Here is a 113,791-nt window from a genome sequence, read left to right on the forward strand (position 1 = left end):
GTCGGAAGGCGGCATCCGCCGGCTCTATTCGCGCACCGGCGACGATGTCTCCGGCGCCTTTCCCGACCTCGCCGAGGCGATGGTTTTCTCGGCCACGCTCGACGGGGAATTGCTGGTCGGCGATCCCCGGGAAGCGACAGGGACATTCTCGGATCTCCAGCAGCGGTTGAACCGCAAGACGGTGTCACTGAAGATGCAGCAGCAATATCCGGCTTTCATGCGTTGCTACGACCTTTTGCAGGTCGGCGCGGAGGATTTGCGGGGATTGCCCTTCCGGGAGCGGCGCGTCCGCCTCGAAAACTTCGTGAAAACGCTCGACCCGAGCCGCTTCGATCTTTCGCCATTCGTCGCGTTCCCGGACTGGCAGGCGCTGGAGGAACTGCGCCGGGCGCCGCCGCACCCGATCATCGAAGGCGTGATGCTGAAGCGCTGGGATTCGCCCTATGTCGCCGGCCGGCCGAAGGGGCCCTGGTTCAAATGGAAACGTGACCCGCACACGGTGGACGCCGTGCTCATGTACGCCCAGCGCGGCCACGGCAAGCGCTCGAGCTTCTACTCCGATTACACGTTCGGCGTCTGGTCCGGAGCGGAAGGCGAGGAGGAACTGGTGCCGGTCGGCAAGGCCTATTTCGGCTTCACCGACGAGGAATTGAGGCAGATCGACAAATATGTCCGCGACAACACGATCGAGCGTTTCGGGCCTGTGCGCTCGGTGCGCGCCGACCGTGACAACGGGCTGGTGCTGGAAGTCGCCTTCGAAGGGCTCAACCGTTCGACGCGTCACAAATCCGGCGTTGCCATGCGCTTTCCCCGCATCTCGCGGCTGCGCTGGGACAAGCCCGCCAACGAGGCCGACCGCATCGAGACGCTGCAGGCGCTGCTCGATCGTTGATCGCACCCTCTCTGGTGCCGGCGCTCAAGGCTCGACGGAGACGCGTATCTCGTAAATGTTGACCGCCTTGCCCTGCTTGTCGAAATCGGAGTTGATGGCGATCGTTCCGGCCGAGCCGGGCCGCTTGTCGGGGAATTTCACGTCGAAGAGATATTCGTTGCGCTGCTGGCCGACCGCATAGCGTTTGCGGCCGCAATCACCAAGCTCGCCGAAATTGCAGTCGACCGAGATCTGCGTGTCCTTGCCGTCCTCGGCGCGGGCGACAATATCGAACACGGCGTGCTTGCCGGCGAGCTTCTCCAGCACGCCTTGCCCGACATCGAAGCTGATCGCCGAACCGGAAGCGCCGGACTGGATGCGCAGGAATGGCCCGGAATCGTCCTTCATCGTTTCCGCCTTGGCGTCCGACGGAGCGCTGACATGCGCCGGGTCGGTGGGCGAAAACACGTTGATCCAGTTGCGCGCCTGATCGGCAGCGCCGGGCTTTTCCGGCCCGGTCTCGCCATCGGCCGGTGTGAAATCGTCGTCCTCGACGGTCGGCGGCGCTTCGGGCGGAGCGGTGTCGAGCTGAGCCTGGGTCTTGAAGACGCCGGTCTGCATGGCGAAAAACAGGCCGATGCCGACCGCGGCGAGCAGCGTCACGGTGAGGAAGATGGCGGTCAGCGGCAGGCGCCGGCCCCTGATGCGCCTCTCGTCGCGATCGGGCGCCACTTCAGCCGTGGCTTCGGACGAAGCGGGAGCCGACATGTCGATGGACGGCACGCCGGAAAGGGTCGCGTCGGGCATGATGTCTGGAACGACCGGCAAGACGCGCGAGCGCGGGGCATCGGCAGCCGGCTGCGCAGGCTCGTCGACGGAAACTGCGGGCGGTGCGGCGCTCTCGCCGGTTGCGGCGGGTGCAGCCGGGCTCGCCGGAAGCTCGACCGCCGGTGCATCGGACTCAGCCTGGGGAGCGACATCCGGCACCGCCGGCAGGAATTCGGATTCGATTTCGGTGATCTTGGCCTGTATCGCCTTGCGGCGCTTGATGGCGACTTCCACCGTCACGCCGGGATTGGCCTGGAGCGCGCGGTCGAGCGCGGCGAAAGCCGAGCGATAGACCTTCTCGCGGTATGCGCGGTCCTCGGCATTGCCTCTTTCGAGGGCGTTCCGGATCGCTTTTTCGATTGCGTCCAAGCGAGATCCCTCTGTGCGTTGCCCAAACCTCGCCATGATCGTTAGCCGCAGCCGACCAATCAATCAACGGGCGAGCGTCCGCATTCTGCCTCGTTGGAGTGTCCAAAGTCCATCTTGGCGGTATTCCGGCAACGAAATCAACATGCTTCATTGATCTTTGCCGGCAGGGAGGCACGGGGCCAGGCGCAATGTCCCGGCCGATCGGTAAGGGCGTGGCAGCCGGCTTTGTCGGCGATGCGTCGGGGCGGAACGACGCGCAACACGAATTGCCGGGCCGCATCCTGAATTCGCGATCGCCCATCTTGAATTCGCCGTCGGTTGAGTCTATCACCCAGCCCATCTTGGAGGCCTAACGCTTCCCGGGCCGCTTTAGCTCAGTTGGTAGAGCACATCATTCGTAATGATGGGGTCGCGTGTTCGAGTCACGCAAGCGGCACCACTTCCCCAGCCCCTGCTGACGTCGCCGTCATGGCATCTGTCCCTGCCACAAGGGTAATCCACTTTCGGCCGCGAAGTCTTTATCCTCCGCGTAGATCGGTTCGCCTCTTCTCACCACCCGCCCAAGCAGGGCCGCATCTTCGTTGGCGTGATATCGAAAGGCGTTTCGGGTGTCGTATCCGTGCCCGGCCTGGGACAGGGAAAACCCGCTGACGACGACAGGGGCAAAGCCGGCGAAACGCGCCAGTATGATCGCGAAGGCTCCGGTGGAGATCTTCCGGTGCCAGCCGCGGAACATATGATATTTGCCGCTAAGCTGCCAGACGACGTTGGCAAGCTGCCATTTGGTAAGCGCCTGCAAGGTTTCATAACGATAATTGAAGGTGCGACAACCGGCTTTCAGCTTGTCCTCGACATCGGGCCAAACCGGGATGATCAGGTGCTTTGCCTGCCGTCCATTTAACAGATCACGCTTGTAGAAATCCTGTTCGCTGGCGTCGACAAAAATGCCGCGGCGGATAACGGCGATATCAGGAACGGGGAGGCCGACGGTTTCCGCCAAAAGCTGGGAAGCATTGACGGTCACAAGTGCCCAATCGGCATCATATCCCTGCGGGAGGCGAAAATTCGGCGCCGACCCCATCACCAAGGCGGGACCTGTGGCCCTGGGCAGGCGAAGAATTGGTTTTTGGAAGATTGGCAAGAGATCCGAAAGCGGAGTTTTCATCCGGGAATCTGAACCGCCTGTTCCTCAAACGCGCGCAGGATGCTCTCTTCCCGGCTCCACAATTCGTCCCATTGCGTGGTGCCGGACCAACCCGCAAACCAAGGGCCGCCGAGCGTATAATGCGCCAGCGAGACATCGGCGGGATCGAGTTCGGAAGCCGAAGCCCCGACGAGGTAGTTCCACGCCAGGGGCAATTCGCCGATCTCATGGTCCTCAAGCCATTTGAAGGCGTGGAGGTCACGTCCGGGCCACGTATTGAGCATCTCATTGGTCAGCCGCTTGTTGGCGGGATGATCCAGATTCCATAAAACGACCGACGACCAGTTTTTGCGGCGATAGAATGTCTGCGTTTGTCCGTCCATCTTGACCGCTTCGGATTCGCGTTGCTGGTGCTTGACCGCCATGATCGCGTAGGAAGGATCGAGCAGATCGAGCAGTTTGGCCGGATCCTTCAGGAACAGGACGTCGCAATCGCAGAACATGGCCCAGCCGCTTTGCCCCATGAACGGAACGGCAAAGCGCGATATGGCAAACTCGGTCGCCATCGGCGCCTCGGAAATCGGGCACCAGAGCTTACCGTCACGTACTTCCATCGGTCGCGTCATGATTCCTTGGGCTACAAGGTCCTTGAGCACGAGCGGCTGTATCTGCAACGGGGTGCTTGTCCGCCGATAGGCGCTCCATCGCGCCACGTCCAGAACTCGGGATTCGCGCGGATCATAGCCAATGTAGATTGGTATCATGTGGCAGTTCTATAATCTGATGTGAATTTAGACGAATCTAGCATGGCAGCACTGCACGCGGAAGACCAGAACCACATTCGCAATGCCGTGTGTCCGGGTTGCCACGAGCGTTTCATCTCTGAAGGTGTCGATGGTGTTTTTGCGCGACAAGTGCCAAGCAACCGGCATCGCACCTCTTCACGACGGAGCTGTCGAGCGGATCGTCGCACTCACATTTGAGACAGCTCACCAGCAAGCCACATCGACCGTTGTTATTGGACCTCACATCTCCCGAACTGGCCTGTCCAGAGTGGCAGACCGAGCGAGCCCGCCACATGCGGATCGCTCGTATAAAGGGGGAAACCGAGCGCCAACAGCGCCAGCAGGGTGGCACGGTCGGAACCGACGTGCATCCGGTCGATGTTCAGTTTGTTGTACACATGGCCGTGCGAACCTGGGTCAATACCCGTGATGATCACGGCCGGCGCGCCGTTATGCAAGGCGTAAAGGACCGCCGTGATCCCGGTCGAGAACTTCTCCTCCAGATGCATCTCGAAATTGGGCACACCCATCACTGCTTCGTAGAGCGCCATGCGCTGGTGACGGGTCATCGTGCGCAGGTCGCGACAGCGGTAGTTGAAGGCCGCGATGTTGCAGCGCAATTCCTCCATCGTGCGGTGTGCACGCACAATCCAGAGCAGATCGGTCTCCTGGCCGGTCAAGACGGCGCGCACGGCCACAGCGTTGGGCTTGGTCGCGTCAAGTTGGTTGACGTAAAGAAATGTCGCGTCAGGAGTACCCATCCCCCAGCGGGCAGTCACGGTCTGCGAGCCATTCACGGTAAAGAGTGTGAAAGCATCGCGCTGAAAACCCACCGGCGGGTTCGAGACCGGCGCGGAGCCTACGATGAGGACCGGCTTTGTAAGCGGCACAGGGTGCCGTGGCGCCTGGGGATGCAGCAGGCGATATAACAGTTTCCGCTTAACCACCAGAAGCGGGTGATCGAACAAGCGCTTGCGCAGCGGCTTCTGTGCATCGGGATTCGCTGCGCTATGCTCTGCAATCTCCAGAGCGATCCCCTTGGCCTTCGCCAAACCGGCCTCCTCTCAATGCTTTCCCGGGCATGTACTCCCCCCTGCCAGCCGGCGTTGATCAGCGGCTTGATCGTTGGGGCAGGCAGCAACCATAACGTGACGAATCATTTCCTCCGGCGCTCTGATGGGAACCCTTCGCTTTTTCCCAAGCGCTTCAAGCCTCTCTCACTCAATGTCGCAACTCTACTGTATTCGGCACGAGACTGCATGCGGGTTGCTGTTGTTTGTTGCTTCTGATCACGGTTCGATAGAACTCCGTCCGAAACTCATGGTGCCAGATCGGCAGCATCGCCGAAGCGATAGCCGCGCTCAATACTCAGCAGAGGATCAATCTCCACCAGCCGAACAGGAATTTCAACATCCAATTTCGACAGCAAACGGCAAGACACATTGCTGCAACTGCGACCGAATCTACAACTGGGACCGAGACCCGACCTCAAAACGCCGCCTGGCACTGTGGATCGCGATGCTGGCCGAATGCATCCGCCATTGTCGAGACCGAGGTTTGATGTGAAACTCCCGGCGTCAGCATGGGAGGTCAAAATGCCCAACAGTTTCAAGACCGGAGACGTCGTCAAGCTGAAGTCCGGAGGCCCGAAGATGACGATAAGCGACGGTGCCGCCTCCGGCACATATATGTGTCATTGGTTCAACCGCGAGGGCGATGTATGGACCCCGCAGCATGCCGGCTTCAAGCCGGACCAGCTGGTGGTGGCGGACCAATCGACATAGAGCGGTTCACCGCTTCGCGGAAGCGGCGAAACGCTCTATCTCTTTGTTTTTACGCAATTCCCAAGGGAAAGCGCTACGCGCTTTTCCCGGAAAGCCGTACACACTTTTCTTGGAATTGCTCAAGTTCCTGCCCTTCAGCTGAAGGGTTCGAACATGGCGCAAGCAGCGCCCGATCGGGCGCGTTGTTGCGGCATGCGCCTGCCGGCACAAAAGTCACCGACGGATTTCTACCGCCGCTGCGTTTAACGGGAGAAGCGTCGCCACGGCACAATGCCATGGCAGCGCGCTAACCGGAGACGCCAGCATGATACGCCGTTCGATCCTTGCCGCTGCCTTGAGCCTGCTGACCGCCACGGCGTTCGCCCAGACGGCGACACAGCCTCCGGCCGCGACGTCCCCTTCTGCACCGCCCCCCACTGCCGCGCCAGCCACGTCAAAGACCAGGCCCGACATCACGCTGGCCAAGTTCCAGAAGCGGCGTGAGAAGGCGATCATGGCCGCCGACACGGATGGCGACGGCAAGATCAGCCTGCTGGAATGGGAGGCCCTCCAGGCAAAGCGCGGCACCAAGGGCGACCCGACACAGTCCTTCGCGCGCGCCGACTCGAACCATGACGGCTTCATCGACCGCGCCGAGCTCGATGCGTTCTTCGCCCAGCGCTTCGCCAGGCTGGACAAGAATGGCGACGGCGTTCTGAGCGTCGACGAAATGCCGGGCCACAAAACCGCTCCCAAGCCGGAGCAATGAACGGGGGTAATGGCACGCGATGACCATCAGGGGTGCGCCAGCCGATGAGCGCGGATCCGGACGAGGAGCTGGTTCGCCGTGTCGGCGCCGGCGATCCGGCGGCCGTGCAAACGCTGGTCGCGCGCAAACTGCCGCGTATCCTGGCGCTTGCCGTGCGCATGCTGGGCGACACGGCAGAAGCCGAGGATGTCGCGCAGGAGACCTTCGTCCGAATCTGGCGCCATGCCTCGGGCTGGCGGCGCGGCAATGCACGCTTCGACACCTGGATCCACCGGGTGACGCTGAACCTCTGCTACGACCGGCTGCGCCGCCGCCGCGAATGGGTGACAGACGATCTGCCGGAGGTGATGGACCCGGCGCCGCTTCCGGATGCCCAGCCGCGGGAAGACGCGCAGCGCGTCGAACAGGCCCTGCAAGCCATCGCCCCGCGCCAGCGCGAAGCCATCATCCTGGTCTACTATCAGGACATGTCGAACATCGAGGCGGCCACGACCCTGGAGATCAGCGTCGATGCCCTGGAGAGCCTGCTTTCGCGCGGCCGCAGGGCGCTGCAGGCGATCCTGGCCAGGGACGGTGTCCATGAATGAAAACCGCGCCGCCATGAAGGCGCAGCGTTCGCGCCTTGCCGACACCGCCTGGCGGCCGGCTCCGATGATCGCCGCGCCGTGCGGGCACGCGATGCCAGCGGGCAAGGGGCCAACAGGCAAGGGAAAGACCGATGTCTGACCGATCCAGGGACGCACCGACGATGGATGCCGAACGCTTTGCCGCGCTGGCGGCAGCCTATGGCGGCGACTTGCGGCGATGGCCACAGGCCGAACGCGCGGCGGGCAGCATCCTTGCCGCAAGCGATGCGGGCGCGGCCATTCTGAGGGATGCCGGCAAGCTCGACGCCCTGCTCGACAGCTACCGCGTCGAAGCGCCCGGCAAGGCGCTGCACGTCGGCATAGTGAGGGCTGCCGACGGTCATCTTGCCCAACGCTGGCGCCGGCGCTTGTGGTGGCTGGGGCTCGGACTTGCCGGCATCGGCCTGGCCGGCGCGGTTGCCGGATCGGCTTTGGTGATCGTCGCCACGCCTGAGGTTCAGCCCGATCAGTATGTGCTGGACGCCAATACGACGGCGTTCGGCGATGCCGGTCCCGACGACACGATCGAGGAAAACCTATGAGCACGGGCCGCAAGCTCCTCATCGCGTCCGTGGCGCTGAACGTCTTCCTGGCCGGCGCCCTTGCCGGCGGCGCAGTCTGGCTGAGAAGTGGCAAGGCGGGCCAGGGCTATTCGCTGGAAGCGGTCGGAGGCCGGCTTCCGGACCAGGAACGCAGGATATTCCGCAAGGCGTTGCGTGAGGTCCGGCGCGAATCCCGCCAGGTCATCCTCGACGGCCAGCAGGCCAGGCGCGAGGCCGCCGACCTGCTGCGGCAGCCCACCCTCGACACGGCAGCCCTGACAGCCGCGCTCGAGCGGGCCCGCAACGCCGACGTCACCATGCGCATGCGGCTGGAGCAGCGCATCGTCGAGTTCGCCGCGGCAAGTTCGGCAGAGGATCGCGGCGTTCTGGCTGAGGGGCTGACAAGACGCGCCGGGTTGCCGCCGGCGCCAAAAAAATCGCCATAAGCACCGACGGAATGCGCCGAAGCCGCCGTTTAAGGCAAGAAGGGCACACCTGCCGGACCGCCTGGTGCGAACAGGTTTTCAACTTCGAGACCATTTGGAGTATCGTCATGAACCGTCTGACACAATACGCGGCCGCCGCCGCGCTTGCCTTGACCGGAACGGCCGCGACCGTTGCGGCGGCATCCGCCACGCCGATGCTGGCCCAGCCAAGCGCCCCCGCGCTGATCGAGCATGTGGCATGGGGTTGCGGCCCCGGCTGGCATCCCAACCACTGGGGGCGCTGCGTGCCCAATCGGGGGGGTGTGTATCCGCGTTATTACCGGCCCGGCCCGGTCTTCCACGTCTGGCACCCCCATCCTGTCTGGCACCCACATCGGGTCTGGCACCGCTGGCGTCACTGGTAAGCGTGCGCGGGGGCCAGCCGCTTCACCGGCCTGGCCCCCTCGACCGCAGCAACCGATCCGACCTGAGCGCATCGCGCCGAAAACGGGTTCATGCGCCGCGCTGGGCCTGAACAAGGAGCTGACGTGGCTATCCCGGCCAAAGGCTCCATGCCGCCGGACGCCGCCCTGGTCGGTGGTGCTGCTCGCCGGCGGCGCGATCAAGGGCGGCCGCGTCATAGCCGACTGGCCGGGCCTGAAGCCGGCCCAGCTCTACGAGCAGCGCGACCTGGCACCGACCAGCGATGTCAGGGCGGTGCTGAAAGGCCTGCTCGCCGACCAGTTCGGGCTTTCGGCGGCGGTGCTCGGCGACAAGGTGTTCCCGGAGTCCGCGGCGATGAAGCCGATGCGCGATCTGGTCGTCTGAATTCCGGTTGCAGATGGCGATTAAGGTTAAATTTACTATGGAATTGTTCGAAAGCTGCAAATGACACAAAGCTCCCCCAAAGGAACGCAAAGACATGTTCGTGGGGAAAGCCATATCTCGACCTCAAGGGCCTTTGCGGGCCTTCTGCCATCCGCTGGCGTTGGTGCTGATCAGCCTTGCGGGCGTTTTTGGTGCCGGCCGAGCCGAGCATGAATGGCTGTCGGTGCCGTTCTCGCTGACATTGGTGGGGGCGCTCGCGGGAGCGGTGTTCCTGACATCGGGGCGCCTCGCCTTTTCCGTCTATCTTGCCTGGATGGCCGTTGCCCTGGTGACGCTGATCTCGGCGGTCAAATTCCGGATGAAGGGGTTCTCGCTGCACTTCTACGACACGATCTTCGTGTCCACGGATCCGGGAGTGTATCGCTTCCTGCTCGGCTCCTATCTCCACCTCATCCTGCCTGTCGCCGCGGTGTTGGTGCTTGGCATCGCCGCAGCGATCCTGATCTTTCGCGCCGACCGGAAGCTTGGCTGGCCCGCATCGGCGCGCGCCCTGCTTCTGGCCCTCCTCGTCACACTGGTGCCGCTGACCTTTCCAGCCGAGGCTTCGAAGGACCGGTACTTCTATTATATGCAGGGCCGGCACATGTCGGCCTTCTTCATCTCACTGATGGATCTGCGCAACATGGTCGTCGAGCCGGCGTTCGAGCAGCGGCTGCAGGCCGTCGCGCCACAGCCACCCTTCGCCGACACGGTCGACTGCGGCGACCGGGCAGCGCTTCCCGATATTTTCTTCGTGTTGAGCGAAAGCCAGTCCGATCCAAGCTATTTTCCGCAGATCGCCAGCGGCGCGGGATTCCTGCAGCGATTTGCACCTGCCGCCGGCGAGCCCCGCCCGATGCAGGTCGAGACGTTCGGCGGCGGCACCTGGATCAGCAATTTGTCGCTGATGACCGGGGTTTCGGCCACCGACTTCGGCTGGCGAAGTCCCTATCTGACGATCACGCTACAGGATAAGGTCGCCGGAGCGTTGCCGGAGTTGCTGGCGCGCTGCGGCTATCGAACGGCCGTCATGACGCCGATGGACTTTACCTTCGTCAACGAGGGGCCTTTCTTGAAGTCGATCGGGTTCGAGAACGTCCTCGACATCAGGGATATCGCCGCGCCCTTCTACCATCTGCGCGACAATTTCTATTATCACGCGGCGGAGGCATTCATCGCCAGGCACCGCCGGGAAGACGGCCGGCCACTGTTCCTCGAAATCCAGACCATGTTTCCGCACTCGCCCTATGAGGGGCGGATGGAGCCGGGATTGAAGGTGGAAGGCGAGCCCTTCGCGGACGATTTCCAGGCCGGCGAATATCTGCGCCGCATGGCGATCGCGCGCGGCGACTTTCAGGATTTTCTCAGACAACGGGAAGCGGAGGCCGGCAGGCGCGGCGCCGTGGTGCTCGAATTCGGCGACCACCAGTCCTCGGCAACCAAACCGTTTGTCGATGCGACCGCAGGCAGTGACGCGCTGGCCAAGCTTGACTCGCTCGCCTATCGCACCTTCTACACCCTCACGACCTTCCATCATCCACTGCGTCACCCGATGCCCGATATGGCGTCGCTCGATATTGCCTTTCTCAGCGCAAGCCTGCTCGATGCCGCCGGCCTGCCGATGTCACCCGTCATGTCCGATCTGGTGCGGTTGCGTGACCATTGCGGCGGCAGGTTCCATGGCTGTGCTGACCGGGCCGAGGTGGATGCACATCTGCGCCGCCGCGCCGATTCAGGACTGCTGCATCTTTTCCCGCAAGCTGCGCCGCTTCATTCACAAGTCGAAACACGGTGACGGCGCGACGCGGCCTCAGTGTGTCGGCCCGGCTCCCAGCGTCGCCACCGTCTTGAGGGCGCCGTCGAGCATGTCGCCCTTCTCGTCCTTCAGCGCCGCCTCGCGCAACCGCCTGATCCAGTCAGCGGCGTCGGCGCGCCCCTTGAGCAGGTCGAGCGCCGACAGCACGCGGTCGAACTTCGACTGGGCACGGACATGGGTGTCGCTGTAGCCCTTGATCAGCCGGCGGCAGTTCAGGATCTCGACGGCCAACGCATAGTCCTCACGCGCATGGCCCAGCGCCAGCGCGTACCAGCTCTCCAGATGCGCGGCTTCTACCTTGTGGCGCAGCAGGCGGCGGCGCCAGCGGCGCAGGCCGCCGATGAACCACAGAGCGGTGAAACCGGCAAAACTATCGGTACGGATGCGCCGGCCGCGATTGATGCGACGGTCAAGGAAGGCGGCGAGCTTCGGCCGGTTCTCGATGTAGCTGCCCAGCCCCGCCGGCAGCGTGCCGCAGAACTCCTCGATGCGCGGATGGAAATACTCGGTCACCTGCAGGACCGAGCCATCCCTGACGCCGACCTCCTTGCGCACGCGCCTGTCGCGGGTCGAGCGCGTCTTCAGGTCGGCGACGCGGATCATGTCGTCGTAGCATAGGGCGTTCGCCAAATGCTTGGCGGCGGCGATCGAGAGGGCATAGGCTCGATCAGGCCCGTCCAGCACGACGGCTTTGTCCAGGCGGTCGAGATATTCGCGTCCGTAGGCAATGTCCTGATAGTCCACGACCTTTCGCAGACCGCGCAGCGCCATGTCGCGCACCGCCACGGGCATCACGTCGATGCGGGCGGCCAGGGCCTGCCAGCCTCGCAGGAGGTCTTGCGGGCCACTCACCTGTCCAGCGGCCAGGGCGGAGCCGACGACAGCTGCTTCCGCCGGTTTTGGCGCAGCCGATGATGCCGTGCCGCGCGCGCGATCATAGGCGGCGGCGAAGGCGGCGAGGCTGGCCTTGACGCCGCGGCCACCGGCGCCGATCGCCTCCTGGTAGCTTTCGCGCGTGAACGGCAGAGCGTCGGAGCCGGCCAGCGCGCCAAGCAGACTGGCCGAGATCATCGAGCCGCTGTCGGCGGCGATCTTTTCCATATCGAAAGCGATGAAGCGCTTCGATGCGGCTTCAGCCGTCGCGTGCACCTTCGACGACGACGCCCTGCCGTCGCCGGGCTCGATCTTTTCCGATACGGCGGCGATGCGGTGCGAGGAAGTGATCAGCGTCGTGCGGTCGGGAGTGACAAAGCCGCGGATAATGGCGCGGCCGGCTTCCATCAGCTCGGCAGCGATCAAAATGTCGACGTCGCCTTGTGAGGGCGACAGCGCGAAGACCGGCAGGCGGCCGGTGTCACGGGCCATCTCGACATAGTAGATGGTGGCGCCGGTGCGCTGGGCGACGCCGGCCACCGAGGTCGATTGCGCGACGTAACCGTTGCGCTCCGCGACGTCGGTGATCCAGTCGGCAAGCACGCCGCCGCCCTGGCCGCCGACGGCAAGCACCGCAAGCTTGATAACGCGTTCGTCGGCGGCGGCGCCAGCCTTCGGGCGCAGTGTAGCGTTGGGATCAAGCATCGGCGAACATCAGACGGCGGCCCTCGCGGCGACGCTGCAAAAGGCCAATGACCGCGCGCCGGGTGCTCTCGAGGACGCGGTCCCAACGGCTCGGATTGTGCACGACGTCGGCGCGATAAAAGGACGGGCACAGCACCGCCGCGTCCGCCACCTCGCCGCAATTGCCGCAGCCGACGCAGTTCTGGTCGATGCTTGCGACAGGATCGTCGCGCAGCGGATCGTCGAGCGACTTCACCGACAGCGACGGGCAGCCGGACAGCCGCATGCAGGCGTGGTCGCCGGTGCAGATATCCTCATCGACGCCGAACTTCGGTTTGACGACGCGCGTCCCGCCCTTGATCGCCTTGTCGACCAGAGGCTTTTCGCGACGCTGGCGGTTGAGCATGCATTCCGACGAGGCGACGACGACTTTCGGGCCTTTCTCGTCCGTGGTCAGCGCCTCGCGCAGCGTGTCCTGCATCTTGCCGACGTCATAGGTGCGGTCGACATGGCGCAGCCACTTGACGCCCATGCCTTTCACGGCCTCGGTGATGGGATGCTTCGTCGACTTGGTCTTGTTGCCGGCGCGGGACGACAGGATGTCCTGCCCTCCCGTCGCGGCCGAGTAGAAATTGTCGACGATGACGATGACCCCGTCGTTCTTGTTGAACACCGCATTGCCGATCGAGGAGGTCAGGCCATTGTGCCAGAAGCCGCCATCGCCGACGAAGGAGATCGAGCGGCGCTTGGCGTCGGGCGAATTGAAGGCCGAGGCCGAGGCCGGGCCGAGCCCGTAGCCCATTGTGGTGGCGCCGAGTTCGAAGGGCGGCATGATCGAGAACAGGTGGCAGCCGATGTCGGACGCGATGTGGTGCTTGCCGAGTTCCTGTTCGACCAGTTTTGTCGCGGCAAAGATCGGCCGCTCCGGGCAGCCGATGCAGAAACCGGGCGGTCGACCTGGAACGACATTGATCAGGTCCGCCGTGTCGACGCCGTCGCCGACCTTGTTGGGAGCCCGCACTTCGCCGGGCAGAAGATGCGGCGCCTCGGTGCGCAGGAAGGCGCCGATGCCGTCGAGCATGACCTGGCCGGTATATTCGCCGGCCATCGGCAGGTGCTCCTTGCCGACCAGGCGGGTGCCACGCCCGGCCTTGTGCAGCATGGCGGCAAAGGCCTGTTCGATGTAGTTGGGCTGGCCTTCCTCGACGACCAGCACCGCCTGCTTGCCTTCGCAGAAGGACAGAAACTCGTCGTCGATCAACGGATACACGGCATTGAGCACGTAGAGCGGCACGTCGGTCTCGCCATAGGTGTCGGCAAGGCCGAGCCGCTGCAAAGCGCGGATGACGGAATTGTACATGCCGCCCTGCATGACGATGCCGACGGAGCCGTGATCGGAACCGAAGATCTCGTTGATCTTGCGGCTCTTGATGAAATCCACCGCCGCCGGCCAGCGCTTCGCGACCTTCTCCTTCTCGTGCAGGAAGGAAGCGGGCGGCAGCACGATGCGGCCGGTGTCGCGGCGGGGCGCCTCCAGCGCATCGGCCACCGTCATCGGCGGCCGCTTGTTGTCTTTGGCGGTGAAATGACCGTGGACATGGCAGCAGCGGATGCGCACCTGCAGCATGACAGGCGTGTTGGAGGCCTCGGACAACTCGAAGCCGTCTTCCACGGCCTTGACGATCGAGGGCAGGTTCGGGCGCGGGTCGAGCAGCCAGACCTGGCTCTTCATGGCGAAGGCATGGCTGCGCTCCTGCATGATCGAGGAGCCCTCGCCATAGTCCTCGCCGACGATGATCAACGCACCGCCGGTGACGCCGCCGGAGGCGAGGTTGGCGAGCGCGTCGGAGGCGACGTTGGTGCCGACCGTCGACTTGAAGGTCGCCGCGCCGCGGATCGGATAATGCACCGAGGCCGCCAGCATGGCGGTGGCGGTGGCTTCCGAGGCGCTCGCCTCGAAATGCACGCCGAGTTCGCCCAGAATGTCCTGTGCATCGGCCAGCACGTCCATGAGATGGCTGATCGGCGCACCCTGGTAGCCGCCGACATAGCCGACGCCGCATTGCAGCAGCGCCTTGGTGATGGCGAGGATGCCTTCGCCGGCAAATTCCTCGCCCGCGCCGAGCCTCAGCTTTTCGACTTCCTTGGCAAAAGACCGTTCGGCCATTTTTGGCCTCCTTCCGTTGCCGCCCGGCAGCGGCGGCGCGTACGTCTAGATGTCGTGCTTGCGAATGTTCTTCAGCATTTTCTGCAATGTCGCGATCAGCGCGGCGTATTCGGCGTCGTCGACATCGTCGAACATGGCCTCGAAAGCGTCATGCATGGCCGGCCAGGCGCGGGTGAACTCGGTGCGGCCTTCGTCGGTCAGGAACACATGGCGGATGCGACTGTCGCTAACCCCCTGCTCGCGCCGCACAAGCCCCTGCCCCTCAAGCGTGTCGAGCGTGCGGCTCAAGGTGGACTGCTCGATCACCGTATAGACCGAGAGGTCGTTGACGGTGACGCCGTCGGTGACCGACAGCACCGCGAGCGCCCGCACCTGCGAAATGGTCAGGCCCTGCTTGCGGAAATCGTCGCGCAAGGTGGCGTTGTAGCGGCCCATGATGCGGTTCATCAGATAGGGCGCGAATTGCTGCAGGCCGATCTGGCCCAAGGTCGAAATGCGCTGGCGCTTTTCCGCGATTTTCTGCTCCATCACAGTCTCCCCGCCAGGAGAAAGCCGGAGCCGCCGCCGAGGCCCGCGCCCGGATGGGTCGAGGCGCCGATATGGTAGAGGTTCTTGATGCCGGTCTGGTGATTGCGGCTGGTCTTGAACGGCCGCCACAGGAAGGACTGGTCGACGGTCGAGGACCCGCCATAGGGGTCGCCGCCGACCAGATTGATGTTCATCGCTTCGAGATCAGCAGGCGAATAGGCGCGGCGCGCGATGACGCTGTCCTTGAAGCCATCGATATGACTGGCAAGGATCGCTTCGGCGCGATCGGCATAGGCCTCGCGCAGCGCGTCGGTCCACTGCCCGTCCGCCGGCGCCTGCAGCTTGCCGGCGGCATCACCCTTGATGTGACGGGGAGCCTCGGGCAGTTGCAGCCACAGGATCGCCTTGCCTTGCGGGCAGCGCGAGGGATCGAGCGCGTGCGGCTGGCCGACGCAGATGGTCGGCACTTCGGGCAGCATGCCGCGCGTCGCCTCGTTGCAGGCCTTCGACACACCGTCCAACCCAGGCGTCAGATGCAGCAGCGCCACCTTGTCCAACCCCTGGCCCCGCCATGAAGGCGGCTTGTCGAGGGCATAGTGGATCTGGAAATTGCCTTTGCCGTAGCGGTATTTTTGCGTCGCTTCGACGTCGGTTTTGGGGCCGTCACTGCCGAGCAGCCGACCGTAAAGCTGCGTTGGCGTGACCGAGCAGATGACGCTCTTCTTCGCATTGACGGTCTCGCCCGAGGCCAATCGCACTCCGGTGGCGCGACCTTCGGTCAGGATGATCGAGGCAACGTCGGCCTCGGTGGAGATGACCCCGCCGCGCTCTTTGACAAGCGCCTCGAAGGCCGACAGCAGGTTCTTCGCCCCGCCCTTGACGATCGGCGCGCCCGCAGCTTCCAGCGCGAAGGCGATGACCTTGGCGATCTGGCCGGAGAAAGCATCTTCCGGCCCAAGTCCGGCATGCAGGACCCACGGTGCCCACAGCGCGCGTATGGTTTCGGACCGATAGGTGCTTTCCAGCCATCCGCGCGCCGGCACCAGCGCATCGCCGAGAAAGGCGGCCAGCCCGCGCGGGCTCCGCCGCCAGGCATCACCGGCGAGCAGCTTCATTGTCGGATAAGACCAAAGGCTGCCGCCGAGCAGGCCGAACAGCAGCCCGGCATTGCGCTCGATGCCGCCGACATCCTCGGCGTGCCGGTCGCCGTCGCCTGCGGCGATCGCATTGAAGGCGGCGATGTTGGCGGCGCGGTCGGTGCTGAGCACGGCATGGCTGCCGTCGGGCCGCAGCACCCCCGTCGGGGTGGCCGCGTGACAGAACTCCAGGCCATGCCGGGCCAAGTCCTTGCCCAGCGCCGCGTAAGCCGGCGAGGTAATGAACAGCACGAATGTCGTCGCCATCACATCATGGATGAAACCGGGCGCGGTGATTTCCTCGGTGCGCATGCAGCCGCCAATGCGGTCGTTGCGCTCCAGCACGAGTACCTTTGCGCCCTTGCCGCCCAGCATCGCCGCGCAGACCAGCGCGTTGATGCCGCTGCCGACGATGATGTGGTCGGGGGCGTTCATTGGCGGTTCCCCGTGGGCAGCGGATAGGCTTGGGAGGTCAGTCCTCTACGGCGCCCCCCTCTGTCCTGCCGGACATCTCCCCCTTTTGGGGGGAGATTGGCTGTCATCACCGCTTTCGCCAATCTCCAACGTTGCAGGAATGAGAGGGGCGCCGAAGCTGCCAATCTCCCCCCTTGAGGGGGAGATGTCCGGCAGGACAGAGGGGGGCGCCGTAGGGCGCGAGTGCCGCCAACCTGCCTCCCTATCGCATCGCCCGCGCGCATGATCTTCTCCCGAAGATCCACTTCGCCCTATTTGCCCGGCACCAGCGCCAGGGCGCGGATCGGGCTGCCGGTGCCGTGCTCGATCTTGAGCGGCGCGGCGATCAGGATGGCGCCCTTCGGCGGCAACTGGTCGAGGTTGCACAGGCTGGCCAGGCCGTAGCGGTTGGCCTTGTGCATCAGCGTGTGAGCCGGGAATGGCGGCTCCATGCCGCCGGCCTTGCCGGCATCGGTGCCGATCGTCTCCGAGCCCCAGCCCTTGATGTCCTTGCTGATCAGGAACTGGATTGCTTCCGCCGTCGGGCCAGGCGTGTGTGGGCCGGTCTCGTTGGCGTTGAGGAATTCGGCTTCCGAGCCGTTGCGCTTGTACCAGTCGGTGCGCATCACCACCCATTCGCCTGATTTGATGGCGCCATGCTTGGCTTCCCACGCCTTGATGTGATCGACGGTGAGCAGGAAATCATGGTCTGCGGCGGCTTCCTTGGAGCAGTCGATGACATTGACCGGACCAATAAAGTTCTGCGCCGGAATGGTGTCGGTGGCGCCATCCGGATAATCCTTGCCGCTGATCCAGTGCTGCGGCGCGTCGAAATGCGTGCCCGAGTGTTCGCCGAGCTTCAGCCAGTTCCAGGCCCACCAGGGACCATTCTTGTCGTAACGGGAGATGTTATGGATCTCGACCTTCGGCGTGTCGACGGCAAGTTCCGGCGGCAGCTTGATCAGCGGCGTGTCAGGACCGAGCGGCGCCGACAGGTCGACCACCTTGATGGCGCCTGAAAGAAGCTGGCCGGCGACTTCGCCGAGGAGTTGTTGCGTATCCATGGTCTCTGTTCCCTCTTGTCTGATGTGCTGAAGGCTCGTCTCGGCCCTTAATATCCTACTAGACGAAAACATATGCATCTGCAATTATCTTTAAGCATAAAGGAAATGGGTGCGGGGCGTGAGCGAGTTCGACGCCATCTTTGTCGGGGCGGGCCACAACAGTCTGGCTTGCGCCGCGCATCTGGCGCTCAAAGGCTGGAAAACCGGGGTTTTTGAGCGCAGTGCAAATATCGGCGGCGCCGTCCAGACCCGCGAATTCACGCTGCCGGGTTTCCGACACGATTTCGGCGCGATGAATCTGAGCCTGTTCGCCGGCTCGGCCTTCCACCAGAAATATGCAAATGAATTGAAAGCCCACGGGCTGGAATTCGCGCCGGTTTCCGACTGTTTCGCCAGCGCCTTCCCGGACGGACGCTGGTTCGGCGTCAGCAACGATCTGGAAAAGACGGCCGCGCGCATGGCTGCCTTCTCCGCCGCCGATGCCGCCACGTGGCGCAAGCTGGTCGCCGCCTTCCCGGCGGAAGCAGAGCATCTGTTTCGCCTCTTGGGATCACCGATGAGCGCCCGCGCCCTTGCCGGCACGGCGTGGAACCTTTGGCGCAAGAAGGGCCTCGCCGGCGCGCTCGACACCGGGCGCCTGCTGCTTTCCTCGCCCCGCGCGTGGCTGGAGGAGACTTTCGAGTCGCCCCATGTGCGGGCGACGCTCGCCACCTGGGGCATGCATCTCGACTTTGCGCCCGACATCGCAGGCGGTGCCGTGTTCCCTTATCTGGAATCCATGGCCAACCAGAGTTTCGGCATGGTGCTGGGCAAGGGCGGCGCCCACACCATCATTCGTGCCTTATCGGGGATGGTCACGGGCGCCGGCGGCAAGATCTTCACCAACGCCGAGGTGGCCGAAATCACGGTTTCGGCCGGCAAGGCGACGGGTGTGCGGCTCAAGTCCGGTGAGACGCACACGGCCACCAGGGCGGTCATTGCCGGCGTTGCACCCAAGGCGTTGGCCGGCACGCTTTTGCCCAACGGTTCCGGCGACGCCGGCTTCGACACGGCGATGCAAAAATTCCGCCACGCGCCGGGCACCATGATGATCCATCTGGCGCTGGACGATCTGCCGGACTGGCGCGCCGGCGCCGAGTTGCGGCAGTTCGCCTATGTGCATCTGTCACCGTCGCTCGACGCCATGTCGCGCACCTATCAGCAGGCGATGGCGGGCGTGCTGCCGGACGAGCCGGTGCTGGTCCTCGGCCAACCAACCGCGGTCGATCCGTCGCGCGCGCCTCAAGGCAAGCATGTGCTGTGGGTGCAGGTGCGCATGCTGCCGGCAGAAATCCTTGGCGACGCCGCCGGCAAGATCACGCCCGCGCATTGGGATCAGGTCAAGGATCGCTATGCCGAGCGCGTGCTCGACATCGTCGAAACCTACGCGCCCGGCCTGCGAGCCAAGATCCTTGGCCAGGCCGTGTTCTCGCCCATCGACCTCGAGCGCGAGAACCCGAACCTCGTCGGCGGCGACCAGGTTTGTGGTAGCCACCACCTGGCACAGAATTTCCTGTTTCGCCCGGCACGCGGCTACGCCGGTTGGAACACGCCTGTGGCCAATCTGCATCTCACCGGTGCCGCCACATGGCCGGGCGCCGGCACGGGTGCCGCCTCGGGCTTCATGCTGGCGCAACAGCTTGGCGGGAGGTAGCAGCCGAAAGGCATTGGGGTGGAGCAAGGCAAGGTACGGTTGCCCAGGGAACCCACTGATCAAACAACGAAGCCGTGCACGGAAAACAGAAAAACCAACAAGGGGAACGACCATGACAATCAACAGACGCGAATTGCTCGGATACGGTGCCGCCGCACTCGGGGCGACGGCCATCGGCCTGCCGAGGATCGCCGGGGCGGCGGCCGGCGAACTGACCATCGCCTACAATGTCAACCTGCCGTCCTGGGATCCGACCACCGGACCTTCGGCGGTCAACCCGACCATCCAGGGCCTCTACCAGTCGGTGTTCGATCAGTTCATCCCGCAGAAGCCGGACCTGTCCTTCGCGCCGGGGCTGCTCACCGAGTGGGGCTGGAATGACGACCGCACCAAGATCACGATGACGGTGCGCGAGGGCGTAACCTGGCATGACGGCTCGCCGTTCACGCCCGAGGACGTGGTCTGGTCGTTGCAGCGGGCCGGCGATGAAAAGACCGGCAACCCGATCCAGTTCGTGTGGAAGAACGTCAACAACTTCAAGATCGAGGGCAACAAGATCACGGGCGATGTCGTGCAGTTCGACCCGGTCTACTTCAAGTGGATGTCGTTCCTCACGGGCTACATCATGCCGAAGGCCTATTACGAGAAGGTGGGCGCCGAAGGTTTCGAAAAGGCTCCGATCGGCACCGGCCCGTACATGGTCGAGAAGTTCGAACGCAACGCCTTCCTGCGGCTGAAGGCCAATCCGAAGTACTGGGGCGGCAAGCCGGCATTCGAGAACGTGACGATCAAATTCGTCACAGACGCGGCGAGCCGTGTCGCCGAAATCGAGTCCGGCTCCTCGCAGGTGACGCTCGAGATTCCCTATGAGGAGTATGACCGCCTGATCGCCAAGGACGGCCTTGCCGGCTCGATCAAGAATGTTTCCGACATCGGCATGATCTTCTTCAACGACGTCGAGGCGATGCTGGACAAGAACGTGCGCCAGGCAGCCGTCATGGCGGTCGACAAGGAGCTTCTGGTCAAGCGGCTGCTGCGCGGCTACGGCCAGCCGCTCGCCACGCTGGAAACGCCGGAATACGCGGCCTACGACGCGTCGATCAAGGTCGAGCACAATCCGGAAAAGGCCAAGCAATTGCTGGCCGCTTCCGGCTATTCGCCGGAAAAGCCGGTCAAGTTCACCATCCAGACGACCAAGGGCTTCAAGCCCAAGGACTACGAGATGATCCAGGCGATCGTCGGCATGTGGCGCAAGGTCGGCATCGAGGCCACCATTGAAGTCTACGAGATCGCCAAGCATTACGAATTGCGCGCCGCCGACAAGCTGGCGCCGGCGGCCTTCTACAACTGGGGCAACGCCATCGGCGACCCGACCACCTCGACCGGCTTTGCCATGTATGGTCCGAGCCCGCACTCGGTGTGGGACAGCCAGGATCTGATCGACATGATCAACCCGCTGTGGGGTGAGAAGGACGAGGCCAAGCGCATCGCCGGCTGGAAGGCGGTGGACAAATACATCGCCGAGCAAGCCTATGTGCTGCCGCTGATGCAGTATGCGCAGCCGATCGTGCATGCCAAGGGCGTCAACGTCGTGCAGCATGTGTCCGGCGCGCTGTTGCCGGCCCTGATGACCCCGGCCTGATATCGGCCGGGCTTGCCGCGCGCCGTCCATAGCGACGGCGCGCATCTTCTTTCGGCATACGAGCCTCCGGGCTCCAGCAAAGATTTACATGCTCCTGCAACGATTCCTGATCCGTCTTTTGACGATGCTGATCACGCTGTTCGGCGTGGCCGTCGTCGTCTTCGTCGTGATCCGCATCGCTCCCGGCGATCCGATCGCCATGATGCTGCCGCCCGGCGCGACCGATGTCGACATCGCCCGGCTGCGGGCGCTCTACGGCCTCGACAAGACGATTGTCGAGCAGTTCTTCATCTGGCTGTCCGGCGTCGTCAAAGGCGATTTCGGCACCTCGATCTCGCTGCGGCAAGACGTGCTCGGGCTTGTCTTCAACCGGCTGCCGGCAACGCTGGAACTCGCCATCGTCGCGCTTATCATGGCGGTGGCGATCGGGGGGACGATGGCCATCCTCGGCGCCCGCGAACGAGGCACGGCGGTGGAAGCCGGCATCGACATCGCGAGCGGGGCGGCACTTTCCATTCCCGACTTCCTCTGGGGCCTGGTGCTGATCCTGCTGTTCGGGGTGCTGGTGCCGATCTTCGACATTTCCGGCCGGGTCTCGCCGCAACTCGACCTGCCCTTCGTCAGCCAGTTCTATCTGTTCGAAAGCTTGCTTCGGCTCCGCCTCGATCTCACATGGGATCTCCTGAAGCACATGCTCATGCCGGCGATGGCATTGGCATTGCCGCTGGGGGCGATCATCTCGCAGCTGTTGAAACAGTCGCTGAAGGAAGTGCTCGACCTCGACTATGTCGTGCTGGCGCGGGTGAAGGGTTTTTCGGAAACGCAGGTCATCCTACGCGAGGCGCTGAAGAATGCCGCCCTGCCCACGCTGACGCTGGTCGGCGTGCAGTTCACCTTCCTGATCGGCGGCACGGTCATCGTCGAGCGGCTGTTTTCCTATGAGGGCCTCGGCAACATGGCGATCGACGCCGTCATCAACCGCGACCTGCCGCTGATCCAGGGCATCGTGCTGGTCTTCGCGCTGTTGTTCGTGCTGATCAATCTCGCGGTGGATATGATGTACGCCCTGCTCAATCCGAGGCTGCGCCATGGATGAGAGCCGCATCTCGAGACACGGCTCAAGCGCCAGGCTTTGGCTGGCCGGCGGCTGGCTGCTGCTGGTGCTGCTGGCGGCGATCCTGGCGCCGCTGGTCGCGCCGCGGGACCCGCTTGCGCAGGATCTTATGCTCGAACGTTTGCCGCCGTTCTGGCTCGATGGCGCGGAGCCCGGCTATTGGCTGGGCACCGACAGCCTCGGCCGGGATCTCTTGTCACGCCTGATCTTCGGCGGGCGCATCGCCTTCATCGTTGCGTTCGCCGCCGCCAGCGCCGCCTGCCTTGTCGGCTCGACCCTGGGCTTGATCGCTGGCTATTTCGGCGGCTGGGCCGACCGCATCATCTCGCGCATCGTCGATGTCTGGATGGCATTCCCGCCGGTGCTGTTCGCCATCCTTTTGGTTGCCGTGCTCGGCACGGGTTTGAGCTCTGTCATCCTGGCGATCGCGATCATCGACTGGACGCGTTTCTGCCGGGTCATCCGCGCCGAGGCGATGGGCCAGTCGCGCATGGACTATGTCGAGAACGCCCGCATCGCCGGCTATGGCCGCATCGGCATCATGCTGCGCGAAGTGCTGCCCAATGTGGTGCCATCGATCGTGGCGCTGCTGTCGCTGGAAATGGGCATCGCCGTCATCGTCGAGGCGATCCTGTCCTTCGTCAACCTGTCGATCTCGACCGACGACCCGACCTGGGGCGGCATCATCGCCGAGGGCCGGCTGTCGATCCACCAGGCCTGGTGGGTGCTGGTATTCCCGCTGATCACGCTGATCCTGACCGTGCTGTCGTTCAGCCAGTTCGGCGAGGCGCTGAAGACACGTTTCGATCCGGTGCTGCGATGAGCGCCTGTCTCGATATCAAGGAGTTGAGCGCCGTGCTGCCGAACGGCCAGCGCGTGCTGCGCTCGGTGTCGCTTGCCGTGCAGCCCGGCGAAGTGCGAGCACTGGTCGGTGAAAGCGGCGCCGGCAAGACGATGATCGGCAAGGCGGTACTTGGCGTCTTGCCGTCGAGCGTGCGCATCGTCGAGGGCGATATGCGGCTCGAGGGCGAAGACCTCGGCAAGCTCAACCCGAAGGCACGGCGCACGCTGATCGGCGCGCGCACCGCACTGATCCCGCAGGATCCGCTGACCGCGCTCAACCCGTCGCGCCGCATCGGCCCGCAAACGACCGACCGGCTGGTGCGCATCCTCGGCTGGAGCGGCGAGAGGGCCGAAACCCGCATCCGGCAATTGCTGGACGAGGTGCAGATCCGTGACCCCGACCGGGTACTGAAAAGCTACCCGCACGAGCTTTCCGGCGGCATGCGCCAGCGCGTGCTGATCGCCGCAGCCTTCGCCGCCGAGCCCCGGCTGATCGTCGCCGACGAGCCGACCACGGCGCTCGACGTCACCGTGCAGAAGCAGATCCTGCGGCTCATCGCTGCGTTGCAGCGCGAGCACGGCACGGCGATCCTGTTCGTCACCCACGACCTCGGCGTCGTCGCCAAGATCAGCCAGAAGGTCTCGGTGCTCTATGCCGGCAAGGTCGTGGAAGAGGCCGAAACAGCTGCCCTCTTCGCGGCACCGCAGCACCCCTACACACGGGCACTGATGGCGGCAACGCCGCGCTACACCGATCCCCTCGCCTCGCTAAAGCCGGTCGACGAGGCAGTGCTGGCCGGGCTTGCCACGGAGATTGCGGCCGCGGACCAGGCGTGGAGGCGACCGCATGGCTGAGCCGCTGTTTTCCGTGCGCGGTCTGAAAGTCGCGCTGCCCGACATGACCCGCAAGCCGCTGATCGGCCGCGCGCCGCTGGCGGAAATCCTAAAAGGCCTGGACTTCGACCTGCCCAAGGGATCGGTGACCGGCATCGTCGGCGAGTCCGGATCCGGCAAGTCGACGCTCGGCCGTGCCCTGGTACGACTGCTGGAGCCCAGCGCCGGCAGCATCAGCTTCGACGGCATAGACATCACACATCTGCCGGAGGCGGAGTTGCGGCCGCTGCGCCGCGATCTGCAGATGATCTTCCAGGATCCTATGTCGTCGCTCAACCCGCGCCGCACCATTGCCAGCATCATTGCCGCGCCGCTGAAGCAGAACGGGCTTGGCGACAATCTCAGGGACCGCGTGGCCGAGGCCTTGCAGCGCGTCGGCCTGCCGCAGAGTTTCGCCGGCCGCTACCGCCACGAACTGTCGGGCGGCCAGCGCCAGCGCGTCGGCATAGCGCGCGCGCTGGCGCTGGCGCCGAAATTCGTGCTGGCCGACGAGATCGTCTCCGGCCTCGACGTCTCGACGCAGGCGCAGATCCTCACCCTTCTGGAGAAACTGGCGGAGGAGATGGGGCTGACGGTCGCCTTCATCAGCCACGATCTGTCGGTCATCCGGCGGCTGTGCCGGCAGGTCATCGTCATGCGCGAAGGCAGGATCGTCGAAGCGAGCGCGACGGACGCTCTCTTCGAAAATCCCCGACAGACCTACACGCGCGACCTGATCGCGGCCATCCCACTGCCGGAAATCGACGACGGCTGGCTGGATATTCCTTCCGCTGCCAAGGCTCCGACATGAATGCATACGCACGCCGAAAAGCGGGCTCGGATGTGCGACCGGCCAATGACAAAGCCCCGCCAAATGGAGGAGAAACTGACATGAAGACAACAATTCGAAATGCAGCACTCGCTGCCGCCATCCTCGGCAGCACCGGTGTGGCGGCAGCAAGCTCGATCCCCGGCATGCGCGGGCACGACCACACCGGCATCACGGTTCCCGACATGAAGCAGGCGGTCGATTTCTTCACCGACGTGGTCGGCTGCAAGAAGGCAATGTCGTTCGGCCCGTTCGCCGACGACAAGGGCACCTTCATGCAGGATCTTCTCGGCGTCGATCCGAAGGCTGTCATCGAGCAGGTCACCATGGTTCGCTGCGGCACGGGGTCGAACATAGAGCTGTTCAAATACACCGCGCCGGACCAGAAGGACCTGACACCGAAGAACAGCGACATTGGCGGTTTTCACATCGCCTTCTATGTCGACGACGTCGCGGCGGCGAAAGCCTATCTCGAGGCCAAGGGCGTAAAGACCAGGTTGGGGCCGCTGCCGGTCAAGGAAGGACCCGCCGCCGGCCAGACCATCCTTTACTTCCAGGCGCCTTGGGGCTTGCAGCTGGAAGCGATCAGCTATCCCGACGGCATGGCTTACGAGAAGGGTGCCGAGACGGTGCTGTGGAGCCCGAAGAACCCGGAAAAGTGACCCCACGGGCCGCGCGCGGCGATGCGCGAGCGCGCGGCCCGCTATTTCGCATAATCGTTTCGATATAAAACTTTAAGCTTGAAATATCTTGGCCCCGGCGCGATACTGAAACCAAGCAAGCGAAGAGGAGATCGCACAGATGAAGGTTGCGGTTCTCGGCGGCGGACCAGCCGGCCTTTACTTCGCCATTTCGATGAAGCTGAGGGACGCCGCGCACGATGTGACGGTTTTCGAGCGTAATCGCGCCGACGACACGTTCGGCTGGGGCGTCGTTCTGTCAGCCGAAACGCTCGAGAATCTGGCCAGGAACGATCCGGTCAGCGCCGTCTGGATCAAGAAGCATTTTGCGTATTGGGACGACATCGCCGTGGTCCATGACGGCGTGCGCACTGTATCCTCAGGCCATGGCTTCTGCGGCATCGGCCGCAAGCGGCTCTTGATCCTGTTGCAACGGCGCGCACGCGAGCTCGGTGTCAGGCTGATGTTCGAGACCGACATCGCCGATCCCCGGCCCTATATGGAGACGCATGACCTGGTCGTCGCCGCAGACGGGTTGAATTCCAGGGCGCGCAACAGCTTCGTCGACATCTTCAAGCCCGACATCGACACGCGCAAATGCAAGTTCGTGTGGCTCGGCACCCACCAGAAATTCGACGACGCCTTCACCTTCATCTTCGAAAAGACCGAGCATGGCTGGGTGTGGGCGCACGCCTACCAGTTCGACAGCGACACCGCGACCTTTATCGTCGAGTGCAGCGAACAGACCTGGGCCGCCTTCGGCTTCGGCGCCATGACGCAGCAGGAATCCATCGCCGTCTGCGAGCGCATCTTCGAAAAGCATCTTGGCGGCCACAAGCTGATGACCAATGCCAACCACATCAGGGGTTCGGCCTGGATCAATTTCCCGCGCGTGCTGTGCGAGCGCTGGTCGTCTGAGAATCTGGCGCTGATGGGCGACGCGGCGGCTTCAGCGCATTTCTCGATCGGCTCCGGCACCAAGCTGGCGCTGGAAAGCGCGGTTGCGCTGGCCGAGTATGTCGAAACCGAACCGGACCTCGACGCCGCCTTCCGCAAATATGAGGATGCGCGCCGCACCGAGGTGCTGAAGCTGCAGTCGGCGGCACGCAATTCGCTCGAATGGTTCGAGGAAGTCGAGCGCTATCTCGGCCTCGATCCGGTGCAGTTCAACTATTCGCTGCTGACCCGTTCGCAGCGCATCAGCCACGAAAACCTACGGCTGCGCGACGCGGAGTGGCTTGAAAGCGCGGAGGAATGGTTCCAGCGCCAGGCGGGCGCCGGCGCCAACAGGCTGCGCCGCGCGCCAATGTTCGCGCCCTTCAAGCTGCGCGACATGCGGCTCAGCAACCGCGTGGTCGTCTCGCCGATGGCGCAGTACAAGGCCGTCGACGGCTGCCCGACGGACTGGCATTTCACGCACTATGCCGAGCGTGCCAAGGGCGGCGCCGGGCTCATCTATATCGAGATGACCTGCGTCAGCCCCGAAGGGCGGATCACGCCCGGCTGCCCGGGCTTCTATGCGCCCGAACATGAGGCGGCGTGGAAACGGCTGGTCGATTTCGTCCATACCGAGACCGAGGCGAAGATCTGCGCACAGATCGGCCATTCCGGCGCCAAGGGTTCGACCCAGGTTGGGTGGGAAGGCACGGACGTGCCGCTCGCCTCGGGTAACTGGCCAGTCATGGCGGCATCGGCGGTCGCTTGGTCGCCGCAGAATCAGGTGCCGAAGGCGATGGACCGCGCCGACATGGACAGAGTGCGCGACGAGTTCGTGGCTTCGGCTGAGATGGCCGACCGCTGCGGCTTCGACATGCTCGAGATCCACGCCGCGCACGGCTATCTCCTGTCGTCCTTCATCACGCCGGTCACCAACCGGCGCACGGATGCGTATGGCGGTTCGCTGGAAAACCGCATGCGATATCCCCTTGAAATCTTTCGCGCCGTACGCGCCGCCTGGCCGGCGCAGAAGCCGATCTCAATGCGCATTTCGGCCAATGACTGGGTCGGCATCGAAGGCGTAACACCCGCCGACGCCGTCGAGATCGCGCGGCTGTTGCATGAGGCCGGCGTCGACATTTGCGACGTCTCGGCAGGACAAACTTCGGTGCTGGCAAAGCCGGTCTATGGCCGCATGTTCCAGACGCCGTTTTCCGACCGCATCCGCAACGAGGTCGGCATGGCGACGATGGCGGTCGGCAACATCTATGAGCCGGACCATGTCAATTCGATCCTGATGGCCGGCCGCGCCGACCTGGTGGCGCTGGCACGGCCGCATCTGGCCGATCCCTACTGGACGCTGCATGCGGCGGTGGCGCTCGGCGACCGTGGCGTGAAATGGCCGGATCCTTATCTGCCGGGGCGCGACCAGATCTACCGACTGGCCGAACGCGACGCCGCAGCGGGGCTGAAAGTATGACGGCCGCCGCGATGATCGCCGGCAGCCATGCCCTTGTCACCGGCGGCGGGTCTGGTGTCGGCCGAGCGATCGCTCTGGCGCTGGCTGGTGCCGGCATCGACGTCACCATATGCGGCCGCCGCGAGGCGGAGCTGGCCAAGGTGGCTGGCGAAAGCAAAGGCGTTTTCGCCATCACTGCCGATGTCACCAATGAGGCGGCGATGGCATCGCTTTACGAGACGGCGGAGGCCGCGCGCGGGCCGTTCGACATCGTCGTCGCCAATGCCGGCATGGCGGGCAGCACGCCGGCGCACAAGACCACGCTGGCCGACTGGCAGCGGACGCTGGACGTCAACCTGACCGGCGCTTTCCTGACGGTGAAGCCGGCGCTCGCCGGCATGGCCGCGCGCAAGGCGGGCCGCATCGTCTTCATCGCGTCTACCGCCGGACTGAAAGGCCACGCCTATGTTGCGCCTTACGTGGCGGCCAAGCATGGCGTCGTCGGCCTGATGCGGGCGCTGGCTGCCGAGACGGCGAAATCCGGCGTGACCGTCAATGCGGTGTGCCCGGGGTTTGTCGAGACGGACATGTTGGACGAGTCCATCGAGCGGATCGTTGAAAAAACCGGCCGTTCGACTGAACAGGCGCGGGCGAGCCTTGCCTCGACCAATCCACAAGGCCGCTTCATCCAGCCGCAGGAAATTGCCGCCGCCGTGCTGTGGCTGTGCGGCGATGCGGCGGCGTCGATCACCGGACAGGCAATTTCGATCTCAGGAGGCGAAACATGGTAGCCGGCCCCCTGCCCGCGCCGTCGGGACCCGGCAAGGACCGCTTGCGGCTGTGGATCAGGCTGCTGCGCGCCTCGCGCACGATCGAGGCCGAACTGCGCGAGCGGCTGAAGAAGGAGTTCAATACGACGCTGCCGCGCTTCGACGTGATGGCCGCGCTCTACCGTGCGCCCGAAGGCATGCTGATGAGCGATTTGTCGCGCTTCCTGCTGGTGTCCAACGGCAATGTCACGGGCATCGTCGATCGGCTCGTATCCGAGGGGCTGGTCGCCCGCGCCCGCCGCAATGGCGACCGCCGCACCTCGATGGTGCGGCTGACGGATGAGGGCTCGAAGTCCTTCGCAGTCATCGCTGCCGCTCACGAGGGCTGGGTCGGCGAATTGCTGGGCAAGGTAAGCGAGGACGACGCGCGCCGGCTGACCGGCATGCTGACCTCGTTCCGCAGCAACTGGGAGGGACGCGAATGAGCAAGATGGCCGGCTTCAAGCCGAAGCATTTCCTCTGGCAGGTCGAAGGCCGGATCGCCAAGGTCCGGCTCGACCGGCCGGAGCGCAAGAACCCGCTGACCTTCGACAGCTATGCGGAACTGCGCGATACATTCCGCGACCTCGTCTATGCCGACGATGTCGATGCCGTGGTGTTCCTGTCCAATGGCGGGAATTTCTGCTCCGGCGGCGATGTCCACGATATTATCGGCCCGCTGGTCAAGATGGACATGAAGCAGCTCCTGGCCTTCACCCGCATGACCGGCGACTTCGTCAAGGCGATGCTGAACTGCGGCAAGCCGATCATCGCGGCGGTCGACGGCGTGGCGGTCGGCGCCGGCGCCATCATCGCCATGAGCTCCGACATCCGCATCGCCACGCCGGACGCCAAGACGGCATTCCTGTTCACCCGCGTCGGTCTTGCCGGCTGCGACATGGGAGCCTGCGCGATCCTGCCGCGCATCATCGGCCACGGCCGCGCCGCCGAACTGCTCTACACCGGCCGCAACATGACGGCTGCCGAAGGCGAGCGCTGGGGGTTCTACAACAGGCTTGTAGAGGCGGCATCGCTCGAGGCCGACGCGCTGGACATGGCGGCGCGCATCGTCTCCGGCCCGACCTTCGCCCATGGCATCACCAAGACGCAGTTGAACCAGGAATGGTCGATGGGCCTCGACCAGGCGATCGAGGCGGAAGCGCAGGCGCAAGCGATCTGCATGCAGACGGGCGATTTCGAGCGGGCGTACAAGGCGTTTGTTGCCAAGGAAAAGCCGGTGTTCGAGGGGAATTGAGGATGAGCGGGTTGATGGAGACGTTGGCGGGACAGCGCCCCCCTCTGGCCTGCCGGCCATCTCCCCCTCTAGGGGGGAGATTGGCAGCTTCGGCGGCGGCAGCCATCCTGCGGCGCAGGCGATTCGCGAAAGCCGAGATGAGGATCGATCTCCCCCTTAGAGGGGGAGATGTCCGGCAGGACAGAGGGGGGCGCCGTAGAGCACGGACTCTGAAGAATAGCGGAGGCAGAAATGCCTGACCGCTCCTTCCTCGACTGGCCCTTCTTCGAAGACCGTCATCGCGAACTGGCCGGGCACCTCGAGGCATGGTGCGCGAAGAACCTGCCTGTCGATCACCATGACGTCGACGCCGCCTGCCGCGAGCTGGTGCAAAAACTCGGCCGGGACGGCTGGCTGAAGCCGACGGCGCTCGACACCGGCAATCCCGGGCCGCTTGACGTGCGGACCTTGTGCATCACGCGCGAGACGCTGGCGCGGCATGACGGGCTCGCCGATTTCGCCTTCGCTATGCAGGGGCTTGGCACCGGAGCGCTCAGCCTGTTCGGCACGCCGCAACAGCAGCAATGGCTTTCGAAGACGCGCGCCGGCAAGGTCATTTCCGCCTTTGCGCTGTCGGAGCCGCGCTCGGGATCGGATGTCGCCAATATGGAGATGACAGCGACCCGCGATGGTGACGGCTATGTCCTGTCGGGCGAAAAGACCTGGATCTCCAATGGCGGCATCGCCGATCTCTATGTCGTCTTTGCCCGCACAGGCGAGGCACCCGCCGCCAAGGGGCTATCCGCCTTCATCGTGCCGGGGGACAGCAAGGGCCTCGACATCGCGGAGCGCCTTGAAGTCATAGCGCCGCATCCGCTGGCACGACTGTCTTTCGATCAGGTCCGGCTGCCCGCCTCGGCGCTGATCGGCAAACCGGGCGACGGCTTTCGCATTGCCATGTCGGTGCTCGACGTGTTCCGCTCGACCGTCGGCGCGGCGGCACTCGGCTTTGCACGCCGCGCGCTCGATGAAAGCATCAAGCGGGTGGCCGAACGCAAGCTGTTCGGCGCGCCGATGGCCGAGCTGCAGATGGTGCAGGGCCATATCGCCGACATGGCGCTCGACGTCGATGCCGCGGCGCTTTTGGTCTACCGCGCCGCCTGGACCAAGGACATGGGCGCGGCGCGGGTAACGCGCGAGGCGGCGATGGCCAAACTGTTCGCCACCGACAAGGCGCAGGAGGTGATCGACAAAGCGGTGCAACTGCATGGCGGCGACGGCGTCCGCAAGGGTCACATCGTCGAAAGCCTGTATCGCGAGATCCGCGCGCTGCGCATCTATGAGGGTGCTTCCGACGTGCAGAAGGTGGTGATCGCGCGACAGGTGATGGGGGCGGCCTGACTCCGGTCACGTCAAGGTTTGGACTGTTTCGAACGCGGATATTGCGGAGAGTTTGAAATGCACGAGATTCTGCAGCCGGATGGCTGGGCCAAGCCGGTCGGTTACTCCAATGGCGTAGCGGCTCGCGGGCGGCTTGTCTTCGTCGGCGGACAGGTCGGCTGGAATGGGCAGTGCCAGTTCGAGACCGACGATTTCGTCGGCCAGGTGCGGCAGACGCTTCAAAATATCGTCGCGGTGCTGGCGGAGGCCGGAGCTGAGCCGCGGCACATCACGTCAATGACGTGGTATTTCACCGATAAGAGCGAATATCTGGCCAATCTCAGGGGTATAGGCGAGGCCTATCGCAAGGTGATCGGCCGGCATTTCCCGGCGATGGCCGCGATGCAGGTGATGGCGCTGGTCGAGGACCGCGCCAAGGTGGAGATCCAAGCCACCGCGGTTATTCCGGAATAATCGGCCGTCGCCCGTCATCCTGGGGCGCAGCAAGGGCGTAGCGATACGGCGCAGACCCCAGGATGAGAAATCAGGAAGGCATCGGCCAGACTATTTTCCGCGAAGGCCGGCCCGCTCCAGCAGCGGCAGCACGTGATCGCAGAAATAGGGGAGTTCCTGCGTGTAGTTGACGAAGGACAGCGCAATGCCCTGGTAGCCATGCCCGGCAATGGCGACCATATCGGCGGCGATCGTTTCGGGCGTTCCGACCAAGGGATAGGTGCCGGCGCCGCCGGCGAAACGCTGGCGATAGCGGTCATAGGCATACGGGTCGTGCGACCGCGAGAATTCCTTTTTGCCGGCCATATGGGCATCGACCGCCTCACGGTCGGCCAGATCGACGGCATAGCGTGTGTAATAGGCCTGCGCCTCCTCCATCGTCGGCCGGCAGACGACATGCGCCACGGTGTAGACGCCGACCTCGCGGCCAGCCTTGTCGGCCCGCTCACTGATATCGGCGACATGTTTGCCGGCATCGGCCATCTCGGAAAAGGTCGTGAACAGATAGTCACATCTGGCGGCAGCGAAATCGCGGCCCGGACCGCCGAAAGCCGCGTTCATCGTCACCGGTCGCGGAACTTGCAGGCTGGCCGGCCGGCTCACGGCTTCCTTGAGACGATAATAAGTGCCCTCATAGTCGAGAGGTTCAGCCGACGCATACAGCCTTTCCAGAATTTCGATCCATTCGGCGGCCTGATCATACCCCTTCTCGACCAGCGGCGTGCCGAACATGCCGAATTCCTTCGGGTTCCAGCCGCAGACGATGTTGAGGCCGGCACGGCCCTGGCTGATATGATCGACCGTCGCCAGCGCCTTGGCGGCGTAGAGCGGATGCACGAGGGGCACATGCACGGTCATGAACAGGCCGATCCGCTCGGTGGCCACACTGAGCGCCGCCGCCCAGGTGAAGGTCTCGAACGACCATTCGCGCACCCTGTTGCGGCCGCCAAAGCCGCGCCAGCGCGCGATCGGCAGCAGGAATTCCAGCCCCGCGCGGTCGGCGATCTGCGCCGCCGTCAGATTGTCGTGCCAGCTTGCCGTCCAGCGTTCAGGCACATCCGATATGGCAAGGCCGCCGTCGGCATTGGTCGAGAAGACGCCGAGCTTCAGTCTGTTTGGGCCGTGCAGGGGATGCGCTTTGATCATGTCCGGAACTCGCGGCGGGAGATCGACACGCTAGGCCCGCGCGAAAATATTTCAAGCCTGAAATAGCTTCGCCTCGCCGCTGTTTGCGGATATGAATTCCGGCACGACAACAAGGGGATGGAACGATGAGCGGGTTTCGCCACAAATGCATCTGTAGGGAAAGCCTCGTCGGTTCCTTTGCCGCCATTCCGCATCCCGTTGCGGTCGAGGTGATGGCGCAGTCCGGTCTCGATTTCCTCTGCATCGATTGGGAACATGCCCAGATTTCGCGCGACATGATCGAAACAATGGTGCGCGCGGCCGATATCCATCGCGTGCCGGCCATTGTGCGCGTGCCCGGCCATGCACCGGAAGCGATCGCCGCGGCATTGGACAGCGGCGCGCAAGGCGTGCTCGTCCCGCGCGTCTCGACCGCTGCCCAGGCGCAGGCGGCGGTGAAGGCCTCGCGTTATCCGCCGACCGGCGAGCGCGGCGTCGGGCCCGGGCGGGCCGCCGGCTATGGCTACCGCATCTCCGAATATCTCGCTCAGGCCAATGACAGCATCGTCGTGGCGGTTCAGGTCGAGACATCGGAAGGGCTGGCCAATATCGAGGCGATCACCGCCGTCGAGGGCGTCGACGTGATCTTCGTCGGGCCCGGCGATCTCTCCGTATCGATCGATGCGATCGGCCCCAAAGGCGCCGACAAACTCGCGCAAGCGATCCACAGGATCATCGATGCGACAATCGCGCATGGCAGGACATCCGGGATCTTCTGCGCGAAGCCGCAAGATGTCGCCCGATGGGCAGCACTCGGCGCCAGTTTCTTCATCCTGGCCAGCGACACGATGCTTCTGGGGGCTGGCGCTGCTGCCGGCAAAGCCGGCGCGGATGCCGAACTGGGCAGGAGCGGCCGCTAGCGCTATCGAAAGGTATGCCAGGCGCCGCCGCTGCCAACTTTTTAAGCTTAAAACTTTTGCCTTGAAAACTGCCGCGGTTTGGATAAGCATTCCTCGATCGATGGCGACTGCCGTTCCGGACGGGCTTGCCGGACATCCATCGTGGTGCATCGGGTGGGATCAAAGGGTTTCAGTCCTTGTCGTTCATGCTGCCCCCAGTCATCCTCCAGCACGCGCCATGCGTGCGAGGGCGTGCGCGCGCCAGATCCGCGATCCGCATACCGAGAGCATCGCCAACCTTGCCTTCCCGCCGATGTGCGTCTGCCGCGACCGGACAGCGCCCGACCGTATGGCAGCGAGCATGAATTGACGCCCCGCTGGGAGGTGGGGCGGCAAGAAACCGTGCGGGCATCAGCCCGCCCGATCAACAACCAGAGGGAACACCCCAGAGGGACCAACAATGAGCCTGACCCGTCGCAATCTCATCCTTCTCGCGGCCGCCATCGGCATCGCCGCCGGACCGGCAACCGCCTATGCCGCCGATGTGCTCAATGTCGGCGCCTACCCGACCAACCCGCCCTTCGAGTACAAGAACGAGAGCGGCACTTTCGAGGGCTTTGAAGTCGACATCGTCAACGAAGCGGCAAAGCGCGTCGGCATGACCACCGACATCGCCGATCTCGGCTTCCAGGCGCTGTTCGCCGCCACCACCTCGAAGCGCATCGATGTCGCCATCTCGTCGATCACCATCACGCCGGAGCGGCTGAAGTCGCAGTCGTTCACGCAGCCTTACTATGATTCCGACATGGGCATCGCCACCAAGACCGACAGCCCGATCAAGGCCGAGGCCGACCTCAAGGGCAAGATCGTCGGCGTGCTGTCCGGCTCGACCGGCGAGACCTGGGTCAAGGCGCATCAGGAGGCCGATGGCCTCAGCGACGTAAAGGGCTATGACACACAGCAGAACCTTTTGCTCGACCTCAGCGCCGGGCGCATCGACGCGGCTGTCAGCGACATTCCGGGCATGCAGTACTCCTTCACCAAGATGAAGGATCTCACCGTCAAGGAACGCATCAAGACCGGCGAACAGTACGGGCTGATGATGACCAAGGACCACCCGCTGCTCGGCAAGCTCAACGACGCGCTGACGGCAATGAAGAAGGACGGCACGCTGGCCGCGATCCACAAGAAGTGGTTCGGCAGCGACGCGCCCGCCGATTCCTCGACCGCCAAGGAAATGCCGGTGCCGAAGGCCTGAGCGGCGGCCGCCAAGGAGAACGTGCCGGCTCGAAAGGCCGGCACGTTCCGTTTGATACATAGTCTCCCGGAACCAGCGCGGCGCGGCAAAACCGCTTTCGCTGTTCCGGACCTCTGCTCCGGCGTCAAGGGACGCCAAACGGTTCGGGAAAGCCTCCCATGTCGCTGCTCGATACCTTCTTCAACGCCGACGTCATCGCGTCCAGTCTGCCGGCGCTGCTGCGCGGCTTTCTCAACACGCTGCTGCTCGGCCTGCTCAGCATCGGCATCGGCATCCCCATCGGCCTGGTGATCAGCCTGTTGCGGCTTTATGCGCCGAAGCCGCTCCGGTGGCTGGCGGTCGGCTACACCGATATCTTCCGCGCGCTGCCGGTGCTGGTCGTGCTGATCCTGATCTATTATGCGCTGCCCTTCCTCGGCATCCGCCTATCGTCCTGGGCTTCCGCCGTAACGGCCTTCGCCATCATCATGTCGGCCTATTCGGCGGAAGTGTTCCGCTCCGGCATCGAAAGCATTCCGCGCGGCCAGTTCGAGGCGTCGCAGGCGCTCGGCCTGCCGTTCCTTTTGACCTTGCGCAAGGTGGTGCTGCCGCAGGCGGTGCGCGTGGTCATCCCGCCGATGACCAGCAACTGCGTCTCGATGTTCAAGGACACCTCGCTCGCCTCCACCGTGGCGCTGCCGGAACTCCTGAAGGAAGCGACCAATGCACAGTCGCTCTATGCCAATCCCTCGCCGCTGATCGGCGCAGCCCTGGTCTATCTCATCTTCCTGTGGCCGATGGTTCGCCTCGTCAGCCTGCTTGAAGACCGTTTCAAGACCGAGAAGACGCGCTGACCCGCCTACAATTTCCCATCTACCGAGCACTTCGCAGGAGACGACCATGAACAAGCATCAAGCCGCCAATGCGACCGGCACTTCCGGCGCGTTTCCTGTTGAACGAATCCGGGCGATGTTTCCGGCCTTGCAGCGGGCAGGCGACTTCATCTTCCTGGACAACGCCGCCGGCGCGCAGATTCCGCAGAGCGTGCTCGATGCGGTGACCAACCATCTGGTTTCGCACAATGTGCAGCGCGGCGGCCGTTATGGCCGCAGCGTCACCGTTGACCAATCGGTCGCCGATGCGCGGACAAGCGTGGCACTGCTGATCAATGCCTACAGCCCATCCGAGATCTGCTTCGGCATGAACGCCACCTCGTTCATCCGCCTGGTCAGCCTCGGCATCGGCCAGATGCTTGAAGAGCGCGACGAGATCGTCGTCACCGACATGGACCACGACGCCAACATCGCGACATGGCTGGCGCTCGAATCCGCCGGCGCCAAGTTCAAGTGGTGGCGCATGCGCGAGGACGGCAATCTGCATGTCGACGATCTGCGCCCGCTGGTTTCAGAACGCACCCGGCTTGTCGCCTGCACGGTGACGGCCCATTCCATCGGCTCGATCGTCGACGTCGCTTCGGTGGCAGGGATCGCCCACGCCGCCGGTGCCGAAGTGTTCCTCGACTGCGTACATTACGGGCCGCACGGGCTGATCGACGTCCAGGCCTGGGATTGCGACTATCTCGTTTGTTCCGGCTACAAGAATTTCTCGCCGCATATGGGTTTCCTGTGGGGCCGCTTCGAAACGCTGAAGCGGCTGCCGACCTTCCGCGAGGATTTCATCCCCGACGAGCCGCCCTACAAGGTCGAGGCCGGCACCTTCATCTACGAGAACGTGTCGGGCATGGATGCGGCGGTGCAGTATCTGGAACTCATCGGCCGCAACCTTACTCCGTCCAACAACCGCTCGCGGCGCGAAAACATCGTCGCCGGCATGGGCGCCATCCGCGACTACGAGCTGGTGCTGGCGCGCGAGATGCTGGCTGTGCTGAAGAGCTGCGGGGCAACGATCTACGGCGTTTCCGAGGAGGCCCGGATCAACGAACGCGTGCCGACCTTCTGTTTCAACATCGGCAAATTGTCGCCGCAGCGGATCGTTGAGGAAATGGCCGAATTGCAGATCGGCATCCGCGACGGCCACATGTACGCCCCGCGCCTGATGAAGCGCCTTAACCTGTCGATGGACAGCGGCGCCATCCGCGCCTCGCTGGTGCACTACAATACGGTAGACGAGGTCAGGCGTTTCGGTGAAGCGCTGCGGGCTGTCATCGCGAAGCTGTCGTAAGCGCTCGACCCTTTTCGCGAGAGAAACCGGAGGCGTGACTGCCTCCGTTTCGTCATCCACGGGCGGAGCAAGGAGCGGAGCGACGCGGCGCAGACCCGAGGATGACGACCACCGCGGCTTAAGCCGCTTTCTTCTTCGCCAGCCTCGCCTTGATGCTGGCGACGTCGGCGCGCGGCGTGGCGGCGAACAGGGTCCTGGTGTAGCTGTGCTTGGGGTCTGAAAAGACCTCGTCGCGCGAGCCGTATTCGACCGCCTCGCCGAAATACATCACCATCACGTCGTCGGCGATGTAGCGCACCACGGAGAGGTCGTGGCTGATGAAGACATAGGTCAGCTGGAACTCGTCCTGTAGGTCGGCGAGCAGGTTGAGCACCTGCGCCTGCACCGAAAGATCGAGCGCCGAGACCGGCTCGTCCAGCACCAGAAGGCTCGGGTTCAGCATCAGCGCACGGGCGATGGCGATGCGCTGGCGCTGGCCGCCCGAGAACATGTGCGGATAGCGGTTGTAGTGCTCGTGACCGAGGCCGACCTTCTTCAGCATCTTCATGGCGAGGTCGCGCCGCTCGGCGGCCGTCTTGTCGGTGTTGATCAGCAGCGGCTCGCCCAGCACGTCGCCGATCTTCTGGCGCGGGTTGAGCGATCCGTAGGGGTTCTGGAAGACGATCTGCACCTTGCGGCGCATCTCCCTGGTCAATCCGCCCCTGGCGATGTCGACCTTGTTGCCGTCGATGAACAGTTCGCCCGATGTCGCCGGATCGATGAGCGTGATGATGCGGGCGAGCGTGGACTTGCCGCAGCCGCTTTCGCCGACGATGGCGAGCGTCTTGCCCTTATCCACGGTGAACGAGACGCCCTTGACCGCGTGCACCGTGCGCGGCCCGCTGAACAGGCCGCCGCCGATATGGTAGTCGCGAACGATGTTCTTGCCTTCGAGGACGGTGGTGCTCATGCGGAGGCTCCCGCGGCCGAGGGCGCCGGCTCGAACAGCATGTCGGAAACGGTCGGCAGCCGGTCGCCGACCGCGTTCTCCGGCAGCGCCGACAGCAGCGCGCGCGTGTAGTTGCTTTTCGGGCTCTCGAACAGCGACAGCACGTCGGCCTCTTCCATCTTGCGGCCCTTGTACTGAACGATGACGCGGTCGGCTGTCTCGGCCACCACGCCCATATTGTGGGTGATCATGATCAGGCCCATGCCGTATTTGGCCTGCAGCGAAACCAGGAGATCAAGGATCTGCTTCTGGATGGTGACATCGAGCGCGGTGGTCGGCTCGTCCGCGATCAAGAGCTTCGGATTGCAGGCGATGGCGATGGCGATCATGACGCGCTGGCACTGGCCGCCCGACATCTGGTGCGGAAACGAGCTCAGCCGTTCTTCCGGATCGGCAATGCCGACGAGCTTCATCAATTCGATGGCGCGCGCGCGGCGCTGGGCGCGGTCCATGCCCATATGGAAGCGCAGCACCTCCTCGATCTGGAAGCCGACGGTGAAGCACGGGTTGAGGCTGGCGATCGGCTCCTGGAAGATCATGGAGATATCCTTGCCGACGATCTTGCGCCGCTCGGACGGGCTGAGCTTCAGCAGATCGACGCCGTCGAAGGCCATGCGGTCGGCCTTGACGGTCGCGGTGTTGGGCAGCAGCCCCATCACCGCCAGCATCGCCACCGATTTGCCGGAACCGGATTCGCCGACGATCGCCAGCACTTCGCGCGGCTCGATCGACAGGTCGATGCCCTGCACGGCCATGAACGGACCGGCGGCGGTGTCGAAGGAAACGGTGAGATTCTTGATCTCGAGCAGGGACATGCTCACGACCTCTTCAGCTTGGGGTCGAGCGCGTCGCGCAGGCCGTCGCCGATCAGGTTGATGGCAAAGACGGTGATCAGGATGGCAAGGCCCGGGAAGGTCACCACCCACCAGGCGCGCAGGATGAACTCGCGTGCTTCGGCCAGCATCGTGCCCCATTCCGGGGTCGGCGGCTGCGCGCCCATGCCGAGGAAGCCCAGCGCCGCGGCCTCGAGGATGGCGTTGGAGAAGGACAGCGTCGCCTGCACGATCAGCGGCGCGATGCAGTTGGGCAGGATGGTGACCAGCATCAGCCTGAAATGGCTGGCGCCCGCGACCTTGGCCGAGATGACATATTCGCGGTTCTTCTCCGCCATCACGGCGGCGCGGGTGAGCCGGGCGAAGTGCGGCTGCAGCACGAAGGCAATGGCGATCATGGCGTTGACCAGCCCAGGTCCGAGAACGGCGACCAGCACCAGCGCCAGCAGCAGCGACGGGAAGGCCAGGATGATGTCCATGATGCGCATGATGAGCGTATCCACCCAGCCGCGGCAGTAGCCGGCGAGCAGGCCGAGGATGACGCCGGAGATCAGCGCCGTGGTGACGACGACGAAGCCGATGGCGAGCGAGAAGCGCGAGCCGTAGATCAGGCGCGAGAGAATGTCGCGGCCGACGGCGTCGGTACCGAGCAGGAACTGGGCGTTGCCGCCCGCCTGCCAGGCCGGCGGCGTCAGGAAGAAGTCGCGGAACTGGTCGTCCGGCGAATGCGGGGCGAGCAGCGGCGCGAAGACGGCGATCAGGATCAGCAGCGCGAAGACGAAGAGGCCGATCACCGCGCCCTTGTTGATCGAGAAATAGTGCCAGAACTCGGCGAACATCTGCAGCCGGGCGTCCTGCGGCCTGACGACGGTCGCGGCTTCGATTGTGGCAGGGCCTTCGTTGGTCATGTCAATTCGCCCGGATACGCGGGTTGATGACGGCATAGAGCACGTCGACGATGAGGTTCACCGACATGACGATGAGCGCGATCAAAAGCAACCCGCCTTGCACGGTGAAATAGTCGCGCTTGGAAATAGCGTCGATCATCCATTTGCCGATGCCTGGCCACGAAAAAATGCTCTCGGTCAGGATGGCGCCGGTCAGGAGCGTGCCGACCTGCAGGCCAATGGTTGTGACGACCGGGATCAGCGCATTGCGGAAAGCGTGCAGCCCGATGACGCGGCGAGGCGCCAGGCCCTTGGCGCGCGCGGTGCGCACATAGTCCTCGCCGAGGACCTCGAGCATGGCCGACCGCGTCTGCCTGGCGATGACGGCAAGCGGAATGGTGCCGAGCACGATGGTGGGCAGGACGAGGTGCGACAGGGCCGAGCGGAATGCACCCTTCTGTCCGGAGATCAGGGAATCGATGGTCATGAAGCCGGTTACCGGCTTGAAGAAATAGAGAAGGTCGATGCGGCCGGAAACCGGTGTCCAGTGCAGCATGCCGGAGAACACGATGATCAGCAGCAGCCCCCACCAGAAGATCGGCATGGAATAGCCTGCCAGCGCCGTTCCCATGGTCAGTTGGTCGAACCAGGAGCCGCGGCGGATCGCGGCGAAGATGCCGAAGGCGACGCCGATGATGATGGCGAAGATCATGGCGAAGATGGCAAGTTCGACCGTCGCCGGGAACCGCACCAGGAAATCCTTGAGCACCGGCGTCTTGGTGGAAAACGAGGTGCCGAAATCACCGCTGAGGATATTGGCCAGATAGGTCAGGTACTGTCGCCAGATCGGCAGGTCGAAGCCGAACTGGTGCATCAGCGCAGCGTGACGTTCGGGCGACAGGCCGCGTTCGCCCGCGAGCACCAGCACCGGATCACCGGGCAGGATGCGCACGAAGCCGAAGGCGAGGATGGTTATCCCGATGAAGGTCGGGACGATGAGGGCGAGCTTGCCGAGGATATAACGCAGCATGGCGGGCGAGGTGGGACGGCGCTGTGGCGCCGCCCCGTTTCGCGAACCTTATTCGGCGATATCGACGCCGTCGAAGCGATGGATGCCGAGCGGATCCATCGCAAAGCCGGAGACGGTCTTCTGCATCGGCATGAACACCTTGGAGTGTGCGAGCGTCGCCCACGGTGCCTGTTCCTTGAAGATGACCTGCGCCTGTTCGTAGAGCTTGGTGCGCTCGGCCTGGTCGGAAACCGTCTTGGCCTTGTTGATGAGCGCATCGAAGTCCTTGTTGCACCATTCCGCGCGGTTGTTCGAACCGACGGAAGCGCAGCTCAAGAGTACACCGAGGAAGTTGTCCGGATCGCCATTGTCACCGGTCCAGCCGACGATGACGGCGCCGTCGTGATCGACCGCCGAAGCGCGCTTGAGGTATTCACCCCAATCGTAGCTGACGATGTTGACTGTGACGCCGACCTTGGCGAAGTCGGCCTGGATCAGCTCGGCGGTGCGGCGCGCGTTCGGCATGTAGGGGCGCGACACAGGCATGGCCCAGACATTCATCTTGAGGTCCTTGACGCCGGCCTCTTCGAGCATCTTCTTGGCCGCATCCGGATCGTACGGATCGTCCTTCACGTCCTTGTTGTAGGACCACATGGTCGGCGGGATCGGGTTGACGGCCACCTGGCCGGCGCCCTGGAAGACCGCGTCGATGATAGCCTTCTTGTTGATGGCCATGTTGAGCGCCTTGCGCACGCGCACGTCGTCGAACGGCTTCTGCTGGGTGTTGTACATCAGCGCACCGACATTGAGGCCTTCCTGCTCGTCGACCTTCAGGTTCGGATCGGCCTGCAGGCCGGTGATGTCGGCCGGCGCCGGGTAGGACATGATGTTGCATTCGCCGGCCTTCAGCTTCTGCGCACGGACCGCCGGATCGGTGGTGATGGCGAAGACAAGGTCGTCGATCTTCTGCTTGCCGCCCCAATAGTCGGGGTTGGCCTTGTAGCGGATGGCAGCGTCGGTCTGGTAATCGACGAAGATGAACGGGCCGGTGCCAATCGGCTTCTGGTTGAACAGTTCAGGCGTCTTGTCCGCCTGCAGCTTGTCGGCATATTCCTTGGAAACGATTGAGGCGAAGTCCATGCCCAGCGTCGGGATCAAAGTGATCGCCGGCTCCTTGAGGGTGAACTTCACCGTCAGGTCGTCGACCTTCTCGACCTTGGTGATGTTGTCGCCGAACTGGTCATTGTAATACTGGTAGGCAATGCCCGGTATGTACTGGAACCAGGGGCCGTTCTTGTCGACCTGACGCTGGAACGAGAACACCACGTCGTCGGCGTTGAAGTCGCGCGTCGGGGTGAAATAGTCGGTAGCGGCGAACTTCACACCCTTGCGAAGCTTGAACGTGTATTCCTTGCCATCGTCGGAAATGGACCAGCTTTCGGCCAGGCCCGGCGAGACCGTTGTCTTGCCATGATCGAATTCGACGAGGCGGTTGAAGACCGTACGCGAAGACGCATCGAACGTCTGTCCCGCGGTGTAGGGCGCCGGGTCAAAGCCTTCCGGCGAAGCTTCGGCGCAGTAGACCAAGGTTTTTGCGTTGGCCACGCCGCCCAGGACGCTTGCAGCCAGCAACGCGGCTGCAAAAGTCAGTTTCTTCCTCATTGAGCACTCCCTGATGTTTTTCCAAGCCCCTCTATCAGGCTCGCGAAGCGCGCATATAAGCACCGTTTCTCCGGCTTTGGAACACCCAGTTTGCCTACCCCATGGTAAGCGGGAAAAAAATCCTCCTCTCCGCAAAAAAATGGAAAAATTCAGTATTTTTTTCTATTCACAACATTATTAACGACCGCATTTTTTTATTGATCACCAATCTTACGAGATCAACGTCGCGCCCGCTTTCATATGACCGGGGATGCCGGACGATGCAGGGCCGCTGCGCCCGTGGCGGGAAAGATTTTCGGCGGCAAATCTTTCGACGGCTTGCCGCTGGGGCAAGGCTTGCACGCCCGCCGATAGAGGCCATACATAGACAAGGCACCGTCGGCAGCGGGGGACGCCTCTCTTAGCAGGAGGCGAGCGCGGCAGGGGCGAACAAAACAGGGAGGGACGGTTGGCAAAAGCATCGAACAGGACGGCTCCGCCGAAGACGGCCAAGGCGACCCTGAAGCCGGCCGCGGGCGCCGACAAGCAGCCAACGCCCTCCGCCAAGAACGCAAAGGGCGCAAAGAGCACAAAGGCAAAGGTCGCAGGGAAACCTTCCGCCGGCAAGGCGGACGCTGTTGTCAAACCGGCCGCGAAGCCGGCGGCCAAAGCCGTCCCCGCAAAGACGTCGGCGAAGGCCGGAACTGCTAAAACCGGGACGACAAAGACCAGTTCGACCAAGGCCGGGACGACGAAGACTGGCGCGAGCAAGACCGGGGCGACCCGGACTAGCAAGACTGGGGCCGCACAAGCCGCATCCGTGGCCAAGCCGGCACCGGCGGCTTCGAGACCGGCGGCCGCCAAGCGATTGCCGAAAGCGCTCACCGCCCTTGCCGCAGGCTTGCCGGAAAAGCCCTGGCTGGAAAGCTACCCGAAGAACATGCCGGCCGAGATCGGCGCCCTGCCCTACAGCTCCATCGGCGATTTCCTCGTTGCCGCCTGCAAGCAATTTGCCGGCCAGCCGGCCTTCACCTGCATGGGCAAGTCGATCACCTATGCGGAACTCGAACGGCTTTCGGCGGCGTTCGGCGCCTACCTGCAATCGACCGGGTTGCCCAAAGGCGCACGCGTCGCCCTGATGATGCCGAACGTGCTGCAATATCCGGTGGCGATGATGGCGGTGGCGCGCGCCGGCTACACGGTGGTCAACGTCAACCCTCTCTACACGCCGCGCGAGCTGGAACACCAGCTCAAGGATTCCGGGGCACAAGCGATCATCATCCTGGAGAACTTCGCCAGCACCTTGCAAGCGGTGATCGCCAGGACGTCGGTCAAGCACGTCGTCGTCGCGGCCATGGGCGACATGCTCGGCGGGCTCAAGGGAAGCATCGTCAATCTGGTGGTGCGCCGCGTCAAGAAGATGGTGCCGGCCTGGTCATTGCCCGGCCATGTCAAGTTCAACGCGGCGCTGAAGGTGGGCAGCGGCATGGGTTTCAAGCCGGCCAAGGTGGCGGCCGACGATATCGCGTTCCTGCAATATACCGGCGGCACCACGGGAATCTCGAAGGGTGCTATCCTGCTGCACAGCAACGTGCTGGCCAATGTCGCGCAGAATTCGCTGTGGCTGCAGGACGCTTACACGGTCAAGCCAAAACCCGCCCATCTCAACCTCATCTGCGCACTGCCGCTCTATCATATCTTCGCGCTGACCGTGAATGCGCTGATGGGCATGCAAATGGGTGGACAGAACATACTGATCCCCAACCCGCGCGACATCCCCGGCTTCGTCAAGGAAATGGGCAAGTATCCGATCCATATCTTTCCAGGCCTCAACACGCTGTTCAACGCGCTGCTCAACAATGAGGATTTCCGCAAGCTCGACTTCAAGCCGCTGCTCCTGACGCTGGGCGGCGGCATGGCGGTGCAAAAGGGCGTCGCCGAGCGCTGGAAGGCGCTGACGGGCTGCCCGGTCAGTGAAGGCTACGGCCTGTCGGAGACGTCGCCCGTGGCAACGGCCAACAAATTCAGCTCCGGCGAATTCACCGGCACGATCGGCCTGCCGCTGCCGTCTACCGAGATCGCCATCCGCGACGAGGAGGACAACAATTTGCCGCTCGGCGAGGTCGGCGAAATCTGCATCAAGGGGCCGCAGGTGATGGCGGGCTACTGGAACCGGCCTGACGAGACCGCCAAGGTGATGACCAAGGACGGCTTCTTCAAGTCGGGCGACATGGGCTTCATGGACGAGCGCGGCTACACCAAGATCGTCGACCGCAAGAAGGACATGATCCTCGTTTCCGGCTTCAACGTCTATCCGACCGAGCTCGAGGAAGTCGTGGCGCTGCATCCCGGCGTGCTCGAAGTGGCGGCAATCGGCGTGCCGGACGAGCATTCGGGCGAAGTGCCGAAACTGTTCATCGTCAAGAAAGACCAGGCGCTGACCGCCGAGGCCATCACCGCCTATTGCCGTGAGAACCTGACCGGCTACAAGCGGCCCAGATACATCGAATTCAGGACAGAGCTGCCGAAGACGCCGGTCGGAAAGATCCTGCGGCGCGCATTGCGCGAATAGGAGCCGGCTTGGACCACGATCTTGCCGGCGCCGATGCCCAGGACCGGTGCCCGCGCCTCGACCCGGCCGAGTTCATCAAGGCCAACATGCGCCTTGTCCCTGCGCCTGCGCTTCCAGAAATCCGGTTTTACACGGCGCACCCCAGCAGCGGATTGAGACGGCTCGTCGAGCCCGAAGGCGATGCGGAAGATGCGCCGGAGCCACAACCGCCCTACTGGGCCTATGCATGGGCCGGCGGCACCGTGCTCGCGCGCTATGTCCTCGACCATCCGATGACCGTGGCGGGACGCCGCGTGCTCGATCTTGGTGCCGGCTCCGGCATTGTCGGCATCGCTGCCGCGAAGGCCGGGGCCCGCGAAGTGATCGCCGCCGAGATCGACCGAAACGGCGTCGCCGCGCTCGGTCTCAATGCAAAAGACAACGGCGTCACGATCTCGGTGATCTGCAAAGACATTACCACCGGTCCGCCACCGGCGGTCGACCTTGTGCTGGCTGGCGACGTGTTCTACGGACCCGATGTCACCCAACGCATGATCCCCTTCCTCGACCGCTGCCTTGCCGCTGGCGTCGAGGTCCTGATCGGCGACCCGCGCCGCGCCGATCTACCATTGTCGCGGCTCAGGCTGCTCGCCGAATATCAGGTGCCGGATTTCGGCGACGCGAAGGGCGCCGCAAGCAGGCCGAGCGGCGTCTTTTCCTTCGAAGCCGAGACGCCGCTAGCGACGAGATCAGATCGTCTCCTTGACCCGCGCTGAAAGGAAATCCGGCAGGTCGACAACCGAATCCAGGATCACGTCGGCAATTCCGGCCAGAGATTCACGCGTGCCGGTGCCCGAGAGCACGCCGACCGCCAGGCCGCAGCCGCCGGCACGCGCCATTTCGAGATCGTGGCGGTTATCGCCGATCATGGCGACCTGCGTCGGCTTCAGGCCGGTGAGATCGCAGAAGGCCTGGATCGTATCCGGCGCCGGCTTGGGATTGGCCACCGCGTCATAGCCGTAGGCGGCGTCGAACAGCTGCGCGACGCCGAGCGTTACCAGCGTTTTTTCCGCGCCGCTGGTCGAATCGTTGGTGGCGACGCCGAGCCGATAGGACCTTGCGTGCAAGGTGCCGAGCGTTTCGACGATGCCCGGCAGAGCCACCGCCATCGCCGAGCCCTGCACCGAGGTGATCTGGTTGAAGCGGGCGACGGCCAGCATCTGGTCTTCATCGGACAGGCGCGGAAACCACAATTCGACGACGTCGAGATTGGTGCCGGAGGCAAAGATGGAGTCGGGCTTGAAGCGCCTGTTGGCGAAATCGAAGCCCGCGGCCGCAAGCAGCCTGTCGGCCTTCCAGCGGTCGCCTTCGGAGGCGTCCATGGCCATGAAGTCGGCAACCCCGAGCCAGGTCGCATTGAAGTCGACAAGCGTTCCGTCCTTGTCGAACAATATTCCCTTGATGTCTGCCAACTCAGTCACTCCGAACCACGCAATTGGTGGATGTGTTCCACCAGGCCGGCGGTCGAGGCATCCCGCTTTGCGGCACTTTCCTTGCCTTCCACGACTGGCAGAAGGCCGGTGGCCAGTTCCTTGCCGAGCTCGACGCCCCACTGGTCGAAGGAGTTGATGTCGAACAGCGTTCCCTCGACGAAGACGCGGTGTTCGTAGAGAGCGATCAGGCGGCCGAGCGTGCGCGGGTCGAGCTTGCGATAAAGAATGGTCACCGAGGGCCGGTTGCCGGAGAAGACGCGGTGCGGGGCAATGCGATCGACATCGGCCGGCTTCATGCCCTTGGACAGCATCTGCGCGCGCGCTTCCTCCAGCGTGCGGCCCCTCATGAAGGCTTCCGACTGCGCCAGGCAGTTGGCGAGCAGCAGGTCGTGATGGTGCTTCAGCTCCGGCTCGTGGCCGTTCGCCGCGGCGAGGAATTCGACCGGAATGAAATCGGTTCCCTGGTGCAGGAGCTGGAAGAAGGCGTGCTGGCCATTGGTGCCGGGCTCGCCCCAGACCAGCGGCCCGGTCGGCGTCGCCACGGGGCCGCCGTCCAGGGTGACGCTCTTGCCGTTCGATTCCATGTCGAGCTGCTGGAGATAGGCCGGCAGCCTGGACAGGCGCTGGTCATAGGGGATGACCGCGCGGGCCGGGTATTTGCAAACGACGCGATGCCACCAGCCGACAAGGCCAAGCAGCACCGGCAGGTTTTTGGCCAGCGGCGCGGTGCGGAAGTGTTCGTCCATTTCGTGCGCGCCATCGAGGAAGGCGCGGAAATCGCGTGGACCAATGGCGATCATCACGGGAAGGCCGATGGCGCCCCACACAGAATAGCGGCCGCCGACCCAATCCCAGAAGCCGAAGACGCGGTCCGGCTCGATGCCGAACTTCGCCACCAGGTCGAGTGCCGTCGAGACAGCGGCGAAGTGCTTGCCGATCGCTTCCTTGCCGAGCGCCTTCTGGACCCAGTTGCGCGCCGTCTGCGCATTGGTCATCGTTTCGACCGTGGTGAAGGTCTTGGAGGCGACGATAAAAAGCGTGCTCTCGGCGGAAAGGCCCTTCAGCGTGTCGTGGATATGGGCGCCGTCGATGTTGGAGACATAGTGCGCGCGCGGACCGTCATGATAGGGCGCCAGCGCCAACGTCGCCATGGCTGGGCCGAGATCGGAGCCGCCGATGCCGATATTGACGATGTCGGTGATCTTCTTGCCGGTGGCGCCTGTCGCCTTGCCTGAACGCACCGCGTCGGCGAAGGCGCCCATCGCGTCCAATACGGCGATGACCTCCGCCTTCACATCCTGCCCGTCGAGCATGATGCCCTTGCCGGTCAGGTTGCGCAGGGCGGTGTGCAGAACAGCGCGGCCCTCTGTAACGTTGATCTTCTTGCCGGCGAACATGGCGGCGCGGCGGCCTTCGAGATCGGCGGCGTCAGCCAGATTCTCCAGCAGGTCCATCGTGCGCGCATCGACGGCGCATTTCGACCAGTCGAGCAACAGGTCGCCGTCGCTGGCGGAGAACGTCTTGAACCGCTGCGGATCGGCGGCGAAGGCCTGGCGCATATCGCCGGCTGCCGCGGCGCGATGGTCGCGCAAGGCGGCAAGCTGTTTTTGGAAGGCTGACTGATCCACCGGCGGGCTCCTGGGACTGTTAAATTATCTTAGCAGACCGGATGTTTCCGGCGCGTGTCGTCGCGCCAAACTATTGAGCCGAATTCCGTCCGGTCAATACGCGGCGATGACGCACTGCGTTACACGGGATGCGAAGGCCGAAAGATCACTGGCATAAATCCCAAAGATCAGAAAAATTGATTGGCGCAACCCCTTGTGCCACCGTTACATTCGACTGGTCCAGCCAAACGAAAAAAGCTGGCCATCGAGGAACATTTCCCATGCCACAGCGCAACGACACGGCCATATGGTCCGGCCTGTTCCGGATTTCGGCCGAATCCGGCCAGACTTTGCAGGCACAGATCCGCCAGGCGATCGTGGCCGCTATTCTCGACCGCCAGATCGCCGCTTCGATGCCGCTTCCGTCATGCCGGATATTGGCCGAAAAACTCGGCGTGGCGCGCGGAACCGTGGTGCTGGCCTTCCAGCAACTGGTCGACCAGGGCTTCCTGGTGGCGCGCGAGCGGCGCGGCCATTTCGTCAATCCCGACGTTTTGGCGACGCCGGCCAAGCCACACCAGAAGGCGCCCGACCAGGCCAACGAGATCGACTGGAAGGCACGCCGGCAGATCGCGGCCAGCGACATGCCGCCGCCGGCCAAGCACGAGAACTGGATCAAGTCGTCCTACCCCTTCGTCTATGGCCAGTTCGATCCGGCGCTGTTCCCGACCGCCGAGTGGCGCGAGTGCAACCGCATGGCGCTTGCCGTGCTGGAGATCCGCAACTGGGCCTCCGACATGGTCGATCGCGACGATCCGCTGCTGATCGAGCAGATCCAGGCGCGGCTGCTGCCCAGGCGCGGCATCTTCGCCAACCCCGACGAGATCATCGTCACGCTGGGCGCCCAGAACGCGCTCTACATGCTGGCGACGCTTTTGATGACCAAGGGCTCGAAGGTGGCGATGGAGGATCCGGGCTACCCCGACGCACGCTCGATCTTCCGGCTCGCCGGCGCCGACATCCAGCCGGTGCCGGTCGACCAGTCCGGCATCGTAACCTCTTCGATTCCCAACGATTCCGGCTTTGTCTTCGTCACGCCCAGCCATCATTGCCCGACCATGGTGCCGCTGTCGGCGGAACGCCGGCAGGACCTTCTGGCGCGCGCCAACCGCTACAACCAGATCATCATCGAGGACGGCTATGACAGCCAGCTTCTCGACGAGGCGCCGCAGCAGGCCTTGAAGAGCCTCGACCGCTCCGGCCGCGTGATCTATGTCGGCTCGATGTCGAAGACGCTGGCTCCGGGCCTGCGGCTTGGCTACATCGTGGCCTCGGCTGGACTAATCGCCGAACTCAGGGCGCTGCGCCGCTTCATGCTGCGCCATCCGCCGGCCAACAACCAGCGCGCGGTCGCGCTGTTCCTGTCGCTCGGCCACCACGAAGCGCTGGTGCGGCGGCTGTCGAGCGCCTTCGACGAGCGGCGCAAGCGCCTGGTCCATGCGATTTCCGCTTTCCTGCCCGAGTGGCGTTCGACCGACTCGGCCGGCGGCACGTCGCTGTGGCTGGAGGGACCGCGCGGCACCGATTCCCGCGGACTGGCCGAGGCCGCCGCCTCGCGCAGCGTCATCATCGAGCCGGGCGACCGCTTCTTCGACCGCACCGAAAAGCCTTCGCGTTTCATGCGCTTGGGCATCTCCTCGATCGCGCTGCAGCATATCGAGCCCGGTATCCGCGAACTTGCAACCGCCGCGGGCCGCAGGCCGGCCGCCGCCTGATCACCTGGGCCTGACCACCTCCCGGGAGCCGCGCAACAGCGGCTCCTGCTTCTTTAGCACTGGCATATGCAACCGTACCGGCTGGCTCATAGGCTGTGCCAATGCCGGCGGCATAGTCGAGGCCTAAAGGGGACGAAGCAGCCGATGGTGGACCAACCGCCGCCCTGCTTCCGAGAAAAGGTGGAGTGCTTCCATGTCAGTGGCTGTCGAAAAGCAGGAAGCGGCCGACCAGCGTTCGCGCCGCTCCGGCGGACGCGAAGCGCGTCGCGCCATGCGGGCGGCGCCGCTCGCCGACGACATCAGGCCGGTTCGCGCCGGCCTCGAGGGGGGGAGCTATGGCCCCCTGCGCGGCACTGATTGCGAGCGCATCCACGAAGCGGTGCTGACCCTGCTGGAGACGGTCGGCTTCGCCAACGCAATCCCGTCCTGCATCGAGGCGCTGACCAAGGCCGGCGCCAGCCATGGCGACGACGGCCGTATCCGTTTCCCGCGCGCACTGGTGCTCGACACGATCAAGCGGGCGGCGCGGCATTTCACGCTGCACGGCCAGGACCCGAAGCACGACATGGTGATCCAGGGCAAGCGCGTGCATTACGGCACGGCGGGTGCTGCCGTGCATCTTGTCGACGTCGAGAAGCGCGAGTATCGCGAATCCTTGCTGCAGGACATCTATGATGCCGCGCGCATCGTCGACGGGCTCGACAACATCCATTTCTTCCAGCGGCCCATGGTGCCGCGCGACATTCCCGATCCGCTCGAAATGGACTTCAACACGCTCTATGCCTGCGTGATGGGCACGTCCAAGCATGTCGGCACGTCCTTCACGGTGCGGGAGAACGTGCAACCGGCGCTCGAAATGCTCTACGCGATCGCCGGCGGCGAGGAGAATTTCCGGGCCCGGCCGTTCGTGTCGAACTCCAACTGTTTCGTCGTGCCGCCGATGAAATTCGCCGAGGACGCCTGCGGCGTGCTCGAGGCCTGCGTCGAAGGCGGCATCCCGATCCTGCTGCTTTCGGCCGGGCAGGCCGGCGCGACGGCTCCAGCGGCGATCGCGGGTGCGGTGGTGCAAGCCGTGGCCGAAGTGCTGGCCGGCCTTGTCTATGTCAACACCATCAAGCCGGGGCATCCGGCGATCTTCGGTACCTGGCCGTTCGTGTCGGACCTGCGCACCGGCGCCATGTCCGGCGGCTCGGCCGAACAGGCGGTGCTGACCGCGGCCTGCGCGCAGATGGCGCAGTTCTACGACCTGCCAGGGGGTTCGGCCGCCGGCATGACGGATTCGAAACTGCCCGACATCCAGTCCGGCTATGAAAAAGGCATTACCAATGTGATGGCCGGCCTTTCCGGCCTCAACCTGGTCTACGAATCGGCCGGCATGCATGCGTCCCTGCTCGGCTTCTGCCTGGAAAGCCTGATCATCGACAACGACATGCTGGGCCATTGCCTGCGCTGCGTGCGCGGCATCGAGGTGACGGACGACGCGCTGTCGATCGACACCATCGCCGATGTCTGCCTGAAAGGCCCGGGCCACTATCTCGGCAACGAGCAGACGCTGAAGCTGATGCAGACCGAATATTTCTACCCCGCCGTCGGCGACCGGTTTTCGCCGAAGGAATGGAACGAGAAGGGCCGGCCCGACATATTGCAGCGGGCGATCATCGAGAAGAAGCGCATCCTCGCCGAACGCTTCCCGCGCCATGTGTCGAAGCCGCTCGACGACAGGCTGCGCGCCCGCTTCGGCGACATGATCAAGCTGCCGCGCAACGGCATGGGCGGCTGAGAAAGCCCCCCTTTGAAAATAGGTTAATCCGCGCTCAGCCCATAATGTTCGACGACCTCGGTATTGACCAGCTTGGCGTGTAGCGCCATCAGCACGATCTGGGCGTCGAAACTGTCTCCGGCATCGACCGCGGCCTCTATCCGACGCTCCACGTCCTGCCGCGGCTGCGCGCCATGAGAGCGCTCGAATGCCTCAGGCCCAGCAATACAATAGCTGAACAAACACGCCACTTGCGCATAAGCCTGCGGCGGCGGCTCGTCGGGCCAGTGATCCTTCATCAGGTTGACGATGGTGAGCTTTACGCCCTCCGGCACAAGGGCGGGATGCAAGTCGGCTCCGCGCAATGCGGCATCGAGCTGCCTGAGGTCGCTTGAACGGCCGAACATGCCGAGGAAACCGAGGAAACCGAGGGAAGAGCGTCGTTTGGCCATCATGGTCCAATCCGTTTCCCAGCAAATTGAGTGGCCTGGCAACGGAATGCAAATGCCGTGCAGGTGGTTTCTGCCCATGTCAGCTGGCTATTCGTGACAGGGACGCATTATCTGCGCCCCGGTTCGAACAGTTCCACCAGATTGCCGGATGGGTCCCGCAGCAATATCTGGCTGCCGCCCATGCCCTTGACGATTTCGTTCCTGAAAGCCTGGCCGGCAGTTTTCAGCTTGTAAACCACGCCTTCGAGATCCTCCACCTCGATCTGAATGCGGTTCCAGCCACCGGGTTCGGGCACGCTGCCGTCGGGCATCGGCTGCGACGCCCCACCAGGGCCGCCAGCGGCATTGAGCAGAAGCCGCAGGTTGCCCCTGGAAAGCATGGCGAAGGACGGCGCCGGGTGCATGGCGACCGTGAAGCCGAGATGGTCGCGGTAGAAGGCGATCGCCCTGTCGACGTCATTGACGATATAGCGAACGTTGACCGTTTCCATGGTCTCCTCCGTGCCGAAGCTACCCACTCGCCGCAAGCAATAAGACGCCCGCCAGGGCCGATCCGGCAAGCGTCGGCAGCATGCCGATTTTCAGCTTGAGGATGGCGATCATGGTAGCGCAGGACAGCAGCGCGGCACGCCAGTCGATCGAGGACAGCACCGGCATCTCCATTCCGAGCCCCGTCGCGCGCACGTCGCGGAAGATGACGTGCAAGGCGAACCACAGGGCCAGATTCATGATGACGCCGACGACCGCCGCGGTGATCGCGCCCAATGCCGCCGACAATGCCTTGTTGCCGCGCAGCGCCTCGATGTAGGGCGCGCCGAGGAATATCCAGAAGAAGCACGGCGTGAAGGTAACCCACAGCGTAAGCAGCGCTCCAAGCGATCCGGCAAACAACGGATATGGCGATCCGGAATGGCGCAAGCCTGCAAGGAAGCCGACGAACTGCAGGACCAGGATGAGCGGTCCTGGCGTGGTTTCGGCAAGGCCCAGGCCATCGACCATTTCGCCTGGCGCAAGCCAGCCAAGAGAACCGACGGCCGCTTGCGCGACATAGGCCAGAACGGCATAGGCGCCGCCGAAAGTGACGACCGCCATGAGGCTGAAGAAGCCGCCGATCTGCGTCCAGACGCTGTTTGCCGATGTGAACGCCCAGATCAGCACAACCGGTCCAAGCCAGATCGGCAGCCAGATCGCGATGGTGCGCGGCGCGTGCCATCGCGTCGGCCTGGTGTGGGCCAGTTCGCCGCGCTCGAACATCAGATCGACCGCGCCCGTGGCGTCGGGAGCTTCGTCCTTGCCATGCGCGGCGCCAGAAAACAGGGCCGGCGCGATGCCGTTTCCGACCCACCCCACCAGTCCTGCAAACAGGACGAGGAGCGGAAAGGGGACGTTGAGCACGTAGATGCCGACAAAGGCGCAAAGCGCGATCGCCGCCATCACCCGGTTCTTCAAGGCGCGCCGGCCGATGCGGATCACGGCCTCGACCACGATCGCCAGCACCGCCGCCTTCACCCCGAAAAACAGCGACTCGACCAGCGGCGCATCGCCATAGAGCGCATAGAGAATGCTCAAGGTCAGCATGACGAGCGCGCCGGGCACGACGAAGAGGACGCCGGCGACAAGACCGCCGACCGTCTTGTGCAGCAGCCAGCCAATGTAGATGGCGAGTTGCTGGGCCTCGGGGCCAGGCAGCAGCATGCAGTAGTTCAGCGCATGCAGGAAACGCTGCTCGCCGATCCAGCGCTTTTCCTCGACCAATTCCCTGTGCATGAGCGCGATCTGCCCGGCCGGTCCGCCGAAACTGAGCAACCCGATCTTCGCCCAGAGTTTCGTGGCCTCGCGGAAGCTCGGGACCGCAGGCGCCTCGATGAGGTCGGCACTTTCCTCGGAAAGGAGGGAGTTCATGACGCCTTCGCTCCCGCCGGCCAATTGTGCGTCTCGTCGGTGGCGTCGCGGCACCAGCGGAAGAACGCGTCGTAAAGCAGCATGCCGGCATCCAATTGTTGCAGGTCATCGCGAAACATGCGCGACAAGCCAAGCGAGGCGGCGAGAAATCCCGCCGCCTGCGGAACCAGGTCGAGGCTGGCCGTGTCGGCTGCGCGCACGATCACGGCGAGGCGGTCGAGCGCTTCGGATTCGAGCCCGAACTCCTCGAGCATCGTGTCGAAGGTGCAGCGCTCGCCGCGATGGCTCCAGAACGCATTGTCGATGTCGAAAGGCACGGCCTGAAAACGATCGGCGACATCGGGCACTTCCGCGGCGTCGACGAACAGGAAGACCGCTTGAGGATCGACGAAACGGCGGATCAGCCAGGGGCAGGCGATGCGATCGACTTTGGGCCGGGCCCGCGTCACCCAGACGGTGCGGCCCTTGTCGTCACGAGGCGGCATCCTGTCGGCACGGACCAGAAGGCCGTGGGCGTCCCGCCAGGCTTCGAAGCCGCCTTCGAGCGATTCGGCGGCAATCCCTTCATGACGCAACCATGCGGCGACGCCTTGCGAGAGCTTTTTTCCCTGCTGGCAGACGACCGCCACGCGGCCACCGGCGAAGTCGGCTGCCCAAGTCTGAACGGTGTTGAAATCGCGCCGGTACGACCCCGGCAACAAACGTGGATCGGCGTTGTAGTCGTCCTCGGTACGGATATCGAGGATTGCAGGCGCGCCCGGCAAACCGACCATACGGATCAGTTGCGGCACGGTGACAGCGGTTGTTGACGGCATGGCGTCCACCTCCTGAAAGAGAAGCCTGGACGCGAACGTTGGGCTGACGCCTCACGGGGTCGTCGCGATGAACCCCTTGCAGCGATGGTGGATTTGTTGGGCAGGCTTGTCAAGGACGCAATGTCCCCGGCCTGTGGCAGGCCGCGAAACGGAAAGACGACCGGCGGCCGATCAGGCCGCCGATCGGCGATCGCTATCCGTCAATTATCGCTTGAAACGATCGATGATTGTCCGGGGAATAATCAGTGATTGTCCCGGGGCACGCCCTTCGTATGAGCGACGTCCTGGTATTTCACCGCCGGTTTCAGCACCATGCCGCCCGAGAACTGGTCGACCATACCGCGCTGGATTTCCTGCCATGGTGTCTGGTGCTCGGGATAATGGTAGCCGCCATTGTTCTGCAGCTCGGCGCGGCGGCGGGTGATCTCGTCATCGGTGACGAGAATGTTGGCCGTGCCCTTTTTCAGGTCGATGCGAACGCGGTCGCCTGTCTTGAGCAACGCAAGCCCCCCGCCGATGGCGGCTTCCGGCGAGGCGTTGAGGATGGAGGGCGAGCCTGACGTGCCGGACTGGCGGCCGTCGCCGATGCAGGCCAGCGCGTGGATGCCCTTCTTGATGAGATAGGCCGGCGGCTGCATGTTGACGACCTCGGCGCCGCCGGGATAGCCGACCGGACCGGCGCCGCGCATGAACAGGATGGTGTGCTCGTCGATCCCTTGCGCCGGGTCGTCGATGCGGGCGTGGTAATCCTCCGGACCGTCGAAGACCATGGCATTGCCCTCGAAGGCCTCGGGGTCCTTCGGGTTGGAGAGATAGCGCTCGCGGAATTCGGGCGAGATGCCGCTGGTCTTCATGATTGCCGAATCGAACAGATTGCCCTTGAGATTGATGAAGCCGGCATTGGCCTTCAGCGGCTCGGCGACAGTGCGGATGACCTCGCGGTTCTCGTTGACGGCATCGCGGCAATTGTCGCCCATTGTCTTGCCGTTGGCGGTCAGAGCATCCGGATGCGGCAGCAGCCCGGCTTTCATGAGCTCCGCCACCACGGCCGGCACGCCGCCCGCGTGATGGTAGTCCTCGCCCAGATATTCGCCCGTCGGCTGGAGATTGACGATGAGCGGCACGTCGAGGCCGATCTTCTGCCAGTCGTCATTGTCGAGCGGCACGCCGAGATGGCGGGCGATGGCGTTGAGATGGATCGGCGCGTTGGTGGAGCCGCCGATCGCCGAATTGACGACGATGGCGTTCTCGAACGCCTTGCGCGTCATGATGTCGGAGGGCTTCAAATCCTCGTGCACCATATCGACGATGCGTTTTCCCGTCTCGTAGGCGATCTGGCCGCGCTCGCGATAAGGAGCCGGAATCGCGGCCGAACCCGGCAGCTGCATGCCGAGCGCCTCGGCCAGCGAGTTCATGGTGGTGGCGGTGCCCATGGTGTTGCAGTAGCCGGTGGACGGCGCCGAGGAGGCGACGATGTCCATGAACTCGTCGTAGCCGATCTCGCCGGCCGACAGGCGCTGGCGCGATTCCCAGACGATGGTGCCCGAACCGGTGCGCTTGCCCTTGTGCCAGCCGTTAAGCATCGGACCGACCGACAGCGCTATGGCCGGAATGTTGACGGTCGCCGCCGCCATCAACAGCGCCGGCGTCGTCTTGTCGCAGCCGATGGTGAGCACGACGCCGTCAAGCGGATAGCCATAGAGCACTTCTACCAGGCTGAGATAGGCAAGGTTGCGGTCGAGAGCTGCGGTCGGGCGCTTGCCGGTCTCCTGGATCGGGTGGCACGGGAATTCGAAAGGAATGCCGCCCATCGAGACGATGCCTTCGCGCACGCGTTTGGCGAGCTCGATGTGGTGGCGATTGCAAGGCGACAGGTCGGAACCGGTCTGGGCAATGCCGATCAGCGGCTTGCCCGACATCAGTTCGGCGCGCGTCAGCCCGTAATTCAGGTAGCGCTCCAGATAAAGTGCCGTCATGCCCGGATTGTCGGGGTTGTCGAACCACTCCTGCGAGCGAAACTTTTTCTTTCCTGTGGGGGCGCCAGCCATCATGGTCTCCGTATTTGTATGACAAATCGATATGACAACGCGCGGATGCAGGCAAGGGGCACGCGTGATCTGAATCCGGACTTTGGTGCGATAGACATCAATCGGGCCGCACGCTACCAACAATCCGACATTGGTCGTCCGGGAGGTTCTGATGGCTTTGGTGATCGAGGGCGAGGAGCGCATCGCCGCACCCCTCCAGAAAGTTTGGGAAGCGCTGAACGATCCGGCGGTGCTGAGAGAAAGCATCCCCGGCTGCCAGAGCCTCGAAATGAAGTCGCCGACCGAGATGGCGGCGACGGTGGTGCTGAAGATCGGCCCGATCAAGGCGACCTTCAACGGCGAGGTGACGCTGAGAAATCTCAATCCCCCGCATGCCTACACGATCCAGGGCGAAGGCAAGGGCGGCATCGCCGGCTTCGCCAAGGGCGGCGCCGACGTGACGCTGACCGAGGATGGGGCGGACGCGACGGTGCTCAAATACGCCGCCAAGGCCGAAGTCGGCGGCAAGATCGCCCAGCTCGGCAGCCGGCTGATCGAATCGACCTCGAAGAAATTGGCGGGACAGTTCTTTTCGAGCTTCGGCGAGAAGGTGGGGGCTGCTTAGGCTGGTCTATCCAGCGTTAGCGCCCCTGGACGACATTACTCGAAGACGATGCTCGGCACGGCGTCCGCGGCCGCGCCGCGCTCTTCGTTGACCCTGTCCCAGACCTTCGAAGCGATATCGCGATAGATCTTCGCTTCGGCACTGTCGGGCTTCGATGCCACCACCGGCGCACCTTCATCCGAGCTTTCGCGAATGCCCATCTCCAGCGGCACCTCGCCAAGGAAGGTGACGCCGAGGCGCTCGGCCTCACGGCGTGCGCCGCCATGGCCGAAGATGTCGTAGCGCTTGCCGGTGTCGGGGGCGAGGAAATAGCTCATGTTCTCGACGATGCCGAGCAGCGGCACGTCGACTTTCCTGAACATGTTGAGGCCCTTGCGAGCATCGATCAGGGCCAGATCCTGCGGCGTCGAGACGATGACCGCGCCGGCCAACGGCACCTGCTGGGCCATGGTGAGCTGGGCGTCACCGGTGCCAGGGGGCATATCGACGACGAGCACGTCGAGCGGCCCCCATTCGACTTCGCGCAGCATCTGCGTCAGCGCCGACATCACCATCGGCCCGCGCCAGATCATCGGCGTTTCCTCGTCGACGAGGAAGCCCATCGACATCACCTTGAGACCGTAATTCTGCATCGGTTTCAGGATCTTGCCGTCGACGGTCTGCGGCCGGCCGCGGATGTTGAGCAGCCTTGGCATGGACGGGCCATAGATGTCGGCATCGAGCACGCCCACTTTCAGCCCGTTGGCGGCGAGGCCGAGGGCCAGATTGACGGCTGTGGTCGACTTGCCGACACCGCCCTTGCCGGACGCAACCGCGATGATCGCCTCGATGCCGGGCACGCCGCGCTTGCCCTGGCTGTGCGAGGCAGGCGCATGGGGCGCCGGGCGCGGCGCGGCAACGGGCGGGGCGGGACGTGGCGCCGGGCGCGCCGCGACAGGCGCCTCCATGCCGCCGCCCTTCTTCTCCGCCGTCAAGGCGACGACGGCGCCGGCGACACCAGGAATAGCTTTCACGACACGCTCGGCCGCGGCGCGCAATGGCTCCATCTCCTGCGCCCTGGCGGCCGGAACGGTGATCGAGAAGAACACTTTCGAATCGGCGATGAAAATCTCGGAAACCATGCCGAGGTCGACGATGTTGCCGGTGAAATCGGGGCCATTGACCGTTTTCAGGCGCTCGATGACGGTTTCCTTGGTGACGGACATGGCTGTTGCTTCCCTGGCGTTCGGCTGCTGCTCACATAGTGCAGATCGCCGGCGGCTCCAAGCGCCAGGCCGCGACATCAGCCTGCCAGGCGAACCGCCAGATAGGTCAGTGCCGAAATCGCCGCCGTCGCCGGCAAGGTGACGACCCATGCGATGACGATGTTGCCGGCTATGCCCCAGCGCACCGCCGAGACACGGCGGGCGGCGCCGACGCCGATGATGGCGCCGGTGATGGTGTGCGTGGTCGAAACCGGAACACCGAGCCATGTCGCGGCGAAGAGGGTGATGGCGCCGCCGGTCTCGGCGCAGAATCCCTGCATCGGGTTGAGCCTGGTGATCTTCGAGCCCATCGTGTGGACGATGCGCCAACCGCCGAACAGCGTGCCCAGCGCCAATGCCGACTGGCAAGTCAGGACCACCCAGAGCGGCACGTAGAAATCCGTTCCGAGCATGCCTTGGGAATAGAGCAGCACGGCGATGATGCCCATGGTCTTTTGCGCATCGTTGCCGCCATGACCGAGCGAATAGAGGGAGGCGGAAAAGAACTGCATGACACGGAAGGTACTGTCGACGGCGAACGGCGTCTGGCGCACGAACAGCCAGGAAACCACCAGGATCAGGAGAAGCGCCAGGACAAAGCCCGTCGCCGGCGACAGGACGATGGCGGCGACCGTCTTGCCGAGCCCCGCCCAGACGATGGCACCCGTGCCGGCCTTTGCGACGCCTGCCCCCACCAATCCGCCGATCAACGCATGCGAACTGCTCGACGGGATGCCGGCGATCCAGGTGACGATATTCCAGACGATGGCGCCGACCAGGGCGGCGAAGATCACCGCCGGGGTGACGATGCTTGCATCGATGATACCTTTGCCCACGGTTTCGGCGACATGAAGGCCAAAGAACATGAAGGCGATGAAATTGAAGAAGGCCGCCCAGAACACCGCGTAATGCGGTCTCAGCACCCGGGTCGAGACAATGGTGGCGATCGAGTTGGCGGCGTCGTGCAGGCCGTTGAGGAAATCGAAGAACAGCGCGACGGCGACGAGGCCGACCAGCAGGGGAAAGGCGATCGCGACTTCCATCGCCTAGACGTTCTCGATGACGATGCCGCTGATCTCGTTGGCGACGTCCTCGAAGCGGTCGACCACCTTCTCCAATTGGCCATAGATCTCCGAGCCGATCAGATAGGCCATCGCATCGCTGCGGCCGTGCCGCCTGAAGAGATCCTTCAGGCCCTGCTCATGCAGATCGTCGGCTCGGCCTTCGGCACGCATGACTTCCTCGGCGAGTTCGTTCAGGCGCGCACTGTTGGCGCCGACCTTGGCCAGCAGCGGGATCGCCTCCGCGACGAGCCTGGCGGCATCGACAATGACGGCGCCCATTTCCTGCATCAGCGGATCGAATTCCCTCTTCTCGAACAGCCGCACCGTCTTGACGGTCTTGTGCATCATGTCGATGGCGTCATCCATCGACTGGATCAGGTCCTTGATATCGCCGCGGTCGAAAGGCGTGATGAATGAGCGCCGCACGGCAAGCAGGACTTCGGCGGTGATATGGTCGGCTTCGTCCTCGAGATCGACGATCTTTTCGCACCAATGCTCGATGTCCTTGCCTAGGAGGAGCTGCTGCAGGGCCTCCGCGCCGCCGACCACCGTGCGGGAATGCCGCTCGAACAGGTCGAAGAAGCGATCTTCGCGCGGCAACAGCTTGCGGAACCAGCCCAGCATGTTCGTCCCTCCCGGCGCACCAGTTCCATCCACATAGCGCCGCACGCGCCCATGGGGAACAGTAAGCCGGCTGAAAGATGTGGATGCAGCCAATTGCAGGCACCGCTCGCAATTGGCTGGCCGCCGGCAAAGCGGGGGTCGTCAAGCGACCGGAGCGACCTATTTCCAAGGAGACGCCGGGGACGACAAGCAGCGAAGGAGAAACGATCATGCTTGCAAACAGCAACGCGACGGCCAACCTCGCGGTGAAAGAGCTGGCGAAGGCAAAGGCTTTCTACGAGGGGACGCTCGGCCTGAAACAGGTGCATGACGAGGGTGGCGAACTGATCGTGTACAAAAGCGGCGACACCACGATCAATGTCTATCGCTCTCAGTTCGCCGGAACCAACAAGGCGACGGCGGTGACGTGGACGGTCGGCGATGAGATCGACACCGTCGTCAGCGGGCTGAAATCGAAAGGCGTTGCGTTCGAGCACTACGAGATGCCCGGCCTGACACTGGAAGGCGACATCCATGTCGGTCACGGCATGAAGGTCGCCTGGTTCAAGGATCCGGACGGCAACATCCTCAATCTCGTCGACCGATAGGTTTCTGCGATCAAGCATCGGCTTGGGGCGATCGACATCGCAGTGGCCGGCAGCCCTCTGGCGCGGTGCGGCGGCGGCGGTTAGCTTCAGATATGATCGACAAGCTGGAATTTTTCATCGCGCTGGCCAAGGAAGAGCATTTCGGGCGGGCTGCCGAAGTGTGCGGCGTCACCCAGCCCACCTTGTCGGCCGGCATCAAGCAACTTGAGGGTCAGCTGGGCGTGATGCTGGTCCTGCGCGGCTCGCGCTTCCAGGGCCTGACCCCGGAGGGCAAGCAGGTGCTGGTGTGGGCGCGCCGCATCGTCGGCGATACCAGAACCATGCGCGAGGAGATGCGGGCGGCGCGGCACGGCTTGTCGGGACGTATCCGCATCGCCGCCATTCCCACCGCGCTCGCCATGGTGGCGCGGCTGACGACGCCATTCCGCGAAAAACACCCCGGCGTCACCTTCTCGGTACTGTCCCGGACCTCGATCGAAGTGCTGTCGCTGCTCGGCAATTTCGATATAGACGCCGGCATCACCTATCTCGACAACGAACCGCTCGGACGAGTGACCAGCGTACCACTCTACGATGAGCGCTATCAGCTGATCACCGCCATCGGAAACCCCTATTCCGACCGCGACAAGGTGACATGGGCCGAGATCAGCCACCTGCCGCTCTGCCTGCTGACCCCGGACATGCAGAACCGCCGCATCATCGACCAGCACCTGGCCGAGGCCGGTGTCGAGGTCCGGCCGACGCTGGAATCCAATTCGATGATCGTGCTGTTCTCGCATATCCGCACGGGCAAATGGTCCTCGATCATGCCGCTCAACCTCACGGAAACGTTCGGCTTTTCCGAACCTATCAGGGCTATCCCGATCGTCGAGCCGGACGCCAGCCACACGGTCGGGCTGGTGGCCGCGTTGCGCGAACCGCATACGCCGCTGGTTTCGGCGCTGCTGGACGAGGCGATGGCGCTTGCAGACGATTTCCGCGCCCACCGGTAGGTTAGGGAATGCAGGCGCTGGAGCTCGATAGAAAATTTCTATCGAGCGACGGATCAGCTTTATTGATTTCAGGGGTTTCTCCTGATTTTGTAAAGACTTAGCGATAAAGCCACCGACCAGGGAGGGCGCTGCGTGACGATGCAGCCTGCAAGTACCGAGATCGCATCGCGCACGGCCGCGATCATCCAGGAGCTGAAATATCTCGAAGGTCCGCTGCTGCCGATCCTCCATAACATTCAGGAAGAGTTCGGCCATGTGCCGCAGGCAGCACTCCCGGTCATTGCCGACGGACTGAACCTTTCCAGAGCAGAGGTGCACGGCGTCGTCACCTTCTATCACGATTTCCGCGCCCGCCCGGCAGGCCGGCATGTGCTCAAGCTCTGCCAGGCCGAAGCTTGCCAGTCGATGGGTTCCGACGTGGTCGCCGCCAGGATCAAGCAATTGCTCGGCATTGATTTCCACGAGACGGCGAAAGACGGTTCGGTGACCCTGGAGCCGGTTTATTGCCTCGGGCTGTGCGCCTGCTCGCCCTCGGCGATGCTCGATGGCGAGGTGATCGGGCGGCTCGACAACGAGAAGATCGAAGAAATCGTCGCAAAGGTGCGCTCATGATCCCGCGCATCTACATTCCCGGCGACTCCGGCGCGCTGGCGCTCGGTGCCGAAAGGGTCGCCAAGGCAGTTCGCGCTGAACTCGCCGAGCGCGGCGTTGAGGCCAAGATCGTCCGCAACGGGTCGCGCGGCGCCTATTTCCTAGAGCCTATGGTCGAGGTCGCCACAGCAAACGGCCGCGTCGCCTACGGGCCGGTGAAGCCGTCCGACGTCAAGAGCCTGTTCGACAATGGCTTTCTCACCGGCGGCCATCACAAGCGCTGGCTGGGCGCGCCGGACAAGATCCCGTTCCTGGCCAAGCAGACCCGTCTGACCTTCGCGCGCTGCGGCATCAACGACCCGCTGTCACTCGACGCCTATAAGTCGCTTGGCGGGCTGAAGGGCCTGCAGAACGCGGTGGCCATGGCCCCGGCAGAGATCGTCAGCCAGGTTACGGAGTCCGGCCTGCGCGGCCGCGGCGGCGCCGGCTTCCCGACCGGCATCAAATGGAAGACCGTGCTCGATACGACATCCGAGCGCAAATACATCGTCTGCAACGCCGACGAGGGCGACAGCGCCACCTTCGCCGACCGCATGATCATGGAGGGCGATCCCTTCGTGCTGATCGAAGGCATGGCGATCGCCGGCATCGCCACCGGCGCGACCAAGGGCTTCGTCTACATCCGCTCGGAATATCCGCATGCGGTGGCGGTCATGAACAAGGCCGTCGAGGTCGCCCGCAAGGCCGGCGTGCTCGGCGTCAGCGTGCTCGGTTCGGCCACCGCCTTCGACATGGAGATCCGCGTCGGCGCGGGCGCCTATGTCTGCGGCGAGGAGACCTCGCTTCTGAACAGCCTGGAAGGCAAACGCGGCGTGGTGCGCGCCAAGCCGCCGCTGCCGGCAATCCAGGGCCTTTTCGGCAAGCCGACGGTGATCAACAACGTCATCTCGCTGGCTTCGGTGCCCGTCATCATGGACAAGGGCGCCGCCTACTACAAGAATTTCGGCATGGGCCGCTCGCGCGGCACGATCCCGATCCAGATCGCCGGCAACGTCAAGCGCGGTGGCCTGTTCGAGGCGGCTTTCGGCATGACGCTGGGCGAAATCATCGACGATATCGGCGGCGGCACGGCCACCGGCCGGCCGGTGAAGGCGGTGCAGGTCGGCGGCCCGCTCGGCGCCTATTTTCCGCGCGCGCTGTTCGACACACCGTTCGACTATGAGGAATTCGCCAAGCGCGATGGACTGATCGGCCATGCCGGCATCACCGTATTCGACGACACCGCCGACATGCTGAAGCAGGCGCGCTTCGCCATGGAGTTCTGCGCCATCGAAAGCTGCGGCAAGTGCACGCCCTGCCGCATCGGCTCGACGCGCGGGGTGGAGACCATCGACAGGCTCGCCGCCGGCATAGAGCCGGAGAAGAACCTCGCCCTGGTTACCGATCTCTGCAACACGATGAAGTTCGGATCGCTCTGCGCGCTGGGCGGCTTCACGGCCTACCCGGTGATGAGCTCGATCACGCATTTCCCCGAGGATTTCAAGCCCGCGCCGGCGCGCGTGGCTGCTGAATAGGAGCTGGCAGATGAACATCAAGGCCGACTTCCCGACGCTTATCGAAGAGATCGATTACGGAACTCCGCAATCGAAGGCTGAGAAGCGGATCACGCTGACCGTCGACGGCCGCAGCATCAGCGTGCCGGAAGGCACGTCGATCATGCGCGCCGCGATGGAAAGCGGGGTCGAGATCCCGAAGCTATGCGCCACGGACATGCTGGACTCGTTCGGTTCCTGCCGCGTTTGCCTGGTCGAGATCGAAGGGCGCGGCGGCACGCCGGCGTCCTGCACGACGCCTGTCGGCGAAGGCATGGTGGTGCGCACGCGGTCGGAACGGCTCGACGCCATTCGCCGCGGCGTCATGGAGCTCTATGTCTCCGACCATCCGGTGGGCTGGAACGAGAAGGCCGGCACCGGCGCCAGTGAGTTCGACGCGGTGGCGAAGTCGGTTGGCCTGACCGAGAACCGCTACGGCGTCGAAGGCCGCAATCACGTCAAGGAGGATGGCGTCGCGCCCGGCCACGGCTCGCTGGCCGTCGACTACGTCGCGCGTGACGAATCCAATCCGTATTTCACCTATGATCCGGCGCAATGCATCGTCTGTTCGCGTTGCGTGCGGGCCTGCGAAGAGGTGCAGGGCACCTTCGCGCTGACGATCGAGGGCCGCGGCTTCGAATCGCGCATGGTCGCCGGCATGCACGAGGATTTCATCGCTTCCGAATGCGTGTCCTGCGGCGCCTGCGTGCAGGCCTGCCCGACCGATGCGCTGCGCGAGAAGACAGTGCTCGCCAAGGGCCTGCCGGAACGCTCGGCCGTCACCACCTGCGCCTATTGCGGCGTCGGCTGCTCGTTCAAGGCCGAAGTGAAGGACGACGAGGTCATCCGCATGATGCCCTACAAGGAGGGCAAGGCCAATCACGGCCATTCCTGCGTGAAGGGCCGCTTCGCCTATGGCTATGCCACTCACAAGGACCGCATCCTGTCGCCGATGATCCGCGAGAAGGTCAGCGATCCCTGGCGCGAAGTGAGTTGGGAGGAGGCGATCGCCCACACGGCCAAGGAGTTCCGCCGCATCCAGTACCAGTACGGACGTACGGCGATCGGCGGCATCACCTCGTCGCGTTGCACCAATGAGGAGACCTATCTGGTCCAGAAGCTGGTGCGCCAGGGCTTCCGCAACAACAATGTCGATACCTGCGCGCGCGTCTGCCATTCGCCGACCGGCTACGGGCTCGGCCAGACCTACGGCACCTCGGCCGGCACGCAGGATTTCGATTCCGTCGAATTCACCGACGTCGCCGTCATCATCGGCGCCAATCCGGCTTCCGCACACCCGGTGTTCGCCTCGCGGCTGAAGAAGCGGCTGCGCCAGGGGGCCAAGCTGATCGTGCTCGACCCGCGCCGCACCGAGATGGTCAAGTCGGCGCATATCGAAGCCGACTACCACCTGCCGCTGAAGCCCGGCACCAATGTCGCCGTGCTGACGGCGCTCGCACATGTCATCGTCACCGAAGGCCTGTTCGACGAGGCCTTCGTCCGCGAGCGCTGCGACTGGACGGAATTCCAGGACTGGGCGTCCTTCGTCGCCCTGCCGGAGAACAGCCCCGAAACCGTCGGCAAGCTGTCCGGCGTCGATCCCGAACTGATCCGCGGTGCGGCACGTCTCTACGCCAAGGGCGGCAACGGGGCGATCTACTACGGCCTCGGCGTCACCGAGCACAGCCAGGGCTCGACCACGGTGATGGCGATTGCCAATCTCGCTATGGCCACCGGCAATATCGGTCGCCCGGGCGTCGGCGTGAACCCGCTGCGCGGCCAGAACAACGTGCAGGGCTCGTGCGACATGGGCTCCTTCCCGCACGAACTGCCAGGCTATCGCCATGTCTCGGGCGACGCGGTGCGCGACATCTATGAAAGCCTGTGGGGCGTGAAGCTGGACGACGAACCCGGCCTGCGTATCCCCAACATGCTGGATGCCGCCGTCGACGGCTCCTTCAAGGGCATCTACATCCAGGGCGAGGACATCCTGCAGTCCGATCCCGACACCAAGCATGTCGCCGCCGGACTGGCCGCGATGGAATGCGTGGTCGTGCACGACCTTTTCCTCAACGAGACGGCGAACTACGCGCATGTGTTCCTGCCGGGCTCGACCTTCCTTGAGAAGGACGGCACCTTCACCAATGCCGAGCGCCGCATCAACATGGTGCGCAAGGTGCTGGAACCGAAGGCGCGTTACGCCGATTGGGAAGCGACGCAGGAGCTTGCCCGTTCCGTCGGGCTGGACTGGAACTATGCGCATCCGTCCGAGATCATGGACGAAATCGCCAAGACGACGCCGAGCTTCTCCGGCGTCTCCTTCGAGTTGCTCGACCGCCTCGGATCGGTGCAGTGGCCCTGCAATGAGAAGGCCCCTCTCGGCACCCCGGTCATGCATGTCGACGGCTTTGTGCGCGGCAAGGGCAAGTTCATCCGCACCGAATATGTGGCGACGGACGAGCGAACCGGGCCGCGCTTCCCGCTGCTTTTGACCACCGGCCGGATCCTGTCGCAGTACAATGTCGGCGCGCAAACGCGGCGCACCGACAATATCATGTGGCACTCCGAGGACCGGCTGGAGATCCATCCGCACGACGCCGAGAACCGCGGTTTGCGCGACGGCGACTGGGTGCGGCTGACCAGCCGCTCCGGCGAGACGACGCTGCGCGCGCAGATCACCGACAGGGTGTCACCGGGCGTGGTCTATACGACCTTCCACCATCCCGACACGCAGGCCAACGTCATCACCACGGACTTTTCGGACTGGGCGACCAACTGTCCGGAATATAAGGTGACGGCGGTGCAGGTCGGTGCCTCCAACGGACCATCGGAATGGCAACGCAACTATGACGAGCAGGCGCGCAACAGCCGCCGCATCGCCCCGCTGGAAGCGGCGGAGTAGTATAGAGACAAAATCTTGACGGCAGGTCGACCCCCACTCCGTCGAGCTTCGCTCGACACCTCTCCCCCGATCGACGGGGGAGAGGAAAGGCGCGAGCGTGCGTCAGCTGGCTTCCTTCCTCTCCCTCCGGAGGGGGGAGAGGTGGCGCTGCGTAGCAGCGACGGAGTGGGGGAAGCCCTCCGAGAGCAAATGCCGTTTAAGGCTGGCAAATCCCTTTGCTTCCTCGACGAAATGTCCAGCAGGACAGGCGGTGCTGCGTGAAGCGTGCCGCCATTTCCCAGACCTCCCGCCTAGCCCATCGCGCCAGCGGCACGGCAGCGGCCCGCCGCATGGTGCCGGAAGAAACGCCGGTGGCGTTCTCCTTTGCCGGCACGACGCACGCGGTGATGATGGCGAGCCCGGCCGATTTGAAGGATTTCGCGCTCGGTTTCTCGCTGACCGAAGGCATCATCGCTTCATCCGACGAAATCGAGGCGATCGAGGTCGAGGATCTCGGCGCCGGCATCGACATCCAGATTCGACTGAAGGACCAGGCCAACACGCGCTTCGAGGCGCGGCGGCGCAGGCTCGCCGGACCGGTTGGCTGCGGGCTGTGCGGCATCGAATCCATCGAGGAAGCGATGCGCTCGGTCGATACAGTTGGTGCGTCTAAACTTACGCTTGATGCCGGCGACATCGTCCGTTCCGTCAAGCTTCTCGCCAAGATGCAGCCGCTGCACAGCGAGACGGGCGCGGTGCACGCCGCCGGCTTCTATATCCCCGGCAAGGGCACCGTCATTGCGCGCGAGGATGTCGGCCGTCACAACGCACTGGACAAGCTGGCCGGCGCATTGGCCAAGGCCGGCATCGACGGCGCGACCGGCGCGGTGGTGGTGACGTCGCGCGTCTCCGTCGAGATGGTGCAGAAGACGGCGACGATCGGCTCGCCCTTCATCATTGCCGTCTCTGCGCCGACCGCGCTCGCCGTCCGCACCGCCGAACAGGCCGGCATGACGCTGGTGGCCTTGGTTCGCGGCGACGATTTCGATATTTTCACCCATCCGGACCGGGTGGTTCGCGGAGTTGCCAAACATGTCGCATGACGAAGACCACATCATGAGCACCAGCGAGAAGCTGGTGCGGATGGCCAACCAGATCGCGGCCTTTTTCCACTCCAGGCCGCGCGAAGAAGGCGTGGCCGGGGTGGCCGAGCATATCAACAAATTCTGGGAGCCGAGGATGCGGCGTCAGTTCTTCGAGATGCTGGACAGCGGCGGCGACGGCTTCGATGAACTCGTCGTGGCTGCCTCGACCAGGATCAAGCGGCCGGTCTCGCCCGCCGAGGCCGATCTGAAGCTCGGGCTCAAGCTTCCCCCAGGCGACGTAGCCGTCTCGCAAAAATAGCCATTGGTTCGCGTCCGCTTATATTTCCTTCCGCTAAAGTTTAAGCTGCCGCACGCGACGCAGCTCTGCTATGGTCAGCGATCCGAAATCGCCAGGCCGGGCGGAACAACTCGTGAGGCCGATCGAGACCCGATACGCCCGTAGCGGCGATGTGCGGATCGCCTATCAGGTGGTCGGCCAAGGCGCGTTCGATCTCGTCTTCGTGCCGGGCTTCATCTCCAATCTCGACCTGCATTGGGAGGATGAAGGCTATAGCAGGCTGCTGAAACGGCTTTCCGCCTTCTCAAGGCTGATCCTGTTCGACAAGCGCGGCACCGGCCTGTCCGACCGCGTCGATGCCAACCATCTCCCCAGCCTCGAAACGCGCATGGACGACGTGCGTGCGGTGATGGACGCGGCCGGCAGCGGCCGCGCGGCCCTGCTCGGCGCCTCGGAAGGCGCTCCGATGGCCATGCTGTTCGCCGCCACGTATCCGGAGCGGACGCGCGCCCTGGCGCTCTATGGCGGCTATGCCCATTTCCACCGATGGGTAATGCCGCCGGAACGGCTGGAGGCATTCATCGCGACGACGGAAACCGCCTGGGGCACAGGCGCCACCTTGCCGCATTTTGCGCCCGGCCGCGTCGAAGACAGTCACTTTGCCGCCTGGTGGTCGCGATTCGAGCGGCTGTCGGCAAGTCCAACGGCGGCGGCGGCGCTGGCGCGCATGAATGCCGGCATAGACGTGCGCGGCATACTCTCGGCGATCAGCGCGCCGACGCTGCTGATCCACCGCCGCAACGACGCGCGCGTCGATCCCGATGCCAGCCGCTTTCTCGCCCGGAAAATCCCGAACGCCCGGCTTGTCGAAATCCCCGGGCGCGACCACCCGGTGTGGACCGGTGATGTCGACCGGGTCGCCGACCTGATCGAGGAATTCCTGACCGGCGAGCCGGCCGTGGCCGACAGCGAGCGCGTGCTCGCCGCATTGCTGGTGACGCGTATCTACGATACGGCGCGCCTCGGCGATCGCATGTGGAGCGAGCGCAGCCAGCGATTCCAGGAGACCTGGCGATTGCTGGTGGGGCGCCATGGCGGACGTGTCGCAGGCACGCATGGCGAGCTGATGATCTCGCGCTTCGACGGTCCGGCGCGCGCCATACGCTGCGCGGCGGCATTGCGCGAAGCGGCGCAGGAGATCGGTGTGGCCAGTGCACAGGGCGTGCATGTCGGCGAGATCGAGATGCGCGGACCGCCGGTCGGCTTGACTGCACGCGTGACCATACAACTTGCGGCCCATGCCAGCCGCGGCGAGATCCTGGCGTCGCGGCTGGTTTCCGACCTGGCGACCGGCTCCGGCCTACACTTCATCGATGGCGGACGCATTGCGCTCGACGAGTTGGACGAGCCGTTGGCGTTTGTTCTTGCGACGTCCGAGCAGCATCTGGAACCCGCCTGCCGATCCAAGCCCAGGCCTGCCGAACCGGCCGCGCTGACGGCGCGCGAAAGCGAGGTGGTGAGCCTGATCGCCGACGGCAAAAGCAATGCCGCGATCGCCGCCGAGCTCAACCTCAGCGAGCATACGGTCAAGCGTCACGTCGCCAACATATTGCTCAAGCTCGACCTGCCGTCGCGGGCGGCGGCGGCCGCGTTTTCGGCACGGAACCCTGGCCCGCACGGGCCATAAAGGCCATGGCGCTTTCGGGCGAAGCGGCCGATGGCGTCGGGGATTATCAATTCTTCCCATGCAGGCCAGGCGATATCGCCGTGACGGTACTGCGAAGGGAGGATGAAATGGTGAAATCAAGTCGCAAGACCAGATTGCTCGTCATCGCGGCCGGCGTCGGCGCCTTGCTGGCCCTGGCTCCGGCGCGGGCCGAGGATGCCTCGGCGACGGCAGCATACAAGGACATAGAGGCCACGCTCGGCTCCGTACCGGACATGTTCAGGACTTTGCCTGACGTGGCGGTCGCCGGTGCCTGGGCCGAGATAAAGTCGATGCAGCTCAACCCCAAGACCGCACTCGACGGCAAGACCAAGGAACTCATCGGGCTTGCCGTCGCCTCGCAGATTCCTTGCCAGTACTGCGTCTACTTCCACACCGAGGCCGCCAAGCTCAACGGCGCGACCGACGAGGAGATCAAGGAAGCGGTGGCGATGGCGGCGATCGTTCGCCACTGGTCGACGATGCTCAACGGCAGCCAGGTCGACCTCACAGCCTTCAAGAAGCAGACCGACGACGTGTTCGCGGCCGTGAAGGCCAAGTCGCAGTGACACTATCGCTGCACGGCGATGACCGCCGGGCAGCACTTTGCTCATCAACCGCCCGATCGGGAAGACGGGCCCATGGAGGACGAAATGCTGACCAAGACACAGACCGTTGACGGCGCGGCAATCAAGAAAGCCATCGAAGGGCGCGACGGACAGATGCTGTCGAGCTTTTACGCCGACGATGCGGTGTTGCGGGTCGTCGACCGCAATAATCCGCCGAGCAAGCCGCGCGAGATCCGCGGCCGAGCGGCGATCAGCACATTCTGGGACGACATCTGCAGCCGGGCAATGACCCACAAGGTCGATACCACCATTGCCGATGGCGACAATCTCGCCTTCACGCAAGCCTGCGCCTACCCGGACGGGACCAAGGTGTTCTGTGCGGCGATGCTGGAACTCAAGGGCGGGCGGATTGCACGGCAGACGGTCGTGCAGGCCTGGGACGAGTAAGCGGCATCAGCCGCATCTTCGGAGGAGGAAAACATGTTCAGCGCCAGATGGCAGATCGACGCCAGGTTCGGACACAAGCAGACCGTGCTCGACCTCATGCGGAAATGGGAATCCGAGATCGGTTCGCAGGTCGGCGTCGCCGACCTGAAGTTCCAGATCATGACGGGTTCGATCGGCGCGCGGGAGGCGACGGTCGAATCTCACCACCAGGTCGAAAGCCTGGCCCAGTTGGAAGAGTTCTTCGCCAGGATCGGCAAGATCGACGCGCATGCCAAATGGGGCAAGGAGATCGAGCCTTACGTCGTGTCGGGCACCAGCCTCTGGCAGATTTTCCGCATCGTCGAATAATGCATGTCGCCCAAAGGTGCCCATAGAACAACGATCTGAAGCGCGCCGCATCGGTCCCTTTCGACGCGACGCGCTTTCGCTACCATGACGGCTTCCGCCTGCCCGCTATGGCTCTCCCGGGCCATTTCCCCACTGGCCCTTTCGGGCGAAGCAGCGAGGAGCCGGATCGGTGCAATGTGCTCTCCTGCACCATCCTGCGCACCCGACGGATGGACGGCACAAGCAAAGCAACAAGATAAATCGTCGCGTCGAAACCATATGGCGCGGGCGCGATCAGGGAGGAAACCGATGACCGACGAAACCTATGCAAAACTGCGTGAAGGCTTGCGCGGAGAGCTGATCCTGCGCGGCGAAGCCGGCTATGAGGAGGCCCGCAAGGTCTACAACGGCATGATCGACAAGAGTCCGGCGCTGATTGCACGCTGCGTCGATGTCGCCGACGTGATCGCCGCTGTAAGGTTCGCGCGCATAAACGACCTCCTCATCGCCGTGCGCAGCGGCGGCCACAACGGCGCGGGATTGGGGATTTGCGACAACGGTCTCGTCATCGACCTGTCGATGATGAAAGGCGTCCATGTCGACCCGAAAACCCGCACCGTGAGGGTCGCGCCCGGCTGCACTTCGGGCGACGTGGACCACGCCACCCATCCTTTCGCGCTCGCCGTTCCGTTCGGCATCGTTTCGACCACGGGCGTCGCCGGCCTTACCCTCGGTGGAGGAACCGGCTATCTCACGCGCAAATACGGCCTCACCATCGATAATCTGATCGAGGCCGATCTGGTGCTGGCCGATGGCAGCATGGCGAAGGCCAGCAAAAGCGAGAATCCCGACCTGTTCTGGGCGCTCCGGGGCGGCGGCGGCAATTTTGGCGTGGTAACCAGCTTCCTGTTCCAGGCTCATCCGGTGAACATGATCTTCGGCGGTCCGGTGTTCTGGGACGCCAGGCACGCGTCGGCGGTCATGCGTACCTATCGCGACTACCTGCCGGAAGCGCCGGAAGACCTCGGCGCTTTCGTCGGCCTCAAATCCGTCCCTTCGAGCGATCCTTTCCCGCGCGAGCATTGGGGCAAGCGCGCCTGTGCCATCATCTCGTGCTACAACGGCACGGAGGAGGACGGGCGCAAGGCCATGGCGCCGCTGCTGGACACCTTGCCGCCGCCAATGTTCAACTGGATGGGCGTAATGCCGTTCCCGGCGATGCAGTCGCTATTCGACCCGCTCCTTCCGAAAGGCCTGCAATGGTACTGGAAGGGCGATTTCGTCAAGTCGCTTCCCGACGAAGCGATCGCGACCCATATCGCCCAGGCCGCCCAGGCGCCCAGCGAATTGTCGCTTATGCATCTATACCCGATTGACGGCGCCGTCCGCCGCGTCGGCAAGGACGAGACCGCCTGGAACGCGCGTGACGCAAGCTGGTCGATGGTCATCGCCGCCATCGACCCCGATCCGGGCAAAGCCGCCGACCTGACCGCGTGGGCACGGAATTACTGGGCGAGCGTCCATCCCCATAATGGCGAGGGCGGCTACGTGAACTTCATGATGGACGATGAAGGAGACGCGCGCTTGCAGGCGAGCTATGGCGGAAATTACGAGCGGCTGAGCCAGGTTAAGCGAACCTACGACCCATCCAATGTCTTCCGGGTCAACCTGAACATCAAGCCTGCGACATCGGCGATGCCGGGCCGGACGGCCGCGTAGTGCCGGGGTCTCGCCGCTGATGCCGTTCGGCGGCCGTGCCTGTCAAATGCAGCGCAATCGCGAAGTGGAATGGCGCTGACGACCCTCTCAAGCGGGGTCGCCGGCGCCGGCCACAGCCATATAAGATCTGCCTTTGCCGGAAGGAGACAGATTACCCGTGCGCCACCATCACATGGCGCACGGCGGTATAATCCTCCAGCGCGTAGAGCGACATGTCCTTGCCGTAACCGGACTGCTTCAGCCCGCCATGCGGCATCTCGTTGGTCAGCATGAAGTGGGTGTTGATCCAGGTGCAGCCATATTGCAGGCGAGCGGCCGTCGCCATGGCGCGCGAGACGTCCCTGGTCCACACCGACGATGCCAGCCCATAATCGCTGTCATTGGCCCAGTTCACCGCCTCGTCGACTTCCGTGAAACGGGTGACCGAGACCACCGGGCCGAAGACTTCGCGGCGCACGATCTCGTCCTCCTGCAAGGCGCCGGCGACGACGGTCGGCTGGTAGTAGAAGCCGGTGCCCTCGCCCGGCTTGCCGCCGGTGGTGATCTCGATGTGCTTCAATTCCGAGGCGCGCTCGACGAAGCTCGAGACACGGTCGCGTTGGCGGCGCGAGATCAGCGGGCCGATCTCGTTCTCGGCATCGTCCGGCAGATTGTACTTGATGGTCGACACGGCCGAGGAGAGATCGGCGACGAGCTTGTCGTAGACCTTCTTGCCGGCATAGATGCGGCAGGCGGCGGTGCAGTCCTGGCCGGCATTGTAGTAGCCGAAAGCGCGCAGGCCGTTGACCACGGCGCCGAGGTCGGCATCATCGAAGACGATGACCGGGGCCTTGCCGCCGAGTTCCAGATGCGTGCGCTTGACCGACTTGGCGGCCGCCTGCAGCACCTTCTTGCCGGTGGCGACATCGCCGGTGATCGAGATCATGTTGACCTTGGGATGGTTGATCAGCGTATTGCCGACGCTGTCGCCGCGTCCGAGCACGACATTGACGACCCCTTCGGGCAGGATTTCGGCCAGGATCTTCGCCAGTTTCAGCGCCGTCAGCGGCGTCTGTTCCGACGGTTTGAAGACGACCGTATTGCCGCCGCCGATCGCCGGCGCCAGCTTCCAGGCCATCATCATCAACGGGTAATTCCACGGCGCGATGGAAGCGACGATGCCGATCGGATCGCGCCGGACCATCGAGGTGTGGCCCGGCAGGTATTCGCCGGCTACCTGGCCTGGCATGGAGCGGACGGCGCCGGCGAAGAAACGGTAGCAGTCGACGATCGCCGGGATTTCATCATTGAGCACGGCATTGATCGGCTTGCCGCAGTTCAGCGCCTCGAGCGCCGCGAATTCCCTGGCTTCGGCCTCTATGCGGTCGGCGATCTTAAGGAGATAGCCCGAGCGCTGCGCGGGCGTGGTACGCGACCAAGCCGTGAACGCCTTCCCGGCAGCCGCCACCGCCGCCTCGATCTGCGCCGGGCTCGCCTCGGGGAGATTGAGAATGGTCGCCCCGGTCTTCGGATTGAGGACCGACTCCTCGGTCTCGGTGCCTTTCTCGAACTTCGAGCCGATCAGCATCTGGGTGTCCATTGGTTTCTCCTTGAAGAGGAGCGAATGCGAATAGTGCTACCCGCTATTCCCTATTCGCTGTTTTCATTTCCCGCTGCCGGCGATCTGGTCGCCGTCGCGGGTCAGGTAGTAGGCGGCGAGGATCGGCAGCAGCGTCACCAGCACCACCACCATCGCCACGACATTGGTGACCGGGCGCTGGCGCGGGCGGATCAGTTCTTCAAGCATCCAGATCGGCATCGTCTGCTGCTGGCCGGCGGTGAAGGTGGTGACGATGACCTCGTCGAACGACAGCGCGAAGGCCAGCATGCCGCCGGCAAGCAGCGCCGTGGCGATGTTGGGCAACACGATATGCCGGAAGGTCTGGAAACCATCCGCGCCGAGATCCATCGAGGCCTCGATCATCGAGCCCGAGGTGCGGCGGAAGCGGGCAACGGCATTGTTGTAGACGACAACCACGCAGAAGGTGGCGTGGCCGAGCACGATTGTCCAGAACGAGAACGGAATGTCGGCCAGCGCGAAAGCCGAACGCAGCGCAATGCCGGTGATGATGCCGGGCAGCGCGATCGGCAGGATGACCAGCAGCGAAATGGTTTCACGGCCGAAGAATTTCGTCCGTGACACCGCGGCGGCGCACAGCGTGCCGAGAACCAGCGCGATGGCCGTCGAGATGGCGGCGACGCGCACCGAGAGCGACAGCGCTTGCCACACGTCCGGCCGGTTCCAGGTGACGGCGAACCACTGCGTGGTGAGCCCCGGCGGCGGCCAGACGAAGCTCTTCTCCTCCGTCGTGAAGGCATAGACGAAGATCAGCAGGATCGGCGGATGCAGGAACAGCAACCCGCAAGCGGCGGCGATCTTCAGGCCAAGCGGAGCCGATTGGGCACGGTCAGAGCGCATCGAAGGCCCCCATGCGCTTGGCGCCCCAGAGATAGAAGCCCATGATGACGATGGGCACGACCGTGAAGGCGGCGGCGAGCGGGATGTTGCCGGCCGTGCCTTGCTGCGAATAAACGGCCTGGCCGATGAACAGGCGCGACGTGCCGATGATCTGCGGGATGATGTAGTCGCCCAATGTCAGCGAAAAGGTGAAGATCGAGCCGGCGACGATGCCGGGCAGCGCCAGCGGGAACAGCACATTGCGAAAAGTCTGGCCGGGCGACGCGCCAAGGTCGGAAGAGGCTTCGACCAGATTGCCGGGCACGCGCTCGAGGGCTGCCTGCACCGGCAGGATCATGAAGGGCAGCCAGACATAGACGAAAACGATAAAGGTGCCGGTGAACGACACCGACAGCGAGTTGCCGCCGACGACCGGCAGCGACAGCCAGGCGTCAAGCAGCCACAACAGGTTCAGCTTGGCGAGCAGCCAGGTGAGAATGCCTTCCTTGGCCAGGATCAGTTTCCAGGCGTAGATCTTGACCAGGTAGCTCGACCACAGCGGCAGCATGACGCCGAGATAGAACAGCGCCTTCCAGCGGCCGCGCGCATAGCGCGCCGCGTAGTAGGCGATGGGGAAAGCGACGACGGCCGAGGCCAGGGTCACCAGGGCCGCCATCGTCACCGTGCGCAGGATGATGTCGAGATTGGCGGCCTGCAACAGGTCGCCATAGGTCTTCAACGTGAACTCACGATTGATGAGGCCGGAGAACTCGTCGATCGAGAAAAAGCTCTGCGCCAAAAGAGCGAACAACGAGCCGATATAGACGATGCCGAGCCACAGGACCGGCGGCAGCAGCATAAGCAGAAGGAGCAGTTGCGGCCTGCGCCAGAAGAGGTCGGAGAGCGCGCCGCGTATGCCGCCGCTGCCGGGCAGGATGGCAGGGGCTGGGCTGGGGTTGAGCGCGGCAATGGTCATGGGGCCGCCGTGTGCTGAAGAGAATTATATGAGAGGCCGCGTTCTGCGTCGCCCCCCTCTGTCCTGCCGGACATCTCCCCCTCACGGGGGGAGATTGGCAATTTCTCGGCCTCGCCAATTCTGCGACGTTGGAAATTGGCGAAACCCGAAAGGGCAGCCAATCTCCCCCCTTGAGGGGGAGATGTCCGGCAGGACAGAGGGGGGTGCTTCGCGCAAGCCTTCATCACACCGGCTCGTCCATCAAATGCAGGCTCTCGCGGTTGAAGGTGAGCACCACCGCCTCGCCTTCCCTGGGCAAGGCCGTGCCGGCAGGCACGATGGCGTGCAATTTCAGACCGTCGGCATCGAGCGCCAGCCTGGTGGTCGCCCCGAGATAGTTAGTTGAGACGAGGCGCGCGGCGACGCCCTCGCCGCTCGCCGCGCGGCCGACGCGGATGGATTCGGGGCGCAGGCTGCCCCAGCCGCGCTGGCCGCAATAACGCTGGACGAAATCCGGCGGCAGCACGTTGGAGGAACCGACGAAATCGGCGACGAAGCGAGTGCTCGGCCGCTGGTAGATATCTTCCGGCGTGCCGATCTGCATGATCCTGCCGTCGTTGAAGACGGCGACGCGATCGGCCATCGACAGCGCCTCGCCCTGATCGTGGGTGACGAAGACGAACGTTATGCCGAGCGCCTTTTGCAGCGACTTCAGCTCTTCCTGCATGTTCTCGCGCAATTTGAGGTCGAGCGCGCCGAGCGGCTCGTCGAGCAGCAGCACCTTGGGCTGGTTGACCAGTGCGCGGGCCAGCGCGACGCGCTGGCGCTGACCGCCGGAAAGCTGGCCGGGGCGGCGGGCGCCGTAGCCGGGCAGCCTGACCAGCGACAGCGCCTCTTCCGCTGCCTTGTGCCGCCCGGCCTTGCCGACGCCCTTGACCATCAATCCGTAGGCGACATTGTCGAGCACATTGAGATGCGGGAACAGCGCATAGTCCTGGAAGACAGTGTTGACGTTGCGGCGATAAGGCGGAACGCCCTCGGCGCGCTCGCCGAAGATCGAGATCGAACCCGCCGTCGGCTGCTCGAAACCGGCAATGAGGCGCAGGCAGGTCGTCTTGCCGGAACCGGACGGCCCGAGCATGGCGAAGAACTCGCCAGGTACGATTTCGAGGTCGACCGTGTCGACGGCGCGCACGCTGCCGAAATGGCGCGAGACTTTTTGAAAGGAAACGGCTGAGGTCATGGGGTGTCAGTCTCTTGCCGATTGGGTTCTCTTCGGTCGCCCGCAATCATGGCTGGACGGCGAACGCGCGCGCCACTTACCTCCCCTCGATGGGGGAGGTCGCGGCGAAGTCGCGGGTGGGGTGCTCTGGCACAGACCGCCGCGACGCCCCGCCCCGACGCTGCGCGTCGACCCTCCCCACAAGGGGAGGGTGAAGAAAATCATCGCCCGCCGATGACGCCGATATAGTCCGACACCCAGCGGTAATAGGGCACGCACTGGTCGTTCTGGGTGGCGCATTTGGTCACTGGCGTCTTCCAGAACTTGATCTTGTCGAAGTTTTCGTAGCCGTTGGTCTTGCAGCCTTCGTCGGTCAGGAGCTCGTTGCCCTTGCAGGCGGCGGGGACGACCGGCAGCGAGCCGAACCAGGCCGAGACGTCGCCCTGCACCTTGGGCGAAAGCGAGTGTTCGAGCCACATATAGGCGCAGTTCGGATGTGCCGCGTCGGCCTCCATCATAGTGGTGTCGGCCCAGCCGGTGACGCCTTCCTCCGGCACGGTCGAGGCGATGGGCTTCTTGGCCGCGATCAGCGTGTTGACCTGGTATGGCCACGAGCCGGAGGCAACCACGCCTTCGTTCTGGAAATCGTCGACCTGGATGGCGGCGTCGTGCCAGTAGCGGCCGACCAGCGTGCGCTGGACGCGCAGCAACTCAAGCGCGGCCTTGTACTGGTCCTCGTTCAACTCATAGGGGTCCTTGATGCCGAGCTCCGGCTTGTGGAACATCAGGTAGTTGGCGGCATCGGCAATGTGGATCGGGCCGTCATAGGCCTGGACGCGGCCCTTGTTGGACTTGCCGTCCGGCAGCTTCATCTCCTCGAAGACGATGTTCCAGCTCTTGGGCGCTTCCTTGAAGACATCGGTATTGTACATCAGCACGTTCGGCCCCCACTGGTAGGGAACGCCGTAATGCACCTTGTCGACGGTGAACCAGGGGGCGTCCTTGATGCGGTCGTCGACCGTCTTCCAACTCGGGATGAGATCGGTATTGATCGGCTGCACGCGCTTGCCGGCAACGAGGCGCAGCGATGCATCGCCCGAAGCGGTGACGAGGTCGAAGCCGCCCTCGTTCATCAGCGAGACCATCTCGTCCGACGTGTTGGCGGTCTTGACGTTGACCTTGCAGCCGCTTTCCTTCTCGAAGGCGGTGACCCAGTCATAGCCCTTGTCGGTTTCGCCACGCTCGATATAGCCCGGCCAGGCGACGATATCGACCTCGCCTTCACCCTTGCCGAGTTCCGTGACCTGAGCGATGGCCTGGCCGGAGAAGGTCAGCGCGACCGTCAATGCAGTGCATGACTTCAGGAATGAATTCATCATCGATCTCCCATTGATAGGCCAGCGCTTCGGCGGCGGCTTTGTTCCCTGAAGCGAAGTTGCTGTGAAAATCCCGGTTTCGCAAATTCATTTATCAGAAGGGGGATATCGGTTTTTCCGATAGATTAGCGGCCGTTCTTGTCGGGGCGCTGGCGAACCATGCGCTGCGACTGCGCCAGACCGATGAAATCGCGCGCAGCCTGCGGCAGGCCGGAGCCGCGGCGCCAGACCATCCCGACCTGGACGACGGGTAGGGCACCGGACACGTCGCGCGACTCGATGCGGTCGCCTTCCAGCGACCACGGCCGGTAGACGAGGTCGGGCAGCAGCGCCACGCCCGCGCCGGTGGCGACGAGGCTGCGCACCGCTTCGACCGAACGGGTGCGGAAGGCGACATGCGGCTTGGCGCCGATTGCCGTCAGCAACTTGCCGGTGTTCTCCTCGATCTCGTCGACGGTCAGCATGATCAGCGGCTCCGAAGCGATGTCGCCGATGCCGATGATGTCGGCGCCGGCGAGCGGATGCCCGAGCGGCAGCCACAGGCGGTAAGCCGAGACTTCAAGGATTTCCGATTGCAGCGCGGTTCGGTCGCGCAGATTGGACGTGACCATCACGGCGATGTCCAGCTTGCCGCCGATCAGCAGATGCTCGAGATAGTCGCCATTGTCCTCGATTGCCGAGACCTCGACGCCGGGATAGGCACGACGGTAGCGGGAAAGCAGGTCCGACAGCACATAGCCGGCGACCAGCGAGGTGACGCCGAGCTGCAGCCGGCCGCCCGCTGTCGCCTGCTCGCCGAGGAAGGCGCGGCGCGCATCGGACACATCGGCCAGGATCTTGGTGGCATGACGCAGGAACTGGTGGCCCTTGTGGGTGATGTTGAGGCCGCGCGGATGGCGGTCGAACAATTCGACGCCGAGATCGCCTTCGAGCTCCTTGATCGCTTCGGTGACCGAGGATTGCGAAATGGAGAGGTTCTGCGCGGCACCCGACACCGTGCCCTGCTCGGCGACGGCGATGAAGAACTGCAACTGGCGGATGGTGAAAGCCATGGCCGGACTAAACACGGCGGGGACGACACTGGGAAGTGGAAACGGATCGGCAACTTGACGGCCCCCAGAATTGTAACTAAGTAAGTTACATGAAACGCAACAGCCGGCTGTCTTCCACCTTGCACATTCTGGTCCACATGGCCGAGAAGCCCGAGCGGGCGCTGACCTCGGAGCAGCTTGCCACCTTCATCCATACCAATCCGGTCGTGGTGCGCCGCACCATCGCCGGGTTGCGGGCTGCCGGCATCGTCACCTCTTCACGCGGACATGGCGGCGGCTGGCTGCTCGGGCGCCCGCCCGACGAGATCTCGCTGGCCGAAATCAGCGCCGCGCTTGGCGAGACGCTGCTGCAGTTCGGCACCGAGCCGGAGAGCCCCGGCTGCCTTGTCGAGCAGGCCGTCATCGCCGTCCTCGACGATTTTCGGATCGCGGCGGAGAAGCTGCTGGCGGAGAAGCTCAGCCGTATCACGCTGGCCGACCTGACCGCCGACTTCCGCCGCCGTTACGACCTCATCGGAGTCTCCAGCCATGCAGTATGATCTTGCCGTCGTCGGCGGCAGCTTTGCCGGCTTGTCCGCCGCCATCCAGGCGGCCCGGGCCCGGCGCAACGTCCTGGTGATCGACGCCGGCCAGCCCCGAAATCGGTTCGCCGCGCATTCGCACGGCTTCCTCGGCCAAGACGGGCGCACGCCAGGCGCCATCCTGGAGGAGGCAAGACGGCAGTTGCTAGCCTATCCGACGGCTCGCCTTGTCAACGGACGTGCGGACAAGGCGGTCGCCAATAGCAGCAGCGACTTCGAAATCAGCACAGAGGGCGGCGAGACCTTTGGCGCCGCGCGGCTGGTTCTGGCCAGCGGCGTGCGCGACATCCTGCCGGAAGTTCCCGGGCTTGCCGAGCAGTGGGGCAAGACCGTGCTGCACTGCCCCTATTGCCACGGCTACGAGGTTTCCGGCGGGCCGCTTGGCGTGCTGGCGACCGGGCCCATATCCCTGCATCAGGCGCAGTTGATCGCCGACTGGGGCGACGTCACGCTGTTCGGCAATCGCCTGATCGAGCCCGATGCCGAACAGATGTCTGCCCTGGAAGGCAAGAATGTGAGGTTCGAACCCGCTGCGGTCGCCGAACTGCGGGAGGATGGCACGGGCGGCTTGACGGTGATCCTCGACGACGGCCGAAAGGCCGGGGTTCGCGCGATATTCACCGCGCCGCGCAATAGCATGGCGAGCCCGATGGCCGAACAGCTCGGTTGCGGCTTCACGGACGGTCCCCTCGGCCCGGTGATATCAATCGATGACAGGCAGCAGACGACGGTCCCCGGCGTCTTCGCCGCCGGGGACGCGTCACGCGCGATGCACAACATCGCCTTCGCCGTATCGGGCGGCGCCTTCGCCGGCATATGCGCCCACCAGTCACTGGTATTCGGTTAGCTCAGGCTGCGTTGCCCGCGACGCTGAGCCGCGCGCCAGCCTGCGCCAGGCCGGCAGCGATGTCGCGCGGCGGCGGCCGGTCGGTGGCGAGCTCGGAAAAGCCATCGAAGCCGCAGACCTGGACCAAGCCTTGGCGGCCGAATTTCGTATGGTCGGTGACGACCAGCGAACGCTGGCCGCGCGACAGCACCATGCGGGCGAACTCGGCCTCGTCGAGATCGTAGTCCATGACACCCGTCACCGCATCGACGGCACCCGTCGAGATCACCGCATGGCTGACCGAGAAGCGGCTGACGAAGTCGATGGCCGAGGCGCCGAAGGCGGCGCCGGAATCGCTGCGCAGCTCACCGCCGGCCATGTAGACCTTGTTGCCGTTGACGGTGGCCAGCGTGCGGGCGATGTCGGATGAGTTGGTGACGACCGTCAGCCGCCGATGGCCGAGCAGTTCACGCGCCAGGAACGAGGTGGTCGTTCCCGTGTCGAGCATGATCGATTCGCCGTCGCGGATGGTGGCGGCGACCATGCGGGCGATGAGGCGCTTGGCCTCGGCGTTCTCGCGCATGCGCCGTTCGAACGGCGCTTCGCCGATCGTCGACGGCAGGCCGACGGCGCCATGCATCTTCAGGAGCGAGCCGTCGCTGGTGAGGGGCTTGACGTCGCGGCGAACGGTTTCCAGCGAGACGCCTAGCCGGTCGGCCAGGCTGGCGATGGTGACGGTGCCTTCCTCCTGCAGAAACCGCAGGATTTCGCCGTGCCGCTTGGAATGGCTCATCGGGTCATTTCCAGTCGCGCCATGATGCAGTGACCGCTTCTATGGCAAATCTGCCGCATATTACAAGGAATCTCGAAAGAATACGGGCAGGAAAGCAGAAAAAGCCACAGAATCTCGTTGACAACGTGGCTTACCCGGCGTGACACTGATGCCGTGTCAGGCTCGCACTGCCACGGAAAAGCGATAGCGGAGCCTGATCCGAATTTGTGTGCCCCAAGGTCTGGAAACTGCCTGACGCGAGGGCGACTGGAAGAATTTTCTCATCCGCGGGGGCGGATGCCGGCCTCGAAGAGCCCGGCACGTGGGGCTCGTCGGTGCGGCGCGGGATACCGATCCCGAATGCCGCGCCGGCGAGGTCTTTGCCAGAACGAGCGTCCGGACAAACGGCGGGTCGCCACGGTGGTGCCGCCCCGTCGGCGCCTTGCCGGACGAAGGGCGAATTCATGACGGCCGAGGACCGCATCCGCGCCCTGCCTTGCTGGACAGGCAGCGTCGAGATCGAGCCGCTGCCCGGCGGGCTGAGCAATGCCAATTATCGGGTTAAGGACGCGGCCGGGAGGCATGTCGTGCGTTTCGGCAGGGACTATCCCTTCCACCACGTCTTTCGCGAGCGTGAGGTGATGACCGCACGCGCCGCGCATGCCGCCGGTTTCGCGCCGGCGGTCCGCCATGCCGAACCCGGCATTCTCGTGACGGAGTATCTCGGCGCCAAGACCTGTCTGGCTGAGGACGTGCGCGCCAATCTCGGCCGTGTCGCCGCCCTGATGCGCGGCTTCCACCGTGAGATGCCCAACCACGTCTCCGGTGCCGGCTTCATGTTCTGGGTGTTCCACGTCATCCGCGACTATGCGCGCACGCTGGAGGACGCCGGCAGCCGCAAGGCGAGCGACCTGCCGCGTCTGCTGATGCTGGCCGACGAGCTCGAACGCGCCCAGAAACTGCTGCCGATCGTGTTCGGCCACAATGATCTTTTGCCGGCGAATATTCTCGACGACGGCAGCAGGCTATGGCTGATCGACTTCGAATATGCCGGCTTCAATACCGCGATGTTCGACCTTGCCGGCGTCGCCTCGAACGCCGGCATGAGCGACGAGGAATCCTTCGCCTTCCTGACCGCTTATTTCATGAAGGAGCCGGACGAGGCGATCCGCCGCTCGCATGCGGCCATGCAATGCGCCTCGCTGCTGCGCGAGGCGATGTGGAGCATGGTTTCGGAACTCTACCTCGACGTGCCCGGCATCGACTACGTCGCCTACACGGAAGAGAACCTGACGCGGCTCGATGCCGCGCTGGAAAACTACCGGACAAAATACGGGACCTGAATTCATGACCTTGCCAACCCAGGCAGCGATCGTCGTCATCGGCGGCGGCATTATCGGCTGCTCGACGGCCTACCATCTGGCCCGCGACCACAAGGCAGATGTGGTGCTGCTCGAACAGGGCAAGCTGACCTCGGGCTCGACCTGGCACGCCGCCGGCCTGGTCGGGCAGCTGCGCTCGTCGGCCTCGATCACCCGCGTGCTCAAATATTCGGTCAACCTCTACAAGGGCCTGGAGGCCGAGACCGGCCTTGCCACCGGCTGGAAGATGAGCGGGTGCCTGCGCCTTGCCACCAATGCCGACCGCTGGACCGAGTACGAGAGGCTGGCGACGACAGCGAAGAGCTTTGGCATGGACATGGAGTTGCTGTCGCCGGCAGAGGTCAAGAACATGTGGCCGCTGATGGAAACCGGCGATCTCGTCGGCGCTTCCTGGCTGCCGACCGACGGTCAGGCGAGCCCATCCGACGTCACCCAGTCGCTGGCCAAGGGCGCGCGCATGCATGGCGCAAGGCTTTACGAGGAAGTGCGCGTCACCGGCTTCGAGATCAAAGGCGGCCGCATCATTGCGGTGAAGACCAACATGGGCGACATCGCCTGCGACAAGGTGGTGAACTGCGCAGGACAATGGGCACGGCAGGTTGGCGCCATGGCCGGCATCAACGTGCCGCTGCAGCCGGTGAAGCACCAGTTTATCGTCACCGAGAAGATCGACGGGCTGGCGACCGATGTCCCGACCATCCGCGACCCGGACCGGCGCACCTATTTCAAGGAAGAGGTCGGCGGGCTGGTGATGGGCGGCTATGAGCCAAACCCGCAGGCCTGGACGACAGATCTCCCCGGAGGCGACGTGCCCAATGACTGGGAGTTCCGGCTGTTCGACGACGACTATGATCATTTCGAACAGCATATGAGCCAGGCGATCGCGCGCGTGCCGGCGCTGGAAACCGTCGGCGTCAAGCAGATGATCAACGGGGCCGAGAGTTTCACGCCGGACGGCAATTTCATCCTCGGCGTGGCGCCCGAATGCGCCAACATGTTCGTCGGCGCCGGCTTCAACGCCTTCGGCATCGCTTCGGGCGGCGGCGCCGGCTGGGTGCTGGCGCAATGGGTGGTCGATGGCGAGGCGCCGTTCGATCTGTGGGTCGTCGACATCAGGCGCTTTTCCAGCCTGCACCGCGACCGGCATTGGGTCCGCGAGCGCACGCTGGAAGCCTATGGCAAGCACTACACGATCGGCTTTCCACATGAGGAGTATCTCTCCGGCAGGCCGCGCATCGTTTCGCCGCTGTACAATAGGCTGAAACAGCATCGCGCCGTGTTCGGTTCGAAGCTCGGCTGGGAGCGGCCGAACTGGTTCGCCCCCGAAGGCGTCGAGCCGCGTGACGTCTATTCCATGGGCCGGCAGAATTGGTTTTCAGCCGTCGGCGACGAACATCGCCATGTGCGCGAGAAGGTCGGCATCTTCGACCAGTCGTCCTTCGCCAAATACGAGCTGACCGGGCCCGACGCGCCGAAGGCGCTGGACTGGATTTGCGCCAATGACGTCAACAAGCCGGCCGGCCGGCTGACCTATACGCAGCTTCTCAACACGCGCGGCGGCATAGAGGCCGATCTCACCGTGTCGCGGTTCGGCGAGGACAGGTTCTATATCGTTACCGGCACGGGCTTCCGCACCCATGACCTGTCCTGGATCAGCGACCATGTCGAAAAGGAGCTCGACATCACGCTCACCGACGTCACCGAGGATTTCGGCACGCTGTCGCTGATGGGACCGCGCGCCCGCGAAGTGCTGGCCGGCGTGACCGATGCCGACGTTTCCAACAGCGGTTTCCCATTCGGCCATGCCCGCGAGATTGTCGTTGCCGGCCACACCGTGCGGGCGTTGCGCGTCACCTATGTCGGGGAACTCGGCTGGGAGCTGCACGTGCCGATCTCCGCAACCGGCGAGATCTTCGACGCGTTGATGTCGGCAGGCAAGCAACATGATATCCGCCCGGTCGGCTACCGGGCCCTGGAATCGCTGCGACTGGAAAAGGGCTATCGCGCCTGGGGCTCCGATATCACCCCCAACGACACGCCGCTGGAAGCCGGCCTCGGCTGGGCGGTGAAGCTTCGCAAGAACACGGATTTCGTAGGGCGGCGCGCCTTGGAGAAAATCACTGGCGGGCCATTGAAGAAGCGTTTCGCCGGCTTCACGGTCGACGATCAGGACATCGTGCTCGTCGGGCGCGAGACGATCCTGCGCAATGGCGAGCCGGTCGGCTATCTCAGCAGCGGCGGCTATGGCTACACCGTGGAGAAGAACATCGGCTACGGCTATGTGCGCAATGCCGACGGCGTGAGCGACGATTTTCTCGCCTCGGGCCGCTATGAGCTGGTCGTGGCGATGCAGCGCACGCCGGCAAAGATCCATCTCGAGCCGATGTATGATCCGGCCGGGAACAGGATCAAAGCCTGATCAGTTCACACGCAAGGCGAGGCAGCGGCTGGGCACCGTGTCGGCCTCGCCCGGCATCGAGACGTACGGGCGCGTTTCCTCGATGCGGGTGACCAGCCCCTGCGCCTCCAGCTCCGCGACCCGCGCGTTAAAGCCCAGATCCCAGATCGTATTCTTGACCGTCAGCACGATCACGCCGCCCGGCCGGCAGATGCGGATCAGTTCGTCCAGCCCTTCGGCACCGACATGGCCCGAGGTAAAGACGCCGGCCGAGATCACCCCGGCATAGGCATTGTCGGCAAAGGGCAGCGGCCCGCCAAGCGCCAGGCAATGCAGGGCCGAATAGACGCCCTTGCGCTCTGCCTGATCCAGCATGCCTTGCGAGATGTCGAGCGCCTCGACCTCGGGATAGCCGGCAATGTCGAGCCATTCGCCGATGAGCCCGGTGCCGGCCCCGGCATCGAGCAGCGGGGCCGAGCCACGCGGCAGATGCCTTGCCAGCAAGGCCAGGCAGATGGTGGGATGACGATAGCCGGCGGCCGACATGTCGCTGTCGTAGGTCTGCGACCAACGGTCATAGAGCGCCGCCACGTCTTCCGGGCGCTTGGCCGCGTAGGCAGCGCCAAGCGCGCCCTTATGCTTGCTGTCGGTCACTTTCGTCCTGTCCGCCATGCCCTAAATTGGTCTCGCACGGATGATAGCCAAAGCACGAATTTTGTGGAACCGTCTCTGCGACAAATAACAGCGGGGGAGCGGGCATGACAATGGACGAGGCACGGACAAAACTTGCCGCCATTCCCATGCTGGCCGGCTATAACGGGACGCTGGAGCGGCTTGGCGGCCTCACCAACCTGGTTTTCAAGGCCGGGGACTTCTGCCTGCGCATTCCAGGCAAAGGCACCGAGGAATATATCAACCGCGCCAATGAGGCGGTGGCGGCGCGCGAAGCGGCTAAGGCAGGTGTCAGCCCCGAGGTGCTGCATGTCGATCCGGGCACCGGCGTGATGGTGACGCGCTTCATCGCCGGCGCCGTAACCATGTCGCCGGAAAAATTCAGGGTTCGGCCGGGCAGCCCGGCGCGTGCGGGAGAGGCCTTCCGCAAGCTGCATTCGTCCGGTGCGGTGTTTCCGTTCCGTTTCGAACTGTTCGCGATGATCGATGACTATCTGAAGGTGCTGTCGACCAAGGAGGTCGCCCTGCCCGCCGGCTATCACGACGTGGTGCGCGAGGCCGGTGGCGTGCGCGCGGCGCTGTCGGCCCACCCGCTGCCCGTCGTCGCCTGTCATTGCGACCCGCTGTGCGAGAATTTTATCGATGCGGGTGACAGGATGTGGATCGTCGACTGGGAATATTCAGGAATGAACGATCCGCTCTGGGATCTTGGCGACCTCTCCGTCGAAGGCAAGTTCGATGCCGCGCAGGACGAGGAGATGATGCGCGCCTATTTCGGCGGCGAGGCGAAACCGGCGGAGCGCGGCCGCATCGTCATCTACAAGGGGATGTGCGACCTGTTGTGGACACTGTGGGGACTGATCCAGCTCGCCAACGACAATCCCGTCGACGATTTTCGGGCCTATGCCGACGGCCGCTTCGCGCGCTGCAAGGCGCTGATGGAGACGCCGGAATTTTCACGGCACCTGGCGGCGATCCGCGAGGGCTAATTCACGCCCTTCGGCACGTTTTCAGGCGGCACCGTCGTGTCGACCACCTTCTGGCGATGGAAGATGAACAAGCCGGCCAGCACGACGATGACCGAGCCGATGAGGATGCGCGGGCCGGGAACGTCGCCGAAGAACGCCAGCCCGAAGACCACCGCCCATAGAAGCAGCGTGTAGTGCAGCGGCGCCAGCGTCGAGGCCGGGGCCAGCTTGAGCGCCCGCGTGATCATCAGATGGGCACCGCAGGAGACGATGCCGAGCAGCAGCATGGCGCCGAAATCGAGCGCCGACGGCGTGTGCCAGGCGCCGATGGTCAGGGCGCCGCCGACCAGCAGCGTGCCGATGGTCTGCCATGTCACCAGATTGGTGTCGCTGGTGCCGCGCAAGCGCCGGTTGAGGATGATGGCGAAAGCGAAGGCAATGCTGCCCGCCAGCGCGAAGCCCGACGACAGCGAGAAAGCCGCCGAGGAGGGCTTGAGCATGATCAGCACGCCGCAGAAGCCGAGCAGGATCGCCATCCAGCGGCGCCAGCCGACCTTCTCGCCAAGCAGGAGATGGGAGAGTGCCGCCACATAGATCGGCCCGGCCATATAGAAGCTCATCACATCCGCAAGCGGCAGATAGACGACGGCGGCATAGAAGAGCCCGGTATCGAGCGTGGTCATGATGACGCGCAGGACCTGCAATTCGGGCCTTTCCATGCGGAACAGCTTGGCGGCGCCCTGGTGGGCGATCATCGGACCGAGCACGAAAAACGCGCCGATCGACCTGATCAGAACCACCTGGCCGACGGAAAAGCTGGCGACCAGCCATTTGCCCATGGCGTCGTTGAGCGCAAACAGGAAGTCGCCGGCCAGCATCAGCAGAATGCCGGCCAGAAGCACGTTCCTGATTGTGGTATTCTGCGCCACGGGTTGCGTCATGCCGATCCCGATTCCTTGCCTGTCTAGAGCGGTTCACCGTTTACGAAAACGGCGAACCGCTCTATCTCTTTATTTCGCGCAATTCCGGACGGAAAACCGTACACACTTTTCCTGGAATTGCTCCAGGCCGCGTCGTAGACGGAAGCGGCCGCTTTGACGAGGAGAAATCCGGGAATCGGCAAGGCCAGCGCCGGGAATCGGCTGGGTCTAGGACGATGTGTGCCGCCGGTTCACCAGTGCCGGCCTGCCGGGGATGGCAAGCCTGGTGTCCTGCCTGGTTCGTTCCGCCACCACTTTGCCCCTGGCGATGACGCAAATGCGTTCAGGGCGCAGGCGAATGGCCTCGACCGGATTGCCGGCGTCGAGGACGACCAGGCTGGCGCGCTTGCCGACGGCGAGGCCTAGATGATCGAGCCCCATGATGGCGGCATTGACGTTGGTGACCATGTCGAAACAGCGCGCCATGTCGGCCGGGCTCGACATCTGGGCGACGTGAAGCCCCATGAAGGCGACGTCGAGCATGTCGGCGGAGCCCAGCGAATACCAGGGATCGAGCACGCAATCCTGGCCCCAGCCGACGCGGATGCCCAGCGCCAGCATCTCCTTGACCCGAGTCATGCCGCGGCGCTTGGGAAACGTGTCGTGGCGCCCCTGCAGCATGATGTTGATCAGAGGATTGGGGATGGCGGAGACGCCCGCCTCGGCGATCAGCGGCAGGAGTTTCGAGACGTAGTAATTGTCCATCGAATGCATCGAGGTGAGATGCGAGCCGGCCACCTTGCCCTGAAGGCCGAGACGCTGCGTCTCATAGGCCAGTTGCTCGATGTGGCGCGACAGCGGGTCGTCGGTCTCGTCGCAATGCAGGTCCACCATCAGGCCGCGTTCTGCCGCAATCTCGCAAAGCTCGGTCACCGAGCGCGTGCCGTCGGCCATGGTGCGCTCGAAATGGGGAATGCCGCCGACGATATCGACGCCCAGATCCAGCGCGCGGATGGTGTTTTCCCGTGCACCGGGCGAGCGGTAGAGCCCATCCTGTGGAAAGGCGACCAATTGCAGGTCGATATAGGGCGCCACCGTCTTCTTGACATCGAGCAGCGCCTCGACCGCCAGCAGCCTGTCGTCGCAAACGTCGACATGGGTGCGGATGGCGAGCAATCCCATCGACACCGCCCAGTCGCAATAGGCGAGCGCGCGATCGCGCACCGCCTCATGCGTCAGGAGCGGCTTCAGTTCGCCCCACAGAGCAATGCCTTCGAGCAGCGTGCCCGAGGCGTTTATCCGCGGAATGCCGTAGGAGAGCGTCGCATCCATATGGAAGTGCGGGTCGACGAACGGCGCAGAGACCAGATTGCCCCGCGCGTCGATCGTCGTGCCGGCGTTGCCATCGAGCTTCGGCTCGATCGTCGCGATCGTCTCGCCGACGATGCCGATGTCGGCAACCCTGCCGTCAGGCAATGTGCCGCCGCGAACGATAAGGTCGAAATCCATCTGTGTCGTCCCCGAAGAATCAGCACCTGTCGGCTGCCGCCGTGATCGCGGCGGGCGAAAAATCTTGCCACGTGGCGCCGCCCCTCATCCGCCTGCCGGCATCTTCTCCCCGTATAGAGACGGGGAGAAGGGAGATGCTGCGACCTCGCCGCCATTTTTGCAACGTCTACAATTGGCGAAATCTTTGGTTATAGCCCTTTCTCCCCGTCACTTACGGGGAGAAATGTCCGGCAGGACAATGAGGGGCAGCACGAAACCTGGCCGATTCGAGCGCTACTCCGGAACGTGCCTCACCGCACCCTTGTCGGCGCTGGTGGCGAAGGCGGCGTAGGCGCGCAATGCGGTCGTCACCTTGCGCTTACGCTTCTCTTCGGGCTTCCACGCCAGAGCGCCCTTGGCCGCCATTGCCGCCCGGCGGCTGGCGAGCTCCTCATCGCTCACGGCGAGGCGGATCGAGCGGTTGGGGATGTCGATCTCGATCGTGTCGCCTTCCCGCACCAGCCCGATCGTGCCGCCTTCGGCGGCTTCCGGCGAGACATGGCCGATCGAGAGCCCCGACGTGCCGCCGGAGAAGCGCCCGTCGGTGATCAGCGCGCAAGCCTTGCCCAAGCCCTTCGATTTCAAATAGCTGGTCGGATAGAGCATTTCCTGCATGCCGGGGCCGCCGCGCGGTCCTTCATAGCGGATGACGACGACGTCGCCGGCCTTGATCTCATTCGACAGGATCGCCTTGACCGAGGCATCCTGGCTTTCGAACACCCGCGCCGGGCCGGTGAATTTCAGGATCGACTCGTCGACGCCGGCCGTCTTCACGATGCAGCCGTCGAGCGCCAGGTTGCCCTTGAGCACGGCAAGGCCGCCGTCTTTGGAAAAAGGCGTCTTCGCCGAGCGGATAACGCCCGTCTCGCGGTCCAGATCGAGCTCGTCCCAGCGACGATCCTGGCTGAAGGCGACCTGCGTCGGCACGCCGCCGGGCGCGGCGAGGAAGAAATCTCGCACGTTCTGGCTTGAGGTGCGCGAAATATCCCAATGATCGAGCGCCTCGCCGAGGCTTGATGTGTGCACGGTCGGCAGGTCGCGGTTGATCAGTCCGGCTTGGTCGAGCTGGCCGAGGATCGCCATGATGCCGCCGGCGCGGTGGACGTCCTCCATGTGCACGTCGGACTTGGCCGGCGCCACCTTGCACAGCACGGGCACCCGCCGCGACAGCCGGTCGATATCCTCCATGGTGAAGTCGACCTCACCCTCATGCGCCGCGGCCAGGATGTGCAGCACGGTGTTGGTCGAGCCACCCATCGCGATGTCGAGCGTCATGGCGTTCTCGAACGCGCCCTTTGAAGCGATGCTGCGCGGCAGCGCCGTCTCGTCGTCCTGCTCGTAATAGCGTTGGGCGAGATCGACGATCAAGTGTCCGGCCTCGACGAACAGCCGCTTGCGGTCGGCGTGCGTCGCCAGTGTCGAACCGTTGCCCGGCAGCGACAGGCCGAGCGCTTCGGTCAGGCAGTTCATCGAATTGGCGGTGAACATGCCCGAGCAGGAACCGCAGGTCGGGCAGGCGGAGCGCTCGATGACCTTGACGTCCTCGTCGGAGATCTTGTCGTCGGCGGCGGCGACCATGGCGTCGACCAAGTCGAGCGCCTGCGCCTTTCCGGCGAGCACCACCTTGCCCGCTTCCATCGGCCCGCCGGAGACGAAGACGGTCGGGATGTTGAGGCGCAGCGAGGCCATCAGCATGCCGGGCGTGATCTTGTCGCAATTGGAGATACAGACCATGGCGTCGGCGCAGTGGGCGTTGACCATGTACTCGACGGAATCGGCGATCAGTTCGCGCGACGGCAGCGAATAGAGCATGCCGTCATGGCCCATGGCGATGCCGTCATCGACGGCGATGGTGTTGAATTCCTTGGCGACGCCGCCGGCCTTCTCGATCTCGCGCGCGACCAGCTGGCCGAGATCCTTCAGGTGGACGTGGCCCGGCACGAACTGGGTAAAGGAGTTGACCACGGCGATGATCGGCTTGCCGAAATCGCTGTCCTTCATGCCGGTGGCGCGCCAGAGGCCGCGGGCGCCGGCCATGTTGCGGCCATGGGTGGTGGTGCGGGAGCGATAGGCAGGCATGAACTTTCCTTAGCTGGCTGGCTGCGCCCGATGCGGAGCGTCGCGGCCCTGAATATGGATCGCAGGCGTTATAGACCGGCAATTATTGTCTGGCCACATTTTTGCAATGCGCCAGATTCTCCAGAAAAATTCAGAGTTTGCGAAAAAAGATGGCCTTCCGTGTCGGATCGCCTACCGGGCGCCCGTCCTTGGATCAACGGCAAGGGAGTGGGACCATTTTCTCAGACAGCCGTTCCATTGTAGCAGCAAGAAGCAACCGAGGAGCACGACATGCAAAAGATCACCACCTGCCTGTGGTTCGATGGACAGGCCGAAGAGGCGATGAACCACTATGTCTCCATCTTCAAGAATTCGAAGGTGCTGAGCGTCATGCGTTGGCCCAAGGGCCACGCCGATGAAGGCAAAGTGCTGCTGACCACGTTCGAGCTCGACGGCGTGCCGTTCCAGGCGCTCAACGGCGGACCGCAATTCAAGTTCAACGAGGCGATGTCGCAGTCGATCGACTGCAAGACGCAGGAAGAGGTCGACTATTTCTGGGAGAGGCTCACCGAGGGCGGCGAGCCCGGCCCGTGCAGCTGGCTGAAGGACAAGTTCGGCGTCTCCTGGCAAGTCGTGCCGGAACAGCTGCCGCGCCTGCTCCAGGATCCGGACCGGGAAAAGGCCGGCCGGGTGATGAGTGCGATGATGAAGATGGGCAAGATCGACATCGCCAAGATCGAAGAGGCGGCGAAGGGGTGAGAAGTGGTCCGCGTAGCGGACGGAAAGCCAATTGCTGGGCTTTCCGAGCTTCGAACGCCCTGAGCCTGCGAAGGGCAGGGCTGTCCATTGATTTTTGAGGCCGGCGCTGCCCCTCATCCGCCCTTCGGGCACCTTCTCCCCGTGAGCGGGGAGAAGGGAAGACCGCGCCTCAAGCCGCCTTGTCGCGGACCTGGTAGTCCTTGATCGTGGCGAAGCGGATCGCCTTCCAGCGCTCGGCCTCGTAATTCAGCGAGAAGGCGTGCTGGGCGAGGAACACCGGGTCGTTATCGAGATCGCGGGCAATGTCGCCGCGATGGGCTTCGATGAAGCGTTGCACTTCCGTCTTGTCGTCAGCCGAGATCCAGCGGCAGACTGAAAAACGCGACATCTCGAATTCGACCGGCAGCGTGTATTCGAAGTTCAGCCGCTCCTTCAGCACGTCGAGCTGCAGCGCACCGACGACGCCGACGATGGCCGGCGAGCCGTCCTCGGGCGAAAACAGCTGCACGACGCCCTCCTCGGCCATCTGGTGCAGCGCCTCCTTCAGCTTCTTGGCCTTCATCGCATCGCCGAGGCGCACACGACGCAGGATTTCCGGGGCGAAGTTCGGCACGCCGCGGAACAGGATTTCCTCGCCCTCGGTCAGCGTGTCGCCGATGCGCAGCGTGCCGTGGTTGGGGATGCCGACGACGTCGCCGGCAAAGGCCTCGTCGGCGGTGACGCGGGTGCGGGCGAAGAAGAATTGCGGCGCAGACAGGCTCATCGGCTTGCCGGTGCGCACCAGCTTGGCCTTCATGCCGCGCTCGAGCTTGCCCGAGCAGACGCGCACGAAGGCGATGCGGTCGCGGTGGTTGGGATCCATGTTGGCCTGGATCTTGAAAACGAAGGAGGTCATCTTCTCCTCGGTCGCCTCCACCATCCGGGTGTCGGCATCCTGCGCGCGCGGCGGCGGCCCGAAAGCGCCGAGCGCCTCGATCAGGTCCCGCACGCCGTAATTGCGCAGCGCCGAGCCGAAATAGACCGGCGTCAGATGGCCCTCGCGAAAGGCGTCGATGTCGAGCGGACGGCAGGCTTCGCGCGCGAGTTCCAGCTCCTCGATGAAGGCCTCGCGCTCGTTTTCCGGCAACAGGCCGGCGACGCGGTTGGAATCGGGACCGTTGACCGGAGTGCGTTCCTTCTCGTCATCGCCCTTGCGCACGGCGTTCAGCGCCAGGTGGTAAGTGCCCGAAAACGTCCTGCCGCGGCCGATCGGCCAGGTGATGGGCGCGGTATCGAGCGCCAGCTTCTGCTCGATTTCGTCCAGTATCTCGAAGGGATCGCGGCTCTCGCGGTCCATCTTGTTGACGAAGGTGATGATCGGGATGTCGCGCAGCCGGCAGACCTCGAACAGCTTCAGCGTGCGCGGTTCGATGCCCTTGGCGGCGTCAATGACCATGACCGCCGAGTCGACCGCCGACAGCGTGCGGTAGGTGTCGTCGGCGAAATCCTCGTGGCCGGGCGTGTCGAGCAGATTGAAGACGTTGTCCTCATACTCGAACGTCATCACCGAGGTGACGACCGAAATGCCGCGTTCGCGCTCGATCTTCATCCAGTCCGACCGGGTCTGGATGCGGTCCTTCTTGGCCTTGACCTCGCCGGCAAGCTGGATGGCGCCACCGAAGAGCAGCAGCTTTTCGGTGAGCGTCGTCTTGCCGGCGTCCGGGTGGGCGATGATCGCGAAAGTACGGCGGCGCGATACCGCCTGTTCGATGTCTTCAGCCAATTTATGGAATCCTGTCTGTGGCGCGGGCTTCTAGCAGCGCTTTCCCGGCCTGTCGAACAGATTTGCCCGGATTGGTCCGCCGGCTCTTGAGATAGGGACGACGCGATGGCATCAGAAGACCTGTTCGATGGAGATCCTGCATGAGCAAGAAAGTGATCGTCATCGGCGCCGGCATCATCGGCGCCTCGATCGCCTGGCACCTGGCCAAGGCGGGCGCGCAGGTGACGGTCATTGCCGACAGCGCTGCCGGCGGCGTGGCGACGCCGAACTCGTTTGCCTGGATCAATGCCAGCTGGGGCAATCCGGAATCGTATTTCTGGCTGCGCATCCGCTCCATGGCGGAATGGTCGCGGCTGGCGCAGGACCTGCCCGGCCTTCCGCTCGCCTGGTGCGGCGGGCTGTGCTGGGACTTGCCGGCGGACAAATTGGAGGCCTATGCGGCGGAGCATTCGTCCTGGGGTTATGGCATCAGGCGGGTCGACCGCGCCGGCGCGGTCGGCATCGAGCCCAATCTCGCCGGGCTTCCCGACTTTGCCTTACATGTCGCCGAGGAGGGTGTCGCCGAGCCGGTCGCAGCGACGAACGCGCTGCTGGCCGACGCCGAACGGCGCGGTGCGCGCTTCGTCTCCAGCACGGTTACGGCGTTGGTCCAAACCGGCGGCAGGACGACGGGCGTGGACACGTCGCATGGGCTGTTTGCAGCCGACGAGGTGGTGATCGCGGCCGGCGTCGGCTCGCCGGAGATTGCCGCGACGGCCGGCATAAGGCTACCGATCGAAATGCCGCCCGGCCTGATCGTCTATTCGCGACCTTACAGAAAATTGCTCAACGGTCTGGTGCTGGCCGAGCGGCTGCACATGCGCCAGACGGCGCAAGGCCGCATCATCGCCGGGTCTGATTTTGGCGGTGCCGACCCGGGGATGGATGCGGCGGCGACGGCGCGCGAGCTGTTTGCGGCGGTGCAAGCCATGCTGCGCGGCGGCGATGGCCTGGAACTCGATTTCCATACGGTCGGTTACCGGCCGACGCCGATCGACGGCTTCCCGATCATCGGCCGCGCCGAGGGCATGGACGGCCTCTACATCGCGGTCACGCATTCCGGCATCACGCTGGCGCCGGCGGTCGGCTTGTTCGCGGCGCGCGAAATCCTCGACGGCGAGCGTGATCCATTGCTGGCGCCCTATGGGTTGGATCGATTCGCTCAATAGCTTGGTGGACGGCTCTCTACGGCAATTCGCGCCGCGAGGAGGCTACCCGGCCAGCGCCAGCTTCGCCGGGGCCGGCGCAAACGGCTGAATATTCACGCCATCCCTGGTCATGGTGACGAAGCTCGATGGCGGGATCGCCTGCCAGTCGCCGCCTTCACGGTCGAAGGGTTCGGAGACGATGCAGCGGCCGCCGCCCTTGGCGGCGGTATAGAGGGTGGGCGCGTGGTCATCCGTGGCGTAGCGGACCGCGTGGAGCGCCTGCCCGTCGGAAAAGGCGGCCGTCAGCTTCAGCGCCGGCTCGATGCCGGCACGCCGCGAAGCCTCCAGCACGCGGCTGGTGGCACAAGCGACGGCGCCTTGCGGATCGGCGGCCAACCCTTCATCGATCATCAGGAGAAAAAACAGCTCGGAATCGGTGGTGCCCTCGCGCTGGTCGAAGACGGCGTCGGACAGCGAATTTTCCAGCGCGCGGCGGATCTTCTCGAAGCCGCCGATCTGGCCGTTGTGCATGAACGACCAAGGGCCCGAGATGAAGGGATGGCAATTCATGCGGCTGGTGGCGCCGCCGGTCGAGGCGCGCACATGGGCGAGAAACAATCCGGATTTGATCTGTCGGCACAAGCTCTTCAGATTGGGATCGGACCAGGCCGGCAGGATGTCGCGGTAGAGGCCGGGCTCGGGCCGGTCGCCATACCAGGCAAGGCCGAAACCATCGCCATTGGTCGGCGACTTGGCTTCCTCGGCGCAATGGCTCTGGGCGATCAGCGAGTGGCAGGGCGCCGTGAGGATGTTTTCGAGGAAGACCGCTTCACCGAGATAGGCCGCCCACCGGCACATCGCTTCGTCCGTTCCTAGGCGCGGTCCGGAAGGGCCTTGGGCTCCTTGACCGCGTGCGAACCTCTGTTGTGCGTCCGCTCGTAAAGTTCGCGGACGATTTGGCTGGCGGTAGTCTCGAACAGAAATGGCAAGAAAGCGTGAACGAGGGCGGCCCCGGCGGCCGTCAGCAGGCGCGAGGAAAACCAGGCGGCAAAGGCCATGTGACCGAAATAGGTTTCGCCGACCTTGGCCGGATGGGAGGTAAAAATCCTTGCAACCGACATGCAGCTTCCCCTTCAGCGCTTAAAGTTCCTGATATCGGGTATCCTGGCACGGTTCGTCGGTTCATCGGTCTCAAAATGTCCTTGTATTTTGCTTGTTCGTGGGACAAACATCCCACATGGCCATCGAAATCGACGAAATCGACCGGAAATTGCTCGCCGAATTGCAACGCGACGGCACGTTGTCTGTTGATCAGCTGTCGGAGCGGGTTGCCTTGTCGCGCAATGCTTGCTGGCGGCGCGTCAAGCGGCTGGAGGAGGATGGCGTCATCACCGGCCGGGTGGCGTTGGTCGATGCCGAGAAGCTCGGGCTCGGCCTCTCCGTGTTCATCCTGGTCCGGACTTCAAATCATGATCCCGAGTGGTTGCAGAAATTCCGGGCGGCGGTGACAGGCTTTTCCGAGATCACCGGAGTCTACCGCATGTCCGGCGACCTCGACTATGTCTTGCGCGCCCGCGTCGCCGACGTGAAGGCCTATGACCGGCTCTACCAGCGGCTGATCGCCAAGGTGGCGCTGTCGGACGTTTCGGCGTCCTTCGTGATGGAGGAGATCAAGGAGACCACAGTGGTGCCGATGGAAGTGCGCTAAGGATTGGCTCCGGCCATAGTGATGCCCGAAAGAAAGCCGTTGATAGGGTCGAGGGCGAATTGACCGAATCGGCAATCGCGCCGATAGGATCGATTTTATGCGCGCAGCCATCCAAAATTCCTCCGTCATCGGTCCGACCGTCGGCTTCGTAAGGTTACCGCATGCGGAAGGACTCCCCCTCCCTGCCTATGAAAGCCCCGGCGCCGCCGGCATGGACCTGCGCGCGGCGGTGCCCGACGATCGGCCGCTGCTGATCCTACCGGGAAAACGTGCGCTGGTGCCGACCGGACTGATCCTGGAAATTCCCGAAGGCATGGAAGGCCAGGTGCGGCCGCGCTCCGGCCTTGCCTTCAAACACGGGCTGACCGTCCTCAACACGCCGGGCACGATCGACAGCGACTATCGCGGCGAGGTGAAAGTGCTGCTGGTCAATCTCGGCGACGAGGATTTTGCGGTGACGCGCGGCATGCGCATCGCCCAGATGGTGTTCGCCGCGGTGACGCAGGCGGGCGTCGAAGAGCGCGACCTGGCCGGCGGCACGGCGCGCGGTTCGGGCGGGTTCGGCTCGACCGGCACGGCCTGATGAACATACCGAAACTTGTCATCTTCGACTGCGACGGAATTCTGGTCGATACCGAGAACCTGGCCAACCGGCGTCTCGCCGAATGGCTGAGCGAAGCCGGGTATCCCACCAGCTTTGAATATTGCCGCAAGAACTTCTCCGGCCGCAGCATGGTCTCAGTGCAGAAGCAGATCGAAGAAGAGACCAGCGTCAGGCTTGGCGCAGACTTCGTCGAGCGCTGGAATGCAGGGCTGCCGGACCTGTTCGCCCATGGGGTCGAGGCGATTCCCTATGTCCGGGAGTTCGTCGAGGCTGTCCGCGCGGCCGGCATCGCCTATTGCGTCGCCACCTCGGCCAGGGTGTCGAAAATGCACATCACGCTTGGCCAGACCGGCCTGCTGCCGCTGTTCGAACATGCGATGTTTTCCTCGACCATGGTCGCGCGCGGCAAGCCGTTTCCGGACCTCTTCCTGCATGCGGCCAAGACGATGGGCTTTGCGCCTGCCGACTGCATCGTCATCGAGGACAGCGTCGCCGGCACGCAGGCCGGCATCGCCGCCGGCATGCGGGTATTTTCCTATCATGGCGATCCCTACAGCGACCGTGACGGCTTGATGCGAGCCGGCGGCATCCTGTTCGACGACATGCGCACACTGGCCGGACTGGTGCCGATCCACTGATCGGCGCCGGTTTTGACGGGGTTGCAGGGACGCGCCGGACGAATTGTCAGCAGAGAACGCGAAACGCTTCTGAGCCAACCGCATTCGTTTGCCCGGGCAAGGCGGGCAAGCTAAAATCCGCGCCATCGCACTCAACACGATGGGGGAACTTCCATGGACAAGGGCAAGATCTTTCGCGACCTGCATGCCTCGACCTTCGTCATGCCCAACCCTTGGGACGTCGGCACGACGAAGCTGCTTGGATCCTTCGGTTTCAAGGCGCTGGCGACGACCAGCGCCGGTTTCGCCTTCTCGCGCGGCCTGCCGGACGGCGCGGTGACCTTCGACCAGATGATCCATCATTGCCGCGAGGTGACGGCGGCAACCGAGCTGCCGGTTTCGGCCGACCTCGAACGCGGCAAGGGCGACAGCGCCGAGCAGGCCGCCGAAACCATCTTCGCGGCTGAAGCCGCCGGCCTTGCCGGCTGCTCGATCGAGGACCACACCGGCGACCCGAACAAGCCGATCTATGATTTTTCGCACGCGGTGGAGCGCGTCGCGGCGGCGGCGGAAGCGGCTCGCGCGCTGAAGCGTGATTTCGTCTTCACCGCGCGGGCGGAGAACTTCCTCTGGGGCAAGTCCGACCTCGACGACACGATCAAGCGGCTGCAGGCATTCGAGAAGGCGGGCGCCGACGTGCTCTACGCGCCGGGCATCGGCGACGTCGAGATGGTGCGCACGGTCTGCTCGGCCGTGAGCAAGCCGGTCAACGTCATGGCAAGGCCCGACTTCACCATTGCCGATCTGACCGCGGCCGGGGCAAAGCGCGTTTCGCTTGGGCCGTGGCTCACCAACTTCGCCTATGGCATGCTGGAAACGGCGGCGCGCGAGATCCAGCAGGACGGCACGTTCGGCTTCGCCCGCGCCGCCATGCCCTTCGGCAAGTTGCAGGCGCTGTTTGGCAAATCGGGATAAGCGGGCCGAACACATGACGCTGACCGTCGTCGACATGCACACCGGCGGCGAGCCGCTGAGGATCGTCACCGGGGGTTACCCCGATATCCCGAAGGGCACGATCCTGGAAAAGCGCGCCCATGTGCGCGACCATCTCGATCATCTCCGGAAAATCCTGATGTTCGAGCCGCGCGGCCATTACGACATGTACGGCGCGCTGCTGGTCGAGCCCGATTTGCCGGGCGCCGACCTTGCCGTGCTGTTCATGCACAATGAGGGCTATTCCACCATGTGCGGCCACGCCATCGTCGCGCTCGGCCGCTATGCCGTCGACGAAGGGCTGGTGGCCAAGCAGGAACCGGTGACGGTGGTCAACATCGAGGCGCCCTGCGGCATGGTCGTCGCCTCGGTCGAGGTGCGCGACGGCAAGGCGGGTGCTGTGTCGTTCGACAGCGTGCCGGCTTTCTTGTTCGCACGCGACCGCAGGATCGAGCTGCCCGGCTACGGCGCGATCGGCTTCGACATCGCCTATGGCGGCGCCTTCTACGCGCTGGCCGACTGCCACCAGTTCGGATTGGAATTCGGCCGCGATCGGGTGCGCGATTTCGTCGATGCGGCGACAGCGCTGACCGAAAGGCTGAAGCAGGAATTCCCCCTGTCACACCCCGACCATGTCGACCTCGCCTTTCTCTACGGCACGATCCTGACCGACGGGAAGGACGCGTTTTCCGGTGAGCCGACGAAAAACGTCTGTGTCTTCGCCGAGGCGCAGGTCGACCGGTCGCCGACCGGTTCCGGCGTGACCGCCCGGCTGGCGGCGATGCATGCCAAAGGCGAGATCGCAACAGGCCGGACACGCACTTTCGAGAGCATCGCCGGCTCGCGCTTTTCCGGCGCGGTGGCGCGGACGGCGAAAGCCGGACCGCATGAAGCGATCATCGCCCGCGTCGGCGGCCGCGCCTACTATTGCGGCCGGGCGGAATTCATCGTCGAGCCCGACGACGAACTGGGGCGCGGCTTTCTGCTGCGGTAGGGACTGGCGCATCAACGGAACGGCTTGCTCCCCCGATCGGGCCGGGCCGAGATCGCCTTGTGCAGATGCACCATCATGGCTGCGGCGAAGAGCGGCGTCACCAGGTTGAGCACCGGCACGGCAAGGAAGGCCGCTATGACCAGGCCGGCGAGAAAGACCGTCCCGGCATGGTGTCGGCGCAAGGCCCTGGCCTCTTCTTCCGGACGGAAGCGCATGGCGGCGAATTCGAAGAACTCGCGCCCGAGCAGGTAGCCATTGACGATGAAAAAGGCGGCGATGTTGATGCCTGGCACCAGCAGGAGCAGCAGGGCAACGATGTTGCCCAAAACGACGACGCCGAAGAACTTTATCGCCAACACCAGCGAGCGCAGGGCCGGCATGGCGCGGCCGGGCGGATCGCCGGGATAATCGGTACGCTCCACCACTTCGGCGACATCGTCGAGGAACAGCCCGGCGACGACAGCCGTGACCGGCGCGACGAGCAGCGCCATGCCGAAGGCAAGCGCGATGGCCGCGATGATGCCGCCCAGCCAACCGGCCCAGGACGGCAGGCCGGGAAAGAGCGTGTGCAGCCATGGCAGCGCCAGCCACTCGACGAGGCTGGTCAGCCCGAACCACAGGCCGACCAGAGCAAGCACAGTCAGGCCTAACGTCTTGAGGAAGACGGCGCGCAATTCGGGCGAGAACAACTGGCCGGCGGCGGCGCGGGCGGCGCTGGAGATCACGATGCTTCCTCGCTTCGACGGATTGCCCCTGGGAGGATAGGCAGCAGGTTCGCCGGTCACAAGCTCTATTGCCTGCCGTGGGTCAAGGCCGCCGTTTCAGGTTTCGAACTCTCCGCATCACCCCTCTTGCGAGCGCCGGCGCCGCCCCTCACTGTCCTGCCGGACATCTCTCCCCGTAGAACGGGGAGAGAGGAGCTGGCGCCAACCCCGGTGCCTCCATCGCAACGTGGTGATTGGCGAGATCAGTGATGACAGCGCCCTTCTCCCCGTCACTTACGGGGAGTTGGAGGAGCGGTCCGCGAAGCGGACGAAAAGCCAACTGCTTGGCTTTTCGAGTGACGAACGCCGGCAGGCGGATGAGGGGCGGCGCTACCTCGACAATCGGAGCCATTTGGTCTGAGGCGATTGCCCTGTCTGCCTATTGTGCGAGCGCCGGCTTGCGGGTGGGAATGGTCATGGCCGCGACGCCGGCGACGACGAAGGCCATGCCGAGCCAGGCCGTCGAACCCAGGCTTTCGCCAAGGAAAACGGCGCCGATGCCGACGCCGATCGGCACGCGCAGATAGGCCTGCGAGGTCGTGCCGACCGAGCCCAGCGTGTGGATCAGGCGGAAATAGATGACGAAGGCCAGCGCGGTCGAAAACACCGACAGTCCGAGCAAGGCCAGGATCGACGCCGTCGACGGCGCCAAGGTCCAGGGCTGGTCGACGGCGAGGCTGAGCGGCACCAGGATGACGGCGCCGCAGAGCATCGAGCCGGCGGCGGGCAGCATCGGGTCGAGGCCCTTGAAGCCTCGGCCGAAGATCGCCGCCCCCGCATAGCAGACCGTTGCAAGGACGATGGCAAGCTGCGCCCAAAGTTCATGGCCGAGACCGCCCAGCGCCTGTGTGCCCACGATGAGGCAGATGCCGGCAATGCCGGCGCCGACGCCGATCAGTTTGCGCAGCGTCACCGGTTCATGGCGGGTGATGAGCGCGGTCAACAGGAAGGTGAAGATAGGCGACGTCGCGTTGAGGATGGTGGCGAGGCCGGCATCCACCGAGCGCTCGGCGGCGGCGATCAGGGTGAACGGGATGACGCTGTTGAGGCACGCCTGGAAGGCGAAACGACGCCAGCTCGCTGCATCGCCCGGCATGGCGAGCCCGCGCCAGCGGATGATGGCCAGCAGGATCGCGCCCGCGATCAAGGTGCGGGCGGCGATGAACGTCACCGGCGGGATCGTCTCGACGCCGATCTTGATGAACGTATAGGAGGCGCCCCAAAGCACCGCCAGGAGGGCGAGCAGCGCCAGATCGGTGTTCATGTCGTTTCTTGCAGGCATGGGCTTGCCGCCTTCGGACCGGGATCGAACGGCCCTTTTTAGGCAAAGCCGCGGTAAAATGCTTCGGCCACGACCGAATTGTCGTAGCGCCTAGGCGTCAGGCGATATGAACATGGCCTAGGCAAACCGGTTGCAAATCGCTAGACCCGCGCCCAGCCGGCATGGCAAGAAGCCGGCGCGGATTTTGGCGGAGACATTGATGCCGGACTATGACGTGCTTTGCATCGGCAACGCGATTGTCGACATCATCGCCCAGTGCGAAGAGGAATTCCTGGAGACCAATGGCATCATCAAGGGCGCGATGAACCTCATCGACACGCACCGCGCCGAACTGCTCTACAGCCGCATGGGCCCGGCGATCGAGGCGTCCGGCGGCAGCGCGGGCAACACGGCGGCCGGCGTTGCCTCCTTCGGCGGCCGCGCCGCCTTCTTCGGCAAGGTCTCCAACGACGCGCTCGGTGAGATCTATGCGCATGACATCCATGCCCAGGGCGTCGCCTTCGACACCAAGCCGCTTCAGGGCGAGCCGCCGACGGCGCGCTCGATGATCTTCGTCACCCCCGACGGCGAGCGCTCGATGAACACCTATCTCGGCGCCTGCGTCGAGCTCGGGCCGGAGGATGTCGAGGCCGACAAGGCGTCGGGCGCCAAGGTTACCTATTTCGAGGGCTATCTGTGGGATCCGCCGCGCGCCAAGGAGGCGATCCGGCAGACGGCCAAGCTGGCGCACGCGGCGGGCCGCGAAGTGTCGATGACCTTGTCGGATTCGTTCTGCGTCGACCGCTACCGCGACGAGTTCCTCGAGCTGATGCGCTCGGGCACCGTGGACATCGTCTTCGCCAACAGCTACGAGATCAAGTCGCTCTACCAGACCTCGTCCTTCGACGAGGCGCTGGCCCGGATCCGGAAGGACTGCAAAGTCGCCGCCGTGACGCGTTCGGAAAAAGGCTCCGTCATCGTGCGCGGCGACGAGACCGTCGTCATCCAGGCGACCGCCATCAAGGAGCTGGTCGACACGACAGGCGCCGGCGATCTCTACGCTGCCGGTTTCCTGCATGGCTACACGCAAGGCCGCGACCTCAAGACCTGCGGCGATCTCGGCTCACTGGCGGCCGGCCTGGTGATCCAGCAGATCGGGCCGAGGCCAAGGCAGAATCTGCGTCGCGAGGCCGAACTGGCGGGGCTGCTGTAGGGGGGCGGTGAAGCTGCCGATCTCCCCCCTCGTGGGGGAGATCGCCGGCAGGCCAGAGGGGGGCGCTGTCCCGCTGGCATCTCTAGGGTTCTACACTGCCGCCAAGCCCGAAATGAACGGCATGAGCGTACTGTCATGTCGGGGCGCCAGTTCGAAGAGTATGGGCACGCGGAAGGGAACCACCGCAACCTAGCGATCCTTCGCGCGCCCCTCTGCCCTGCCGGGCATCTCCCCCACGAGGGGGGAGATCGGCAGCTTCACCGTCGCGCGGCTGTCACACATCGCACCTACACGCAATCGGGGCGTCCTTGACTGACATTTGGGCGCCCTCAGCCAGTTGGGGTGCAAGATGCAAGACAGCAAGCTGTCGGGCCGCCGGATTTGTTGCCGCCGCGATTTCCGCTTTCCACATTAGAAATTCAGCAACGGGCCGCGATCGGGGAGGAGCGCTCGCGGCCAGAAGACAGATGCATGAACAGATTTCACATAACCGGTCTTAAACAAGACAACTTCGCGGACATGGTCGCGGAGAAGGTCGAGCGGGCGCTTGCCCACTATGACGAGGCCATCAACAAACCCACCATGGTCTCGGTCGGCAAGATCGCCGGCAGCATAGCGTCCGCCGTCACCTTGCTGTCGCCGAAGCATCAGCGCGCCATCGACGCCATCCATGCCGACCTTCCGGGGCTGGCATCGAAATTCGTGCGTGCGCTGGCCGTGGAAGCCGCGCGCCGCAGCGAAGCCGGCACCGCGGGCGCCACAAATCCGTCGGCGGGTTTCGACGGCCCCGCCTCCCCGCTTCCGCGCACCCAGTCCGACGATCTCGAATCAATGCTGATCGAAGACTGGGCCGGGCGGGTCGCCGGTTCGACCTATCTGGAGGAACACCTGCGCATTGCCCGCTCGACCCTGCACCGCTGGCAAAGGCGGGGCGAGGTGGTCGCCTTGCGCAAGGGCGGCCGCAAGCACGTCTTCCCGCTGGCGCAGTTCGTGGACGGCAGGCCGGTGGCGGGCATTCGAGACGTGCTGTCGTTGATCGGCAATCCGAGGCTGGCATGGCTGTGGCTGACCCGCCCCTCGGCGCTGCTCGACGAGCGCATTCCCATCGACCTGCTGCGGCAAGACCAGGTCAAGGAGGTCGTCGAGGCGGTGCGGGTGTTTTCCGCGGGTTAAGCAGATCCGCCGCAGCTTTCGCATCCGACGCGCGGACCTTCCTCAGGTCCCCGCCGTGTAGGCCGCGATCGCCGCCATGTTGACGATATCGCTGTCCTTGGCGTTCAGCGAGACGATCTGCACCGGCTTGTTCAGCCCGACCAGCAGCGGGCCGATGACCGTCGAGCCGCCGAGCTCCTGCAGCATCTTGGTGGAGATCGAGGCGGAGTGGAAGGCCGGCATGATCAGCACATTGGCCGGGCCGGTCAGCCTCATGAACGGGTATTGCGCCATGGCACGGGCGTTGAGCGCGACGTCGGCGGCCATCTCGCCGTCATACTCGAAATCGACGCGGCGCTTGTCGAGGATGCGCACGGCTTCCTGGATGCGCTCGGAGCGCTCGCCGTGGGGATGGCCGAAGGTGGAATAGGCGAGCATGGCGAGCCTCGGCTCATAGCCCATGCGGCGGGCAAAGCCTGCCGCTTCCTCCGCGATATCGGCGATCTGCTCGGCGTTCGGCATGTCGTGCACGGCGGTGTCGGCGACGATCACGGTGCGGCCACGTGCCAAAACGATCGACACGCCGATGACGCGGTGGCCGGGCTTGGCGTCGATGACGCGCCTGACATCGTCGAGCGCGGTGGAATAATTGCGGGTGACGCCGGTGACGATGCCGTCGGCATCCCCCAGCGCCACCATGCAGGCGGCGAAATGGTTGCGGTCGTTGTTGATCAGGCGCTGGCAGTCGCGGAACAGGAAGCCTTTGCGCTGCATGCGCTCGTAGAGATAATCGGTATAGACCGAATTGCGGCGCGACAGGCGAGCATTGATGATCTCCAGCCCCTGCTTGTCGAGGTCGATGCCGGCGTGCCTGGCGTTCTCCTTGATGACGTCGTCACGGCCGAGCAGGATGGCGGTGCCGAGCCGCTGGTTCACATAGGAGACGGCGGCGCGCATCACCTGCTCCTCCTCGCCCTCGGCGAAGACGATGCGCTTGGGCTGGCGGCGCACACGGTCGTAAATGCGCTGCAAGGTCGAGGCGATCGGATCACGGCGGGCCGACAGCTCCTGCGCGTAGCGGTCGAGATCGAGGATCGGCTTGCGGGCGACGCCAGAATCCATCGCCGCCCTGGCGACGGCCAGCGGAATGGCCGAGATCAGGCGCGGATCGAACGGCACCGGGATGATGTAGTTGGGGCCGAATTTCGGCCGGTTGCCCTGGTAGGCTGCGGCGACGTCGTCGGGCACGTCCTTGCGTGCCAGGTCGGCAAGCGCACGCGCGGCGGCGATCTTCATGTCGTCATTGATGGTGGTGGCCCGCACATCCAGCGCGCCGCGGAAAATATAGGGGAAGCCGAGCACGTTGTTGACCTGATTGGGATAATCCGAACGCCCGGTCGCCATGATGGCGTCGGTGCGGATCTCCGCCACTTCCTCGGGCGTGATCTCGGGATCGGGGTTGGCCATGGCGAAGATGATCGGGTTCTTGGCCATGGAACGCACCATGGCGGTGGTCAGCGCGCCCTTGGCGGAAAGGCCGAGGAAGACGTCGGCGCCGTCCAGCGCCTCGGCCAGCGACCGCGCGTCGGTCTTGACCGCATGCGCCGACTTCCACTGGTTCATGCCTTCGGTGCGGCCCTGGAAGACCACGCCCTTGGTGTCGCACAGGATGATGTTTTCGGGCGCAAAGCCCATCGCCTTCATCAGCTCGATACAGGCGATGCCGGCCGCACCGGCGCCGTTGCAGACCATCCTGGTGGTCTTCATGTCGCGGCCGGTGATCTCCAGCGCGTTGATCAGGCCGGCGGCCGAGATGATGGCGGTGCCGTGCTGGTCGTCGTGGAAGACCGGGATGTCCATCAGCTCGCGCAACCGCTGCTCGATGATGAAGCATTCCGGCGCCTTGATGTCCTCCAGGTTGATGCCGCCGAAGGAGGGCCCAAGGAAGCGCACGCAGTTGATGAACTCGTCGGCGTCCTCGGTGTCGACCTCGAGGTCGATGGAATCGACGTCGGCGAAGCGCTTGAACAGCACCGCCTTTCCCTCCATGACCGGCTTGGAGGCCAGCGCGCCGAGATTGCCCAAGCCCAGGATCGCGGTGCCGTTGGAGATGACGGCGACCATGTTGCCGCGCGACGTGTAGTCGAAGGCGCGGCTGGGATCCTCCGCGATGGCCAGCACCGGCACGGCAACGCCAGGCGAATAGGCGAGGCTCAAATCGCGCTGCGTGGCCATCGGCTTGGTGGCGACGATCTCGAGCTTGCCGGGCCGCCCCATGGCGTGGAATTCGAGCGCTTCCTGCGCGCTGACGGACGGACCGCTGTTTTCGGTTTTCCTTGCCATGATGCTTTTGATTTCCTCGCCATGCGGCACCTCCTTGAGGCGGGTGCCTTGTGTGATTCCGAATTAAGACTACGCGCCGCCGCGTGTAAACCGCCAAGCGTTACCGAACTGGCGTCGGAAGGACGCATGGCGTTCAATGGTGGTTGATCTCCGTTCTTCCCCTGCTTTTCCAATGGCCGGCATTAAACCCCGCCGCCACATCTGCTAGCGTGAGCGCATGAACATGCACATTCAAAACGAACCGGACGCTCCCGAGGCGATCACGCCGGCAGCCGCTGGCGGCGTCACGCCGATGATGGAGCAGTTCATCGAGATCAAGGCGGCGAACCCGGATTCGCTGCTGTTCTACCGGATGGGCGATTTCTACGAGCTGTTCTTCGAGGATGCGGAGAAGGCGAGCCGGGCGCTCGGCATCGTGCTGACCAAGCGCGGCAAGCATCAGGGCCACGACATCCCGATGTGCGGCGTGCCGGTGCATGCGGCGGATGACTATCTGCAGAAACTGATCGCGCAGGGTTTCCGCGTCGCCGTCTGCGAGCAGATCGAGGATCCGGCCGAAGCCAAGAAGCGCGGCTCCAAATCGGTGGTGCGCCGCGATGTGGTGCGGCTGGTGACGCCTGGCACCATCACCGAGGACAAATTGCTGGCGCCGTCGGAATCGAGCTTCCTGATGGCGCTGGGACGGGTGAAGGGCAGCAGCGATGCAAGAGGCGGGGAGCGCGGCGGCGCGACCGGGAACCAGGGGAGCTTTGCCCTGGCCTGGATCGACATTTCGACCGGCGCTTTCCGGGTCACAGACACCACCGCAGACCGGCTGCTCGCCGACATCTTCCGCGTCGATCCGCGCGAGCTGATCGTCGCCGATCCGGTGTTCCACGATCCCGAATTGCGACCGGTATTCGACATGCTCGGCCGCGTCGCCAACCCGCAGCCGCCGAGCCTGTTCGATTCGGCCTCGGCGGCCGCGCGCATCGCCCGCTTCTTCGAGGTGGCGACACCGGACAGCTTTGGTGCGTTTTCCCGTGCCGAGCTGTCGGCGATCTCGGGCGCCATCGCCTATGTCGAAAAGACGCAGAAGGCCGAGCGGCCGCCGCTGTCGCGCCCCGAGCGCGAGGAGGCCGGCTCGACCCTGTTCATCGACCCGGCGACGCGCGGCAACCTGGAACTCCTGCGCACGCTGTCGGGCAGCCGTGAAGGCTCATTGTTCAAGGCGATCGACCGCACGGTGACCGGCGGCGGCGCCAGGCTGCTCGCCGACCGGCTGATGGCGCCGCTGACCGATCCGGCGGCAATTGCCGCGCGGCTGGATTCGGTGTCGTTCTTCCGTTCCGAGACGCGGCTTTGCCAGACCGTGCGGGCGAGCCTGAAGAGCGTCGCCGACATGCCGCGCGCGTTGTCGCGGCTGGCGCTCAACCGCGGCGGCCCGCGCGACCTCGGCGCGCTGCGCGCCGGCTTCGAGGCGGCCGGCGCGATCGCGGAGGTCTTTGCCGCGACCGCCCTGCCCCAGGAATTGGCGGCGGCGCTCGCCGCCATCCGGGCGCTGCCGCACGCGCTTGCCGGGCATCTGACGCAGGCACTTGGCGAGGAACTGCCGCTGCTGAAGCGCGACGGCGGCTTCATCCGAGGCGGCTACAACGCCGAGCTCGACGAGATGCGGGCGCTGCGCGACGAGTCGCGAAAAGTGATCGCCGGGCTGGAGCGTTCGCTGATCGAGGAGACCGGCATTCGGTCCCTGAAGATCCGGCACAACAATGTGCTCGGCTACTACATCGAGGTGACCGCCAACCATCACGCGGTGATGACCGGCAGCGATGGCGCCAAGGCGCGCTTCATCCACCGCCAGACCATGGCCAACGCCATGCGCTTCACCACGACGGAGCTGGCGGAGCTGGAAACAAAGATCGCCAATGCCGCCGACCGGGCGCTGAGCATCGAGCTTGCCGCCTTCGACGCGCTGACGGCGGAAGCGGTCGGCGAAGCGGAGAAGATCCGCGCCGGGGCCGATGCGCTCGCCGTGCTGGACGTGTCGGCGGCGCTCGCGCTTTTGTCGGAAAGCGAGGCCTGGTGCCGGCCGCTGGTCGATGCCAGCCTTGCCTTCGAGATTTCGGGTGGGCGCCATCCCGTGGTCGAACAGGCGCTGCGGCGCTCGGGCGAAGGGCCGTTCGTGGCCAATGACTGCGACCTGTCGCCGGAGGGCCGCGCCAAGAACGGCGCGATCTGGCTGCTGACCGGCCCCAATATGGGCGGTAAATCGACATTCCTGCGGCAGAACGCGCTGATCGCCATCCTGGCCCAGACCGGCTCTTTCGTGCCGGCGACATCGGCTCATATCGGCGTCGTCGACCGCCTCTTTTCCCGCGTCGGCGCCTCGGACGATCTGGCGCGCGGCCGATCGACCTTCATGGTCGAGATGGTCGAGACGGCGGCGATCCTCAACCAGGCCGGCGAACGGGCGCTGGTAATCCTCGACGAGATCGGCCGCGGCACCGCCACGTTCGACGGCCTGTCGATCGCCTGGGCCGCGGTGGAATATCTGCACGAGAAGAACCGCTGCCGGGCGATCTTCGCCACGCATTTCCACGAAATGACCTCGCTTGCCGGCAAGCTGGCGCGGCTCCACAACGTCACCATGCGGGTCAAGGAATGGGAGAACGACGTCGTCTTCCTGCACGAGGTCGGCAAGGGCGCGGCCGACCGCTCCTACGGCGTCCAGGTGGCGCGGCTGGCCGGCCTGCCGGAGGCGGTGGTGGACCGTGCCAAGGAAGTGCTGCACCAGCTCGAGGAAGGCGAGGTTTCGGGCAAGACCAACCGGCTGGTCGACGACCTGCCGCTGTTTTCAGTGGCGGTGAAGCGGGAAGCGCAGAAGTCGGTCAAGAGCGATGCGCTGGGCGTCGCACTCAGTGACATCAATCCCGATGAGATGACGCCGAGGGAAGCGCTGGAAGCGCTTTATCGGTTGAAGGGGTTGGCGGGGATGTAAATTGAAGCTGCTGGCACGGCGGTATCGCCGAAACCGCCAATCTCCCCCCTCGAGGGGGGAGATTGGCAGCTTCACCGACAACGCTCAGATCATCTCCAGCCCGCGTTTGCGGCTCGGCGGCGGGAAGGCGCGGTCGAGGTCGGCGAGGTCCTCGCCTGTGAGCTCGATGTCGAGTGTCGCGACATTCTGGCGGACATGGTCCTGGCTGCTGGCCTTGGGAATGGCGATGACGCCATCCTGGTGCATCACCCAGGCCAGTGCGATTTGCGCCGGTGTCACGCCATGGCGGGCTGCGACCGCGTCTAAACTGGCGTTGCGCGCCAAGGCGCCCTGCTCGACCGGCGAATAGGCCATCAGAGGAATTCCGCGTTTCCGGCTCCAGGGCGCCAGATCGAACTCAAGGCCGCGCCGGACCAGATTGTAGAGCACCTGGTTGGTCTGGACGTTGCCGCCGTCGGGCAGGCCGACCAGCTCTTCCATCTCCCCTGTGTCGAAATTGCTGACGCCCCAGTGGCGGATCTTGCCGGCTTTCTTCAGCGCCTCGAAGGCTTCGACCGTTTCCGCCAGTGGCACGCTGCCCGGCCAATGCAGCAGATAAAGATCGATGCGGTCGGTCGCGAGGCGCTTCAGGCTGTTCTCGCAGGCGCGCTGCGCACCGGGGCGCGAGGCGTTGGACGGCAGCACCTTCGAGACCAGGAAGACCTCGGCACGCTGCCCGGCAATGGCTTCGGCCACCACCTCCTCGGCGCCGCCGCTGGCGTACATTTCGGCGGTGTCGATCAGCTTGACGCCGAGATCGAGACCAAGCTTGAGGGCATTCACCTCCTCCGCGCGGCGGCGCGAATCCTCGCCCATTTTCCAGGTGCCCTGGCCGAGAACGGGGATGGCTTCGCCGCAAGGCAGCGTGGTGGTTCTGACGCTCGATGGCATGGCAGGCTCCAGTTGAGACGGGATCGCATCACAGGCCGGACGAGAAATTCAGAGGCGTTCTCGCCGAGCCGCGAAAGCTTACTTCACCGGATGGGCGGCGAGCCAGTCCTGCATCTGCTTGATCTCGGCTTCCTGCGCCGCGATGACCGCCTCGGCCAGCTTGCGGATCTCGGGGTCCTTGCCGTTGGCGAGTTCGACCCTGGCCATGTCGATGGCGCCCTGGTGGTGAGGGATCATGCCGCGGACGAAATCGACGTCGGCATCGCCGGTGTATTTGGAGGCCATCATGTCGGCGTGCATCTTGTCCATCGCCGCCTTGTAGCCTGCGGTCGACGGGCCTTCCGCCCCCGTCGCCATGCCGGCCATGTCGTGCTTCATCTCCTCGCTTTGTGCGGGAACGCTTTCGAGAAAGACGGCAACCAGCATTCCAGCCGCCATCAGCAGCAGCACGATTTTCTTGGCCAAGGTCATTGATGGTCTCCTGTTGATCGGGTTTCGTATTTGGGGGATCGGCTCAAAGTTTCAATGTCCTCAGCCGCAACGCATTGGCGATGACCGAGACCGACGACAAGCTCATCGCCGCCGCCGCCAGCATCGGCGACAACAGCGTGCCGGTCAGCGGATAGAGCACGCCGGCCGCGACCGGCACGCCAAGCACATTGTAGAGGAAGGCGAAGAACAGGTTCTGCCTGATATTGCGGATGGTCGCCTGCGCCAGTGTGCGGGCACGCACGATGCCGTTGAGGTCGCCCTTGACCAAAGTGATGCCGGCGCTTTCGACGGCGACATCGGCGCCGGTGCCCATGGCGATACCGACATCGGCGGCGGCCAAGGCCGGTGCGTCGTTGACGCCGTCGCCGGCCATGGCGACGCCGGCGCCCTTGCCGCGCAATTCCTCGACCAGCGCGCCCTTCTGTTCCGGCAACAGGCCGGCGCGGACTTCGTCGATGCCGAGACTCCTGGCGATCGCGTTTGCCGTGCGCTCATTGTCGCCGGTCGCCATGATGATCCTCAAGCCGCTGTCGTGCAGGGCCTTGATCGCCTCGGCGGTGGTCGCCTTGACCGGATCGGCGACGGCCACGATGCCGGCCAATTTCCTGTCCACGACGACGAACATCGCCGTCTTGCCATCGCCTTGCAGCGCCGTGGCCGCGGCCGAAACGGTGGACACGTCGACGCCGAGATCGCGCATCATCGCGGCGTTGCCGAGCGCTACATTCCTGCCCGAAACGGCACCGGAAACACCCTTGCCGGTGACCGCCTCGAAGCCGCTGGCTGCGGCCACCCTTACTCCACGGGTCGCGGAGCCTTCGACAATCGCCTCGGCCAGGGGATGCTCCGAGCCTTTCTCCAGGCTCGCGGCAAGGCTCAGCAATTCCTCCTCCGAAAACCCATCGGCGGCCACGACATCCGTCAGTTTCGGCCGGCCTTCGGTGAGGGTTCCCGTCTTGTCGACGATCAACGTATCGACGGAAGCGAAGCGTTCGAGCGCGGCGGCCTCCTTGATCAGCACGCCGGCATGCGCGCCGCGTCCGGTAGCGGTCATGATCGACATCGGCGTGGCGAGGCCCAGAGCACAGGGACAGGCGATGATCAACACCGAGACCGCCGAGACGATGGCGAAGATCAGGCTGGGCTCGGGGCCGAAGACCGCCCAGGCGACGAACGCGGCGATGGCGACCAGAACGACAGCCGGGACAAAGTAGAAGGAAACGCGGTCGGCCAAGCCTTGTATCGGGGCGCGCGAACGCTGCGCCTTGGCGACCAGCTCGACGATGCGCGAGAGCGTGGTCTCGGCGCCGATCCGGTCGGCGCGCATGATCAGCGAGCCATTCTTGTTGAGCGTGCCGCCGGTGAGGACATCACCTTCGGCTTTCTCGACCGGCAACGGTTCGCCCGTGATCATGGATTCGTCGATGGAAGAGCGGCCTTCGAGCACGGTGCCATCGACCGGCACGGCATCGCCGGGCCGGATGCGCAGGCGCTCGCCGGCCTTGACGCTGTCCAGCGGCACATCGCTCTCGGAACCGTCCTCTCCTAGGCGGCGGGCGGTCTTGGGCGCAAGGTCGAGCAGGGCGCGGATGGCCGAGCCGGTCTTTTCGCGGGCGCGC

104 protein-coding genes, 1 tRNA gene and 2 pseudogenes (2 of these 107 running past the window's edge) are annotated in these 113,791 nt (G+C 64.3%); 61 read left to right on the top strand and 46 right to left on the bottom strand.

The genetic code is table 11. From position 1 onward, the window contains the following. A protein-coding gene (locus tag FJ953_RS17085) for a cisplatin damage response ATP-dependent DNA ligase (protein ID WP_140624849.1) crosses the window boundary here: on the top strand, positions 1-892 show its 3' portion. Its footprint begins 710 nt before the window's first position; only the last 892 of its 1,602 coding nucleotides appear in the window; its start codon lies off the left edge, out of view; it ends in the stop codon at positions 890-892. 24 nt (positions 893-916) lie between these two features. Here the strand turns inward: FJ953_RS17085 and FJ953_RS17090 are convergent, their stop codons facing one another. Further along, the gene (locus FJ953_RS17090) at positions 917-2,068 is read right to left on the bottom strand and encodes a hypothetical protein (RefSeq protein WP_140496901.1); all 1,152 of its coding nucleotides are present in this window, start codon (positions 2,066-2,068) and stop codon (positions 917-919) included. Positions 2,069-2,431: 363 nt separating this feature from the next. On the opposite strand from FJ953_RS17090, the gene FJ953_RS17095 reads away from it, so the two are divergent. After that, a tRNA-Thr gene (locus FJ953_RS17095) sits at positions 2,432-2,507 on the top strand. A 27-nt stretch (positions 2,508-2,534) separates the two neighbouring features. Here the strand turns inward: FJ953_RS17095 and FJ953_RS17100 are convergent. Together FJ953_RS17100 and FJ953_RS17105 are read right to left on the bottom strand one after the other, a co-directional pair. After that, positions 2,535-3,233, bottom strand: coding sequence for a hypothetical protein (locus FJ953_RS17100; protein ID WP_140559695.1), 699 nt, complete (start codon positions 3,231-3,233; stop codon positions 2,535-2,537). Then, the gene (locus FJ953_RS17105) at positions 3,230-3,838 is read right to left on the bottom strand and encodes a hypothetical protein (RefSeq protein WP_246674834.1); all 609 of its coding nucleotides are present in this window, start codon (positions 3,836-3,838) and stop codon (positions 3,230-3,232) included. The genes FJ953_RS17100 and FJ953_RS17105 overlap by 4 nt, the downstream gene beginning before the upstream one ends. A gap of 243 nt (positions 3,839-4,081) precedes the next feature. Between FJ953_RS17105 and FJ953_RS30875 the strand changes: the two are divergent. Beyond that, positions 4,082-4,217: pseudogene (locus tag FJ953_RS30875) on the top strand (IS630 family transposase); the annotation flags it as partial. Positions 4,218-4,227: 10 nt separating this feature from the next. Here the strand turns inward: FJ953_RS30875 and FJ953_RS17110 are convergent. Further along, positions 4,228-5,049 carry a membrane-anchored protein gene (locus FJ953_RS17110; RefSeq protein WP_246674835.1) on the bottom strand — a complete coding sequence of 274 codons (822 nt, stop codon included), beginning with the start codon at positions 5,047-5,049 and terminating at the stop codon, positions 4,228-4,230. Between the two features lie 543 nt (positions 5,050-5,592). On the opposite strand from FJ953_RS17110, the gene FJ953_RS17115 reads away from it, so the two are divergent. The 9 genes and pseudogenes from FJ953_RS17115 to FJ953_RS17150 all read left to right on the top strand — a co-directional run bounded on the left by FJ953_RS17115 (position 5,593) and on the right by FJ953_RS17150 (position 10,784). Further along, a complete protein-coding gene (locus tag FJ953_RS17115; RefSeq protein WP_140496939.1) occupies positions 5,593-5,781 on the top strand; it encodes a DUF2158 domain-containing protein in 189 nt (62 codons plus the stop codon). Positions 5,782-6,085: 304 nt separating this feature from the next. Beyond that, positions 6,086-6,529 (top strand): EF-hand domain-containing protein, encoded by a 444-nt coding sequence (locus FJ953_RS17120; protein ID WP_140496941.1) that lies wholly within the window; start codon positions 6,086-6,088, stop codon positions 6,527-6,529. Between the two features lie 44 nt (positions 6,530-6,573). After that, a complete protein-coding gene (locus FJ953_RS17125; protein WP_140496943.1) occupies positions 6,574-7,116 on the top strand; it encodes an RNA polymerase sigma factor in 543 nt (180 codons plus the stop codon). Beyond that, positions 7,109-7,255, top strand: coding sequence for a hypothetical protein (locus FJ953_RS30520; RefSeq protein ID WP_181165287.1), 147 nt, complete (start codon positions 7,109-7,111; stop codon positions 7,253-7,255). Before FJ953_RS17125 ends, FJ953_RS30520 begins: the two co-directional genes overlap by 8 nt. Continuing rightward, the gene (locus tag FJ953_RS17130; RefSeq protein WP_140496945.1) at positions 7,248-7,697 is read left to right on the top strand and encodes a hypothetical protein; all 450 of its coding nucleotides are present in this window, start codon (positions 7,248-7,250) and stop codon (positions 7,695-7,697) included. The genes FJ953_RS30520 and FJ953_RS17130 overlap by 8 nt, the downstream gene beginning before the upstream one ends. Continuing rightward, positions 7,694-8,143, top strand: a complete 450-nt coding sequence (locus FJ953_RS17135; RefSeq protein WP_140496947.1) for a periplasmic heavy metal sensor — start codon at positions 7,694-7,696, stop codon at positions 8,141-8,143. Before FJ953_RS17130 ends, FJ953_RS17135 begins: the two co-directional genes overlap by 4 nt. Before the next feature lie 107 nt (positions 8,144-8,250). Next, positions 8,251-8,547, top strand: a complete 297-nt coding sequence (locus FJ953_RS17140) for a hypothetical protein (RefSeq protein ID WP_140624851.1) — start codon at positions 8,251-8,253, stop codon at positions 8,545-8,547. A 169-nt stretch (positions 8,548-8,716) separates the two neighbouring features. Continuing rightward, positions 8,717-8,950: pseudogene (locus FJ953_RS17145) on the top strand (hypothetical protein); the annotation flags it as partial. A 94-nt stretch (positions 8,951-9,044) separates the two neighbouring features. After that, a complete protein-coding gene (locus FJ953_RS17150) occupies positions 9,045-10,784 on the top strand; it encodes a sulfatase-like hydrolase/transferase (RefSeq protein ID WP_224646587.1) in 1,740 nt (579 codons plus the stop codon). Between the two features lie 15 nt (positions 10,785-10,799). Here the strand turns inward: FJ953_RS17150 and FJ953_RS17155 are convergent, their stop codons facing one another. The 5 genes from FJ953_RS17155 to FJ953_RS17175 form a co-directional block, all read right to left on the bottom strand. Then, positions 10,800-12,383 carry an indolepyruvate oxidoreductase subunit beta family protein gene (locus FJ953_RS17155; RefSeq protein WP_140496951.1) on the bottom strand — a complete coding sequence of 528 codons (1,584 nt, stop codon included), beginning with the start codon at positions 12,381-12,383 and terminating at the stop codon, positions 10,800-10,802. Next, positions 12,376-14,529: an indolepyruvate ferredoxin oxidoreductase subunit alpha gene (locus tag FJ953_RS17160; RefSeq protein WP_140624852.1), complete on the bottom strand. Its 2,154-nt coding sequence runs from the start codon at positions 14,527-14,529 to the stop codon at positions 12,376-12,378. Before FJ953_RS17160 ends, FJ953_RS17155 begins: the two co-directional genes overlap by 8 nt. 45 nt (positions 14,530-14,574) lie before the next feature. After that, positions 14,575-15,057: a MarR family transcriptional regulator gene (locus tag FJ953_RS17165; protein ID WP_140496955.1), complete on the bottom strand. Its 483-nt coding sequence runs from the start codon at positions 15,055-15,057 to the stop codon at positions 14,575-14,577. After that, on the bottom strand, positions 15,057-16,628 hold the full coding sequence (locus FJ953_RS17170) for an NAD(P)/FAD-dependent oxidoreductase (protein ID WP_140559696.1): 1,572 nt from the start codon (positions 16,626-16,628) through the stop codon (positions 15,057-15,059). Before FJ953_RS17170 ends, FJ953_RS17165 begins: the two co-directional genes overlap by 1 nt. A gap of 290 nt (positions 16,629-16,918) precedes the next feature. Continuing rightward, positions 16,919-17,710, bottom strand: coding sequence for a cyclase family protein (locus FJ953_RS17175; RefSeq protein WP_140559697.1), 792 nt, complete (start codon positions 17,708-17,710; stop codon positions 16,919-16,921). Between the two features lie 118 nt (positions 17,711-17,828). On the opposite strand from FJ953_RS17175, the gene FJ953_RS17180 reads away from it, so the two are divergent. The 13 genes from FJ953_RS17180 (at position 17,829) to FJ953_RS17245 (ending at position 31,676) form a co-directional block, all read left to right on the top strand. Further along, positions 17,829-19,403 (top strand): NAD(P)/FAD-dependent oxidoreductase, encoded by a 1,575-nt coding sequence (locus FJ953_RS17180; RefSeq protein ID WP_140523768.1) that lies wholly within the window; start codon positions 17,829-17,831, stop codon positions 19,401-19,403. 112 nt (positions 19,404-19,515) lie between these two features. Further along, positions 19,516-21,045: an ABC transporter substrate-binding protein gene (locus FJ953_RS17185; protein ID WP_140624853.1), complete on the top strand. Its 1,530-nt coding sequence runs from the start codon at positions 19,516-19,518 to the stop codon at positions 21,043-21,045. An 88-nt stretch (positions 21,046-21,133) separates the two neighbouring features. Next, positions 21,134-22,141: an ABC transporter permease gene (locus tag FJ953_RS17190; protein ID WP_140624854.1), complete on the top strand. Its 1,008-nt coding sequence runs from the start codon at positions 21,134-21,136 to the stop codon at positions 22,139-22,141. Next, positions 22,134-22,982 (top strand): ABC transporter permease, encoded by an 849-nt coding sequence (locus FJ953_RS17195; RefSeq protein WP_140496967.1) that lies wholly within the window; start codon positions 22,134-22,136, stop codon positions 22,980-22,982. Before FJ953_RS17190 ends, FJ953_RS17195 begins: the two co-directional genes overlap by 8 nt. Next, complete coding sequence (locus FJ953_RS17200) at positions 22,979-23,857, top strand: ABC transporter ATP-binding protein (protein ID WP_140496969.1); 879 nt, start codon at positions 22,979-22,981, stop codon at positions 23,855-23,857. Before FJ953_RS17195 ends, FJ953_RS17200 begins: the two co-directional genes overlap by 4 nt. Further along, positions 23,850-24,686: an ATP-binding cassette domain-containing protein gene (locus FJ953_RS17205; protein ID WP_140559702.1), complete on the top strand. Its 837-nt coding sequence runs from the start codon at positions 23,850-23,852 to the stop codon at positions 24,684-24,686. Before FJ953_RS17200 ends, FJ953_RS17205 begins: the two co-directional genes overlap by 8 nt. A gap of 80 nt (positions 24,687-24,766) precedes the next feature. After that, positions 24,767-25,366: a VOC family protein gene (locus FJ953_RS17210; RefSeq protein ID WP_140523755.1), complete on the top strand. Its 600-nt coding sequence runs from the start codon at positions 24,767-24,769 to the stop codon at positions 25,364-25,366. A gap of 139 nt (positions 25,367-25,505) precedes the next feature. Further along, on the top strand, positions 25,506-27,800 hold the full coding sequence (locus tag FJ953_RS17215) for a bifunctional salicylyl-CoA 5-hydroxylase/oxidoreductase (RefSeq protein ID WP_140496975.1): 2,295 nt from the start codon (positions 25,506-25,508) through the stop codon (positions 27,798-27,800). Further along, positions 27,797-28,570: an SDR family NAD(P)-dependent oxidoreductase gene (locus FJ953_RS17220; protein WP_140624855.1), complete on the top strand. Its 774-nt coding sequence runs from the start codon at positions 27,797-27,799 to the stop codon at positions 28,568-28,570. The genes FJ953_RS17215 and FJ953_RS17220 overlap by 4 nt, the downstream gene beginning before the upstream one ends. Continuing rightward, the gene (locus tag FJ953_RS17225) at positions 28,564-29,034 is read left to right on the top strand and encodes a MarR family transcriptional regulator (RefSeq protein WP_140513060.1); all 471 of its coding nucleotides are present in this window, start codon (positions 28,564-28,566) and stop codon (positions 29,032-29,034) included. The genes FJ953_RS17220 and FJ953_RS17225 overlap by 7 nt, the downstream gene beginning before the upstream one ends. After that, a complete protein-coding gene (locus FJ953_RS17230) occupies positions 29,031-29,843 on the top strand; it encodes an enoyl-CoA hydratase family protein (protein WP_140624856.1) in 813 nt (270 codons plus the stop codon). The genes FJ953_RS17225 and FJ953_RS17230 overlap by 4 nt, the downstream gene beginning before the upstream one ends. 231 nt (positions 29,844-30,074) lie before the next feature. Next, positions 30,075-31,223 carry an acyl-CoA dehydrogenase family protein gene (locus FJ953_RS17240; protein ID WP_140624857.1) on the top strand — a complete coding sequence of 383 codons (1,149 nt, stop codon included), beginning with the start codon at positions 30,075-30,077 and terminating at the stop codon, positions 31,221-31,223. Positions 31,224-31,280: 57 nt separating this feature from the next. Then, complete coding sequence (locus FJ953_RS17245; protein ID WP_140496985.1) at positions 31,281-31,676, top strand: RidA family protein; 396 nt, start codon at positions 31,281-31,283, stop codon at positions 31,674-31,676. Between the two features lie 90 nt (positions 31,677-31,766). Here the strand turns inward: FJ953_RS17245 and FJ953_RS17250 are convergent, their stop codons facing one another. After that, entirely contained in the window at positions 31,767-32,861 is a 1,095-nt protein-coding gene (locus FJ953_RS17250) for an LLM class flavin-dependent oxidoreductase (RefSeq protein ID WP_140624858.1), read from the bottom strand. A gap of 125 nt (positions 32,862-32,986) precedes the next feature. Between FJ953_RS17250 and FJ953_RS17255 the strand changes: the two genes are divergently transcribed. From FJ953_RS17255 to FJ953_RS17270, 4 genes are all read left to right on the top strand, one after another. Beyond that, positions 32,987-33,760 (top strand): HpcH/HpaI aldolase/citrate lyase family protein, encoded by a 774-nt coding sequence (locus FJ953_RS17255; protein WP_140624859.1) that lies wholly within the window; start codon positions 32,987-32,989, stop codon positions 33,758-33,760. A gap of 439 nt (positions 33,761-34,199) precedes the next feature. Then, positions 34,200-34,997: an ABC transporter substrate-binding protein gene (locus FJ953_RS17260; protein WP_140496991.1), complete on the top strand. Its 798-nt coding sequence runs from the start codon at positions 34,200-34,202 to the stop codon at positions 34,995-34,997. A 158-nt stretch (positions 34,998-35,155) separates the two neighbouring features. After that, the gene (locus tag FJ953_RS17265; RefSeq protein ID WP_140496993.1) at positions 35,156-35,830 is read left to right on the top strand and encodes an amino acid ABC transporter permease; all 675 of its coding nucleotides are present in this window, start codon (positions 35,156-35,158) and stop codon (positions 35,828-35,830) included. 46 nt (positions 35,831-35,876) lie between these two features. Beyond that, positions 35,877-37,157, top strand: a complete 1,281-nt coding sequence (locus FJ953_RS17270) for a cysteine desulfurase-like protein (RefSeq protein ID WP_140624860.1) — start codon at positions 35,877-35,879, stop codon at positions 37,155-37,157. 118 nt (positions 37,158-37,275) lie between these two features. Here FJ953_RS17270 and FJ953_RS17275 read toward each other — a convergent pair whose 3' ends face one another. The 6 genes from FJ953_RS17275 to FJ953_RS30880 form a co-directional block, all read right to left on the bottom strand. Further along, a complete protein-coding gene (locus tag FJ953_RS17275) occupies positions 37,276-38,106 on the bottom strand; it encodes a dipeptide ABC transporter ATP-binding protein (protein ID WP_140496998.1) in 831 nt (276 codons plus the stop codon). Then, entirely contained in the window at positions 38,103-38,960 is an 858-nt protein-coding gene (locus FJ953_RS17280; RefSeq protein WP_140497000.1) for an ABC transporter ATP-binding protein, read from the bottom strand. The genes FJ953_RS17275 and FJ953_RS17280 overlap by 4 nt, the downstream gene beginning before the upstream one ends. Positions 38,961-38,962: 2 nt before the next feature. Beyond that, entirely contained in the window at positions 38,963-39,817 is an 855-nt protein-coding gene (locus FJ953_RS17285; RefSeq protein WP_181165298.1) for an ABC transporter permease subunit, read from the bottom strand. 70 nt (positions 39,818-39,887) lie between these two features. Continuing rightward, positions 39,888-40,895: an ABC transporter permease subunit gene (locus FJ953_RS17290; protein WP_140624861.1), complete on the bottom strand. Its 1,008-nt coding sequence runs from the start codon at positions 40,893-40,895 to the stop codon at positions 39,888-39,890. 48 nt (positions 40,896-40,943) lie between these two features. Continuing rightward, positions 40,944-42,536, bottom strand: coding sequence for an ABC transporter substrate-binding protein (locus FJ953_RS17295; RefSeq protein WP_140624862.1), 1,593 nt, complete (start codon positions 42,534-42,536; stop codon positions 40,944-40,946). A gap of 210 nt (positions 42,537-42,746) precedes the next feature. Then, positions 42,747-43,286 (bottom strand): hypothetical protein, encoded by a 540-nt coding sequence (locus tag FJ953_RS30880; protein WP_224684797.1) that lies wholly within the window; start codon positions 43,284-43,286, stop codon positions 42,747-42,749. Between the two features lie 97 nt (positions 43,287-43,383). Here FJ953_RS30880 and FJ953_RS17300 point away from each other — a divergent pair, with 97 nt between their 5' ends. Together FJ953_RS17300 and FJ953_RS17305 are read left to right on the top strand one after the other, a co-directional pair. Then, on the top strand, positions 43,384-45,087 hold the full coding sequence (locus FJ953_RS17300) for a long-chain fatty acid--CoA ligase (protein WP_224646604.1): 1,704 nt from the start codon (positions 43,384-43,386) through the stop codon (positions 45,085-45,087). Between the two features lie 86 nt (positions 45,088-45,173). After that, a complete protein-coding gene (locus FJ953_RS17305) occupies positions 45,174-45,842 on the top strand; it encodes a methyltransferase (protein WP_140624915.1) in 669 nt (222 codons plus the stop codon). On the opposite strand, the gene FJ953_RS17310 is transcribed toward FJ953_RS17305, so the two are convergent. Then, positions 45,816-46,538 carry an HAD family hydrolase gene (locus tag FJ953_RS17310; protein ID WP_140497010.1) on the bottom strand — a complete coding sequence of 241 codons (723 nt, stop codon included), beginning with the start codon at positions 46,536-46,538 and terminating at the stop codon, positions 45,816-45,818. The two genes, FJ953_RS17305 and FJ953_RS17310, sit on opposite strands and share 27 nt — an antisense overlap. 5 nt (positions 46,539-46,543) lie before the next feature. Continuing rightward, a complete protein-coding gene (gene pgi, locus FJ953_RS17315) occupies positions 46,544-48,187 on the bottom strand; it encodes a glucose-6-phosphate isomerase (RefSeq protein ID WP_140624863.1) in 1,644 nt (547 codons plus the stop codon). 260 nt (positions 48,188-48,447) lie between these two features. Here pgi and FJ953_RS17320 point away from each other — a divergent pair, with 260 nt between their 5' ends. Next, positions 48,448-49,941 carry a PLP-dependent aminotransferase family protein gene (locus tag FJ953_RS17320; RefSeq protein ID WP_140497014.1) on the top strand — a complete coding sequence of 498 codons (1,494 nt, stop codon included), beginning with the start codon at positions 48,448-48,450 and terminating at the stop codon, positions 49,939-49,941. A 193-nt stretch (positions 49,942-50,134) separates the two neighbouring features. After that, positions 50,135-51,721 carry a trimethylamine methyltransferase family protein gene (locus FJ953_RS17325; protein ID WP_140624864.1) on the top strand — a complete coding sequence of 529 codons (1,587 nt, stop codon included), beginning with the start codon at positions 50,135-50,137 and terminating at the stop codon, positions 51,719-51,721. Between the two features lie 23 nt (positions 51,722-51,744). Here the strand turns inward: FJ953_RS17325 and FJ953_RS17330 are convergent, their stop codons facing one another. From FJ953_RS17330 to FJ953_RS17350, 5 genes are all read right to left on the bottom strand, one after another. Further along, positions 51,745-52,152 carry a hypothetical protein gene (locus FJ953_RS17330; protein WP_140624916.1) on the bottom strand — a complete coding sequence of 136 codons (408 nt, stop codon included), beginning with the start codon at positions 52,150-52,152 and terminating at the stop codon, positions 51,745-51,747. Between the two features lie 107 nt (positions 52,153-52,259). Next, complete coding sequence (locus FJ953_RS17335; RefSeq protein WP_140624865.1) at positions 52,260-52,643, bottom strand: VOC family protein; 384 nt, start codon at positions 52,641-52,643, stop codon at positions 52,260-52,262. Between the two features lie 19 nt (positions 52,644-52,662). Beyond that, complete coding sequence (chrA, locus tag FJ953_RS17340; protein ID WP_140624866.1) at positions 52,663-54,054, bottom strand: chromate efflux transporter; 1,392 nt, start codon at positions 54,052-54,054, stop codon at positions 52,663-52,665. After that, positions 54,051-54,869: a sulfurtransferase/chromate resistance protein gene (locus FJ953_RS17345; protein WP_140624867.1), complete on the bottom strand. Its 819-nt coding sequence runs from the start codon at positions 54,867-54,869 to the stop codon at positions 54,051-54,053. Before FJ953_RS17345 ends, chrA begins: the two co-directional genes overlap by 4 nt. A gap of 242 nt (positions 54,870-55,111) precedes the next feature. Then, positions 55,112-56,917, bottom strand: a complete 1,806-nt coding sequence (locus tag FJ953_RS17350; RefSeq protein ID WP_140497024.1) for an IlvD/Edd family dehydratase — start codon at positions 56,915-56,917, stop codon at positions 55,112-55,114. A gap of 151 nt (positions 56,918-57,068) precedes the next feature. On the opposite strand from FJ953_RS17350, the gene FJ953_RS17355 reads away from it, so the two are divergent. Continuing rightward, the gene (locus tag FJ953_RS17355) at positions 57,069-57,521 is read left to right on the top strand and encodes a carbon monoxide dehydrogenase subunit G (protein ID WP_140497026.1); all 453 of its coding nucleotides are present in this window, start codon (positions 57,069-57,071) and stop codon (positions 57,519-57,521) included. 35 nt (positions 57,522-57,556) lie between these two features. Here the strand turns inward: FJ953_RS17355 and FJ953_RS17360 are convergent, their stop codons facing one another. From FJ953_RS17360 to FJ953_RS17370, 3 genes are all read right to left on the bottom strand, one after another. Then, entirely contained in the window at positions 57,557-58,726 is a 1,170-nt protein-coding gene (locus FJ953_RS17360) for an Mrp/NBP35 family ATP-binding protein (RefSeq protein ID WP_140497028.1), read from the bottom strand. Positions 58,727-58,803: 77 nt separating this feature from the next. Then, the gene (locus tag FJ953_RS17365; protein ID WP_140497030.1) at positions 58,804-59,808 is read right to left on the bottom strand and encodes an inorganic phosphate transporter; all 1,005 of its coding nucleotides are present in this window, start codon (positions 59,806-59,808) and stop codon (positions 58,804-58,806) included. 3 nt (positions 59,809-59,811) lie between these two features. Then, positions 59,812-60,453 carry a DUF47 domain-containing protein gene (locus FJ953_RS17370; RefSeq protein WP_140497032.1) on the bottom strand — a complete coding sequence of 214 codons (642 nt, stop codon included), beginning with the start codon at positions 60,451-60,453 and terminating at the stop codon, positions 59,812-59,814. 209 nt (positions 60,454-60,662) lie between these two features. On the opposite strand from FJ953_RS17370, the gene FJ953_RS17375 reads away from it, so the two are divergent. From FJ953_RS17375 to FJ953_RS17430, 12 genes are all read left to right on the top strand, one after another. Next, on the top strand, positions 60,663-61,040 hold the full coding sequence (locus tag FJ953_RS17375) for a VOC family protein (RefSeq protein WP_140513034.1): 378 nt from the start codon (positions 60,663-60,665) through the stop codon (positions 61,038-61,040). A 92-nt stretch (positions 61,041-61,132) separates the two neighbouring features. Beyond that, positions 61,133-62,032 (top strand): LysR family transcriptional regulator, encoded by a 900-nt coding sequence (locus tag FJ953_RS17380; protein WP_140523710.1) that lies wholly within the window; start codon positions 61,133-61,135, stop codon positions 62,030-62,032. Between the two features lie 132 nt (positions 62,033-62,164). After that, positions 62,165-62,644, top strand: a complete 480-nt coding sequence (locus FJ953_RS17385) for a formate dehydrogenase subunit gamma (RefSeq protein WP_140564912.1) — start codon at positions 62,165-62,167, stop codon at positions 62,642-62,644. After that, entirely contained in the window at positions 62,641-64,197 is a 1,557-nt protein-coding gene (locus tag FJ953_RS17390) for an NADH-quinone oxidoreductase subunit NuoF (RefSeq protein WP_140580495.1), read from the top strand. Before FJ953_RS17385 ends, FJ953_RS17390 begins: the two co-directional genes overlap by 4 nt. 10 nt (positions 64,198-64,207) lie before the next feature. Then, entirely contained in the window at positions 64,208-67,117 is a 2,910-nt protein-coding gene (fdhF, locus tag FJ953_RS17395) for a formate dehydrogenase subunit alpha (RefSeq protein ID WP_140580497.1), read from the top strand. Between the two features lie 257 nt (positions 67,118-67,374). Next, positions 67,375-68,199, top strand: coding sequence for a formate dehydrogenase accessory sulfurtransferase FdhD (gene fdhD / locus FJ953_RS17400; RefSeq protein WP_140580499.1), 825 nt, complete (start codon positions 67,375-67,377; stop codon positions 68,197-68,199). Continuing rightward, positions 68,189-68,500 (top strand): formate dehydrogenase subunit delta, encoded by a 312-nt coding sequence (locus FJ953_RS17405; RefSeq protein ID WP_140559723.1) that lies wholly within the window; start codon positions 68,189-68,191, stop codon positions 68,498-68,500. Before fdhD ends, FJ953_RS17405 begins: the two co-directional genes overlap by 11 nt. A gap of 112 nt (positions 68,501-68,612) precedes the next feature. Beyond that, positions 68,613-70,166 carry an alpha/beta fold hydrolase gene (locus FJ953_RS17410; protein ID WP_140497048.1) on the top strand — a complete coding sequence of 518 codons (1,554 nt, stop codon included), beginning with the start codon at positions 68,613-68,615 and terminating at the stop codon, positions 70,164-70,166. Between the two features lie 107 nt (positions 70,167-70,273). Beyond that, on the top strand, positions 70,274-70,753 hold the full coding sequence (locus tag FJ953_RS17415; protein ID WP_140580500.1) for a carboxymuconolactone decarboxylase family protein: 480 nt from the start codon (positions 70,274-70,276) through the stop codon (positions 70,751-70,753). Positions 70,754-70,771: 18 nt separating this feature from the next. Beyond that, complete coding sequence (locus FJ953_RS17420) at positions 70,772-71,200, top strand: nuclear transport factor 2 family protein (RefSeq protein WP_224518980.1); 429 nt, start codon at positions 70,772-70,774, stop codon at positions 71,198-71,200. A gap of 33 nt (positions 71,201-71,233) precedes the next feature. Then, on the top strand, positions 71,234-71,548 hold the full coding sequence (locus FJ953_RS17425; protein WP_140580502.1) for a hypothetical protein: 315 nt from the start codon (positions 71,234-71,236) through the stop codon (positions 71,546-71,548). Positions 71,549-71,836: 288 nt separating this feature from the next. Beyond that, positions 71,837-73,246, top strand: a complete 1,410-nt coding sequence (locus FJ953_RS17430) for an FAD-binding oxidoreductase (protein WP_140580504.1) — start codon at positions 71,837-71,839, stop codon at positions 73,244-73,246. Positions 73,247-73,397: 151 nt separating this feature from the next. Here the strand turns inward: FJ953_RS17430 and FJ953_RS17435 are convergent, their stop codons facing one another. The 6 genes from FJ953_RS17435 to FJ953_RS17460 form a co-directional block, all read right to left on the bottom strand. After that, positions 73,398-74,825, bottom strand: a complete 1,428-nt coding sequence (locus FJ953_RS17435; RefSeq protein ID WP_140580506.1) for a gamma-aminobutyraldehyde dehydrogenase — start codon at positions 74,823-74,825, stop codon at positions 73,398-73,400. Between the two features lie 63 nt (positions 74,826-74,888). Next, positions 74,889-75,704: an ABC transporter permease gene (locus FJ953_RS17440; RefSeq protein WP_140624868.1), complete on the bottom strand. Its 816-nt coding sequence runs from the start codon at positions 75,702-75,704 to the stop codon at positions 74,889-74,891. Next, positions 75,694-76,659: an ABC transporter permease gene (locus FJ953_RS17445; protein ID WP_140497058.1), complete on the bottom strand. Its 966-nt coding sequence runs from the start codon at positions 76,657-76,659 to the stop codon at positions 75,694-75,696. Before FJ953_RS17445 ends, FJ953_RS17440 begins: the two co-directional genes overlap by 11 nt. A 223-nt stretch (positions 76,660-76,882) precedes the next feature. Further along, the gene (locus FJ953_RS17450) at positions 76,883-77,881 is read right to left on the bottom strand and encodes an ABC transporter ATP-binding protein (protein ID WP_140559727.1); all 999 of its coding nucleotides are present in this window, start codon (positions 77,879-77,881) and stop codon (positions 76,883-76,885) included. Positions 77,882-78,081: 200 nt separating this feature from the next. Further along, positions 78,082-79,236, bottom strand: a complete 1,155-nt coding sequence (locus tag FJ953_RS17455; RefSeq protein ID WP_140513012.1) for an ABC transporter substrate-binding protein — start codon at positions 79,234-79,236, stop codon at positions 78,082-78,084. Between the two features lie 125 nt (positions 79,237-79,361). Beyond that, positions 79,362-80,288, bottom strand: coding sequence for a LysR substrate-binding domain-containing protein (locus FJ953_RS17460; protein ID WP_140513010.1), 927 nt, complete (start codon positions 80,286-80,288; stop codon positions 79,362-79,364). 89 nt (positions 80,289-80,377) lie between these two features. Between FJ953_RS17460 and FJ953_RS17465 the strand changes: the two genes are divergently transcribed. Continuing rightward, positions 80,378-80,827, top strand: coding sequence for an Rrf2 family transcriptional regulator (locus FJ953_RS17465; RefSeq protein ID WP_140624869.1), 450 nt, complete (start codon positions 80,378-80,380; stop codon positions 80,825-80,827). Further along, positions 80,817-81,716, top strand: coding sequence for an NAD(P)/FAD-dependent oxidoreductase (locus tag FJ953_RS17470; RefSeq protein WP_140624870.1), 900 nt, complete (start codon positions 80,817-80,819; stop codon positions 81,714-81,716). The genes FJ953_RS17465 and FJ953_RS17470 overlap by 11 nt, the downstream gene beginning before the upstream one ends. A gap of 1 nt (position 81,717) precedes the next feature. Here FJ953_RS17470 and FJ953_RS17475 read toward each other — a convergent pair whose 3' ends face one another. After that, positions 81,718-82,488, bottom strand: a complete 771-nt coding sequence (locus tag FJ953_RS17475; protein ID WP_140624871.1) for a DeoR/GlpR family DNA-binding transcription regulator — start codon at positions 82,486-82,488, stop codon at positions 81,718-81,720. 443 nt (positions 82,489-82,931) lie between these two features. Here FJ953_RS17475 and FJ953_RS17480 point away from each other — a divergent pair, with 443 nt between their 5' ends. Both FJ953_RS17480 and FJ953_RS17485 read left to right on the top strand, forming a co-directional pair. Continuing rightward, positions 82,932-83,810 (top strand): phosphotransferase family protein, encoded by an 879-nt coding sequence (locus FJ953_RS17480; protein ID WP_140497071.1) that lies wholly within the window; start codon positions 82,932-82,934, stop codon positions 83,808-83,810. A 4-nt stretch (positions 83,811-83,814) separates the two neighbouring features. Then, positions 83,815-86,268 (top strand): FAD-dependent oxidoreductase, encoded by a 2,454-nt coding sequence (locus FJ953_RS17485; protein ID WP_140624872.1) that lies wholly within the window; start codon positions 83,815-83,817, stop codon positions 86,266-86,268. Here the strand turns inward: FJ953_RS17485 and FJ953_RS17490 are convergent, their stop codons facing one another. After that, entirely contained in the window at positions 86,269-86,901 is a 633-nt protein-coding gene (locus FJ953_RS17490) for a class I SAM-dependent methyltransferase (RefSeq protein WP_181165288.1), read from the bottom strand. It lies immediately after the preceding gene. Positions 86,902-87,005: 104 nt separating this feature from the next. Here FJ953_RS17490 and FJ953_RS17495 point away from each other — a divergent pair, with 104 nt between their 5' ends. Further along, positions 87,006-87,908, top strand: a complete 903-nt coding sequence (locus FJ953_RS17495) for a phosphotransferase family protein (protein ID WP_140497077.1) — start codon at positions 87,006-87,008, stop codon at positions 87,906-87,908. Here FJ953_RS17495 and FJ953_RS17500 read toward each other — a convergent pair. The 3 genes from FJ953_RS17500 to ilvD all read right to left on the bottom strand — a co-directional run bounded on the left by FJ953_RS17500 (position 87,905) and on the right by ilvD (position 92,434). Further along, positions 87,905-88,828 carry a DMT family transporter gene (locus tag FJ953_RS17500; RefSeq protein ID WP_140497079.1) on the bottom strand — a complete coding sequence of 308 codons (924 nt, stop codon included), beginning with the start codon at positions 88,826-88,828 and terminating at the stop codon, positions 87,905-87,907. The two genes, FJ953_RS17495 and FJ953_RS17500, sit on opposite strands and share 4 nt — an antisense overlap. A gap of 207 nt (positions 88,829-89,035) precedes the next feature. Then, positions 89,036-90,316: an amidohydrolase family protein gene (locus FJ953_RS17505; RefSeq protein ID WP_140624873.1), complete on the bottom strand. Its 1,281-nt coding sequence runs from the start codon at positions 90,314-90,316 to the stop codon at positions 89,036-89,038. A gap of 273 nt (positions 90,317-90,589) precedes the next feature. After that, the gene (ilvD, locus tag FJ953_RS17515; RefSeq protein WP_140559734.1) at positions 90,590-92,434 is read right to left on the bottom strand and encodes a dihydroxy-acid dehydratase; all 1,845 of its coding nucleotides are present in this window, start codon (positions 92,432-92,434) and stop codon (positions 90,590-90,592) included. Positions 92,435-92,704: 270 nt separating this feature from the next. On the opposite strand from ilvD, the gene FJ953_RS17520 reads away from it, so the two are divergent. Beyond that, positions 92,705-93,172, top strand: coding sequence for a VOC family protein (locus FJ953_RS17520; protein WP_140497085.1), 468 nt, complete (start codon positions 92,705-92,707; stop codon positions 93,170-93,172). A gap of 169 nt (positions 93,173-93,341) precedes the next feature. Here the strand turns inward: FJ953_RS17520 and FJ953_RS17525 are convergent, their stop codons facing one another. After that, positions 93,342-94,934 carry a peptide chain release factor 3 gene (locus FJ953_RS17525; RefSeq protein WP_140550224.1) on the bottom strand — a complete coding sequence of 531 codons (1,593 nt, stop codon included), beginning with the start codon at positions 94,932-94,934 and terminating at the stop codon, positions 93,342-93,344. Between the two features lie 140 nt (positions 94,935-95,074). Between FJ953_RS17525 and FJ953_RS17530 the strand changes: the two genes are divergently transcribed. After that, positions 95,075-96,142: an FAD-binding oxidoreductase gene (locus FJ953_RS17530; protein WP_140624874.1), complete on the top strand. Its 1,068-nt coding sequence runs from the start codon at positions 95,075-95,077 to the stop codon at positions 96,140-96,142. A 42-nt stretch (positions 96,143-96,184) separates the two neighbouring features. On the opposite strand, the gene FJ953_RS17535 is transcribed toward FJ953_RS17530, so the two are convergent. Together FJ953_RS17535 and FJ953_RS17540 are read right to left on the bottom strand one after the other, a co-directional pair. Further along, a complete protein-coding gene (locus FJ953_RS17535) occupies positions 96,185-96,979 on the bottom strand; it encodes a class II glutamine amidotransferase (RefSeq protein ID WP_140497091.1) in 795 nt (264 codons plus the stop codon). A gap of 14 nt (positions 96,980-96,993) precedes the next feature. Next, on the bottom strand, positions 96,994-97,242 hold the full coding sequence (locus tag FJ953_RS17540) for a DUF6356 family protein (RefSeq protein WP_140497093.1): 249 nt from the start codon (positions 97,240-97,242) through the stop codon (positions 96,994-96,996). Positions 97,243-97,358: 116 nt separating this feature from the next. On the opposite strand from FJ953_RS17540, the gene FJ953_RS17545 reads away from it, so the two are divergent. The 5 genes from FJ953_RS17545 (at position 97,359) to FJ953_RS17565 (ending at position 101,037) form a co-directional block, all read left to right on the top strand. Further along, a complete protein-coding gene (locus tag FJ953_RS17545) occupies positions 97,359-97,829 on the top strand; it encodes an Lrp/AsnC family transcriptional regulator (protein ID WP_140497095.1) in 471 nt (156 codons plus the stop codon). 97 nt (positions 97,830-97,926) lie between these two features. Further along, complete coding sequence (dut, locus tag FJ953_RS17550; protein WP_140624875.1) at positions 97,927-98,412, top strand: dUTP diphosphatase; 486 nt, start codon at positions 97,927-97,929, stop codon at positions 98,410-98,412. Next, positions 98,412-99,071 (top strand): HAD family phosphatase, encoded by a 660-nt coding sequence (locus FJ953_RS17555; RefSeq protein ID WP_181167621.1) that lies wholly within the window; start codon positions 98,412-98,414, stop codon positions 99,069-99,071. The genes dut and FJ953_RS17555 overlap by 1 nt, the downstream gene beginning before the upstream one ends. Before the next feature lie 153 nt (positions 99,072-99,224). Further along, positions 99,225-100,025 (top strand): oxaloacetate decarboxylase, encoded by an 801-nt coding sequence (locus FJ953_RS17560; RefSeq protein ID WP_140523629.1) that lies wholly within the window; start codon positions 99,225-99,227, stop codon positions 100,023-100,025. Positions 100,026-100,038: 13 nt separating this feature from the next. After that, positions 100,039-101,037 (top strand): proline racemase family protein, encoded by a 999-nt coding sequence (locus FJ953_RS17565; protein WP_140624876.1) that lies wholly within the window; start codon positions 100,039-100,041, stop codon positions 101,035-101,037. Positions 101,038-101,048: 11 nt separating this feature from the next. Here FJ953_RS17565 and FJ953_RS17570 read toward each other — a convergent pair whose 3' ends face one another. Continuing rightward, entirely contained in the window at positions 101,049-101,762 is a 714-nt protein-coding gene (locus FJ953_RS17570; RefSeq protein WP_140512980.1) for a sulfate transporter family protein, read from the bottom strand. Positions 101,763-102,180: 418 nt separating this feature from the next. Beyond that, on the bottom strand, positions 102,181-103,065 hold the full coding sequence (locus FJ953_RS17575; RefSeq protein ID WP_224705481.1) for an EamA family transporter: 885 nt from the start codon (positions 103,063-103,065) through the stop codon (positions 102,181-102,183). Positions 103,066-103,282: 217 nt separating this feature from the next. Between FJ953_RS17575 and FJ953_RS17580 the strand changes: the two genes are divergently transcribed. Next, positions 103,283-104,275: an adenosine kinase gene (locus tag FJ953_RS17580; protein WP_140624877.1), complete on the top strand. Its 993-nt coding sequence runs from the start codon at positions 103,283-103,285 to the stop codon at positions 104,273-104,275. Positions 104,276-104,746: 471 nt separating this feature from the next. Next, positions 104,747-105,448, top strand: a complete 702-nt coding sequence (locus FJ953_RS17585) for a hypothetical protein (RefSeq protein WP_140624878.1) — start codon at positions 104,747-104,749, stop codon at positions 105,446-105,448. Positions 105,449-105,490: 42 nt separating this feature from the next. Here FJ953_RS17585 and FJ953_RS17590 read toward each other — a convergent pair whose 3' ends face one another. Continuing rightward, on the bottom strand, positions 105,491-107,770 hold the full coding sequence (locus FJ953_RS17590; RefSeq protein ID WP_140497115.1) for an NADP-dependent malic enzyme: 2,280 nt from the start codon (positions 107,768-107,770) through the stop codon (positions 105,491-105,493). Positions 107,771-107,987: 217 nt separating this feature from the next. Between FJ953_RS17590 and mutS the strand changes: the two genes are divergently transcribed. Next, entirely contained in the window at positions 107,988-110,750 is a 2,763-nt protein-coding gene (gene mutS, locus FJ953_RS17595) for a DNA mismatch repair protein MutS (RefSeq protein WP_140624879.1), read from the top strand. An 84-nt stretch (positions 110,751-110,834) separates the two neighbouring features. Here mutS and FJ953_RS17600 read toward each other — a convergent pair whose 3' ends face one another. The 3 genes from FJ953_RS17600 to FJ953_RS17610 form a co-directional block, all read right to left on the bottom strand. Continuing rightward, positions 110,835-111,680: an aldo/keto reductase gene (locus FJ953_RS17600; protein ID WP_140624880.1), complete on the bottom strand. Its 846-nt coding sequence runs from the start codon at positions 111,678-111,680 to the stop codon at positions 110,835-110,837. Between the two features lie 78 nt (positions 111,681-111,758). Next, positions 111,759-112,151 (bottom strand): DUF305 domain-containing protein, encoded by a 393-nt coding sequence (locus FJ953_RS17605; protein ID WP_140512966.1) that lies wholly within the window; start codon positions 112,149-112,151, stop codon positions 111,759-111,761. Positions 112,152-112,194: 43 nt separating this feature from the next. Further along, a protein-coding gene (locus FJ953_RS17610) for a heavy metal translocating P-type ATPase (RefSeq protein ID WP_140624881.1) crosses the window boundary here: on the bottom strand, positions 112,195-113,791 show its 3' portion. The gene runs 908 nt beyond the window's last position; only the last 1,597 of its 2,505 coding nucleotides appear in the window; its start codon lies off the right edge, out of view; the stop codon is at positions 112,195-112,197.

Origin of the sequence: Mesorhizobium sp. B2-3-6 (genome assembly GCF_006442305.1) — a bacterium.
Lineage (GTDB): Bacteria > Pseudomonadota > Alphaproteobacteria > Rhizobiales > Rhizobiaceae > Mesorhizobium.

Excerpts from the sequence above, each read along its gene's own strand:
- FJ953_RS17100 (WP_140559695.1), bottom strand. The coding sequence starts at position 3,233 with ATGAAAACTCCGCTTTCGGATCTCTTGCCAATCTTCCAAAAACCAATT.
- FJ953_RS17105 (WP_246674834.1), bottom strand. The coding sequence starts at position 3,838 with ATGACGCGACCGATGGAAGTACGTGACGGTAAGCTCTGGTGCCCGATT.
- FJ953_RS17115 (WP_140496939.1), top strand. The coding sequence starts at position 5,593 with ATGCCCAACAGTTTCAAGACCGGAGACGTCGTCAAGCTGAAGTCCGGA.
- FJ953_RS17120 (WP_140496941.1), top strand. The coding sequence starts at position 6,086 with ATGATACGCCGTTCGATCCTTGCCGCTGCCTTGAGCCTGCTGACCGCC.
- FJ953_RS17125 (WP_140496943.1), top strand. The coding sequence starts at position 6,574 with ATGAGCGCGGATCCGGACGAGGAGCTGGTTCGCCGTGTCGGCGCCGGC.
- FJ953_RS30520 (WP_181165287.1), top strand. The coding sequence starts at position 7,109 with ATGAATGAAAACCGCGCCGCCATGAAGGCGCAGCGTTCGCGCCTTGCC.
- FJ953_RS17130 (WP_140496945.1), top strand. The coding sequence starts at position 7,248 with ATGTCTGACCGATCCAGGGACGCACCGACGATGGATGCCGAACGCTTT.
- FJ953_RS17135 (WP_140496947.1), top strand. The coding sequence starts at position 7,694 with ATGAGCACGGGCCGCAAGCTCCTCATCGCGTCCGTGGCGCTGAACGTC.
- FJ953_RS17140 (WP_140624851.1), top strand. The coding sequence starts at position 8,251 with ATGAACCGTCTGACACAATACGCGGCCGCCGCCGCGCTTGCCTTGACC.
- FJ953_RS17150 (WP_224646587.1), top strand. The coding sequence starts at position 9,045 with ATGTTCGTGGGGAAAGCCATATCTCGACCTCAAGGGCCTTTGCGGGCC.
- FJ953_RS17155 (WP_140496951.1), bottom strand. The coding sequence starts at position 12,383 with ATGCTTGATCCCAACGCTACACTGCGCCCGAAGGCTGGCGCCGCCGCC.
- FJ953_RS17160 (WP_140624852.1), bottom strand. The coding sequence starts at position 14,529 with ATGGCCGAACGGTCTTTTGCCAAGGAAGTCGAAAAGCTGAGGCTCGGC.
- FJ953_RS17165 (WP_140496955.1), bottom strand. The coding sequence starts at position 15,057 with ATGGAGCAGAAAATCGCGGAAAAGCGCCAGCGCATTTCGACCTTGGGC.
- FJ953_RS17170 (WP_140559696.1), bottom strand. The coding sequence starts at position 16,628 with ATGAACGCCCCCGACCACATCATCGTCGGCAGCGGCATCAACGCGCTG.
- FJ953_RS17175 (WP_140559697.1), bottom strand. The coding sequence starts at position 17,710 with ATGGATACGCAACAACTCCTCGGCGAAGTCGCCGGCCAGCTTCTTTCA.
- FJ953_RS17185 (WP_140624853.1), top strand. The coding sequence starts at position 19,516 with ATGACAATCAACAGACGCGAATTGCTCGGATACGGTGCCGCCGCACTC.
- FJ953_RS17190 (WP_140624854.1), top strand. The coding sequence starts at position 21,134 with ATGCTCCTGCAACGATTCCTGATCCGTCTTTTGACGATGCTGATCACG.
- FJ953_RS17195 (WP_140496967.1), top strand. The coding sequence starts at position 22,134 with ATGGATGAGAGCCGCATCTCGAGACACGGCTCAAGCGCCAGGCTTTGG.
- FJ953_RS17200 (WP_140496969.1), top strand. The coding sequence starts at position 22,979 with ATGAGCGCCTGTCTCGATATCAAGGAGTTGAGCGCCGTGCTGCCGAAC.
- FJ953_RS17205 (WP_140559702.1), top strand. The coding sequence starts at position 23,850 with ATGGCTGAGCCGCTGTTTTCCGTGCGCGGTCTGAAAGTCGCGCTGCCC.
- FJ953_RS17210 (WP_140523755.1), top strand. The coding sequence starts at position 24,767 with ATGAAGACAACAATTCGAAATGCAGCACTCGCTGCCGCCATCCTCGGC.
- FJ953_RS17215 (WP_140496975.1), top strand. The coding sequence starts at position 25,506 with ATGAAGGTTGCGGTTCTCGGCGGCGGACCAGCCGGCCTTTACTTCGCC.
- FJ953_RS17220 (WP_140624855.1), top strand. The coding sequence starts at position 27,797 with ATGACGGCCGCCGCGATGATCGCCGGCAGCCATGCCCTTGTCACCGGC.
- FJ953_RS17225 (WP_140513060.1), top strand. The coding sequence starts at position 28,564 with ATGGTAGCCGGCCCCCTGCCCGCGCCGTCGGGACCCGGCAAGGACCGC.
- FJ953_RS17230 (WP_140624856.1), top strand. The coding sequence starts at position 29,031 with ATGAGCAAGATGGCCGGCTTCAAGCCGAAGCATTTCCTCTGGCAGGTC.
- FJ953_RS17240 (WP_140624857.1), top strand. The coding sequence starts at position 30,075 with ATGCCTGACCGCTCCTTCCTCGACTGGCCCTTCTTCGAAGACCGTCAT.
- FJ953_RS17245 (WP_140496985.1), top strand. The coding sequence starts at position 31,281 with ATGCACGAGATTCTGCAGCCGGATGGCTGGGCCAAGCCGGTCGGTTAC.
- FJ953_RS17250 (WP_140624858.1), bottom strand. The coding sequence starts at position 32,861 with ATGATCAAAGCGCATCCCCTGCACGGCCCAAACAGACTGAAGCTCGGC.
- FJ953_RS17255 (WP_140624859.1), top strand. The coding sequence starts at position 32,987 with ATGAGCGGGTTTCGCCACAAATGCATCTGTAGGGAAAGCCTCGTCGGT.
- FJ953_RS17260 (WP_140496991.1), top strand. The coding sequence starts at position 34,200 with ATGAGCCTGACCCGTCGCAATCTCATCCTTCTCGCGGCCGCCATCGGC.
- FJ953_RS17265 (WP_140496993.1), top strand. The coding sequence starts at position 35,156 with ATGTCGCTGCTCGATACCTTCTTCAACGCCGACGTCATCGCGTCCAGT.
- FJ953_RS17270 (WP_140624860.1), top strand. The coding sequence starts at position 35,877 with ATGAACAAGCATCAAGCCGCCAATGCGACCGGCACTTCCGGCGCGTTT.
- FJ953_RS17275 (WP_140496998.1), bottom strand. The coding sequence starts at position 38,106 with ATGAGCACCACCGTCCTCGAAGGCAAGAACATCGTTCGCGACTACCAT.
- FJ953_RS17280 (WP_140497000.1), bottom strand. The coding sequence starts at position 38,960 with ATGTCCCTGCTCGAGATCAAGAATCTCACCGTTTCCTTCGACACCGCC.
- FJ953_RS17285 (WP_181165298.1), bottom strand. The coding sequence starts at position 39,817 with ATGTTCGCCGAGTTCTGGCACTATTTCTCGATCAACAAGGGCGCGGTG.
- FJ953_RS17290 (WP_140624861.1), bottom strand. The coding sequence starts at position 40,895 with ATGCTGCGTTATATCCTCGGCAAGCTCGCCCTCATCGTCCCGACCTTC.
- FJ953_RS17295 (WP_140624862.1), bottom strand. The coding sequence starts at position 42,536 with ATGAGGAAGAAACTGACTTTTGCAGCCGCGTTGCTGGCTGCAAGCGTC.
- FJ953_RS17305 (WP_140624915.1), top strand. The coding sequence starts at position 45,174 with ATGCGCCTTGTCCCTGCGCCTGCGCTTCCAGAAATCCGGTTTTACACG.
- FJ953_RS17320 (WP_140497014.1), top strand. The coding sequence starts at position 48,448 with ATGCCACAGCGCAACGACACGGCCATATGGTCCGGCCTGTTCCGGATT.
- FJ953_RS17325 (WP_140624864.1), top strand. The coding sequence starts at position 50,135 with ATGTCAGTGGCTGTCGAAAAGCAGGAAGCGGCCGACCAGCGTTCGCGC.
- FJ953_RS17330 (WP_140624916.1), bottom strand. The coding sequence starts at position 52,152 with ATGGCCAAACGACGCTCTTCCCTCGGTTTCCTCGGTTTCCTCGGCATG.
- FJ953_RS17335 (WP_140624865.1), bottom strand. The coding sequence starts at position 52,643 with ATGGAAACGGTCAACGTTCGCTATATCGTCAATGACGTCGACAGGGCG.
- chrA (WP_140624866.1), bottom strand. The coding sequence starts at position 54,054 with ATGAACTCCCTCCTTTCCGAGGAAAGTGCCGACCTCATCGAGGCGCCT.
- FJ953_RS17345 (WP_140624867.1), bottom strand. The coding sequence starts at position 54,869 with ATGCCGTCAACAACCGCTGTCACCGTGCCGCAACTGATCCGTATGGTC.
- FJ953_RS17350 (WP_140497024.1), bottom strand. The coding sequence starts at position 56,917 with ATGGCTGGCGCCCCCACAGGAAAGAAAAAGTTTCGCTCGCAGGAGTGG.
- FJ953_RS17355 (WP_140497026.1), top strand. The coding sequence starts at position 57,069 with ATGGCTTTGGTGATCGAGGGCGAGGAGCGCATCGCCGCACCCCTCCAG.
- FJ953_RS17360 (WP_140497028.1), bottom strand. The coding sequence starts at position 58,726 with ATGTCCGTCACCAAGGAAACCGTCATCGAGCGCCTGAAAACGGTCAAT.
- FJ953_RS17365 (WP_140497030.1), bottom strand. The coding sequence starts at position 59,808 with ATGGAAGTCGCGATCGCCTTTCCCCTGCTGGTCGGCCTCGTCGCCGTC.
- FJ953_RS17370 (WP_140497032.1), bottom strand. The coding sequence starts at position 60,453 with ATGCTGGGCTGGTTCCGCAAGCTGTTGCCGCGCGAAGATCGCTTCTTC.
- FJ953_RS17375 (WP_140513034.1), top strand. The coding sequence starts at position 60,663 with ATGCTTGCAAACAGCAACGCGACGGCCAACCTCGCGGTGAAAGAGCTG.
- FJ953_RS17380 (WP_140523710.1), top strand. The coding sequence starts at position 61,133 with ATGATCGACAAGCTGGAATTTTTCATCGCGCTGGCCAAGGAAGAGCAT.
- FJ953_RS17390 (WP_140580495.1), top strand. The coding sequence starts at position 62,641 with ATGATCCCGCGCATCTACATTCCCGGCGACTCCGGCGCGCTGGCGCTC.
- fdhF (WP_140580497.1), top strand. The coding sequence starts at position 64,208 with ATGAACATCAAGGCCGACTTCCCGACGCTTATCGAAGAGATCGATTAC.
- FJ953_RS17405 (WP_140559723.1), top strand. The coding sequence starts at position 68,189 with ATGTCGCATGACGAAGACCACATCATGAGCACCAGCGAGAAGCTGGTG.
- FJ953_RS17415 (WP_140580500.1), top strand. The coding sequence starts at position 70,274 with ATGGTGAAATCAAGTCGCAAGACCAGATTGCTCGTCATCGCGGCCGGC.
- FJ953_RS17420 (WP_224518980.1), top strand. The coding sequence starts at position 70,772 with ATGACCGCCGGGCAGCACTTTGCTCATCAACCGCCCGATCGGGAAGAC.
- FJ953_RS17425 (WP_140580502.1), top strand. The coding sequence starts at position 71,234 with ATGTTCAGCGCCAGATGGCAGATCGACGCCAGGTTCGGACACAAGCAG.
- FJ953_RS17430 (WP_140580504.1), top strand. The coding sequence starts at position 71,837 with ATGACCGACGAAACCTATGCAAAACTGCGTGAAGGCTTGCGCGGAGAG.
- FJ953_RS17435 (WP_140580506.1), bottom strand. The coding sequence starts at position 74,825 with ATGGACACCCAGATGCTGATCGGCTCGAAGTTCGAGAAAGGCACCGAG.
- FJ953_RS17440 (WP_140624868.1), bottom strand. The coding sequence starts at position 75,704 with ATGCGCTCTGACCGTGCCCAATCGGCTCCGCTTGGCCTGAAGATCGCC.
- FJ953_RS17445 (WP_140497058.1), bottom strand. The coding sequence starts at position 76,659 with ATGACCATTGCCGCGCTCAACCCCAGCCCAGCCCCTGCCATCCTGCCC.
- FJ953_RS17450 (WP_140559727.1), bottom strand. The coding sequence starts at position 77,881 with ATGACCTCAGCCGTTTCCTTTCAAAAAGTCTCGCGCCATTTCGGCAGC.
- FJ953_RS17455 (WP_140513012.1), bottom strand. The coding sequence starts at position 79,236 with ATGAATTCATTCCTGAAGTCATGCACTGCATTGACGGTCGCGCTGACC.
- FJ953_RS17460 (WP_140513010.1), bottom strand. The coding sequence starts at position 80,288 with ATGGCTTTCACCATCCGCCAGTTGCAGTTCTTCATCGCCGTCGCCGAG.
- FJ953_RS17465 (WP_140624869.1), top strand. The coding sequence starts at position 80,378 with ATGAAACGCAACAGCCGGCTGTCTTCCACCTTGCACATTCTGGTCCAC.
- FJ953_RS17470 (WP_140624870.1), top strand. The coding sequence starts at position 80,817 with ATGCAGTATGATCTTGCCGTCGTCGGCGGCAGCTTTGCCGGCTTGTCC.
- FJ953_RS17475 (WP_140624871.1), bottom strand. The coding sequence starts at position 82,488 with ATGAGCCATTCCAAGCGGCACGGCGAAATCCTGCGGTTTCTGCAGGAG.
- FJ953_RS17480 (WP_140497071.1), top strand. The coding sequence starts at position 82,932 with ATGACGGCCGAGGACCGCATCCGCGCCCTGCCTTGCTGGACAGGCAGC.
- FJ953_RS17485 (WP_140624872.1), top strand. The coding sequence starts at position 83,815 with ATGACCTTGCCAACCCAGGCAGCGATCGTCGTCATCGGCGGCGGCATT.
- FJ953_RS17495 (WP_140497077.1), top strand. The coding sequence starts at position 87,006 with ATGACAATGGACGAGGCACGGACAAAACTTGCCGCCATTCCCATGCTG.
- FJ953_RS17500 (WP_140497079.1), bottom strand. The coding sequence starts at position 88,828 with ATGACGCAACCCGTGGCGCAGAATACCACAATCAGGAACGTGCTTCTG.
- FJ953_RS17505 (WP_140624873.1), bottom strand. The coding sequence starts at position 90,316 with ATGGATTTCGACCTTATCGTTCGCGGCGGCACATTGCCTGACGGCAGG.
- ilvD (WP_140559734.1), bottom strand. The coding sequence starts at position 92,434 with ATGCCTGCCTATCGCTCCCGCACCACCACCCATGGCCGCAACATGGCC.
- FJ953_RS17520 (WP_140497085.1), top strand. The coding sequence starts at position 92,705 with ATGCAAAAGATCACCACCTGCCTGTGGTTCGATGGACAGGCCGAAGAG.
- FJ953_RS17530 (WP_140624874.1), top strand. The coding sequence starts at position 95,075 with ATGAGCAAGAAAGTGATCGTCATCGGCGCCGGCATCATCGGCGCCTCG.
- FJ953_RS17535 (WP_140497091.1), bottom strand. The coding sequence starts at position 96,979 with ATGTGCCGGTGGGCGGCCTATCTCGGTGAAGCGGTCTTCCTCGAAAAC.
- FJ953_RS17540 (WP_140497093.1), bottom strand. The coding sequence starts at position 97,242 with ATGTCGGTTGCAAGGATTTTTACCTCCCATCCGGCCAAGGTCGGCGAA.
- FJ953_RS17545 (WP_140497095.1), top strand. The coding sequence starts at position 97,359 with ATGGCCATCGAAATCGACGAAATCGACCGGAAATTGCTCGCCGAATTG.
- dut (WP_140624875.1), top strand. The coding sequence starts at position 97,927 with ATGCGCGCAGCCATCCAAAATTCCTCCGTCATCGGTCCGACCGTCGGC.
- FJ953_RS17555 (WP_181167621.1), top strand. The coding sequence starts at position 98,412 with ATGAACATACCGAAACTTGTCATCTTCGACTGCGACGGAATTCTGGTC.
- FJ953_RS17560 (WP_140523629.1), top strand. The coding sequence starts at position 99,225 with ATGGACAAGGGCAAGATCTTTCGCGACCTGCATGCCTCGACCTTCGTC.
- FJ953_RS17565 (WP_140624876.1), top strand. The coding sequence starts at position 100,039 with ATGACGCTGACCGTCGTCGACATGCACACCGGCGGCGAGCCGCTGAGG.
- FJ953_RS17575 (WP_224705481.1), bottom strand. The coding sequence starts at position 103,065 with ATGAACACCGATCTGGCGCTGCTCGCCCTCCTGGCGGTGCTTTGGGGC.
- FJ953_RS17580 (WP_140624877.1), top strand. The coding sequence starts at position 103,283 with ATGCCGGACTATGACGTGCTTTGCATCGGCAACGCGATTGTCGACATC.
- FJ953_RS17585 (WP_140624878.1), top strand. The coding sequence starts at position 104,747 with ATGAACAGATTTCACATAACCGGTCTTAAACAAGACAACTTCGCGGAC.
- FJ953_RS17590 (WP_140497115.1), bottom strand. The coding sequence starts at position 107,770 with ATGGCAAGGAAAACCGAAAACAGCGGTCCGTCCGTCAGCGCGCAGGAA.
- mutS (WP_140624879.1), top strand. The coding sequence starts at position 107,988 with ATGAACATGCACATTCAAAACGAACCGGACGCTCCCGAGGCGATCACG.
- FJ953_RS17600 (WP_140624880.1), bottom strand. The coding sequence starts at position 111,680 with ATGCCATCGAGCGTCAGAACCACCACGCTGCCTTGCGGCGAAGCCATC.
- FJ953_RS17605 (WP_140512966.1), bottom strand. The coding sequence starts at position 112,151 with ATGACCTTGGCCAAGAAAATCGTGCTGCTGCTGATGGCGGCTGGAATG.